Annotated in this window: 103 protein-coding genes and 2 pseudogenes (1 of these 105 cut by a window edge); 60 read left to right on the top strand and 45 right to left on the bottom strand. The window is 63.8% G+C overall.

From position 1 onward, the window contains the following. A protein-coding gene (locus BMX61_RS10800) for an alpha-L-rhamnosidase (RefSeq protein WP_075629813.1) crosses the window boundary here: on the bottom strand, nt 1–1,285 show its 5' portion. Its footprint begins 1,055 nt before the window's first position; only the first 1,285 of its 2,340 coding nucleotides appear in the window; its start codon is at nt 1,283–1,285; the stop codon falls past the left edge of the window. Between the two features lie 149 nt (nt 1,286–1,434). Between BMX61_RS10800 and BMX61_RS10795 the strand changes: the two genes are divergently transcribed. From BMX61_RS10795 to BMX61_RS10780, 4 genes are all read left to right on the top strand, one after another. Continuing rightward, nucleotides 1,435–2,478, top strand: coding sequence for a LacI family DNA-binding transcriptional regulator (locus tag BMX61_RS10795; RefSeq protein ID WP_075629814.1), 1,044 nt, complete (start codon nt 1,435–1,437; stop codon nt 2,476–2,478). 313 nt (nt 2,479–2,791) lie between these two features. After that, a complete protein-coding gene (locus BMX61_RS10790) occupies nt 2,792–3,811 on the top strand; it encodes an ABC transporter substrate-binding protein (protein ID WP_075629815.1) in 1,020 nt (339 codons plus the stop codon). A gap of 90 nt (nt 3,812–3,901) precedes the next feature. Then, on the top strand, nt 3,902–4,741 hold the full coding sequence (locus tag BMX61_RS10785; protein ID WP_075629816.1) for an ABC transporter ATP-binding protein: 840 nt from the start codon (nt 3,902–3,904) through the stop codon (nt 4,739–4,741). A gap of 14 nt (nt 4,742–4,755) precedes the next feature. Next, complete coding sequence (locus BMX61_RS10780) at nt 4,756–5,649, top strand: ABC transporter permease (RefSeq protein ID WP_075629817.1); 894 nt, start codon at nt 4,756–4,758, stop codon at nt 5,647–5,649. Between the two features lie 470 nt (nt 5,650–6,119). Here the strand turns inward: BMX61_RS10780 and BMX61_RS10775 are convergent, their stop codons facing one another. Next, nucleotides 6,120–7,535: a sensor histidine kinase gene (locus tag BMX61_RS10775; protein WP_234794653.1), complete on the bottom strand. Its 1,416-nt coding sequence runs from the start codon at nt 7,533–7,535 to the stop codon at nt 6,120–6,122. A 91-nt stretch (nt 7,536–7,626) separates the two neighbouring features. Further along, a complete protein-coding gene (locus BMX61_RS10770) occupies nt 7,627–8,292 on the bottom strand; it encodes a response regulator (RefSeq protein ID WP_075629818.1) in 666 nt (221 codons plus the stop codon). On the opposite strand from BMX61_RS10770, the gene BMX61_RS24300 reads away from it, so the two are divergent. Beyond that, a complete protein-coding gene (locus tag BMX61_RS24300) occupies nt 8,291–8,554 on the top strand; it encodes a hypothetical protein (RefSeq protein ID WP_139198911.1) in 264 nt (87 codons plus the stop codon). The two genes, BMX61_RS10770 and BMX61_RS24300, sit on opposite strands and share 2 nt — an antisense overlap. A gap of 79 nt (nt 8,555–8,633) precedes the next feature. Here BMX61_RS24300 and BMX61_RS10765 read toward each other — a convergent pair whose 3' ends face one another. The 4 genes from BMX61_RS10765 to BMX61_RS10750 all read right to left on the bottom strand — a co-directional run bounded on the left by BMX61_RS10765 (nt 8,634) and on the right by BMX61_RS10750 (nt 11,654). After that, nucleotides 8,634–9,422 carry a transporter substrate-binding domain-containing protein gene (locus BMX61_RS10765; protein ID WP_075629819.1) on the bottom strand — a complete coding sequence of 263 codons (789 nt, stop codon included), beginning with the start codon at nt 9,420–9,422 and terminating at the stop codon, nt 8,634–8,636. 143 nt (nt 9,423–9,565) lie between these two features. Further along, nucleotides 9,566–10,222, bottom strand: a complete 657-nt coding sequence (locus BMX61_RS10760; RefSeq protein WP_075629820.1) for an amino acid ABC transporter permease — start codon at nt 10,220–10,222, stop codon at nt 9,566–9,568. Continuing rightward, on the bottom strand, nt 10,222–11,031 hold the full coding sequence (locus BMX61_RS10755) for an amino acid ABC transporter ATP-binding protein (RefSeq protein ID WP_075629821.1): 810 nt from the start codon (nt 11,029–11,031) through the stop codon (nt 10,222–10,224). The genes BMX61_RS10760 and BMX61_RS10755 overlap by 1 nt, the downstream gene beginning before the upstream one ends. Further along, on the bottom strand, nt 11,028–11,654 hold the full coding sequence (locus tag BMX61_RS10750) for a DUF1989 domain-containing protein (protein WP_075629822.1): 627 nt from the start codon (nt 11,652–11,654) through the stop codon (nt 11,028–11,030). The genes BMX61_RS10755 and BMX61_RS10750 overlap by 4 nt, the downstream gene beginning before the upstream one ends. A gap of 383 nt (nt 11,655–12,037) precedes the next feature. On the opposite strand from BMX61_RS10750, the gene BMX61_RS10745 reads away from it, so the two are divergent. Beyond that, the gene (locus tag BMX61_RS10745) at nt 12,038–13,213 is read left to right on the top strand and encodes a M24 family metallopeptidase (protein WP_075629823.1); all 1,176 of its coding nucleotides are present in this window, start codon (nt 12,038–12,040) and stop codon (nt 13,211–13,213) included. A 151-nt stretch (nt 13,214–13,364) separates the two neighbouring features. On the opposite strand, the gene BMX61_RS10740 is transcribed toward BMX61_RS10745, so the two are convergent. The 8 genes from BMX61_RS10740 to pxpB are packed head-to-tail and all read right to left on the bottom strand — an operon-like array spanning nt 13,365 to nt 20,196. Next, nucleotides 13,365–13,778, bottom strand: a complete 414-nt coding sequence (locus BMX61_RS10740; RefSeq protein ID WP_075629824.1) for a VOC family protein — start codon at nt 13,776–13,778, stop codon at nt 13,365–13,367. Between the two features lie 32 nt (nt 13,779–13,810). Beyond that, nucleotides 13,811–14,995 carry a M24 family metallopeptidase gene (locus BMX61_RS10735; RefSeq protein ID WP_075629825.1) on the bottom strand — a complete coding sequence of 395 codons (1,185 nt, stop codon included), beginning with the start codon at nt 14,993–14,995 and terminating at the stop codon, nt 13,811–13,813. Nucleotides 14,996–15,008: 13 nt separating this feature from the next. Continuing rightward, on the bottom strand, nt 15,009–15,647 hold the full coding sequence (locus tag BMX61_RS10730) for a GntR family transcriptional regulator (RefSeq protein ID WP_075629826.1): 639 nt from the start codon (nt 15,645–15,647) through the stop codon (nt 15,009–15,011). After that, a complete protein-coding gene (locus tag BMX61_RS10725) occupies nt 15,644–16,900 on the bottom strand; it encodes a hydantoinase/carbamoylase family amidase (RefSeq protein WP_075629827.1) in 1,257 nt (418 codons plus the stop codon). The genes BMX61_RS10730 and BMX61_RS10725 overlap by 4 nt, the downstream gene beginning before the upstream one ends. After that, nucleotides 16,897–17,841: an NAD(P)-dependent oxidoreductase gene (locus BMX61_RS10720; RefSeq protein WP_075629828.1), complete on the bottom strand. Its 945-nt coding sequence runs from the start codon at nt 17,839–17,841 to the stop codon at nt 16,897–16,899. The genes BMX61_RS10725 and BMX61_RS10720 overlap by 4 nt, the downstream gene beginning before the upstream one ends. Then, complete coding sequence (locus BMX61_RS10715) at nt 17,838–18,482, bottom strand: GntR family transcriptional regulator (protein WP_075629829.1); 645 nt, start codon at nt 18,480–18,482, stop codon at nt 17,838–17,840. Before BMX61_RS10715 ends, BMX61_RS10720 begins: the two co-directional genes overlap by 4 nt. Next, a complete protein-coding gene (locus BMX61_RS10710) occupies nt 18,479–19,456 on the bottom strand; it encodes a 5-oxoprolinase subunit C family protein (protein WP_075629830.1) in 978 nt (325 codons plus the stop codon). The genes BMX61_RS10715 and BMX61_RS10710 overlap by 4 nt, the downstream gene beginning before the upstream one ends. Further along, a complete protein-coding gene (gene pxpB, locus BMX61_RS10705) occupies nt 19,453–20,196 on the bottom strand; it encodes a 5-oxoprolinase subunit PxpB (RefSeq protein WP_234794652.1) in 744 nt (247 codons plus the stop codon). Before pxpB ends, BMX61_RS10710 begins: the two co-directional genes overlap by 4 nt. 226 nt (nt 20,197–20,422) lie before the next feature. On the opposite strand from pxpB, the gene BMX61_RS10700 reads away from it, so the two are divergent. The 10 genes and pseudogenes from BMX61_RS10700 to BMX61_RS10655 all read left to right on the top strand — a co-directional run bounded on the left by BMX61_RS10700 (nt 20,423) and on the right by BMX61_RS10655 (nt 30,577). Further along, complete coding sequence (locus tag BMX61_RS10700) at nt 20,423–21,229, top strand: LamB/YcsF family protein (RefSeq protein ID WP_075629832.1); 807 nt, start codon at nt 20,423–20,425, stop codon at nt 21,227–21,229. An 81-nt stretch (nt 21,230–21,310) separates the two neighbouring features. Then, complete coding sequence (locus BMX61_RS10695) at nt 21,311–22,165, top strand: D-amino-acid transaminase (RefSeq protein ID WP_075629833.1); 855 nt, start codon at nt 21,311–21,313, stop codon at nt 22,163–22,165. A 321-nt stretch (nt 22,166–22,486) separates the two neighbouring features. Next, nucleotides 22,487–24,883, top strand: a complete 2,397-nt coding sequence (locus tag BMX61_RS10690) for an FdhF/YdeP family oxidoreductase (protein ID WP_075629834.1) — start codon at nt 22,487–22,489, stop codon at nt 24,881–24,883. 39 nt (nt 24,884–24,922) lie between these two features. After that, entirely contained in the window at nt 24,923–25,510 is a 588-nt protein-coding gene (locus tag BMX61_RS10685) for a c-type cytochrome (RefSeq protein ID WP_407703764.1), read from the top strand. Beyond that, nucleotides 25,507–26,496 carry a cytochrome c oxidase subunit II gene (gene coxB, locus BMX61_RS10680; RefSeq protein WP_075629836.1) on the top strand — a complete coding sequence of 330 codons (990 nt, stop codon included), beginning with the start codon at nt 25,507–25,509 and terminating at the stop codon, nt 26,494–26,496. Before BMX61_RS10685 ends, coxB begins: the two co-directional genes overlap by 4 nt. Continuing rightward, nucleotides 26,493–28,383 (top strand): annotated as a pseudogene (gene ctaD / locus BMX61_RS10675) (cytochrome c oxidase subunit I). Before coxB ends, ctaD begins: the two are co-directional and overlap by 4 nt. Nucleotides 28,384–28,403: 20 nt before the next feature. After that, the gene (locus BMX61_RS10670) at nt 28,404–29,006 is read left to right on the top strand and encodes a cytochrome c oxidase subunit 3 (protein WP_075629837.1); all 603 of its coding nucleotides are present in this window, start codon (nt 28,404–28,406) and stop codon (nt 29,004–29,006) included. Further along, complete coding sequence (locus BMX61_RS10665) at nt 29,003–29,314, top strand: hypothetical protein (RefSeq protein ID WP_075629838.1); 312 nt, start codon at nt 29,003–29,005, stop codon at nt 29,312–29,314. Before BMX61_RS10670 ends, BMX61_RS10665 begins: the two co-directional genes overlap by 4 nt. Then, on the top strand, nt 29,302–30,192 hold the full coding sequence (locus tag BMX61_RS10660) for a cytochrome c oxidase assembly protein (protein ID WP_075629839.1): 891 nt from the start codon (nt 29,302–29,304) through the stop codon (nt 30,190–30,192). The genes BMX61_RS10665 and BMX61_RS10660 overlap by 13 nt, the downstream gene beginning before the upstream one ends. Then, a complete protein-coding gene (locus BMX61_RS10655; RefSeq protein WP_075629840.1) occupies nt 30,167–30,577 on the top strand; it encodes a c-type cytochrome in 411 nt (136 codons plus the stop codon). Before BMX61_RS10660 ends, BMX61_RS10655 begins: the two co-directional genes overlap by 26 nt. Here the strand turns inward: BMX61_RS10655 and BMX61_RS10650 are convergent, their stop codons facing one another. The 6 genes from BMX61_RS10650 to BMX61_RS10625 all read right to left on the bottom strand — a co-directional run bounded on the left by BMX61_RS10650 (nt 30,578) and on the right by BMX61_RS10625 (nt 36,363). Then, a complete protein-coding gene (locus BMX61_RS10650) occupies nt 30,578–31,528 on the bottom strand; it encodes a cytochrome c (RefSeq protein WP_234794651.1) in 951 nt (316 codons plus the stop codon). A 275-nt stretch (nt 31,529–31,803) separates the two neighbouring features. Then, nucleotides 31,804–33,099, bottom strand: coding sequence for a hypothetical protein (locus BMX61_RS10645; RefSeq protein ID WP_075629841.1), 1,296 nt, complete (start codon nt 33,097–33,099; stop codon nt 31,804–31,806). Between the two features lie 51 nt (nt 33,100–33,150). Further along, on the bottom strand, nt 33,151–33,666 hold the full coding sequence (locus BMX61_RS10640; protein WP_139198910.1) for a hypothetical protein: 516 nt from the start codon (nt 33,664–33,666) through the stop codon (nt 33,151–33,153). 49 nt (nt 33,667–33,715) lie between these two features. Beyond that, nucleotides 33,716–34,603: a hypothetical protein gene (locus tag BMX61_RS10635; protein ID WP_075629843.1), complete on the bottom strand. Its 888-nt coding sequence runs from the start codon at nt 34,601–34,603 to the stop codon at nt 33,716–33,718. Then, on the bottom strand, nt 34,600–34,989 hold the full coding sequence (locus BMX61_RS10630) for a hypothetical protein (protein ID WP_075629844.1): 390 nt from the start codon (nt 34,987–34,989) through the stop codon (nt 34,600–34,602). The genes BMX61_RS10635 and BMX61_RS10630 overlap by 4 nt, the downstream gene beginning before the upstream one ends. 396 nt (nt 34,990–35,385) lie before the next feature. Next, the gene (locus BMX61_RS10625) at nt 35,386–36,363 is read right to left on the bottom strand and encodes a ribose-phosphate diphosphokinase (RefSeq protein WP_075629845.1); all 978 of its coding nucleotides are present in this window, start codon (nt 36,361–36,363) and stop codon (nt 35,386–35,388) included. Between the two features lie 414 nt (nt 36,364–36,777). Between BMX61_RS10625 and BMX61_RS10620 the strand changes: the two genes are divergently transcribed. From BMX61_RS10620 to BMX61_RS10560, 13 genes and pseudogenes are all read left to right on the top strand, one after another. Then, complete coding sequence (locus BMX61_RS10620; RefSeq protein ID WP_075629846.1) at nt 36,778–38,019, top strand: arsenic transporter; 1,242 nt, start codon at nt 36,778–36,780, stop codon at nt 38,017–38,019. A gap of 218 nt (nt 38,020–38,237) precedes the next feature. After that, the gene (locus tag BMX61_RS10615) at nt 38,238–38,690 is read left to right on the top strand and encodes a Panacea domain-containing protein (RefSeq protein WP_075629847.1); all 453 of its coding nucleotides are present in this window, start codon (nt 38,238–38,240) and stop codon (nt 38,688–38,690) included. Between the two features lie 3 nt (nt 38,691–38,693). After that, entirely contained in the window at nt 38,694–39,149 is a 456-nt protein-coding gene (locus BMX61_RS10610) for a hypothetical protein (protein ID WP_139198909.1), read from the top strand. 139 nt (nt 39,150–39,288) lie between these two features. Beyond that, nucleotides 39,289–40,215, top strand: coding sequence for an ArsR/SmtB family transcription factor (locus tag BMX61_RS10605; protein WP_075629849.1), 927 nt, complete (start codon nt 39,289–39,291; stop codon nt 40,213–40,215). 335 nt (nt 40,216–40,550) lie between these two features. Further along, complete coding sequence (gene arfA, locus BMX61_RS10600; protein ID WP_075629930.1) at nt 40,551–42,062, top strand: arabinosylfuranosidase ArfA; 1,512 nt, start codon at nt 40,551–40,553, stop codon at nt 42,060–42,062. Between the two features lie 392 nt (nt 42,063–42,454). After that, a complete protein-coding gene (locus tag BMX61_RS10595) occupies nt 42,455–43,558 on the top strand; it encodes an ABC transporter ATP-binding protein (protein ID WP_075629931.1) in 1,104 nt (367 codons plus the stop codon). Beyond that, nucleotides 43,551–44,483: pseudogene (locus tag BMX61_RS10590) on the top strand (carbohydrate ABC transporter permease). Before BMX61_RS10595 ends, BMX61_RS10590 begins: the two are co-directional and overlap by 8 nt. Further along, a complete protein-coding gene (locus BMX61_RS10585) occupies nt 44,480–45,358 on the top strand; it encodes a carbohydrate ABC transporter permease (RefSeq protein WP_075629850.1) in 879 nt (292 codons plus the stop codon). Before BMX61_RS10590 ends, BMX61_RS10585 begins: the two are co-directional and overlap by 4 nt. 215 nt (nt 45,359–45,573) lie before the next feature. Continuing rightward, nucleotides 45,574–46,902 (top strand): extracellular solute-binding protein, encoded by a 1,329-nt coding sequence (locus BMX61_RS10580; RefSeq protein ID WP_407703765.1) that lies wholly within the window; start codon nt 45,574–45,576, stop codon nt 46,900–46,902. A 95-nt stretch (nt 46,903–46,997) separates the two neighbouring features. Continuing rightward, nucleotides 46,998–48,323: an extracellular solute-binding protein gene (locus BMX61_RS10575; RefSeq protein ID WP_075629852.1), complete on the top strand. Its 1,326-nt coding sequence runs from the start codon at nt 46,998–47,000 to the stop codon at nt 48,321–48,323. A gap of 534 nt (nt 48,324–48,857) precedes the next feature. After that, on the top strand, nt 48,858–49,934 hold the full coding sequence (locus tag BMX61_RS10570) for an SDR family oxidoreductase (protein WP_083639640.1): 1,077 nt from the start codon (nt 48,858–48,860) through the stop codon (nt 49,932–49,934). A gap of 656 nt (nt 49,935–50,590) precedes the next feature. Beyond that, the gene (locus BMX61_RS10565; protein WP_075629853.1) at nt 50,591–51,376 is read left to right on the top strand and encodes a ThuA domain-containing protein; all 786 of its coding nucleotides are present in this window, start codon (nt 50,591–50,593) and stop codon (nt 51,374–51,376) included. Beyond that, entirely contained in the window at nt 51,373–52,461 is a 1,089-nt protein-coding gene (locus BMX61_RS10560) for a Gfo/Idh/MocA family protein (protein WP_075629854.1), read from the top strand. Before BMX61_RS10565 ends, BMX61_RS10560 begins: the two co-directional genes overlap by 4 nt. 98 nt (nt 52,462–52,559) lie before the next feature. Here the strand turns inward: BMX61_RS10560 and BMX61_RS10555 are convergent, their stop codons facing one another. The 5 genes from BMX61_RS10555 to BMX61_RS10535 all read right to left on the bottom strand — a co-directional run bounded on the left by BMX61_RS10555 (nt 52,560) and on the right by BMX61_RS10535 (nt 58,571). Further along, complete coding sequence (locus tag BMX61_RS10555) at nt 52,560–52,940, bottom strand: DUF6481 family protein (RefSeq protein WP_075629855.1); 381 nt, start codon at nt 52,938–52,940, stop codon at nt 52,560–52,562. 131 nt (nt 52,941–53,071) lie between these two features. Next, nucleotides 53,072–53,371, bottom strand: coding sequence for a hypothetical protein (locus BMX61_RS10550; protein WP_407703763.1), 300 nt, complete (start codon nt 53,369–53,371; stop codon nt 53,072–53,074). Nucleotides 53,372–54,166: 795 nt separating this feature from the next. After that, entirely contained in the window at nt 54,167–54,376 is a 210-nt protein-coding gene (locus BMX61_RS10545; RefSeq protein WP_075629856.1) for a cold-shock protein, read from the bottom strand. A gap of 442 nt (nt 54,377–54,818) precedes the next feature. After that, nucleotides 54,819–56,111, bottom strand: coding sequence for an L-rhamnose catabolism isomerase (gene rhaI / locus BMX61_RS10540; protein ID WP_075629857.1), 1,293 nt, complete (start codon nt 56,109–56,111; stop codon nt 54,819–54,821). 363 nt (nt 56,112–56,474) lie between these two features. Further along, a complete protein-coding gene (locus BMX61_RS10535; protein ID WP_075629858.1) occupies nt 56,475–58,571 on the bottom strand; it encodes a bifunctional rhamnulose-1-phosphate aldolase/short-chain dehydrogenase in 2,097 nt (698 codons plus the stop codon). A gap of 201 nt (nt 58,572–58,772) precedes the next feature. Between BMX61_RS10535 and BMX61_RS10530 the strand changes: the two genes are divergently transcribed. The 7 genes from BMX61_RS10530 (at nt 58,773) to BMX61_RS10500 (ending at nt 66,324) form a co-directional block, all read left to right on the top strand. Next, complete coding sequence (locus BMX61_RS10530; RefSeq protein WP_075629859.1) at nt 58,773–59,591, top strand: DeoR/GlpR family DNA-binding transcription regulator; 819 nt, start codon at nt 58,773–58,775, stop codon at nt 59,589–59,591. Nucleotides 59,592–59,653: 62 nt separating this feature from the next. After that, nucleotides 59,654–60,649 (top strand): rhamnose ABC transporter substrate-binding protein, encoded by a 996-nt coding sequence (rhaS, locus tag BMX61_RS10525; protein ID WP_075629860.1) that lies wholly within the window; start codon nt 59,654–59,656, stop codon nt 60,647–60,649. Between the two features lie 389 nt (nt 60,650–61,038). Next, the gene (locus tag BMX61_RS10520) at nt 61,039–62,574 is read left to right on the top strand and encodes a sugar ABC transporter ATP-binding protein (RefSeq protein WP_075629861.1); all 1,536 of its coding nucleotides are present in this window, start codon (nt 61,039–61,041) and stop codon (nt 62,572–62,574) included. Nucleotides 62,575–62,586: 12 nt separating this feature from the next. Beyond that, nucleotides 62,587–63,588: an ABC transporter permease gene (locus BMX61_RS10515; protein ID WP_075629862.1), complete on the top strand. Its 1,002-nt coding sequence runs from the start codon at nt 62,587–62,589 to the stop codon at nt 63,586–63,588. Next, the gene (locus BMX61_RS10510) at nt 63,585–64,616 is read left to right on the top strand and encodes an ABC transporter permease (protein WP_075629863.1); all 1,032 of its coding nucleotides are present in this window, start codon (nt 63,585–63,587) and stop codon (nt 64,614–64,616) included. Before BMX61_RS10515 ends, BMX61_RS10510 begins: the two co-directional genes overlap by 4 nt. Beyond that, a complete protein-coding gene (gene rhaM, locus BMX61_RS10505; protein WP_075629864.1) occupies nt 64,613–64,933 on the top strand; it encodes an L-rhamnose mutarotase in 321 nt (106 codons plus the stop codon). The genes BMX61_RS10510 and rhaM overlap by 4 nt, the downstream gene beginning before the upstream one ends. A gap of 11 nt (nt 64,934–64,944) precedes the next feature. Continuing rightward, nucleotides 64,945–66,324, top strand: coding sequence for an FGGY-family carbohydrate kinase (locus BMX61_RS10500; RefSeq protein ID WP_075629865.1), 1,380 nt, complete (start codon nt 64,945–64,947; stop codon nt 66,322–66,324). 28 nt (nt 66,325–66,352) lie between these two features. Here the strand turns inward: BMX61_RS10500 and BMX61_RS10495 are convergent, their stop codons facing one another. From BMX61_RS10495 to BMX61_RS10480, 4 genes are all read right to left on the bottom strand, one after another. Beyond that, entirely contained in the window at nt 66,353–67,162 is an 810-nt protein-coding gene (locus BMX61_RS10495; protein WP_210186280.1) for an alpha/beta hydrolase-fold protein, read from the bottom strand. 266 nt (nt 67,163–67,428) lie between these two features. Next, the gene (locus BMX61_RS24295) at nt 67,429–67,692 is read right to left on the bottom strand and encodes a hypothetical protein (RefSeq protein WP_139198908.1); all 264 of its coding nucleotides are present in this window, start codon (nt 67,690–67,692) and stop codon (nt 67,429–67,431) included. A 129-nt stretch (nt 67,693–67,821) separates the two neighbouring features. Continuing rightward, nucleotides 67,822–69,249: an aldehyde dehydrogenase family protein gene (locus BMX61_RS10485; protein WP_075629935.1), complete on the bottom strand. Its 1,428-nt coding sequence runs from the start codon at nt 69,247–69,249 to the stop codon at nt 67,822–67,824. Between the two features lie 203 nt (nt 69,250–69,452). Further along, entirely contained in the window at nt 69,453–70,298 is an 846-nt protein-coding gene (locus BMX61_RS10480; RefSeq protein WP_075629867.1) for a class I SAM-dependent methyltransferase, read from the bottom strand. 242 nt (nt 70,299–70,540) lie between these two features. On the opposite strand from BMX61_RS10480, the gene BMX61_RS10475 reads away from it, so the two are divergent. From BMX61_RS10475 to BMX61_RS10455, 5 genes are all read left to right on the top strand, one after another. Then, complete coding sequence (locus BMX61_RS10475; RefSeq protein ID WP_234794659.1) at nt 70,541–71,632, top strand: ABC transporter substrate-binding protein; 1,092 nt, start codon at nt 70,541–70,543, stop codon at nt 71,630–71,632. A gap of 120 nt (nt 71,633–71,752) precedes the next feature. Then, nucleotides 71,753–72,868 carry an ABC transporter substrate-binding protein gene (locus tag BMX61_RS10470; protein WP_170854932.1) on the top strand — a complete coding sequence of 372 codons (1,116 nt, stop codon included), beginning with the start codon at nt 71,753–71,755 and terminating at the stop codon, nt 72,866–72,868. After that, entirely contained in the window at nt 72,868–73,935 is a 1,068-nt protein-coding gene (locus BMX61_RS10465; protein ID WP_075629870.1) for a FecCD family ABC transporter permease, read from the top strand. The genes BMX61_RS10470 and BMX61_RS10465 overlap by 1 nt, the downstream gene beginning before the upstream one ends. Next, nucleotides 73,929–74,684: an ABC transporter ATP-binding protein gene (locus BMX61_RS10460; RefSeq protein ID WP_075629871.1), complete on the top strand. Its 756-nt coding sequence runs from the start codon at nt 73,929–73,931 to the stop codon at nt 74,682–74,684. The genes BMX61_RS10465 and BMX61_RS10460 overlap by 7 nt, the downstream gene beginning before the upstream one ends. A 353-nt stretch (nt 74,685–75,037) precedes the next feature. Further along, a complete protein-coding gene (locus BMX61_RS10455) occupies nt 75,038–77,182 on the top strand; it encodes a methyl-accepting chemotaxis protein (RefSeq protein ID WP_083639657.1) in 2,145 nt (714 codons plus the stop codon). Nucleotides 77,183–77,395: 213 nt separating this feature from the next. Here BMX61_RS10455 and BMX61_RS10450 read toward each other — a convergent pair whose 3' ends face one another. Next, entirely contained in the window at nt 77,396–78,346 is a 951-nt protein-coding gene (locus BMX61_RS10450) for a GlxA family transcriptional regulator (RefSeq protein WP_075629873.1), read from the bottom strand. Between the two features lie 190 nt (nt 78,347–78,536). On the opposite strand from BMX61_RS10450, the gene BMX61_RS10445 reads away from it, so the two are divergent. Together BMX61_RS10445 and BMX61_RS10440 are read left to right on the top strand one after the other, a co-directional pair. Further along, entirely contained in the window at nt 78,537–79,040 is a 504-nt protein-coding gene (locus BMX61_RS10445) for a cysteine hydrolase family protein (protein ID WP_075629874.1), read from the top strand. A gap of 259 nt (nt 79,041–79,299) precedes the next feature. Continuing rightward, entirely contained in the window at nt 79,300–79,806 is a 507-nt protein-coding gene (locus BMX61_RS10440; RefSeq protein ID WP_075629875.1) for a hypothetical protein, read from the top strand. A 118-nt stretch (nt 79,807–79,924) separates the two neighbouring features. On the opposite strand, the gene BMX61_RS10435 is transcribed toward BMX61_RS10440, so the two are convergent. From BMX61_RS10435 to hemP, 4 genes are all read right to left on the bottom strand, one after another. Continuing rightward, nucleotides 79,925–80,965 carry a calcium-binding protein gene (locus BMX61_RS10435; protein WP_083639641.1) on the bottom strand — a complete coding sequence of 347 codons (1,041 nt, stop codon included), beginning with the start codon at nt 80,963–80,965 and terminating at the stop codon, nt 79,925–79,927. Between the two features lie 336 nt (nt 80,966–81,301). Further along, the gene (locus BMX61_RS10430; protein WP_075629876.1) at nt 81,302–82,201 is read right to left on the bottom strand and encodes a heme/hemin ABC transporter substrate-binding protein; all 900 of its coding nucleotides are present in this window, start codon (nt 82,199–82,201) and stop codon (nt 81,302–81,304) included. Nucleotides 82,202–82,204: 3 nt separating this feature from the next. Continuing rightward, the gene (locus BMX61_RS10425) at nt 82,205–83,275 is read right to left on the bottom strand and encodes a hemin-degrading factor (RefSeq protein WP_075629877.1); all 1,071 of its coding nucleotides are present in this window, start codon (nt 83,273–83,275) and stop codon (nt 82,205–82,207) included. 11 nt (nt 83,276–83,286) lie between these two features. Next, nucleotides 83,287–83,493 carry a hemin uptake protein HemP gene (gene hemP / locus BMX61_RS10420; RefSeq protein ID WP_083639642.1) on the bottom strand — a complete coding sequence of 69 codons (207 nt, stop codon included), beginning with the start codon at nt 83,491–83,493 and terminating at the stop codon, nt 83,287–83,289. 206 nt (nt 83,494–83,699) lie between these two features. On the opposite strand from hemP, the gene BMX61_RS10415 reads away from it, so the two are divergent. The 5 genes from BMX61_RS10415 (at nt 83,700) to BMX61_RS10395 (ending at nt 91,212) form a co-directional block, all read left to right on the top strand. Continuing rightward, nucleotides 83,700–85,961 carry a TonB-dependent hemoglobin/transferrin/lactoferrin family receptor gene (locus BMX61_RS10415; protein WP_234794650.1) on the top strand — a complete coding sequence of 754 codons (2,262 nt, stop codon included), beginning with the start codon at nt 83,700–83,702 and terminating at the stop codon, nt 85,959–85,961. A gap of 265 nt (nt 85,962–86,226) precedes the next feature. After that, on the top strand, nt 86,227–86,991 hold the full coding sequence (locus tag BMX61_RS10410) for a phosphoadenylyl-sulfate reductase (RefSeq protein WP_075629878.1): 765 nt from the start codon (nt 86,227–86,229) through the stop codon (nt 86,989–86,991). A gap of 111 nt (nt 86,992–87,102) precedes the next feature. Next, nucleotides 87,103–88,053 (top strand): sulfate adenylyltransferase subunit CysD, encoded by a 951-nt coding sequence (gene cysD, locus BMX61_RS10405; RefSeq protein ID WP_075629879.1) that lies wholly within the window; start codon nt 87,103–87,105, stop codon nt 88,051–88,053. After that, nucleotides 88,053–89,570 (top strand): sulfate adenylyltransferase subunit CysN, encoded by a 1,518-nt coding sequence (cysN, locus tag BMX61_RS10400; protein ID WP_075629880.1) that lies wholly within the window; start codon nt 88,053–88,055, stop codon nt 89,568–89,570. The genes cysD and cysN overlap by 1 nt, the downstream gene beginning before the upstream one ends. Nucleotides 89,571–90,096: 526 nt before the next feature. After that, the gene (locus BMX61_RS10395; RefSeq protein WP_075629881.1) at nt 90,097–91,212 is read left to right on the top strand and encodes a Gfo/Idh/MocA family protein; all 1,116 of its coding nucleotides are present in this window, start codon (nt 90,097–90,099) and stop codon (nt 91,210–91,212) included. Between the two features lie 102 nt (nt 91,213–91,314). On the opposite strand, the gene BMX61_RS25385 is transcribed toward BMX61_RS10395, so the two are convergent. Beyond that, complete coding sequence (locus tag BMX61_RS25385) at nt 91,315–92,208, bottom strand: GntR family transcriptional regulator (RefSeq protein WP_075629939.1); 894 nt, start codon at nt 92,206–92,208, stop codon at nt 91,315–91,317. Nucleotides 92,209–92,634: 426 nt separating this feature from the next. Here BMX61_RS25385 and BMX61_RS10385 point away from each other — a divergent pair, with 426 nt between their 5' ends. Genes BMX61_RS10385 through BMX61_RS10375 form a run of 3 tightly spaced genes read left to right on the top strand, consistent with a single transcriptional unit; the run spans nt 92,635 to nt 96,346 of the window. Beyond that, nucleotides 92,635–93,801, top strand: a complete 1,167-nt coding sequence (locus tag BMX61_RS10385; protein WP_234794649.1) for a mannitol dehydrogenase family protein — start codon at nt 92,635–92,637, stop codon at nt 93,799–93,801. Then, complete coding sequence (locus BMX61_RS10380; RefSeq protein ID WP_075629882.1) at nt 93,798–94,808, top strand: zinc-binding alcohol dehydrogenase family protein; 1,011 nt, start codon at nt 93,798–93,800, stop codon at nt 94,806–94,808. Before BMX61_RS10385 ends, BMX61_RS10380 begins: the two co-directional genes overlap by 4 nt. Nucleotides 94,809–94,810: 2 nt before the next feature. Then, on the top strand, nt 94,811–96,346 hold the full coding sequence (locus tag BMX61_RS10375; protein WP_075629941.1) for a UxaA family hydrolase: 1,536 nt from the start codon (nt 94,811–94,813) through the stop codon (nt 96,344–96,346). Between the two features lie 101 nt (nt 96,347–96,447). Here BMX61_RS10375 and BMX61_RS10370 read toward each other — a convergent pair whose 3' ends face one another. Both BMX61_RS10370 and BMX61_RS25325 read right to left on the bottom strand, forming a co-directional pair. Beyond that, the gene (locus BMX61_RS10370) at nt 96,448–97,347 is read right to left on the bottom strand and encodes a LysR family transcriptional regulator (RefSeq protein ID WP_075629883.1); all 900 of its coding nucleotides are present in this window, start codon (nt 97,345–97,347) and stop codon (nt 96,448–96,450) included. Between the two features lie 127 nt (nt 97,348–97,474). After that, on the bottom strand, nt 97,475–97,606 hold the full coding sequence (locus BMX61_RS25325) for a hypothetical protein (protein ID WP_267890881.1): 132 nt from the start codon (nt 97,604–97,606) through the stop codon (nt 97,475–97,477). Between the two features lie 70 nt (nt 97,607–97,676). Between BMX61_RS25325 and BMX61_RS10365 the strand changes: the two genes are divergently transcribed. Further along, nucleotides 97,677–98,996: an MFS transporter gene (locus BMX61_RS10365; protein WP_075629942.1), complete on the top strand. Its 1,320-nt coding sequence runs from the start codon at nt 97,677–97,679 to the stop codon at nt 98,994–98,996. 56 nt (nt 98,997–99,052) lie between these two features. On the opposite strand, the gene BMX61_RS10360 is transcribed toward BMX61_RS10365, so the two are convergent. Continuing rightward, nucleotides 99,053–99,580, bottom strand: coding sequence for a YcgN family cysteine cluster protein (locus tag BMX61_RS10360; RefSeq protein WP_075629884.1), 528 nt, complete (start codon nt 99,578–99,580; stop codon nt 99,053–99,055). Between the two features lie 52 nt (nt 99,581–99,632). On the opposite strand from BMX61_RS10360, the gene BMX61_RS10355 reads away from it, so the two are divergent. From BMX61_RS10355 to BMX61_RS10345, 3 genes are all read left to right on the top strand, one after another. Further along, nucleotides 99,633–101,852, top strand: a complete 2,220-nt coding sequence (locus BMX61_RS10355; RefSeq protein ID WP_083639644.1) for a transglycosylase domain-containing protein — start codon at nt 99,633–99,635, stop codon at nt 101,850–101,852. 503 nt (nt 101,853–102,355) lie between these two features. Then, the gene (locus BMX61_RS10350) at nt 102,356–102,943 is read left to right on the top strand and encodes a DUF1214 domain-containing protein (RefSeq protein WP_075629886.1); all 588 of its coding nucleotides are present in this window, start codon (nt 102,356–102,358) and stop codon (nt 102,941–102,943) included. Next, the gene (locus BMX61_RS10345) at nt 102,936–103,481 is read left to right on the top strand and encodes a DUF1254 domain-containing protein (protein ID WP_075629887.1); all 546 of its coding nucleotides are present in this window, start codon (nt 102,936–102,938) and stop codon (nt 103,479–103,481) included. The genes BMX61_RS10350 and BMX61_RS10345 overlap by 8 nt, the downstream gene beginning before the upstream one ends. A gap of 874 nt (nt 103,482–104,355) precedes the next feature. Here the strand turns inward: BMX61_RS10345 and BMX61_RS10335 are convergent. Then, nucleotides 104,356–104,640 carry a hypothetical protein gene (locus BMX61_RS10335; protein ID WP_075629888.1) on the bottom strand — a complete coding sequence of 95 codons (285 nt, stop codon included), beginning with the start codon at nt 104,638–104,640 and terminating at the stop codon, nt 104,356–104,358. Nucleotides 104,641–105,030: 390 nt separating this feature from the next. Here BMX61_RS10335 and BMX61_RS10330 point away from each other — a divergent pair, with 390 nt between their 5' ends. The 3 genes from BMX61_RS10330 (at nt 105,031) to BMX61_RS10320 (ending at nt 108,275) form a co-directional block, all read left to right on the top strand. Continuing rightward, nucleotides 105,031–105,933: an SH3 domain-containing protein gene (locus BMX61_RS10330; RefSeq protein WP_075629889.1), complete on the top strand. Its 903-nt coding sequence runs from the start codon at nt 105,031–105,033 to the stop codon at nt 105,931–105,933. 471 nt (nt 105,934–106,404) lie between these two features. After that, nucleotides 106,405–106,917 (top strand): hypothetical protein, encoded by a 513-nt coding sequence (locus BMX61_RS10325; RefSeq protein WP_075629890.1) that lies wholly within the window; start codon nt 106,405–106,407, stop codon nt 106,915–106,917. 320 nt (nt 106,918–107,237) lie between these two features. After that, nucleotides 107,238–108,275 carry a DUF2336 domain-containing protein gene (locus tag BMX61_RS10320; RefSeq protein ID WP_075629891.1) on the top strand — a complete coding sequence of 346 codons (1,038 nt, stop codon included), beginning with the start codon at nt 107,238–107,240 and terminating at the stop codon, nt 108,273–108,275. 8 nt (nt 108,276–108,283) lie between these two features. Here BMX61_RS10320 and BMX61_RS10315 read toward each other — a convergent pair whose 3' ends face one another. The 4 genes from BMX61_RS10315 to BMX61_RS10300 form a co-directional block, all read right to left on the bottom strand. Further along, complete coding sequence (locus BMX61_RS10315; protein WP_075629892.1) at nt 108,284–108,628, bottom strand: DUF1491 family protein; 345 nt, start codon at nt 108,626–108,628, stop codon at nt 108,284–108,286. A 70-nt stretch (nt 108,629–108,698) separates the two neighbouring features. Further along, entirely contained in the window at nt 108,699–109,169 is a 471-nt protein-coding gene (locus tag BMX61_RS10310; RefSeq protein WP_075629893.1) for a GNAT family N-acetyltransferase, read from the bottom strand. Between the two features lie 56 nt (nt 109,170–109,225). Then, nucleotides 109,226–110,347 (bottom strand): peptidoglycan-binding domain-containing protein, encoded by a 1,122-nt coding sequence (locus BMX61_RS10305; protein ID WP_083639645.1) that lies wholly within the window; start codon nt 110,345–110,347, stop codon nt 109,226–109,228. Continuing rightward, nucleotides 110,322–111,887 (bottom strand): sensor histidine kinase, encoded by a 1,566-nt coding sequence (locus BMX61_RS10300; RefSeq protein ID WP_075629894.1) that lies wholly within the window; start codon nt 111,885–111,887, stop codon nt 110,322–110,324. Before BMX61_RS10300 ends, BMX61_RS10305 begins: the two co-directional genes overlap by 26 nt. 541 nt (nt 111,888–112,428) lie before the next feature. On the opposite strand from BMX61_RS10300, the gene BMX61_RS10295 reads away from it, so the two are divergent. Together BMX61_RS10295 and BMX61_RS10290 are read left to right on the top strand one after the other, a co-directional pair. Next, a complete protein-coding gene (locus BMX61_RS10295) occupies nt 112,429–112,869 on the top strand; it encodes a DUF5330 domain-containing protein (RefSeq protein ID WP_075629895.1) in 441 nt (146 codons plus the stop codon). Nucleotides 112,870–112,982: 113 nt separating this feature from the next. Then, nucleotides 112,983–113,423 carry a SufE family protein gene (locus BMX61_RS10290; RefSeq protein WP_075629945.1) on the top strand — a complete coding sequence of 147 codons (441 nt, stop codon included), beginning with the start codon at nt 112,983–112,985 and terminating at the stop codon, nt 113,421–113,423. A gap of 20 nt (nt 113,424–113,443) precedes the next feature. Here the strand turns inward: BMX61_RS10290 and BMX61_RS10285 are convergent. Beyond that, a partial coding sequence (locus tag BMX61_RS10285) for a transposase (protein ID WP_139198906.1) occupies nt 113,444–113,836 on the bottom strand: 393 nt, incomplete at its 5' end.

Genomic DNA, 113,836 nt, shown 5'->3' with positions numbered 1-113,836 from the left:
GGATCAGAACGATCGCGTCTCCCCACCCGGTCGAACCGGCAAAGCCGGGGAAATGCTCGGGATGCAGCCGGGTCGGGTCGGGCGAGACGTGGGGAATGGCACCATCGGGCCTTTGATCGGCCATCACATCCCGCAGATATTTGCGCAGAAAACTTTGGCAATCGGCCAGCCAGCAGGCCGTGGGCGCGAAGACCTGCGCGTCACCGGTCCACCCCAAACGCTCGTCGCGCTGCGGGCAATCGGTCGGAATCTCGATGAAATTGGCGCGCTGCGACCAGATGGTGTTGAGGACCAGCCGGTTGACCAGCTCCGAGCCCGTGGAGAAGCCGCCCTTCAGCTCCGCAAGAGAGCTGATCGCCACGGCGTGGATCGCTTCAATCCGCGCTTGTCCCTTGATCGTCACCCGGGCATATCGGAAGCCCTGGAAGGTGAACATCGGCTCGTATGTCTCAGGCCCGCCACCTGCCAGAATGTAGCGCAGCGACGCCTTGGCCGTGCGATAATTGCGATTGTCGAAAGCACGTTGCGGGCCAAGCACCTCCGAATGTTCGATCAGCACCTCGGCGCCCGCCTCTCCCGTCACCGTGAAACGGACGAAGCCGCCGACATTCTGGCCGAAGTCATAAATCGTCGCGCCGCTGCCGGCTTCCTGCCATCGATCCACCGGGGCGATGGCCTCCAAGACGCGCACGGGCGCGGTCTCGTGCGGCACCAGCAGCCTGATATCGAAAGGCAGCACCTCGACGCCATGGCTGACCTGGCCGGGCGCGATACGGGCGTCGTACGTCTCGCCGAAATAAATGCCGGACTGCCGGATCGGCAGCGTGCCCGATTGCCAGGCTTCATCGGTCTTCACCAGCACGGACGGACCTGACACGATCTCGGCGATCGCCGCGATCCGATCGCCCCAGCAATTGGAAATCGCATTGGCGCCCCACATGATCTGCGAGCGAAACCATCCATCGGCCAGCCAGATTTCGATCCTGTTCTCGCCTTCATGCAGAAGGGGGCCGACGGCGTAGCGCTGAAAGGCGATGCGGTCGTCATAATTCGTCAGGCCAGGCGTCAGCAGGTCCTGACCCACGCGAATGCCGTTGATGAAGCACCGGTAAAGGCCTTGCGCGGATATGAAAAGCTGCGCCTCCCCTGCCGGCTCCGTCACGGAAAATGCCGTTGCGACGAAGCTCGCCGGGCTGCCGACGCCTTGATCGGCCAAGGGCGCGATCATCCGCGCCGCCCAGTCCCGCGCCGCTGCAATGCGCGTGCGGTTCGCATGCATATTCATGGGTCCTCACCCTCCTCCCGCCGCTCCACGCCAGAAGCGTAGAACGTTCTATGTGTAACGTTCTCCATTTTAGGACCATTTGCAATAGCAATTTTCGAAGCCTTCTGACATGGTGACGTGGAGCGTTGATAAGACAGGGCAAATTCGGCATGGATGGTGGCGGCGAGACGAAGACCAAGGATGTCGGACAGCTGGGCCGTGTCACCATTCGCACCGTGGCCGCGCATTCGGGAGTCTCGGTGGCGGCGGTCTCGAAAGTTCTGCGAAACGCCTATGGAGTTAGCGATAACTTACGGAATAAGGTCACGGCCTCTATCGATGCGCTCGGCTATCGCCCCTCGCGCAGCGCCCGAGGTCTGCGAGGCCGGACCTTTACGATCGGCGTCCTGCTGATCGATATCGCCAATCCGTTCCTGCCGCAGGTGATCGCCGGCGTGAACGGCGTGCTTGCCCCGTCCAACATCCGCGCCATGATCGGGGTCGGCCAGGCCGAAACCCAGCTCGAAACATCGCTGATCGAATCGATGATCGACTACAAGATGGACGGCGTCATTCTGGTCGCACCCCGGCTGCCCTCCGATGTGATCGCGACCTTCGCACGCGATATCCCGATCGTCGTCGTCGGTTATCATGATCCCGGGGCCCAGAATTTCGATACGGTGAATTGCGACGACGAAGCCGGTGCGGCGCTCGCGGTGCAGGCCTTGCTGGCGCAAGGCCTTTCAGACATCGGCATGCTGACCGTCGAGCAGAAGGTATGTTACGACGTCTCGGTCGTGCAGCAGCGCGAGCGCGGCTATCGCGATGCGATGGCTGCCGCCGGTCTGGCCAAACAGGCACGCCTCCATCGCCTTCCGGAAAATTTTGCGACGCATGACGCAGCGCTGAGCGCCTTTCTCGACGATCCCGAGCGTCCCGCTGCCGTGTTCTGCTGGAGCGATCTCGATGCCATTCCCTTGCTGAACCTGGCCGCGGCACGCGGCATCGGCGTACCGGATCAACTGGCGATCATCGGCTATGACAATTCGCCTTTGGGCGCCCTCAACCTCATCAGCCTATCGAGTGTCGATCAAGATGGGCAGGGACTGGGCGCCCTGGCGACCGAGACGCTGCTGTCGCGCATCGAAGGGCGCAAAGCCGCTCTTCACCTGAAGATCCCGCCGTCACTCGTCCTGCGGCGAAGCGCCGGGTGACGACGGGGGAGGCTCAAACAGGACAGCGCGTAGCGGTGCTACCGCGATAGTCGTGATCACACGAGCCGACCTTGGCCCTTTGGTTACTGGACGTGTTGCGGTTTATGGCCGTGCACAACGATGGAAAGCATGGAGCCGGGAAAATTGGATCGATGACGGTGTCGGTCTGATGCTCTCCTCAGCAAATTCGCGCAGCCTTGCGGTCGCTGAAAGCTGACTGAAAGCTTAACGCGCTAGTCTTGTGACATGGACATGACGGTGAGGAGACGCGCTGGAGGGCGCGCACGCCATGTCGCCACAAGGAGGATCATTCATGTCATCCACGCATCGTTTCCGTGCGCTGTCGCTTACCGCTCTCGTTGCAGCCAGCCTTCTGGCCGGCACCGCCATGGCACAGGCCGCCGAGAAGATCACCATCATGGTCGGCGGCTTCGAAAAGCAGATCTACCTGCCGGCCAAGCTTGCCGAGGGCCTCGGCTATTTCAAGGAAGAGGGGATTGACGTCGAGCTTCTGAACGAAGCCGCCGGCGTCGATGCCGAAAACCAGCTGCTGGCCGGCGCGGTGCAGGGCGTGGTCGGTTTCTACGATCATTGCGTCGACCTGCAGGCCAAGGGCAAGTTCGTCGAGTCGGTCGTGCAGTTCTCGCAGGCGCCGGGTGAGGTCGAACTGGTCTCGGCCAAGAACCCGGAGATCAAGAGCTTCGCCGATCTCAAGGGCAAGTCGCTCGGGGTTACCGGCCTCGGCTCCTCCACCAATTTCCTGACGCTCTACATGGCGTCGAAGGCCGGGCTGAAGGCGGGCGAAATCACCACCATTCCGGTCGGCGCAGGCGGCACCTTCATCGCCGCCATGCAGCAGGGCCAGATCCAGGCAGGCATGACCACGGAGCCGACCATCTCGCGCATGGTCAAGACGGGCGAGGCCTCGGTGCTGGTCGACCTGCGCACGCTGGACCAGACCCGCGCGGCACTTGGCGGCCCCTACCCCGCCGCTTCGCTCTACATGGAAAAGGCCTGGGTGGATGCGCATAAGGAAGAGGTGCAGAAGCTCGCCAATGCCTTCGTCAAGACGCTGGCCTTCATCAACAGCCATTCCGCCGCTGAGATCGCCGAGAAGATGCCCAAGGATTTCTATGTCGGCGACAAGGAGGGCTACATCAAGGCGCTCGACGCCGGCAAGGGCATGTTCACGCCGGATGGCGTGATGCCCGAGGATGGCCCGAAGACGGTGCTGGCCGTGCTGTCCGAGTTCTCCAAGAACGTCAAGGGCAAGCAGATCGACCTTTCCAAGACCTACACGACCGAATTCGTGAAGGCCGCCAAGACCAATTGACGCCCCTGTGCCGAGCCTGGCTCCGCGCCAGGCTCGGACGGCCTCGCCCTTTTCCTCTGCGCGCTGAAGGCGCTGCCGAAAGGAGATTTCATGTCTAGCATCCAGCCGATCCGCAATGATCTCGCGGTCGCCGATCCGGCGATCGAGCTGATCAACGTCACCCGCCGCTTCGTTTCGCCCACCGGCAAGACGCTGACGGCGCTGAGCGACTTCACCATGACCGTCGGCCGCGGCGAGTTCGTGGCCGTCGTCGGCCCCACGGGCTGCGGCAAGTCGACCACGCTCAATCTCGTCACCGGCCTTGCCAAGCCGAGCGCCGGCGAAGTGCGGCTGATGGGCGGCCCGGTCAAGGGCATCGATCCGCGCGTCGGCTTTTCCTTCCAGAAGGACGCGCTCTTCCCCTGGAAGAACGTCATCGACAATGTCATGGCCGGCCCGCTGTTTCGCGGCCGCTCCAAGGCGGAGGCCGAGCGCGCCGCCAAGGATTGGCTTGCCCGCGTTGGCCTGTCGAAATTTCTGCATCACTATCCGCATCAGCTCTCCGGCGGCATGCGCAAGCGCGTTGCGCTGGCGCAGACCTTCATCAACGAGCCGGAAATCCTGCTGATGGACGAGCCCTTCTCGGCGCTCGACGTGCAGACCCGCACGGTGATGCACGAGGAGCTGCTCAAGCTCTGGGCCGAGCGCCAGGCCTCGGTGGTGTTCGTCACCCATGATCTGGAGGAAGCCGTGGCGCTGGCCGACAAGGTCTATGTGCTGACCGCCGGCCCGGCCACGGTCAAATCGGTCTATCGCATCGAGCTGCCGCGCCCGCGCGTGGTCTCGGAAATCCGCTACGACCAGAACTTCATCGATTATTGCAAGACGATCTGGGAGGATCTCCGCCAGGAGGTCGAGACCAGCTATCGCCGCGCGTCGCAAGCGGCGTGAGAGGAGGCAAGACCATGGCAAACATCACGATGGATAGTCCTGTTACGGGCGTCGCGCCCGCAACCTTCCGCCCCGGCACCAGCGACAAGGAAATCGAGGCGGCCGCTCTGAAGGCGATCAAGCGCCGCAAGCAGCTCGTGCTCTTCTGGCAGCTCGTCATTCTCTTCGGCGCGCTCGGCCTGTGGCAAGTGGCCTCCGACCAGGCCTGGATCGACCCTTTCTTCTATGCCAGCCCCAGCGCGGTGGCCGAAAGGCTCTATGACTGGGCCGTCAACGGCACGACGGAAGGCTCGCTCTGGTACAATCTCGGCGTAACGATGGAAGAGGCGCTGATCGGCTTCTTCACCGGCTCGATCGCCGGCGTCGTCGTCGGCATCGGCCTTGGCCGCAACCAGTTCCTGTCCGATATCTTCTCGGTCTATATCAAGGCGATCAATTCGATCCCGCGCGTGGTGCTGGCGCCGATCTTCATCATGATCATGGGCCTCGGCCTCGCCTCCAAGGTGGCGCTCGCCTTCGTCATGGTGTTCTTCGTGGTCTTCGCCAATGCCTTCCAGGGCGTGCGGGAAGCCGACCGCGACATGATCGCCAATGCCCGCATTCTCGGCGCGTCCGACTGGCAGGTGACGCGGGCCGTCGTCGTTCCCTCGGCGATGAGCTGGATCTTCGCCAGCCTGCATGTCTCCTTCGGCTTCGCCATCATCGGCGCGATCGTCGGCGAATTCGTCGGCGCCCGCTTCGGCATCGGCCAGCTGATCTCGATCGCCAAGGGCACCTTCGATGCCGCCGGCATGTTCGCCGCCATCGTGCTGGTCATGGTCGTCACCCTGGCTGCGGAATGGATCATGACGGCAATCGAAAACCGTCTCGCCAAATGGCGGCCCCAGCAGAGCCTCGATACGCACTGAACGAAGCCAAACCCTCCCAAAGCGAAAAGCCGCTCGTGACATCGGTCGCGGGCGGCTTTTTGCTTCGGGAGGGCAATCTACGGCACAATCGGCTACACAGCAGCATGAAGAGACGGCGGCCACTTTTTTAATTTAGATTTTCTTAATAAGAATAGCTTGCGAACGCAAAAGCAGCAGGCGCGCTGAGCCAGCAGGCGCATCGGGGATGATGAGCCTCCCCGACCCAAGGCAAGGGCTTTGCTTTCGATGAGGAGTGACGCAAATGGGGTTCTTCCCTGTGAGCATCACGCTTAGAATCAGAAAGACCCGCACAGGCTGGCAAGTCTCCGTGCGGGTCCAACTGTTCATCTAAGCGAAACGACAGCCGGGTCTAAGCCCCCCGGCTGTCACTCCGAAAATCTAGATCGAATTGATTTGCATTTCAAGTCAACGACATGTCGAGTCTGCTTTCGCGCAGCGCTTGATCCTGTTCACGCCCCCGGCAGCCGCACCGTCACTCGCAGTCCTCCTTCCGGGCTTTCCCCCAGCGCTACCGTGCCGCCGGCGCCGGTGACCACTTCGCGCACGATGGCGAGCCCTAAGCCGCTGCCTTCGGCCTGCGTGCCGATGATGCGGTAGAAGCGTTCGAACACCTGCTCGCGTTCGGTGTCGGCGATTCCCGGACCGGTGTCATCGACGATGATTTCGACAAGGCTGTCCTTGCGTTTGAGCGTCACGGTCACCGCGCCCGGCCCCGGCGTATAGCGCAGCGCATTGTCGACAAGATTGACCAAGGCTTCCTTCATCATGGTGCCGTCACCGATGACGATGGCAGCGCCCGCCGCAAGATTATCGACGTCGAGCCCGATATCGATCCCGCGCGAAAGCGCGGTTTCGGCCTGCGCCTCCAGCACCTGCCGCGCCACCTTGGCCATGTCGATGCGCTCGGCACGCGGCGCCCGGCTGCCGGGTTCGGCGCGGGTGAGCGTCAGGAGCTGTTCGGCAAGCCGCGTCACCTGGCGCGTGCTGCGGATCAGCGCCTGCAGCGCTTCGTCCCGCCGGAGAGAATCGGTTTCGCGTGCGGCAAAGCTGGCTTGCGTCGAAAGCACCGTCAGCGGCGTGCGCAATTGATGCGCGGCATTGGCGACGAAGCGCCGCTGAGCCGCCATCTGCCGTTGAGCGCGGCCCATATAGTCGTTGAGCGCCGCGACCAGCGGGCGCAGCTCGGTCTGCACCATGGCCTCGTCGAAAGGCTCGAGCTGATCGCGCCGGCGCGCCTTGACCACATTGCGAAAGCGCATGATCGGCGAGAGGCCGAAACGCAGGCCGAAGACGGTGACGAGACCGGCCATGGCCACCAGCAAAAGCTGGTCCTTCAGGCCTGAAAGCCAAAGCGCCGTGCGCATGGCCTGCTGGCCGTGGCGCGTCACAGCCACGGTCACGGTGACGGTCGCATCCGGGCCGAGCCCGACGACCGGCTGGTCGAGCATCATGGCGCGGACATTGACGTTGTGAAACGCCATATCCTCGCCCCGGCGGGCCATAGCCGGGCTGGCGAGATCGGGATAGCCCGTCACCAGACTGCCCCAGGCTGTGGTTACACGATAATAAACGTGATCGGCATGGCCGGTGTCGAACAGCTCCAGTGCCGCAGGCGGAACATCGACGGCAACCGTGCCCTCACCATCCACATGCACCGCCTCGGCAATGGTCCGCGCGGAGGCCAGCAGCATATTGTCGGTGACGACCAGGGCCGTGCGCCGCGCCGAAATCAGCCCCGAGGTCAAGTTGAAGCCGACCACGGCCGTCAAGGTGACCATGACGCCGAACAAGAGCTGGACACGCAGGCTGTGGCGCAGTCCCGCCATCAGCAATGTCAGGCGGCCGAGCGGCGCCAGGGGGGCCATGCGCTCATCCACGCCCGTTACAGCACCCATCACCGGCCGCGCAGCCGTAACATTGCTTTTATCATTCCCTGCGATCCGCGCCTCCATCGCCTCAGCCGGCCCTGAGCATATAGCCGAGGCCGCGCAGCGTCGCGATCTGTACCGCAGCGCCTTCGAGCTTCTTGCGCAGGCGATGGACATAGATTTCGATGGCGCTTGGATCGGCGTCGGCATCGAAACCGAAAATACTTTCCGACAGCATCGCCTTTGAGACCGTGCTGCCGGCCTTGAGGATCAGGGTTTCCAAAACGGAATGCTCGCGCGGGGTCAGCGCCAGCACCTCGCCTTTGACAAGGAATTGCCGTCGCGCCGTGTCCAGCACGAGATCGCCGACGGCGATTTCGGGATTGGCGCGATCATGGCCGCGCCGGATCAGGGCGCGCAGCCGCGCTTCCAGTTCCGCCAGTTCGAAAGGCTTGGCGAGGTAGTCGTCGGCGCCGGAATCCAGGCCTGCTACGCGCCCGTCGAGCGAGGCATTGGCCGTGAGGATGATCACAGGCACCTTGCGGCCCGCCCGGCGGATGCGCTTGAGCAGCGTCATGCCGTCGATCTTGGGCAGCGACAGGTCAAGGATGATGGCAGCATATTCGGCCAGGGCTAGAAGGTCTTCGGCCTCCTCGCCGTCGGCGGCGATATCGACGGCGTAATGCGCCTGGCTCAGCGCCTTGGCGAGCCAGGCGGCCAGATCGTGATTGTCCTCGACGATGAGAAGCCGCATGACCCTCTCCCAAATCCCGTTGCGCCTCCTCCCGGCTGCATGTTCGTTGATAAAGCATGTCGCCGGCTGCTGGAAAGCGCGGACGATTGCAATTCTGGCCGATGAAGCCCGACGAGTAAGTCCCTTATTTTGGAGCGGCATAGATCCGTTCGATGTGGCTGAAGCGAATGGCTCCGTCACCAAATCGGCTTGGGACATGGACCAGACGACAGGCGCGCTGCGCGGTGGCGTTCACAGTTGGCTCGAAGAGCACCCGTCATGACAAAACAGGAGGAACGCCGGGCGTGCCTCCTGTTCCATTCGGGCGGCGATCAGGCCTGCCCTGTCCATGGCAGATGCGCTTACTTGATCGTCTTGATCGGGTCTTTCGGCGTCGGATCGAAGCCGACCAGATCGGTGGTCAGCTTGGCATAGGTGCCATCGGCAACCATCTCTGCCAGTGCCTTGTTCACGGCTTCGACGAGATACGGCTTGCCCATCTTGAAGGCAAAGCCCTTCTGGACATGGCTGACATAATCATCGGTCATCTTGAGCGGCAAGCCGCCGGTCTTGATGGCATAGGCGGCGGCGATCGAGTCGGTGATGACGGCGTCCACATTGCCGTTGACCAGATCCTGCATCGCGTCGGACTCGGCCTTGTAACCCTTGACGGTCGCGCCCTTTTCCTCGGCGATCTTTGTCCAGGTGGAGGAGACCAGCGCGCCCACCGTCTTGCCCTTGAGATCGGCCGCGCTCTTGATCGGCGAGGACTCTCCGGTCAGCACGCGGCCCCCCGATTCCAGCCAGCCATCGGCGAAGGTCACCTGTTTCTGGCGCGCTTCGGTGATGTCCATCGCGTCGCTGCTCATGTCGTACTGGTCGGCCTGCAGGCCGACGAGGAGCGCATCCCACTTGATGATGACGGGCGTGTATTCCAGATTGAGCCGCTTGGCGATTTCCTTCACCACGCGGATTTCGAGGCCGTCAAGCGTGCCGTCCGGCGCGCGCATGCTGAAGGGCGGGTAGGTACCCTCGGTCGCCACGAGCAGCTTTCCCGGCTGCAGAAGCTCCAGATCGGCGGCCTTGGCCATCGGCGTCATGGCAACGCTTGCAACAGCGGCCAGCGCCAGGATGATTGACTTGAATTTCATAGCTGTGTTCCCGTTTTTGTTGATGTTTGAGATCACGGGCATCCTTCGATGCCCAGGATTGTGCTGGACCGGTCTCCCACCGGTCGGCGTCGCGCCGGGCGGACGGTTAAGGGCGGAGCCGTGTCGACCGGCTTTGCGGTCCGTCACGACAGCTTCGCGTAGCGGCGCTCCAGCCAGCCGGCGAGCGTCGTCAGGATCGTGGTCAACACCAGATAAATCAGTGCGACGGCGATATAGAATTCGAAGGGACGGAAGGTGGCGGCGATCAGCGTCTGGGCATAGAGCGTCAGCTCCACCACCGTGATCGTCGACAGCAGCGAGGTATTCTTCAGCGTCGAGATCGCCTCGTTCGTGATCGCGGGCAGAATGATGCGGAACACCTGCGGCAGGATGATGCTGCGCATCGTCTCTGCCGGGCTGAAGCCGAGGGCCAGCGCCGATTCCGTCTGGCCGCGCGGAATGGCTGTCAGGCCGCCGCGAATGATTTCGGCGACATAGGCCCCACTATTGACACCGAGCGCGATGATCCCGGCGGCAAAGGGCGATAGACGGATTCCGAACTGCGGCAGGCCGAAATAGATGATGAATACCTGGATCAGCGTCGGCGTACCCCGGATGAACCAGATGTAGAAGCCGGCGACGATCCGCACGACCCTGTATCGCGAACGCTGCGCCAGCGCGGCGAGGAGGCCGCAAATCCAGGAGACCGCGATGGTGAGGATGGTGATGCCGAAAACGGTATAGGATGCCTGGAGAAAGCCAGGGCCATAGAGATGGAGTTCGTTCCAGAAACGGGTCATCACGCCTGCCCTCCCCGCCCGTCCTCAAGGGACACGGAATGACCTACCTGGTCATGGAGAATGCGGTGCAGGAACTGTTTCAATCTGTCGCTTTCCGGGCTGCGCAGAATGTCGGGCGAACCGGATTCGGCAATCACGCCCTTGTCGAAGAACAGCACGCGTGAAGATACGTCGCGGGCAAAGGCGATCTCGTGGGTAACGAGCAGCATGGTCATGCCGTCGGCCGCCAGCGAGGCCATCAGCACCAGAACCTCGTGCACCAGTTCGGGATCGAGCGCCGAGGTGACTTCGTCGAACAGCATCAGCCGCGGCTTCATGGCCAGCGCCCGGACGATCGCGACGCGCTGCTGCTGGCCGCCCGAAAGACGCGCGGGATAGCTATGGCGCTTTTCCAAGAGACCGATGCGCGACAGAAGCGCCTCGGCCTGCTCCGTTGCCTCTCTGCGCGGCATCTTGAGGAGCTTGACCGGCGCATGCATGACGTTTTCCAGCACGGTCATATGCGGCCAGAGATTATAGCTCTGAAACACCATGCCAACGCGGGCGCGCAGGGCCTGAAGCTGCGTCTGGCTGGGGAAGAAGCGCGATTCCGTGCGGAAGTCGAAATGCGTGTCCTCGAAGTCCATGAAGCCGGATTGCGGTATTTCCAGCGCATTGATCGAGCGCAGGAAGGTGCTCTTGCCCGAGCCGCTGGCGCCGATGATCGACACGACCTCGCCCGCCTGCACCTCCAGCGAGACGCCTTTCAGCACTTCGTTGTCGCCGAAACTCTTGCGGATCTCTCGCAGGCTGAGAAGCGGCGCGCTCATGGGGCCTCCTCACCATCGAAGGCATCTATCATCACCACGGCAATATCGCGGGGCGTCCGGGCCTCGCCATTGATCGGCGTGATGTCCTGCGGGCAGGCGGAGAGAACCAGTGTCAGGTCCATCTCCGCGCGCAGCACCACGCTGTCGCCCGCCCGGCTGGCCGGCGGAAGGCGATCGACCGCGCCATCGGGCGAGACCGGGACATTCATGAACAGATTGAGCGAGGCGGGTGTGAAGGGCACGGCACATCCAGCCTCGGCCAAAGCCTCGTGAAAATTGTCGGTGCAGCTGCGGTGCGGCTCGGCGCAGCCGAGCTGCTGATAGAGTTCTCGGCTGCAAGGACACAGCAGCGTGTCATGGCGCAGACCGGCGCTGTCGGCCACCAGGGTCAGCATCGGCCGGCGGCGCGAAGAGAGAACGCGCATGCCTTGCTGGAAGAAAATATTGCTGTTGACCGAGCGGGTATGATCCATCGAGGAGGTCTCGCCCGCGTCTTCGGCAGCCAAAGCCCAGGCATCGACGACCTGATGGCCATGGGTGTTGACGATGCGGACATGATCGCCCGCCTTCATCGCGAAAGCCCGGCCTCGGCCTGCGGCGACAGTCTGGGTGTTGAGATCCATATCCACTCGTCTTCTCGTATCGGACGCGTTCGCGAGACCGGCGGACCGAAAGCCGAACATTACGTTCAGGCCGATGTTTGCCGCTGCACGGACCTCAAAGCGTTCCGCATGAATTTCAGTACACCAAGCTTATTCAGTATACCATTGGAGTTCAAGCTGTCTTTTCAACAAATTAATGGTCATTTGTCAGGCGGAAAGCTGAAGTGTTAGGCGGCGATCGCACATATTTTAAGCGCAACTGACGAAATCGGACGCGCATTGAATCGTCCAATTGACGGAAGGATACAGGCGGTGTACCGAAATCGCCTGATACCTGCGTCTTACCCTTCGCCATCATTCCGGCGCGGGTTCAAGGCACGCTAGCCCCCTGACGGAGTGACGCCATGCACCGCTATTTTCCGATCGACGAATACGAAACCCGCTGGGCGCGCCTTCATGAGGAAATGATCCGGCGCGGCTTCGAAACTGCCGTGGTCTTCGGTCGTGGCGGCGGCACGACGGACAATTGCGGCGACGTTCTCTACCTCTCCAATCATTATGCCATCAGCGGCGGTATGGACTCGCTGATCTGGAGCGCTCGATCCTTCGCAGGCGTCATTCTCCAGCCGGGCCGCGCGCCGCAGCTTCATATTGACGAGCCGGAGGTGCGCCGCGATCTCGTATCCATCGCCGATGTGCTGAGCAGCAACCATCCCTTTGAAAGCGTGGCCCGGTCACTGGTCGCGCGCGGCGTGACGGGCCGCGTGGCGCTGGTGGGCACCCATTTCATCCCGATCAAATATTACCGGCAGCTCGAAGCGACCGCGCCGGATATCGAATGGGTCCCGGCCGACGATCTCGTGCGCTCGGTGCGCCGCATCAAGAGTGATCGTGAGCTCGACTGTTACCGCTATGCCGGCGAGACGGCGACGCTGGCCGTCGACGCGCTGATGCAAGGCCTCGTCGGCGGGCTTTCGGAGCGGGAGGCAGCCGGCGAGGCGGCGCGGATCACCGTCGCCCGCGGCGGCCGCCTGCAGATGATCGGCGCCAATCATGGGGAAACGCTCGGCTTCGACCAGCGCTTTCCCCTCACGGGCTATAGCGAGGATGTGCCGGCCGTAGGCGATATCGTCACCGGCACGCTGCATGGCGCGCTTTACCAGGGCTATTATCTCGATCCCGGCCGCACGGGCGTGCGCGGGCCGGCCAATTCGGAGCAGCGGCGCCTGATCGAAGCGGCGAGCGGCATCGTCCACCGGCTGTCGGACATGCTGCGCCCCGGCGTGCGGCTTCTGGACGTGGCGGCGGAGGGCGACCGGATGACGGCGGCGTTCGGCGGCTCGATTTCGCCGATCATGAAGAACTTTCCCTTTTATGGCCATGGCATCGGGCTGGGCTTCGAGCTACCGCGCATCTCAACCACCATGTCCATGCCCGAGGACGTGGTGGACGCCAATATGGTCTTCGGCGTCGAAGCCTTCCTCTCGCTCGATGGCGTCGGCGCGGCTTTCTACGAGGATATCCTGATCATCGGCGAAGCCGGCAACGAGCTGATCACCAATTCGCCGAGCATGTTCTAAGGCGACGTCTTCGCGTTTATCCGAGTATCACCACAGGAAGCGTTTGCACCGATGCCATCAGGCAACGGAGATCGGTTGATATCATCCGTAAACCGCAGCAAACCTGCGAATTATGCCTGGGCGGATTGTCGATCCGCCCAGGCTTTTTCGCTTAATGGGCGAAGACGCTCTCGAAATCCTTGAAGCCCTTGACCTCGATCGGGTTGCCGCTCGGATCGAAGAAGAACATGGTGCGCTGCTCGCCCGGCTCGCCTTCGAAGCGGATCACCGGCGGGATATCGAAGTCGATGCCGCCGTTCTTGAGACGCTCTGCCAGCGCGAACCAGTCGTCCAGCCGCAGGATGACGCCGAGATGCGGCATCATCACCATGTGGTCGCCGACCTTGCCCGTGCGGGTGACCTCGAAGGGCTTGCCGAGATGCAGCGAGATCTGGTGGCCGAAGAAATCGAAATCGACCCAGGTCTCGGTCGAGCGGCCTTCCTCGCAGCCGAGGATGTCACCATAGAAGCGGCGGGCTTCGTCGAGATCCGTGACGTGATAGGCAAGATGGAAAAGGGAACGCATGGCATGCTCCGTTCTGTCTGGAGGATTGGAATTCAGCGGATGGTGAGCTGGCGCGGCAGGGTGGAAAGCGGCTCGGCGCCTGTTTCGGTGACGATCACCGTTTCCGAGGCGCCCACGGTCCATTCGCCATAGCGGCGCAAGGTCGCCGGCAGGTGGAACACCATGCCGGGCTCGATGCGGCGGTCGACATTGGTAAAGAGGCTGAGGATGTCGCCCTCGCCCCAGTCCGGCGCGAAGGCGACCCCCATCGAATAGCCGATGCGCTTGCGGAAGGCGGCGGTATAGCCTGCCCCATCGATGATCGCCTGTGCCGTGTCGTGCACATGGGCGCAAGACACACCGGGCCGGATCTCGGCAATGGCCGCGTCCAGCGCCCGTAGCGCGCAGTCCATCATCCGCCGCGCCTCATCGGGAGGCGTGCCCATCCACACCGTGCGCATCAGCGCAGCGTGATAGCGCGCATGGCTGCCGGCCAGTTCGAGGAAGATGGGGTCGCCGGGCTGAAGCACACGGCGGCGCCATGTCATGTGCGGCAGGCCGCTGCGCGGTCCCGAGGAGACGAGCGGCTCCATCGCCATGGCTTCCGAGCCGGCGCGCGTGGCCGCCTGCAGCATGTCCGCCGCCACCGCATTTTCATCGGCGCCGGCTGCACAGGCGGCAATGCCGGCGATCATGCCCGCCTCGGCATAGCGCGCCGCCTGGCGGATTGACGCCAGCTCGGCCGGCGACTTGATCATCCTGAGAGGCGGCAGGATCTGCGCGCCATCGGCGAGCGCGGCGACCCCGAGCCGATCGGCGATCTCGGCAGCAAGCTTCGGCGAGAGAAACCACCCGGCCAGCTCGATTGCCGGGCGAGCGATGCCCCGCCGGCGCAGAAGATCGACCAGCGCCTCCGCCGGATCGTCGCCGTCCTGATAAGCGACCAGATCAGGCAGATAGGTGTTGGCGAGCGTGCCGAACAGTTCGAGCTGGCGCACGAGCAGCACGGGCGCGCCATCGGCGGGCAGGATCAGCGCCTGAAACGCGAAATAGCCAGCCGTCTGGCGGCCCGTCAGCCAATAGATGGTTTCCGGACCGGTGACGATCAGCGCCTCATGCCCGCTGGCTGCGATGGCCGCGCGGGCGCGCGCCTGTCTCTCGGCGAATTCCTCGGCCGGAAAGGCGGCTTCGATGCCCCGCATATCGGGCATCGTCTCAAAGGTCGGGTGCAGGGTCATGCGGTCACGGCTCTCAATTGCGCGCCAGCCAGCCGAGGAAGCGGATGCGGACGCTGTCGAAATGCGCCTCCATGGCCGCGCGGGCGGCCGGACCGTCCCGGGCCTCGATGGCATCGATTATGGCGATATGCTCCAGCGCCTGCTGGTCGAAGCGGTCATGGGTGCGGGTGATGGTGCAACGCCGGGCGATGCTGCGCATCTCCGTCAGCATCGCGGCGAGCAGCGGCAGGCCGGCGGCAAAGGCGACGGCGTTGTGAAAGGCGTCGTCGTCGATCCAGAAGAGATCGAAGGCGATATCCCCGCCGCCGGTGAACGTGCGCATCCGCGCGCGCGCTTGTGCCAGTTCCTCGGTAAAGGGCAGGCCAGCGGCCTTCTCGGCGGCGGCGCCCTCCAGCAGTCGCCGCACCTGCACGATCTCCAGCAATTGCTCGACGGTCACGGTACGAATCATCAGCGCGCCATTGGGCAGACGCGAAATGACGTTTTCCTTCTCGAGGCGCGAGATGGCGGCGCGCAGCGGCGTGCGGGAAATGCCGGATTCCAGCGCCAGGGTGCGCTCCGTCAGCATCTCCTCGGAAGAAAGCCGGCCTTCCAGAATACGCTGCTTCAGGTCGCGATAGACCTGCTGGGCAAGGGTTTCCCTATCGCTCACGCCGCACCTTCCTGTCCGCTCCCGCGGATCGCTGCATGAAGCACCTCGACAGCCGTTGCGAGATCGGCCGTGTCCATGGCTTCGTCAGGATTGTGGCTGCCGTTCCAGTTGCGCAGAAACACCATGACGCTCTCCCAGCCGGCCTGCGCGAACGCCGCCGCATCGTGCCCGCCGCCGGACAGCATCCGGCGTGGGCTATGTCCAAGCCCGGCTGCGCCTTGGGCGATCCGGTCGCCGAGCGCGATCGACAGGGCCATGGGCTGGCTTTGCGAAGGCGCGCCCAGCTCGAAGCGGACTCCGCGCGCCGTTTCGATCCGTTCGATCTCCGCCTTGAACAGACCGTCCACCTCGTGAAGCACGGCGGCGGCGTCGCTGCGCAGGTCGATGCAGAAATCGGCCCATCCCGGCACTTTTGCGAAGGCGTGTTCGCCGGATGCGGCATCGACACGGCCGAAGGTGACGGCAAGGTCCTGCCCCCGGGCGAGCGCCTCTTCCCAGCGCCGGTCCATGGCCATCACCAGGTCCGCCAAGGCGAACACCGCATCGGCGCGCTCGCCGCGCGCCGGGCCGCCGGAATGCGCCCAGGTGCCATTGACCCGCGCTTGGCGATAGCGCAGGCCGCCACGCACACCCGAGACGATGGCGAAGGGTTCGCCGGCATGATGGAGCACGGTCCCCTGTTCGATATGCAATTCGATGAAGCGGGCAGCGGCAAGGCCGGCTGCGGTCAGGATGTCATCCGGTCGGCCGCCCTCCTCCCGGATGTGATCATACAGCGTGCGGCCGGTGTCGGAACGCCGGGCCTGAAGCTCCGGCGCCGTCAGCCGCCCAAGCGCGGCGCGCGCACCGGCATAGGACACCGGGAACCAGACGCTTTCCTCCGCGCGCGTCACCGTCACCATCAGATCGACCGGGGGCGGCTCACCGCTTTCGACGAATGCCGCCGCCAGCGCCAGGGCGCCCGTAACGCCGGCCTGGCCGTCATAGGCCCCGCCCATGGCGACCGTATCGAGATGCGAGCCGCAGTAAATCGCCGGCGCGCTGCGGTCTCGCCCCGGCAGGCGGGCGAACAAATTGAGCGCGGCGTCGCGCGTCACCGTCAGGCCGAGCGCTTCGGCCTCCTGCGCTACCACGCGATGCGCCTGGCTTTCCAGCGGACTATAGGACGGCCGGGTAAAGCCTGGGCCTGGCGCGGAGATCGCATTGATGCGGTCCAGAAGCCTGTCGATCCTCTCTCGGATGGCGGTGCTCATGCCGTCACCGCTTGCGGCACGATGGTCGTTTCAGGGCGGTTGCCCGACAGCGCGGTCAGCACATGACCGGCGGCGGCAAAGGCAACACGCTCCAGCGCTTCGCCCGTGGTGCCGCCGAGATGGGGCGTGAAGATCACACGATCGCTCGCGCCCAGCGGCCCCTGCGCAGCACCTGGCGAATAGACGTCGAGGCCGGCGCCGGCAATCGTGCCATCGGCAAGCGCGCTGGCGAGCGCGGCCTCGTCGACCAGGCCCGCCCGTGCCGTGTTGACGAGGATCGCGCCCCGCTTGACGGCGGCAAAGGCCCCGGCATCGAACAGATTGCGGGTCTCCTCGCGCAGCGGCGTGTGAAGGGAGATGAGATCGGCAAGGCCGAGCCCTTCCTTCAGCGTCGTGACGCGCTGATAGGGCAGCACGCCCGTACTGCGAGGGGAATAGACCAGCACGCGCATGCCAAAGGCGGTGTCGAGCATCCGCCCCAGCCCTTGGGCAGTCGCACCCCAGCCGATGATCAGCGCCGTCTTGCCGAAAAGCTCGTGGAAGTGCCCGGTCTCGCGAAAGCCCTTTTCGCCCGCGCGCACGGATCGGTCGGCCGCCGGGATTAGCCGGGCGGCTGCGATGGCCAGGCCGAGCGCCAGCTCGCTGACCGAACGGGCATTGGCCCCTGGCGTGTTGCAGACGAGAATGCCGCGTCGTTCGGCTGCAACCTTGTCGATCGCATCATGCCCGGCGCCGTGCGAGACGATCACCCTGAGGCAGGCGGCGGCGGCGATCGCTTCAGCGCTAAGCCCGGCATCGCGGGTCACGACCGCCTCGCAATCGCCGATCAGCCTGGTAATCGTTCCGATCTCGGTATCGGGGCACAAGACGGGCTCGACCCCCGCCTCCCTCAGGCGCGTAAGGCCGGCCACATGAATGGGCTGGACCACAAGGCATTTCATCGGGAAGGCCTCCCTGCAGGGTTGCTCAGACGGGCCAGGATCGCGTCGCGGGCATGGGCGATATGCGCCCCCATCAACACGCCCGCCCGCTCACCATCGCCGGCCCGCAAGGCCTGAAGAATATCGACATGCTCCTGACAGCTGACGGTGAAACGCGCCGGCACTTGGCTGTGGTCGAACATACAGGTGCGCCGGCGCAGGTCGCTGATCGCGCGCAGCATCATCTGGTTGCCCGCAGCCCGCGCCAGCGCATGGTGCAGATCGTCATCGACGCCGCGCTGCTCGTCCTCGTCGCCCGGCCCGTTCGTCCGCAGCGTCACAACGCGGTTTTCGAGATGATCCAGAAGATCGGGCGCGATCCCCGTCGCGTGGCGCGCGCAATAGCTTTCCAGCTGCTGACGCAGGAAAAAGATTTCCTCGACCTCGGGAATGGTCAGGGTGCGCACCTTGAGGAACCGCCCCTCCTGAACGGCAAGCCCCTCTGCCTCGATGCGCTTGATCGCCTCGCGCACGGGCGTGCGGGACATGCCGAGCTCATCGCCGAGCCTGGCTTCCTGCAGGAGATCGCCGGGCTTCAGGGCGCCCGCGAGGATCATCTCGATGATCCGGCCATAGGCCTGCTTGGCCAGCGGTGTGGTCACGATCTGCCTCCTTCATTCGCCGCGTCCGCGCCTGGATCGAGGCTGGCAAGGACTGTCTCCAGCGTGCGGGCGCGGGCAATCCAGAGATCTTCCGCCTGCGCCTGCGTCACCCGCTTGAAGCGGATCAAGCTGCCGGTCATGGCCTGCGCCAGCCGGGGCAGATCGACGGAGGCGATGGTGGCGATCTTCGGATAGCCGCCGGTTGTCTGGCGCTCCGCCATCAAAACGATCGGGCGGCCGGAGGCGGGAACCTGGATCGACCCCATCACCGTGCCATCGGAGACGATGTCATGGCCGCCGGCCGCGCGAAGGAGCGGCCCTTCGAGGATCTGCGCCATGCGGTCGCGGCTGCCGGACACCACGAAGGGTTCGCGCAAGAAGCTTTGCCAAGCAGCCTGATCGAAATGTCCGGCCTGCGGGCCGTCGATAACGCGAATCGGTCCCGCAGGGCGTGGAACTGGCATGCGAAGCACCCTTTGCGGTGCGTCGAGCACCTCATCGGCTGGATCGCCGAGCGGCAGCGCATCGCCGGGCACCAGGCGCCGGCCCTCCAGCCCGCCCAAGCCCGAGCGCAGATGCGTCGAGCGCGAGCCGAGCACCGGTTCCGTGAGCACTCCGCCCGAAAAGGCGAGATAGCCCCAGACGGCGTTGGTCAGCGCCCCGATGTGCAGGACCTGTCCAGGCAGAAGAACATGGCTTGCCCAGCCATCGACCCGCTCGCCATCGACCGTGATCGAGACCGCGCCGCCGGTGACGGCAAAGCACACCGGCTCACCGACTTCGAACCGCCCGCCTGTCACGGCGAACTCGATCAGCGCATCGCTCTGCGCATTGCCGACAAGGCGGTTGGCGATGCGCAGGGCGGCCTCGTCCATCGGGCCGGAGGCGGAGACGCCCATGCGCACATATCCGGTGCGGCCGAGATCCTGCACCGACATCAGCGGCCCGGCCTGGAGAACGACAACGCTTCTCATGCGTCCTCCCAATCGATCGGAGCCGTGCCGGCCGCCACCGCCGCATCCAGCGCGGCGGCTTCGTCCTCTTCGATCGCGCGAAAGCGGACGTGGTCCCCGGCCTTCAGCAGGAAGGCGTCGCTGCGAGTTGGATCGAACATGCGGATCGGCGTACGGCCGATGAAGCGCCAGCCGCTCGGGCCGGCGACGGAATTGATGCTGGCCTGCTTGCCGCCGATGCCGATGGCCCCGGCCTCGATCCGTTGGCGCGGCACCGCCAGGCGCGGCGTGTGGAGCGCCTCCGGAAGGCCGCCGAGATAGGCAAAGCCGGGCGCAAAGCCAATCATGTAAACACGGTAATCCGCTGCGCCATGCAGGGCAATGAGATCGGCTGTGCCCATCCGCTTCATCTCGGCCATCTCGTTCAGATCCAAGCCGGCATCGCCGCCATAAAGCACCGGCACGACCAGCCGCCGCGCGCGTGCCTCTTCCACACGGACTGTGGAAAGCCGCTCAAGCAGAAGCACCTGCAGATCGCGCCCTCGCACGATCAGCGGGTCATAGGAGACGAGAAGCGAGCGATAGGTCGGAACGGTCTCGATGACGCCGGCGATCGGCTGACGGTCCAGATTCTCGGCCAGAGCCACGACGCGCCTGTTCGTGTCCTCGGAGATCTGGTCCGAGAGTTCGATGACGACGGCGCGATCGCCATTCGCCGCGAGACGCGGATAGGCAGAAGGCATAGGGTCAGGCACCGTCATTCCTCGCTCCAACTTTGCCTGCTGCCTCTGCCAGTTTGCAATCCAGAAGAGCATGGACGATCCGCATTATCCACTACGATGCCATTGCGGGACGACGCGGTGTCGCCATGCCAACAAGGTTCTTGTCATTTCAGTACACCAATTGTATGTCAAGACCGCAGCGTACGATAGACCTCCTCCCAGTGTTGACGCGCGAATTTGCCAGACCGGAAAACAGGATCATCCCATGCCTTCGATCGACCTCAATTGCGATATGGGGGAAAGCTTCGGCGCCTATACCATCGGCGACGATGCCGCCATGATGGACGTTATCACCACCGCCAACATCGCCTGCGGCTTTCATGCAGGCGATCCGAGCGTGATGCGCGATACGATCGTCAGCGCGCGTGAAAAGGGCGTGGCGGTCGGTGCGCACCCGTCCTTCATGGATTTGTACGGCTTTGGCCGGCGCCGCATCCAGGGCGAGCGCCCGCAGGATATCGAGGCGCAGATCATCTACCAGATCGCCGCTATCCAAGGCATGGCCACCGCGCTTGGCTGGCCGATCACCCATGTGAAGACCCATGGCGCACTGGGCAATATGGCGGCGGAAGACGAGACGCTGGCCGGCGTCTGCGTCCGCGCCATCCGGGCCGTCGATCCTGGCCTCGTCTTCATCACGCTTCCCTATTCCCAAACCCTGCGCGCGGCCGAGGCTGCCGGTCTGTCGGTCGCTTGCGAGGTCTATGCGGATCGCCGCTATCTCGCAAACGGCATGCTGGCGCCGCGCCAGATGGAGGGCGCGGTGATCCATGATCTTTCGCAGAGCGTCGATCAGGTGCTGTCCATGGTTTGCGACGGGAAGATCCCGACGATCGCAGGCACGCATCTTCAGGTGACCGCCGCCACCGTCTGCATTCATGGCGACACGCCGGGCGCACCCGCGACCGCGCGGGCGCTGCGCGACAAGTTGACGACTGCCGGCATCACCATCGCCGCCTTTGCCAAGCCCGGCACCCCTGCGGTCAAGACGGCTTTACCGCACGGTCGCTGATCTCTATGTCTCTGCCCCGCCCGAGGCCGAAGCGAACCCGCTCCGGCCGACATGCGCCAAGTTTCGAAAGGCTCCCTTCCCTTGTCTCGTATTGTCTACCTGAACGGCGCCTGGCTGCCGGAAGAAGATGCCAAGGTCTCGATTTTCGATCGTGGCTTTCTCTTTGCCGATGCGATCTATGAGGTCACCGGCGTCGTCGGTGGCAAGCTCCTGGAATATCAGGGGCACGCCGCCCGCCTGCAACGCTCGATGGTAGAGCTCGGCATTGCCTGCCCGCTATCGCCGGACGAACTGCTTGCGGTGCATCGCGAGATCGTCCGCCGCAACGATCTTCAGGAGGGGCTGATCTATCTGCAGATTTCGCGCGGTCCCGCCGACCGCGATTTCGCCTATCCGAAGGACGCCAAGCCGACGCTGACGCTTTTCACCCAGGCCAAGCCGGTGCTCGACAATCCAAAGGTGGCCACAGGCATTTCCGTCGCGCTCCTGCCCGATCAGCGCTGGGCCCGGCGTGATATCAAGACGGTGCAGCTCCTCTATCCCTCCATGGCGAAGATGGAAGCTGCCGCAAGTGGGGCGGATGAAGCCTGGCTGGTGGAAGACGGCTTCGTCACCGAGGCCAGCGCGGCCAGCGCGCATATCATCACCCAGGCGGGAAGGCTGGTGACCCGCCCGCTCTCCCATGCGATCCTGCACGGGATCACCCGCGCGAGCATTCTCGACATCGCGACCGAGGCCGGCATCCCCTATGAGGAGCGCGCCTTCACACCAGAGGAAGCCAAGGACGCAGCGGAAGCCTTCATGACCTCGGCCACCAACTTCGTCCTGCCGGTGGTTGCGATCGATGGGCAGCCCGTCGGCACCGGCAAGCCCGGCCCGCTGACCCTGAGGCTGCGCCAGCTCTATATCGCGCGGAAGGTGGCGAGCGCGATTTAGGCCGGCTCGATCATCGGCGCAGCCATATGGCTGCTGCGCGGTGGACGAAGCCGATGCGCCGGACGGTCGGGCGGTCGTAACGGCTGACAAAGCGGCGGAAACGCTCAAGGTCGCCTAAGCATCGCTCCATCCGGCTGCGCCGCTTGTCGCTGGCTGTATCGCTCGACAGCGTCCCGGGAGCCGGTCGGGCCAAGAGCCCCTCTACGCCGCGACGCGTGAAATCGCGTTCTGTTGGAAGAGGCCTGGGAACCGGGGGTCTTCTGCCTTGTTCACACATCCCGGCGGTAGCGCCGGCGATAGGGTGAGCGGGGCGTGGGGACGATGACGCGAAGGCCAAAGACGAAACCGAAGCTCGGCTTTTCCAGTGGGCCGGCCGGTGGATGGGGATCGGCGCGTTCGGTTAGCGAGATCGTGCTGCGCGAACATGTTCCCGTCTCAGCGGCACGCCTGCTGACGCATCAGAACAAGGCCGAAGGCTATATGTGCGTCAGCTGCGCCTGGGCCAAACCCGCCAAGCCGCATCCGCTGGAATTCTGTGAGAACGGCGCGAAGGCGACCGCCTGGGAAATCACCGGCCGGCGCGCGGATCCCGCTTTCTTCGCGGCCCATCCGCTTGCCGATCTTGAAAGCTGGCTCGATCACGATCTGGAGAAAAAGGGACGCCTGACCGAGCCGATGCGCTGGGACGCTGCCTCCGACACCTATCGCCCCGTCACCTGGGCTGCGGCCTTCGAGGAGATCGGCAGGGAGCTCAAAGCCCTCGACCCAAAGCAGGTGGAGTTCTACACCTCTGGCCGCGCCTCGCTGGAAACCTCCTACATGTTCCAGCTCTTCGCGCGCATCTATGGCAGCAACAACCTGCCCGACTCCTCCAATATGTGCCACGAGAGTTCGTCGGTCGGCCTGCCGCAAAGTATCGGCGCCACCGTCGGCACGGCCGTGCTCTCCGACTTCCAGAATTGCGACTGCATTTTCTACATCGCCCAGAATGTCGGCACCTCCTCGCCTCGCCTGCTGCATGATTTGCAGGACGCCGTCGATCGCGGCGTGAAGATCGTCACCTTCAATCTTCTGCGCGAGCCGGGACTGCAGCGTTTCACTAATCCGCAGGCGCCGGGCGAGATGCTGACGCTGGCCGAGACCGAGATCTCCGACGCCTATTACCAGCTGAAGAATGGCGGCGATGTTGCCGCGCTCTTCGGCGTCTGCAAGGCTCTAATCGAGGCCGACGATGCGCTGCAGACCTCGCAGATCAGCAAGGTCGCCGGCGCGGATGACATTCCCGACGATCCTGACAATGCGGCCGCCGTGGCCTTTGCCGCCTCCATGGCCGCAGCCGACAAGAAACATGTGCTCGACCATGATTTCATTGCCACGCACACGGCGGGCTTCGAAGAGTTTGCCGCTGCTGCGCGCGGCTATGCCTGGGAGGATCTCGAGCACTTCAGCGGGCTCACGCGCAGCCAGATGATCGAAGCGGCACGGCTCTATGCCCATTCCGAGGCGGTGCTGATCTGTTACGGCATGGGCCTGACCCAGCATGTCATGGGGGTCGAGAATGTGCAGATGGTCGCCAATCTGGCGCTGCTGCGCGGCAATATCGGCAAGCCCGGCGCCAATATCTGCGCCGTCAGGGGCCATTCCAACGTCCAGGGCCAGCGCACGGTCGGCATCACCGAGAAGCCGGACCTCGTGCCGCTCGACACGCTCAAGGAGCTCTATGCGTTCGAACCGCCACGCTGGGAGGGGCACACCACTGTCGATGCCTGCGCGTCGATCCTCAAGGGCGAGACCAAGGCCTTCGTCAGCCTCGGCGGCAACTTCTTGCGGGCCGTGCCCGAGACGCAGGCCATGGAAAGCGCCTGGCGCAAGCTGCGCCTCACCGTGCAGATCGCCACAAAGCTCAACCGCAGCCATGTGATCCATGGCGAGATCGCCTATCTGCTGCCTTGCCTCGGCCGCATCGAGATCGATCAACAGGAAAGCGGGCCGCAGTCGGTCTCGATCGAAAGCTCGGTTGCGCAATTTCACGGCTCGCGCGGCATGGCCAAGCCTGCAAGCCCGCATCTTCTCTCCGAGCCCGCGATCGTCGCCGGCATGGCCAAGGCAACGCTGACCCGAGGCCAGGTGCCCTGGGACCGCTGGGTCGGCAATTACGGCGAGATTCGCGACGCCATCGAGCGGACCTATCCGGAGACCTTCAAGGACTTCAACACACGCTTCCTCCAGCCCGGTGGCTTTCCCCGGCCAGTGCCGGCGCGCGAGCGCAAGTGGGTCACGCCCAATGGCAAGGCCAATTTCATCACCCCGCCGCGCCTTTTTCCCGATCTCGGTCCACCGGCGCCCGAGGTGCTTCACCTCGCGACGCTGCGCTCCAACGATCAGTTCAACACCACGGTGTACGGCTATAACGACCGTTTTCGCGGCGTGAAGGGCACGCGCCAGGTGATCTTCGTCAATCGCGCGGATATCGACCGTCTCGGCTTTGCCCCCGGCGACATCGTCGATCTCGTCACCGCGCTCGAACCGGAGACAGAGCGCCGCGTCGCGGGCTTTCGCCTGCTCGATTACGACATCCCCGAGGGGTGCTGCGCGGCCTATTTTCCGGAGACCAATCCGCTCTTCCCGCTCTCGCATCACGATCCGCAGGCCAAAACGCCGTCCTACAAGCTTCTGCCGATCCGCCTCGAGCGCTCGCAGAGCAAGCCGGTCAACTAAGCGGGTGCGAGAGGAAGCTGGCAGGCAGCGATGGAGCGGTTGGGCTCGATAAAGCTTCGGATTGCCGCGGGTGCTGGCGCCGCCATCGCACTTGCGGTCGGCTTGGCCTATATGCGCGTGCCAAGACAATATCGGCCCGATCCGCCGTTCACCGCCGCGCTCGACCAGTTCCGCCTGATGCCGAACGGCATTTCGGGCACGCCGCCGGAAGCCTATTTTGCGGCCGGCAAGCCTTACGAGAAGACTGCCTTCGATCTGTCGCAGGGCAAGCGTCTTTATAGCTGGTTCGGCTGCGCCGCGTGTCATGGTGCGGAGGGCACGGGCGGCAAAGGTCCGTCTTTCGTCGACGGCTGGTGGCTTTATGGCCCCTCGATGGCGTCGATCGTAGGCTCGATCCGCGATGGGAGGCCGCATGGCATGCCGGCTTTCAAAAGCCGGATGACGAGCGACGAGATCTGGCAGCTGGCCGGCTACATCAAGGCGCTTGGCGCCTATTCCGCCAGCGTCAACGCGCCCGGTCGCAACGACGACAAGCTCGGCCGGCCCGCCGAGAACCGTGCGCCCGCCGCGATCGTCTTCGACCAGGGGCCGACCCCTATGCATCCGGATCAAGGGCCGACACCATGATCCCGCGTGCATCTCTTTTCCTGCTCCTGCTCCTCCTCACAGGCTGCACGAACCCGCAATCGGCGCTGAATGCCGAGGGCAGTAGCGCGCTGGCGTTGAAGGACCTGATCCTTCTCATCGTGCTGGTCTGTACGCTGATCTGGCTTGCCGTCGTCGGCTTCCTCCTGTGGTCCTTGACGCGACGGCGCGAGGCCGCGCGGCAGGATCCACAAACGGAGCGACGCATGCGCCGCAGCGTCTACACGGCCCTCGCGATCACCGCCCTGATCGTGGCCGGGCTGACGCTGGCAAGCTTCAACGCGACCCGCCATCTCGATGCCGGCGAAGGTCCAGAGGTGGTCATTCGCGTCAAGGCGCAGCAATGGTGGTGGCAGTTCACCTATCCCAATGCGGATGGCGAGCCCGCGTTCCAGAGCGCCAACGAGCTGCATATTCCGGTCGGACGACGCATCCGCCTTGAGCTGGAAGCGCTCGATGTCGTCCACTCCCTGTGGATTCCGAGCCTTGCCGGTAAGCTCGACATGATCCCGGGCCGCAAGAACATTCTCACCCTCCAGGCGCTGAGGCCGGGCACCTATCGGGGCCAATGCGCGGAGTTCTGCGGCCTCCAGCACAGCCATATGGCCTTTGCCGTCGTGGCCGAGACGGCGGCGGATTATCAGCGCTGGTGGCTGGCCCAGGCAGCGCCGGCCTCTCTTCCGCAGACGGAGGAGGCACGCGCGGGCCAAGCGGTGTTCATGGCCAAGCCCTGCGCCGCCTGCCACACGATCCGGGGCACTGAGGCGCGCGGCAGCACCGGGCCGGACCTGACCCATGTCGGCAGCCGTGCCACCATCGGCGCCGGGTTGCTGGAGCGCACGCGGGGCTCGCTCGCGGCCTGGATCGCCGATCCGCAAACCTTGAAGCCGGGCAACAACATGCCGCTCGTGCCGCTTTCCAGCGATGAGCTTCGGCAAGTCTCCGCCTATCTGGATGCGCTCAAATGACCAAGAAGCAGGACGCGCATGTTCCTCTCGACGTCGACCTGCCGGACGCGGAGCTGGAGCACCGGCTGCGCCAGACCTGGACCACGCGGCCCGGATTCTGGGGCATGATCGCGGTGGTCGACCACAAGCTGGTCGCCCGGCGCTATATCGTCACCGCCTTCCTCTTCCTGATCCTCGGCGGCTTGCTCGCCATGGCCATGCGGCTGCAGCTCGCCCGGCCCGAAGCCCGCTTCATCAGCCCCGACCGTTACAACCAGATCTTCACCATGCATGGCACGACGATGATGTTCCTCTTCGCCGTGCCGGTGATGGAGGCCATGGCCGCCTATTTCGTGCCGCTGATGGTCGGCACCCGCAACATCGCCTTTCCGCGCCTCAATGCCTTCTCCTACTGGATGTTTCTCTTCGGCGGCCTCCTGCTCTGGGTGGCCTTCGCGCTCGACAGTGCGCCCGATGTCGGCTGGTTTGCCTATGTGCCCCTGGCCGGCCCGCAATATGGGCCCGGCAAGCGGGCGGATCTCTGGGCGCAGATGATCACCTTTACCGAAGTCGCCGCGCTGTCGGTGGCGGTCGAAATCGTCGTCACGGTGTTCAAGCAGCGGGCGCCCGGCATGTCGCTGGACCGCATACCCGTCTTCGTCTGGGCCATGCTGGTCATGGCTTTTCTGGTGATCATGGCCATGCCCGCGATCATGTTTTCCAGCACAACACTGATCCTCGACCGGCTTGGTGGGCACGCATTTCTATAATCCGGCCGAGGGCGGCGACGCGCTCTTGTGGCAGCATCTCTTCTGGTTCTTCGGCCATCCCGAGGTCTACATCATCTTCCTGCCGGCGGTGGGCATGGTCTCCACCATCCTTCCGGCCTTCGTCGGACGGCCGCTCTTCGGCTATATGCTGCTGGTGATGGCGCTGATCACCACCGGTGTGCTCTCCTTCGGGCTCTGGGTCCATCATATGTTCACCGTCGGCCTGCCGCGCCTCGGCGAAAGCTTCTTCACCGCCTCCAGCATGTCGATCGCGCTGCCGGCGGGCGTGCAGATCGTCTGCTGGCTGGCAACCCTCTGGGCCGGCAAGCCGGTCTACAAGACGCCGCTTCTCTTCGTGCTCGGCTTCATCGTCACCTTCGTCATGGGCGGCCTGACGGGTGTCATGGTGGCCTCCGTGCCCTTCGACACGCAGGTTCACGACACCTATTTCGTCGTCGCCCATTTTCATTATGTCCTGATCGGCGGCGCCGTCTTTCCGCTGCTGGCGGCCATTCACTACTGGTTCCCGAAGATCACGGGGCGCATGATGAGCGAGCGTCTCGGGCGCTGGTCCTTCTGGCTGATCTTCAGCGGCTTCCACCTCACCTTCTTCCCGATGCATCTCCTGGGCCTGCTCGGCATGCCCCGGCGCATCTATACCTATCAGCCGGAGCTGCCCTGGGCCGGGCTCAATCTCTTTGTCAGCCTCAGCGCCCTCATTCTCTTCGCCGGCTTCCTCATCTTCTTCGTCAACATTCTGCGCAGCTGGAATGACGGTTTGCCTGGCGGAGACAATCCCTGGGGCGCCACCACGCTGGAATGGGCGACGGCCTCGCCGCCGCCATCCTATAATTTCCGCCGCATTCCCGTCGTCAGCGGGCGCGAGGCCCTGTCTGCGGGCGAGGAGGATTTGCCCGTGGTCGCGGGCCTGCGCACCGACCGGCGGGAACTGCTGGTCACCAGCGTGGTTGAAGCTTTGCCGCAGGCGCGGGAGTCGTCGACCTCCGATTCCGTTTGGCCCTTCTGGGCAGCGGTGGCCACCTCGGTGCTGTTCATCTGGTCGATCTTCACTCCCTGGGCCGTGGTCTGGGGATCGATCCCCGTGGCGGTGACGCTGGTCGGCTGGTTCTGGCCCTAGGGCACGCCGGAGGATGAATCATGAGAGATCGCGTGGTTCTCGATGCGTCTGGCCTGCCCCTACATGGCTCGGGCGCAGAAAGCCCGACCTGGTGGGCGACACTGGCCTTCATGCTGATCGAAGGCACCGGGTTCGCGCTCGCCATCGCCGTCTATCTCTATCTGATGAGCCTCGCCCCCGAATGGCCGCTGCAGGCGCCGCCGCCCGATCTCTGGGCCGGCACGAGCCTCACCCTGCTGCTGATCGCCAGCGTCGTGCCGAACATTCTCGTCGGCCGCTGGGCGCAACAGCGCAATCTCCGCCGTGTGCGCATCGGCCTGGTGGTGATGACGCTTCTCGGCATCGCGCCGCTGATCCTGCGCGCCTTCGAGTTCACGACGCTGAACATACGCTGGGACGACAATGCCTATGGATCGATCCTGTGGATGCTGCTTGGCCTCCACACCACGCATATCCTCACCGATGTCGTCGACACGGTCGTGCTCGCCTGCCTGATGTTTTCCCGCCTTGGCGACAACACGCGTCGCTTCGGCGATGTGGAGGACAACTGCCTCTACTGGAATTTCGTGGTGGTCGCCTGGCTGCCGCTCTATGGCTGCATCTACTGGCTGGCACGCCTATGAAGAGCCTCCTGACACTCTATGCGGGCCTTTCGCTCTCTCCCGCCGCCTGGGCGCTCAACACGCAGCTCGGCCAGATCCTGCCCTATCGTGACTGCGCGGCAGGCAGCAGCTGGACCGGCGGCTCTGCCTTCGCTCTCGTCGTGGTGGCCGCCGGCGGCGCCCTTTTGTCCTGGCGTTATGGACGGTTCGCCATCGGGCGGGCGGGTCGCGCGGGCGCCTATGCCGGCGCGCTTTTCGGCCTTGCCTTCTGTTTCGCGCTCATCCTGCAGGGGGCAGCCACGCTGCTGATCAGCCCATGCCTGCATTGATCCTCGGCTTCGCCCTCCTCCTAACTCAATCAGCGCATGCCCATGGCGGCGCAGCCCATGATGCGCTCGGCTGGACCTTCGATCCATGGATCGTCACTCCCATCCTGCTGATGGCGAGCCTGCATGGCGCGGGCATGCTGCGGCTGCGCCTGAGGAGGGGGCTGCTTTCCCGTGGGAACAGCCGGCGTGGCCTCGTCTTCTGGGCAGGTCTTGCCTGCCTGGCCGGCGCCCTGATGTCGCCCCTGCATGAATATGGCGAGCATCTCTTCACCCTGCACATGATCGAGCATGAGCTGGTCGTTGCCGTGGCGGCACCGTTGATCGTTCTCGGCCGGCCGATCGCGCCGATGCTCTGGGCCCTGCCGAGGCGCGCACGCGCGGCGCTGGCGCAAGGCCTGCGAAGCCGCGCCCTGCGCCTGTCCTGGCGCGCAGGCACGACACCGGCCGTCGCCACTTTCCTGCATGCACTGGCGCTCTGGATCTGGCATGCGCCGCCGCTGTTCGATGCGACAGTGACACATGGTGCGCTTCACCGGCTTCAGCACCTCAGCTTCTTCGGCACGGCAATCCTGTTCTGGTGGGCGATGCTGTGGCGCGCCAGCCGGGGTACGGCCGCCTGGCATCAGTTCGTCACCATGCTGCATACCAGCGTGCTGGGGGCCCTGATCGCGCTCGCGCCCACCGTGCTTTATCAGGCGCAGACGCGCTATGCGCTCGAATGGGGGTTGAGCCCTCTGGAGGATCAGCAGCTCGCCGGCATCGTCATGTGGGTGCCGGGCGGTCTCGTCTATGCCGGAGCCGCTCTCTGGTTCCTTGCCACCTGGATCCGCACCGCCAGCAAGGGAGGCCTTGATGGAACGAGGATCGGTCTGGCCTAGAGTGGGCATCATCCTGATCGTCACGGTCGCGGCATTGGCTACCGGCATCCTTGTCAGCACCGGCCAGGCACTGCTGCGGCAAGGTGCCGTCGCCGCAGCCATGACCGGCGGCGATCCCACACGCGCACCCGCGCTCTTCCGCCGGTACGGCTGCGGAGGCTGCCACACCATTCCCGGCATTGCCGGCGCGGATGGGAAGGTTGGCGGCCGGCTCGACGGATTGTCGCAACAGGTCTACATCGCCGGCGTCGTGCCGAACAGTGCAGATGCGCTGATCGCCTGGATCGTGACACCACAGCGCTTCTCGCCGCACTCGGCCATGCCGGCGACGGGTGTCTCCGAAGACGAGGCGCGTGACCTTGCGGCCTATCTCTACGCCCACTGATCATGGCTGTGGCGTCGGCCTTGCGGGCAACGACTTGATATAGCGGGCGATCGCCTGCCGGTCGTCTTCCGGCAGAAGCGCGGCATTGGCGACGACATCCGCCATGGATGAGCCGACGCGGCCATGGTCCGGCGTTTCGCCTGTCTTCAGCATATGCGCAATATCCTGCTCCGACCAGCTGCCGATCCGCTCCCGCGTGAGGTTCGGAACGAAGCCGGTCCCTTCCGGATCAAGCCCGCTGGCAAAGCGCGTATTCGGCTTGATCGCGCCAAGGAGATTGCGGCTAGAATGGCATTCGGCGCAATGGCCGAGCGTTTCCACCAGATAGGCGCCCCGATCATGAAGCGGATCGCCGGTGAGCACCGCCTCCGTCTGCCCAGGTCGGAAGAACAGGAGCTTCCAAGCCCCGAGCGCACGGCGCCAGCGGAAGACCAGCGGAAGATCATGCGGCGGCACCTTACCCGTGACCGGCGGCAACGTCCTGAGATAGGCATAGAGATCGGCGACGTCGCCTAGCGTCATGCCGGTATACTGCGTGTAAGGCAGCGCCGGATAATAATGCTGCCGCTTGAGAGACACCCCTGCGATCAGCACATTGGCAAGATCCGCCGCCTGCCAGCTGCCGATTCCATCCTCGACATCCGGTGAGATGTTCGGCACCCGGAAGGTGCCAAAGGGCGAGGCAAGCGCCAGACCGCCGCCAAGCTTCAGGCGGTCCGGCTGGCCGGGCGTGCTGTGGCAGGAGGCGCAATCGGCGGCGGCAAAGACAAGCGCGCCACGCGCCGCATCGCCATGGTCCAAACGGGGATCGCCAGGGTCGAACAAAGGCACTGCAGCGGTCAGGCTCCAGAGCCCCCAAGCGCCGATTGCAAAAGCAAGACCGGCGAGGGCGGCAAGCCAAGGCAGGACCGGTCGCGCTGACGCTGGAAGGCTGGACATGCGCTCAAACATGCGCGGCCGCGCCTTTCGCGATGCACATCAGCAGGCGTGATCGACCATTGCGCACACGGGCGCCATCAGCCGCTCCGGCCTGTTCCATCTGGCGTGGCGGGCGGCACCAATGCGGGAAGCAGATCTTCAGTGACGTCCGGCGCGGGCTGTCCATGATCAGAACCGAGAACTATCCTCGATCGAACAAGCAAGCGCATCCGGAGTTCCAGCGATCGCGCGAATGCGGCATGTCTGGCACCTCGATGCGATGCCGCATCACGTGGCAATGCCCGTCGTCACTCCTGTTTCAGATAGTTTACGCCGTCGATGACGAGAACGGAATCCGAGCCGCGATCGGGGGCGAAGATCGACAAGCGTTCCGTCTTCCCGTCCGAACCGGTCAAGTCGAGAGAATAGCCCTCGATGCGATAGCGTCCGGACGCGGCCGGTCGCTCGCCGCCCGATGTAAAGCCGGTCGTCGTATCGCCGACATCGCTGGTGCTGCTCGCGCCGGACCAGCCGGTCCGCTTGAACGTGCCGTCCGGCGATAGCGTCAGGAGGCGCTCGCTGGCGATGCTGGCCGAAGAGAAGGCCGTCGTGCCAACAGAGGCGAAGAAGTCGCGCCATGTTCCATTGAACGTCGTGCCCCCGGGAAAGGGTTGCAGCTTGTTGTAGGCTCCGTCGTCGATGAGGAGATCGTCGCCCTTCTTCGCGAGGGCCTTCGTCTCGGTCTCGATCACCCCGAATGCGTTGGCGACCGAGCGCATCTCGATCTCTGATGCGCCGCCGAAGAAGCCGCCACCGATGAGCCTGTAAAGCCCGCAATGCTCGGAATGGTCGCGGCAAAAGGCGGCGATGTCGCCGCCCTTCGGGACCTCGGTCGAGAATAGCCCCGATGGATCGAAGACGGTGATCGTGCTGTCGGAATAAGTGTCCATGCCGCCAAAGGCGTTGGGACGGACGCCGGTGTCGAGATGGGTATAGGCGCCGTCGAGACCGCCGTCGCCGCTTGCCGGCTGCAGAGCGAAGGGCTTGTCCTCCGGCTCGATCCGCACCGAGCGCACGAGAGCCGCAAACTCCGCTTCTGCCGTCTTCTGTGCCTTGCCCCTCAACCCGAGCCCGAGCAGCGCAAGCACGACCTGGCTCTTCTGCGAGGCGATGACGACCGTGCTTTGGCTGGCCGAGATGTTTTTCACCCGCGCGCAGCAGCGATAGTCGGAGCGGATGCGATGGCCATTCGAGGTCAGGCCATCCGATTTCAGGATCGGCCTTTCCTCGCTCAAGCCCTTCACATTGGCGAGCGCGGACTCGAAAAGCTCGTCGAGGCGGGTAGGCGCGCCCTGGAACGGGCCCAGGACCTGAATCATGGCGGCGCCTTTTCGGTTATTGTCGTCATCCGCCGGGAATTGCTTCTGGAAGATCATGCCGCCGCGGACGGGCTTCGTCTCCCATCCTAAGACAGGCGCCTCGAAGCGCATGGTGCCGAGCACCGTTTCCGCTTGTGCCGTGCCTATCGTCCAGGCGAGCACAGTGACGACGAGACCAAGATAGCAGGCCAGCCACCGCAGCGGCGCCTTCACCCGTGGATCCATGTTTTCCTCCTTTCCCGCAGCTCCTCTCGGCTTTCGGCGATCCAAGAACGTTCAACGGTTCGTCAGCCCGTTCTCGGTGCGTTGGCGTCGAACATCCCTGGCATTGCGGCGCATGTCGTCGCGAAGGCCGATCAGTCCGGAGCGCATGGTCCGGCGCACATCTTCCGGCACGGACCGATCGGGATGGGCCGCATCCCACGCGAGCGCCCGATCGATGATCGCCGTCGCTTTCGCGACATTGCCGAAAGCATATTCGTTGATAGGCCGCCCGATCGTTTCCATCAGCGAGGCGAAGAGGGCGGGCTCGCCGGTCGGATTGAGTTCGGGATGGGCGGCCAGACGGCCCCGCCAGCGCAACTGCGCGACATAGAGCCAGAAGGTCGCCTCGTCCTTGCGTCCCGCCGCAAAGCTGTCCGCCGCCTTGCGGAAGTAATCCGCCGGATGCAGGTCTGTCGCCGCCGTTGCGGCGGCGTTGGTCCCGGTTCCAGCGCCCGCCGGCAGCGCCATTGCGAGCGTGCCGAAAACGACCACCAGCCAGCAACCGACATGTCGTCTACGTCCTGCCATTCCGGTCTTGCCTCCCAATGCGTGAGTCCTTCCTTGCGTGCGACATCGCTCATGGCGGGCCGAAGAGATTGCCATTGGCAGAAAGCCGGCGGTTCAGCAGTTCCTCGCTGCCGGGCCGCACGGCGACGAAGACGAGCGCCTGATAACCGGGATCGGCACAGACGAGGACACGCGGCTCTTTCGCGCGGCCGAGCCGCGCAAGGGCGGGAAAGAGCTCCGGGGCCGCATCCTTGAACAGGAAGGGGAAGGTAATGGTTTCGACGCGGTCCTCAAGGGTCAAAGCCATGGATGCCTCGACCTCCGTTCCCCTTTCGGCGAGCGTCAGCCGGATGTCGTCTGCGCCAATCCGATGGCCGAGGGAGCGCAGGATCGAAAGGGCGATAGCAGCCAGCAGCGCGCTGTCATATTCGACATGGACGGGGACGAAGGTCATGCGTCGCGCTTCGAAGCGGCCGGCTTCGTGAAGCGTTCCAAATGCATTGATCGCCTCCCCGATTCCGATGGTTTCGCCGGGATCGAGCTCTTGTGCGGCCCGCCAGAGGAGATCGGCATCGACTTCGCCGGGATCCAGAGCCTCGGCCTCCATGAGCGCGCTCAGAACCGTCTCGATCGCCTGCCGCTCTTGCGGCGACGGGCTGCCTACGATGGCGTCGAGATGGGGAAACGCGTCCTCGTCCGCAGGCCTGGCGGCAAAACCGGCGGAGAGCGCGGCGACCCGGCTCGTGGCGCGCTTTCCCTCCCTCTGCCGCCAGAGCACGACGCATCCCAACAGCACGAAGGCGATGCTGATGACGAGGGAGACCCACTCCGCTACGCCGAGCGGGCGCAGAAAAACGAGGATGATCGACGCCATCAGCCCCATGAAGGCAATGCTGGCCAAAAGCTTCCGGCGGGACGGCGCGCCCGTCGCGCTGTTCGATCCGAGGCGATGCGTCATGTGAGCGCACGATGCCGACCGGGGAGCATGGGGACGCGTCTCGCGGGTGTTTCTGTGCAGAATGCAAAGCGGATCTTGGGCATGATGGCGGGCCGGCAAGGAAGCCAGTCGAGACGGGTCTCGATATCATCGGCCGCCGAGATGGCGACCTTGTCGTAGCCTCGGTCCGCCACGCGTGTCTCACTTGCGGGATCCGTCGCCCTGCGGTCGATCAGGATGGGCAGGCGCATATGCAGCTCGGCATGATCGAGCGCGGGCGGACGATCGCCAGCGGCGCTGGAAGCCGGCTGCTTTCCGACCGGCCGCGCGATTTTCGCGACCTCACCTGCGGGCGCGCCGAGAGCCGCCGCCAGCGAGCGGCCGAAGCCGTGTCTGTCTTGTCGCATGCTCTGCTTCTTGCTCCATCGCAGCGCCTGACGCGAACCGAGGTCCCAACGTTGGTGATAGCGCTTGCGTTGCCTCGACGTCGGCGCCCGTGGGGCCCGAAGCGATCGTGCCGGAAGGCCGGACGTGCCCTTTCTCCTCGTCGTCGGGCTGCAAGTCGATGAAGACGAAGGGCTATTCGCCTTCACCGGCACAGACGAAATCCGACGATCCTCCTGTCCGCCGAGACTCGCCAGGGCACGGAGGAATGTCAAGAGGCCTGAAATTGGGCCAAGATCGCGTCGAGACACGTCGGCCATGACGCCACGCTTTGCATGCCTATGTTCCGGCAGCCGATACGGCCCGCCCTCTCAACTATTGGAGGCACCCGCCGCCGGCCTCAGCGCAACGCCTGGGCTTTAGAGCGAGGCCGCAGCGGGTCGGAAGGTCGGCTGCTCGTCGGCAAACAGCGCGCTGACGGAATCGCCGGAATTGATCCGGCGCATGGTTTCGGCAAAAGCCGGCGCAACGGACAGCACGGTCAGCTTGGGCAGGCGCTTTTCGCGGGCAATCGGCACGGTGTTGGTGCAAACGATCTCCAGCACGTCCGGCTCGGCCGCAAGGCGCGACACGGCAGAGCCGGCGAAGATGCCATGGGTGGTGGCAATGCGAATGCTGCGGGCGCCGTGGGCACGCAGATGCTGCAGGAGTTCGAGGATCGAGCCGCCGCTCGATATCTCGTCATCCAGCACGATTACATCCCGGTTGCGCACATCGCCGATCAGTGCGGAGATGCGCACCTGCGTGTCGTTCACCCGCTCCTTCGCGCCGGCAGCCACGGGCACATTCAAGCGCTTGGCGAAAACGGCCGCGTTCTTGGCATTTCCGAGATCGGGAGACACCACCACACCCCGGCTCAGATCATAGCGCGCGAAGTGATCGGCCAGCTCGTTCAGCGCATGCAACTGGTCCACCGGCACGCTGAAGAAGCCATGCACCTGCGGGGAGTGCAAGGTCATGGTCAGCACGCGATTGGCACCGGCGGTCACCAGAAGATCGGCGACGAGACGCCCGCCGATGGAGATGCGCGGTGCGTCCTTCTTGTCGGAGCGGGCATAGGAAAAATGCGGAATGACGGCGGTGATCCGGGAGGCCGAGGCGCCGCGCGCGGCGTCCAGCATCAAGAGGAGCTCCATCAGGTTTTCCTGCACCGGCGCGCTCAAGGGCTGGATAATGAACACATCCTGCTGACGGCAATTGGCCTGCAACTGCACTTCCAGGCAATCATTGGAAAAGCGTTTGGTGCGGATCGGGTGAAGGGGCACGCCGAGACAGGAGCAAATCTCCTCCGCCAATTCGGGATGGGCACTGCCGCTGAAAATGGCAATCTCGTTCACGTGACGCCTCTCCGTGAGATCATGATGGAGATGGGGACCGGCGCGTCTCCATATCGATCATGATCGGCATCGGGCCATGCGCGTCGGCGACACCGCCGGCTCTCGCACGCCCAGGTGGACTCTCCCGAAAAGGCTGGCTGCCTTATGCGCAGCGCCGTTGTCATAATCAAGAGATTTCGCCTGCGGGAGCAGCCTGACTGACGAAGCCGGAGAAAGACCAAGCCGCTTTGACGCGCACTGGCGAATGCGTCGAGGCAGCCCTCTGGACATTTCCTTCTTCCGCCTATTCTCATCTACGCAAAAGGCGACGATCCCAGTGCCTTGACGCCGCTTCGCCCGCTTGCCTTCCACGTGAAGGCCCGGCACAAGCGCTGGCGAATTCGATCTTGGGCTGGATCTTAGCAAGGAAGACGCATGACATCTCTGACATGGGCGATCGCCGGGCTGGCGACGGCGGGCGTGATCGCGCGGCCAATGCGCTGGCCGGAATGGATCTGGGCCGTTTCCGGCGCCCTTCTGCTCATCATGCTCGGGCTCATCCCGCCGGATGCCGCGCTTCATGCGATTGGCGAGGGCATGGATGTCTATCTCTTCCTGATCGGCATGATGCTGCTCAGCGAGACCGCCCGGGCCGAAGGCCTGTTCGACTGGCTTGCGGCCACGGCCGTCAACCATGCGAAGGGCTCGACCTTCCGCCTCTTCGTGCTGGTCTATCTCACCGGCACGCTCGTTACCGTCTTTCTGTCGAACGATGCCACCGCCGTCGTGCTGACGCCGGCCGTCTTTGCCGCTGCTCGCGCGGCACGGGCCGAGCCTCTGCCCCTGCTCTTTGCCTGCGCGCTGATCGCCAATGCCGCAAGCTTCGTGCTGCCGATCTCCAATCCGGCCAATCTCGTGCTCTATGGCGGGCAGATGCCGGCGCTCTCGGCCTGGTTCGCCTCCTTCGCCCTGCCCTCGCTCGCCTCGGTCGGCGTCACCTTCCTGGCGCTGTGGTTCATGGAGCGCAAGCGGCTCTCGGGCGCCTGTGCTAGAGCCGTGGAGCGCAAGCCGCTCGGGCGCGGAGGCATCGCCGCCTTTGCCGCCATCGCGCTCACCGCCATTTTGCTGATCGTCGTCTCGGCCCTCGACATGGAGCTTGGCCTGCCGACGGCGATCGCCGGCATTCTCTCGTTGCTCGGTGTTTGCATCCTTACCCGCCGCGCGCCGCTGCCGCTGGTCAAAGAGGTGTCCTGGGGCGTGTTGCTGCTCGTCGCCGGCCTCTTCGTGCTGGTCGAGGCGCTGAACCGCACCGGCGTCATCGCCTTCGTCGCCGGTCTGCTCAGCCGTCAGGATCTGAGCCCCACCATGCTGGCTGCCGCCGCCGGCACCGTGCTCGCCTTCGGCTCCAACCTCATCAACAACCTGCCGGCCGGGCTGATCACCAGCCTGGCGGTCCAGCAGGCAACCCCGCCCCGGCTCGTGATCGACAGCCTGCTGATCTCGGTCGATCTCGGGCCGAATCTCTCGGTCACCGGCTCGCTCGCCACCATCCTCTGGCTGCAGGCCATCCGACGCGAGGGCGAAGATGTCGGCTTCTGGCGCTTCCTGAAGGTCGGCGCGGTGGTCATGCCCACCGCCTTGCTCGCGGCACTGGGGACGCGGCTTTGGATCGGGTAAGTTCGCGGAAGCACCGGGTAGCTGTGGTCAGATCCTTCATGCTTACAGCAGCCACATGCTCCGCCTAACGCCTCCTCCTCCGGAAATTGATGTAATTCATCGACCTGATCGACAGCGACGACCCGTGTGGTAGGCTTGACGGTATCGAATCCGAATTGGATGTGTTAATTCGCCACCCCATATAATGCACGTAAACTCGACACGAACCGGAGGGTTGGATGTACGACGCACGACTGATAGCCAACTGGTTCGTAAAACGCGCCGAGCAGGACGGTCGGCGCTTGACGATTATGCAACTTCTTAAGCTCATCTACATTTCGCACGGTTGGCATTTGGAAATGCAGCGATCGCCCTTGATCATCAATAAGATCGAGGCATGGAAATTCGGCCCCGTTATCCCCGACGTCTACAATGCCTTCCGGTCTCAGGGCGTTGAAGTACGGCAACCTGTTGCTGTGACGGATCGCACGATAGCGCCGTCAGATGTTCATTTGCTCGAACAAATCTACAAAAGCTACGGCAGCCTTTCAGCGCAGAGGCTATCTGACATGACCCATATACCTGGCGGACCTTGGGATCAGGCGACAAAGCAGCGTGGCTATTTTGCCTCTATCCCAAATGAGATCATTCTGCCCCACTACCAGCAGTTAAGGCAAAATCACGCGCGGTGATCCATGACAAGCGATGTTCCTCCGCCCGCTCCTGCACCTATGACGGAAACCCAGAGAGAGGGCGGGGATGCTCCGTTTCTTGAAGCTCGCATCGCCGCGCTTGAAGAAAAAATGGATGCGGCAGCTCTCAGTGCCGAAGCGCTACACCGTGACCTCCTGATATCAGAAGTCAAACAGCGGATAAGAGTTCGGTATTTCACGGTCGGTATCGCGGTTACCGTCATCGTTTTCATGGCGGCAGCTATGATGCACGCTGCCCACCACTACTTCTGGGGAGCTTTCGTTCTCATCCCGCCGGCAGTTGCCATTGCGATGTTTGTGGCACCACTGGTTTCGATCACGACAGTCACGATCATGCTCCTTATTGGCGCGTTCCGGCGCTTCAAGGATGATGACATGGACAACATCAACGTTGCGAGCATTACCGCAGAAGCATTGAAGGGCGCGACAGCGCGTTAATCGCCGAATGGCGCCGAGGCGGCCGATGGTCCGTCCATTCTCATAGATCTTTGAAGAGGGCCTTGCCCCAGGCACCAGCCAGTTGATTACATCATAAAACCTGATACGGATAACGATCCTCTATCCGTATCAGGTCGTCATGAGCCGCAATTTTCTTCTCGTCGATCCGCTGGAACATGCCGCCGTCCTTAAAGGCCTTGCGTCGCCGGCTCGTATTGCCATTCTCAAGCAATTGCAGGCCAAGGGCGCGCTGAATGTCAATGAACTGGCGGATCTCCTCGGCCAGCCGCAATCCAGCGTCTCGATCAATGTGCAGATGCTGCAGGAAGCCGGGCTGATCCGCACGGAGACGGTGAAGGCGCGCAAGGGCAGCCAGAAGATCTGCCATAGCCTCTATGACGAGATCCTCATCCGCTTCGACGACCCTATCGCAAAAGCTGATCCGGACGCGATCGAGGTCGCGATGCCGCTTGGCCTTTATACCGGCTTCGAGGTCTCTGCCCCCTGCGGCCTCTGTTCGAGCGAGGGGATCATCGGCCTGCTGGATGTGCCGTCCACCTTTCTCGATCCGGACAGGATGAAGGCGGGCTTGATCTGGTTCACGCGCGGCTATGTCGAGTACCAGTTCCCCAACAATGCCCGGCTTTCCAATCTGGCAATCCGCGAGATCGAATTCGTGCTGGAGCTCTCCTCCGAGGTGCCCGGCACCAGCGCGGACTGGCCGTCCGACATCACGCTGACCGTCAACGGGCTGGATATCGCGACCTGGACCTCTCCGGGAGATTTCGGTGATAAAAGAGGGGCTTACACACCGGATTGGTGGAAGTTGAAGGGCTCGCAATATGGCAAGCTCAAGAGTTTCCGCATTCGCGAAGATGGCACCTATGTCGATGGCATCAGGCTGTCCGACATCACACTCGGCGATCTCGATCTCGTTGCCCATCACTCCATCCGCCTGCGCATCGGCGTGCGCGAGGATGCCCGTCATCCCGGCGGCATCAATATTTTCGGGCGCGGCTTCGGCAATTACGATCAGGACATCCTGATGCGCCTGACGGTGCGGTAAGCCTTGTCGCGCCATGGCGCAACGCACAAACTTTTCCGCTTGACCCGGACGCTCGCCTTCGCTTTATTAATCTCAAATCATGATATGAATCATGAATTTTGATATTGTCATTCCGGCGCCAGCAGCCGGGATGGTCGTGGATGGCGCGATGGCTTCCCTTGGCACCCGCCAGCCACGAACCTTAAGCACAGGCGCATGACGCTTTGACGTCGGCGCCGAGGATCTGGTCTCCCGTCGTTTGAGGAGCGGCGCGAGCCCCGGATTCGAGATGACAGATCGGCATGAAGAAACGGGCGCGCCGCCATGCAGGCCGCGTCGCCCGGCGGGAGGATGGCATGAAGGCTGCGGTTGTTGCCCACAGCAAGTTCACGGTTTCGGAAATTGATCCGAGGCTCTATGGCTCGTTCATCGAGCATCTGGGGCGCGCGGTCTATACCGGCATCTACGAGCCGGGCCACGCAACCGCCGACGAGGCCGGCTTTCGCGGCGATGTGATCGACCTGGTCAAGGAATTGCAGGTTCCGGTCGTGCGTTATCCCGGCGGCAATTTCGTCTCCGCCTATAATTGGGAAGACGGCGTCGGTCCGCGCGAAGAGCGCCCGGTGCGCCTCGATCTCGCCTGGCACACCTCCGAGAGCAACCAGGTCGGCCTGCATGAATTTGCCGACTGGTGCGACAAGGTCGGCACCGAGCTGATGATGGCGGTCAATCTCGGCTCGCGCGGGCTGGACGATGCCCGCAACCTTCTGGAATATACCAATCACCCCGGCGGCAGCGCCTGGAGCGACAAGCGCCGCGCCAATGGCCGCGAAGCACCTTTCGACGTCAAGCTCTGGTGCCTGGGCAATGAGATGGACGGCCCCTGGCAGATCGGCCACAAGACAGCGGATGAATATGGCCGTCTGGCGCATGAGACCGCCAAGGCCATGCGCGCCTTCGACAGCAGCCTGGAACTGGTGGTCTGCGGCTCCTCCAATGCGCATATGCCGACCTATCCGCAATGGGAAGCGACCGTTCTCGACCATACCTATAACGAGGTCGATTACATCTCGCTGCATATGTATTTCGAGAACCGGGCCAAGGATACGGCGCATTATCTCGCCCGCAGCCTGGAGCTGGACAATTACATCGCCACCATTGCCGGCGTGATTTCCTACACCAAGGCGAAGAAGCGCTCAGCCAAGGATGTCTATATTTCCTTTGACGAGTGGAATGTCTGGTATCACTCGAAGGAGCGGGACAAGGCAATCCTGGAAGGCGGCGAAGGCTGGCCGGAGGCGCCGCCGTTGCTCGAAGACGACTATAATTTCGAGGACGTGCTGCAGGTCGGCTGCATTCTCAACACCTTCATTAACCGTGCCGATGTGGTGAAGATCGCCTGCCTCGCGCAGTTGGTCAATGTCATCGCTCCGATCATGACCGAGCCGGGCGGCGCGGCCTGGCGCCAGACGATCTTCTACCCCTATTATTTCGCCTCGGTCTTCGGGCGCGGCACGGCACTGAAGCTGATGGTCGACAGCCCGACCTATGAGGCCAAGGATGTGGGCGCGGTGCCCTATCTCGATGTCTCGGCCGTGCATGATGCCGCCTCCGGCCATGTCACCTTCTTCCTGGTCAACCGTCATCTGACCGAAGCGCTCGATCTCGACGTGTCGTTGCTCGAATTCGGCGCGGCTTCGGTGGTTGACGATCAGGTGATCGCCCATTCGGATTTGCAGATCACCAACACGGCCGATGCGCCGGACGCGGTGAAGCCGGTAAAGGGCGAAGAGGCTGTGGTCAGCGAGGGCCGGCTGACGGCGTCGATCGCGCCGCTGAGCTATCGGATGATCCGGCTGAAGGTCTGACGGACCTGTCGGGGCCGGAAGGCCGAGAAGCCCCCTCACCCTGCCCTCTCCCCGATGGGGAGAGGAGGCTTGTGCCATAAATGCCGGGCCTTCGATGAGGTGGGCGTTCTCTTTAGCGTCTCTTCTCCCCTGCGGGGGTCCGAAGGACGGGACGAGACCCGTGGCTCCTCCCCGGTCGGATGCCGGTAGGCAGATGAGGGGCGCGCCACGAACGTAAAGGGCCCCGCGAAGCCGAAAACGCCCGAACCGGCTGAGGAGAGCCGGCGCGGGCAAAAGTAAGGACCACGCCTCCTCCCGGCCCGCCGGTTGGGAGGAGGCGGCTCAAGGAGGAAACGGGGAAGGACAGAGGCCGACAGGCCCGCCGCCCCGTCGCAAGCTTGGAGGACAAGCGCATGACCGCCCAGATCGAGATTGCCGAGGTCACCAAGCGCTATGGCGCGCTGACCGTGCTGGACAAGTTGTCGCTGAGCATCAAGGCCAATGAATTCATGGTCTTTCTTGGGCCCTCCGGCTGCGGCAAGTCAACGCTTCTGCGCATGATCGCCGGGCTCGAAAGCGTGGACGAAGGCACGATCGCCATCAACGGCCAGCGCATCGACACGCTGCCGCCCGGCCAGCGCGATCTCGCCATGGTGTTCCAGTCCTATGCGCTCTATCCGCATATGACGGTGGCCGACAATATGGCCTTTGGGCTGAAGAATATCGGCGTTCCCCCCGATGTCATCGCCACCAGGCTTACCGAGGCCGCACGCATGCTGGAGATCGGCCATTTGATGGAGCGCAAGCCCGGCCAGCTTTCGGGCGGCCAGCGGCAGCGCGTGGCCATCGGCCGGGCGATCGTGAAAGAACCGAAGGCCTTCCTGTTCGACGAGCCGCTCTCCAATCTCGATGCCGCGCTTCGCGTGCGCACCCGCGTCGAGCTCGCCCAGCTGCGCCATCGGGTAAAATCTACGATGATCTTCGTCACCCATGACCAGATCGAGGCGATGACGCTGGCCGACCGCGTGGTAGTGATGAACAACCGCCGGATCGAGCAGATCGGCACACCGATGGAGATCTATACCAAGCCGGCCAGCCGCTTCGTCGCCACATTCGTCGGCTCGCCGACCATGAACTTCCTGCCGGTGACGCTTGAGAACGAAGGCGGCTTCGCCCGTGTCCGCCTGCCGGATCGCAGCCTGCTGCAGACGACGGTGCCCATGGCCGGGCTGACGCCGGGCGCGCTGGATCTCGGCATTCGCGCCGAAGCGGTCAAGCCGGCCCGTCCGGGCGAGACCGTAATCACCTCCGGCCAGGTCGAGGTGCTGGAGCGCCTTGGCGACCGCACGCTGCTTTATATCCGTCTGGAAGATGGCGGCATGATCGTGGCAGAGGATATAGGCCTCAGCCGCGCGGTCATCGGCGACCGGGTGCCGCTCGTCCTCGATGGCGCCCGCGCGCATCTTTTCGATGGCGAGGGCCACGCCTTCCATGCCGTGGAGGCCGCTCATGGCTGACACCGTCCTGGCTGCTCCCGCAAAGACGACCGCAAGGGCGCCGGCAGCGCTGCGGGATGTCAACGCGCCGCTCTGGCGCAACGGCCTGTTCGTCGCGCCCTATCTCGTGGTCTTCGTCGCCCTGCTGGTCGTGCCGCTGTTCTGGGGCATCTGGATGAGCCTGCACAAGGCCGATGCTTTTTCCACGGGCCGCTTCGTCGGCTTTGCCAATTATATCAGGCTCTATAATGACAAGATCTTCTGGCAGGCGATCGGCAACACGCTCTATTTCGTGGTGCTCACCGTGCCGCCCCTTGCCATCATCGGTCTGGTGCTGGCGCTGGCGCTGAACAGCCGCAGCAAGACGACCGCCGTGCTGCGCACCATCTTCTTCGCGTCCTCGGTGCTGTCGGTCACCATCGTCACGCTGATCTGGCGCATCGTCTTCGTGCCGGGCTTCGGCCTGCTCGCCACGGTCTATGGCTGATTCGGCGCCACGGCCCCCGCCTTTCTCTCCAATCCCGACCTGGCGATGATCGCGGTGGCGATCGCCACCATCTGGTGGTGCATCGGCCTGCCGATGATGCTGTTTCTCTCCGCGCTCCAGCAGATCCCCGGCGATATCTACGAGGCTGCGGCACTCGACAATGCCAGCCGCTGGCGCACCTTCCGCTACATCACCCTGCCCTCGATCAAGCGCACCTTCGTGCTTGTGGTGGTGATCCAGATCGTCCTGCAGTTCCAGCTTTTCGGCCAGGCCAAGCTGATGACCAATGGCGGCCCGAACAACGTCTCCAAACCGATGGTGCTCTACATCTACGAGGCCGCCTTCACCAAATGGGATCTCGGCCTCGGGGCCGCCGCCTCCGAAGTGCTGTTCGTGATGATCCTGCTCGCCGCCATGGTCCAGTTCCTCGTCTCGCGCCGCAAGGGAGAGAGCGCATGAGCAGCCCTGCCGTTTCCTCAGGCCCCGCCTCCGGCGCACCGTCCGGCATGGTCGGCCGCTCGACGGGCGACCGCATCATCCTCGGCCTGACCATCGCCGCCGCGATCGCGATGATGGCGCCGCTCGTCTGGGTCGTCGCGCTGTCCTTGAAGGACAATAAGGAGCTGATGGTCAGTATGAACGCGGTGTTTCATGCGCCCTACACGCTCCAGAACTATCTCAACATCCTCGCCACCTCTTCCGTCTTCCGCTGGATCCTGAACAGCCTTATTGTCGCGGGCGGCTTGACGCTCGGCACGCTGGTGCTCTCCTCGCTCGCCGGCTATGGCTTCGCGCGGCTGAACTTTCCCTTCCGCAATGTGCTGTTCGTCATCGTGCTGATGGGCCTTGCGGTGCCGGAACAGGCGGTGCTGATCGCCCGCCATCAGCTCTTCAGCTGGATGAAGCTGCACAACACCTATCCGGGCCTGATCCTGCCCAATCTTTCCGCCCCGTTCGGCGTGTTCCTGATGACGCAATATTTCCGCGCCATCCCCAAGGAGCTGGACGAGGCGGCGCTGCTCGACAATGCCAGCCGCTTCAAGATCTTCTGGAAGGTGCTGCTGCCGCTGACTTTGCCGGCCCAGGCCACGCTCGGCATCTTCACCTTCCTCGGCGCCTGGAACGATTATCTCTGGCCGTTGATCTCCGGCACCAAGAAGGAGATGTACACGCTGACGGTCGGCATCGCCTCGACGCAGACCAATTTCGCGCAATCGGAAGGGCTGGGCTTCCTGATGTCGCAGGCGGTCTTCGCCGGCGCGCCGATCCTGATCCTTTATCTCTTCTTCCAGAAATACATCGTCACCGCCGTCTCGGGCGCGGCAGTCAGGTGAAGCATGCCGGCGCCCGTTGCGTCGGCGGAGATGGACATATGCGGAGCGTCGGGAGCCTCCGCAAGACAATCGCGGAATGGCAGCGGAAACAAGGAGCCGCTGCCAGGGCCTCCGCGCAGGCCCAGCGGCGCGCGCCGCTGGGCCGCAAGGTGCCGACAAGCCTCAGGGAAAGGGCCGGTCGGTTTAATCACGGTCGACAGGAGGACAAGACCATGATGACCCTTATGCGCAGATCCATGCTGGCAGCCGCCGCTGCCTGCACCATCGCCGCCCTTTTGCCGCAAGGCGCCATGGCGGCAACGGAATTGAAGTTGCAGCGCTTCTTTGGCGCCTGCGATGCCGATTTCGGTTCGAACACCGATGTGAGCAAGGCCGTGGGGGAATGCGGCATCATCACTTCGATGATCAACAAGTTCAACGCCGACAATCCGGATATCCATATTTCCGTAACGACGGTTGAATGGCCGGGCTACGACCAGTTGACCGCTCAGTTCGCCGCAGGCGATCCCCCCGATATCGTCACCATTCATCAGTCGGTGCTGGCGGATTATCAGACCAAGGGCCTGCTACTGCCGCTGGACGAGGTGCTGGCGAGCGCCGGTGTCAAGCCGGGCGATTTCACCGATGCCAGCAGCAAGGGCGTGACCAAGGACGGCAAGATCTACGGCCTGCCGATCGACAACTGGACCCTGCTCTTCCACATCAATCTCGGCCTTTTCAAGCAGGCGGGCCTGGTCGATGCCAGCGGCAAGCCGATCCTGCCGAAGAGCATCGACGAGCTTCTGGCCCAGGCCAAGCAGTTCAAGGAAAAGACCGGCAAGCCTTATATCATTCAACCGACCGCCAACGAGACGGCGAATTTCGCCTGGACGCTCTACAGCTTCCTCTTCCAGCAGAATGTCGATGCCTTTGCCGATCCAACCAAGGCAACGCTAAACCTGCCTGCCGCCAAGAGCGTGATTGAAGCTATGCGCACGCTTTATGCTGAGGGCGAGATCGCCAACGGGCTCGACTATGCCGCTGGGATCAATGCCTTCCTGGCCGGCGAAGGCGGCGTTCATCTGAACGGTACCTGGGTGATCGGTGACTATAATGCCTCCTCCGAAAAAGCAGGCACGGCGCTGAACAAGGGTGGCTATGCCGTCTATCCCTATCCGCAGATCTTCCCGGGCCGGCCGGCGCAATATGCCGACGGGCACAGCTTCGCCGTGTCGCAGAAGGACAGGACGCCGGAAGAAACGGCCGCCATCGGCAAGTTCCTGGCTTTTTTCGCGGCCCATGATTTCGATTGGGCGCGCACCGGCCACCTGCCGTCGATGAAGGCGGTGATCGAAAGCGCCGAGTTCAAGGCGCTGCCGCATCGGGACACCATCGCGCCGATCGCCACGACGGGCACCTCGCTGCCCTCCGGCGTGCAGCGCGTTTTTGCCATTCAAGACATTGTCGGCCAGGAGATGGGCGCTGCCGTCACCGGCCAGAAGGAGGTCGACGCCGCGCTTGCCGATATGGAAAGCCGCGTCAACGAATTGCTCGCCAATCTTTAAAGCGCGCAGTCCGAAGGCGGCGCAATCCGCCTTCGGACCCGCTGTCCTGGCCAAGGTGCGGCGCGTGACGAGAGTTCAACAGGGAGGAAACCACGATGATCCACATGCTGCGCAAAACCATGCTCGCCGCGGCGTCAATCGCCGCACTCGCCGCCGCCCATCCAGCCATGGCGGCCACGGAGCTGACGTTCCAGCGCTTCTTCGGCGCCTGCGACGCCGATTTCGGCTCCAACACCGATATCGCGAAGGCCGTCGGCGAATGCGGGATCATCACCTCGATGGTCAACAAGTTCAACGCCGACAATCCGGATATCCATGTGGCCGTCACCACGGTGGAATGGCCGGGTTATGACCAGCTGACCGCGCAATTTGCCGCCGGCGATCCGCCCGATATCGTCACCATCCACCATTCCGCGCTGTCCGATTATCAGTCGAAGGGCCTGCTCGTCCCGCTCGACGACGTGCTGGCCGCCAACGGCATCAAGCCGGCCGACTTCACCGATGCCAGCCGCAATGGCGTGACCAAGGACGGCAAGATCTACGGCCTGCCGATCGACAACTGGACCATGCTGTTCCACATCAACATGGACCTGTTCAAGCAGGCGGGCCTGGTCGATGCCAGCGGAAAGCCGATCCTGCCGAAGAGCGTCGATGAATTGCTGGCGCAAGCCAAGCAGTTCAAGGAAAAGACGGGCAAGCCCTATCTGATCCAGAACCTTGCCAACGAGACGGCGCTCTATACCCGCAACCTTTACACCTATCTCTTCCAGCAGAACTCTGAGTTCTTCGCCGATCCGACCAAGGTCAAGATCAACACGCCCGAGGCCAAGAAGGTCGTCGAGATGTACAAGGCGATCTTCGACCAGGGCGACACGACCAAGGATCTCGACTATGCCGCCAGCATCAACGCTTTCCTGGCGGGCGAAGGCGGCGTGCATCTGAACGGCACCTGGATGATCGGCGACTACACCGCCTCGGCCGAGAAGCCCGGCACGGCGCTGAACAAGGGCGGCTATGCGGTCTATCCCTATCCACAGCTCTTTGCCGGCAAGCATGCGCAATATGCCGATGGCCACAGTCTGGCCGTGTCGCAGAAAGATCGCAGCGACGAGCAGACGGCGGCGATCGGCAAGTTCCTGAAATTCATGGCCGACCATGATTTCGACTGGTCGCGCACCGGCCATCTGCCGGCGATGAAGGCGGTGATCGAAAGCGCCGAATTCAAGGCGCTGCCGCACCGCGACACCGTCGCGCCGATCGCCGAGCTCGGCACCTCGCTTCCCTCGGCTGTCCAGCGGCAATTCGCCATCCAGGACATTATCGGCCAGGAAATGAGCGCGGCCATCACCGGCCAGAAGGAGGTCGATGCCTCGCTTGCCGATATGGAAAGCCGGATCAACGAACTCTTGGCCAATCTGTAACAGTTCTTCCGTCATTCCGAGCGCACGCGCCCCGCATCCCGAAGGGATCAGCGGGGCGTTTTTCATGCAGAGACACTACCCGCTGCACTCTGAAGGATAATGGAAAGCGCCCAAAACGAAAAAGCCTGCCGCGGGAGGAGGTGCGGCAGGCTTTCTCTAAAAGTGAACGGGCGGCTTGGGAGGAGGAGTGCCGCCGTTCGGGCCGACGATCCCTGGGAGGAGGAGTGAGATCATCGACAGACCAAAAGCACTTGGGAGGAGGAGAAGCGCTTTCGATGAGAAAGAATTAATCGATTTGATCCGGACGAACTAGCGCGGTCTGCGCAGGCCAGCCATGCGCCGGATGCGCGGCTCGTCTCAGGCACCCGCGCCCCTGGCTGCATGGCCCGGCAAGGCCCCGCTTCGAGCGGCGGCCAGGAAGGACAGGAGGTGGGAACCCCTTGCGCGCCGCGCAGTTACCCATCGCGGCCGAAAGCCGGCACAGATGGGCTCGGCGGGATGTTCCTGGAGCCAGGCAAGACAGGGAGAGACGAGATGAGCACGTCAGACAAGGAAGGCCGCGCGCCCGTCAGCCGCCGGGCGGTGATGGCCGGCGCGTCCGCGACCATCGCCACGGTGGGCGGAGTCATCGGCGCGCGGGTCGCCAGCGCACAGGACCAGCAGGCGCCGGCCGCTCAGGGTGCGTCTCAAGGCGCGACAGGCCAGGCGGGCAACGGGCAGATGGCGGCTCCGGCGCTGCGCGATCCGCGCGAGGCCTATGCCAAGCCGCCCTTCTCGTCGCAGTCCCAGCCCTTTCCGGGGCTTGCCAGCAAGATGCAGCCGCGCCCCGATCATGGGGAAACCAGCTATAAGGGCTCCGGCCGCCTGCTCGGGCGCAAGGCGCTGATCACAGGTGGCGATTCCGGCATGGGGCGTGCGGCCGCGATCGCCTATGCCCGCGAGGGCGCCGATGTGGCCATCAGCTACCTGCCGGACGAAGAGCCGGATGCACGCGAGGTCGTCGACCTCATCCAGAAGGCCGGCCGGCGGGCGCTTGCGCTGCCCGGCGACATCAGGGACGAGGCCCATTGCCAGCGCATGATCGAGGAAACGGTCAATGCGCTGGGTGGGCTCGATATTCTCGTCAACAATGCCAGCCGGCAGCAGCAGCGTGCCGCACTTGCCGAGATCTCGACGGACGATTTCGATGCGACGATGAAGACCAATCTCTATGCGATGTTCTGGATCACCAAGGCTGCGCTGCCGCATCTCAAGCCCGGCGCGACGATCATCCAGACCACCTCGGAACAGGCCTATGATCCCTCGGAAAACCTGGTGGACTATGCGATGACCAAGGCGGCGATGATGAGCTTTACCAAATCGCTCGCCAAGCAGCTGGCGCCCAAGGGCATTCGCGTCAATGGCGTGGCGCCGGGCCCGATCTGGACGCCGCTTCAGGTCAGCGGTGGCGCCACCCAGGCCAAGCTTGTCAGCTTTGGCGCCGACACGCCGCTGGGCCGGCCCGGCCAGCCGGCCGAACTTGCCTCCATCTATGTGCAGCTCGCCGCCTCCGATGCCAGCTATGCCACGGGACAGATTTATGGCGCATCCGGCGGCGGCGGGCAGCCCTAAGCCTCTCACAGGCTCCCGCCTATCACCGGACCGGCTGCGCTTGGCGCAGCCGGTCATCCGCCTTGAGCGCATCGTCTTGGCATTGGCTCCGGCGACGAAGCGTCTTGTCCCGAGGTTCTTCGCACCGCCGGCATGGCGCGATGCACTCTATCGCCGCGCTTCGGCGGACTGAGCCCATCTGGCCAGACTGGCAGCTCGCCCAAGACCGTCGCATTTTGCTTTTTGAAAGCGCTGGCGGACCTTGACCCCACCTCATGCGTTGCCAAATGTCCTGAAATCGCCAAACTGCAACTCTCCATGCCGGAGACCACAATCATCCCTCGTTCCCCTCATCCGGTGGAAGCCATGATACTGCCGACAGCCATGTCCAAGTCGATCTTGGCGTGCGAGCACCTGCCGTCGTCCGCCACGCCGGCCCTGCATCGTGGCAGTCGACGGAGCGGGTCGCACTGACGGGCGACGGGGGGACGGGCCACTCCTTCGATGAAAGCGGCCACTGGCTTTGCCGGCTTGAGGAGCGGCACCGCGCCTGAACTGACGATCATCCGGCGACCGCCACCTGCCGGGGCGGACCGCCGACAACACGCAGACACGCCCACCCGACGTAAGGATCGGGGCAGGCTGGCAAAGCCTGCAAGGGCCCCAAGGAGGAAGACGTGACGATCAGAACACTCGTCTGGGGCGAGAACATTCATGAGCGAATCAATGAGGTGGTTCGCGCGGTCTATCCCGATGGCATGCATACGGCCATCGCCGGCGCGCTCAACTCGCGAGACGGTATCCGGGCCGAAACCGCCACGCTTCAGGAGCCGGAGCACGGCCTGACGGCTGAGCGCCTGGCCGCGACGGATGTGCTGATCTGGTGGGGGCACAAGGATCACGGCGCGGTGGATGATGCGATCGTCGAGCGCGTGGTCCGGCGCGTGCATGAGGGCATGGGCCTGATCGTCCTGCATTCCGGCCATTTCGCCAAGATTTTCAAGCGGCTGATGGGCACGCCTTGCGCGCTGAAGTGGCGTGAGGCCGGCGAGCGCGAGCGGATCTGGACCGTCAATCCCGGCCATCCGATCGCTCAGGGCATTCCGGAAAACTTCGTGCTCGAGAATGAAGAAATGTATGGCGAGTTCTTCTCGGTGCCGGAGCCGCTCGAAACCGTTTTCATCTCCTGGTTCTCCGGCGGCGAGGTCTTCCGCTCGGGCCTGACCTGGCGGCGCGGTGCCGGCAATATCTTCTATTTCCGGCCGGGGCATGAGACCTATCCGACCTATCACAACGAAACGGTGCAGACGATCATCGCCAATGCGGTGAGATGGGCTTACCGCCCGGGTCCGGCCTTCACCGCTCTCCACGACGCGCCGAACGTGCCTGTCGACAAGGCGCTGGAGCCGATCACCGAACGCGGCCCGAAACTGCACCAGGCCGGCGAGGAAGGCTACAAATGAGCGATTCCGTCCGTCTTCTCATTCTCGGCACCGGCGGCATGGCCAACCGGCACGCCACCGAGTTTTCCACCATCCCCGGCTGCCAGGTCGTGGCAGCCGTCGATGTCGATATTGCCAAGGTGCGCGCCTTCGCAGCGCGCCATAATGTGGCCGAGACCTTCACCAGCCTGGAAGAGGCCCTTGAATGGGGCCAGTTCGATGCCGTCGCCAATGTCACCCCTGACCGGGTGCATTATCCGACGACGCTGCAGCTGATCGCCGCCGGCAAGCATGTCTTCTGCGAAAAGCCGCTGGCGGAAAACTACGCCAAGGCCGACGAGATGGCCCGGCGCGCGGAGGCCGCAGGCCTCGTCAACATGGTCAACCTCACCTATCGCAATGTCGCGCCGGTGCAAAAGGCCCGGCAAATGGTGCTCTCGGGCGAGATTGGCCATGTCAGGCACATCGAGGCTTCCTATCTCCAGAGCTGGCTGGTCTCAAAGGCCTGGGGCGACTGGGCAACGGAGGATCAGTGGCTCTGGCGGCTTTCCACCAAGCATGGCTCCAATGGTGTGCTTGGCGATGTCGGGATCCATATTCTCGACTTTGCCGGCTATGGCGCCGCCACGGAGATCGACCGGATCTTCGCCCGCCTCAAGACCTTCGAGAAAGCGCCGGGCAATCGCATCGGCGATTATGATCTCGACGCCAATGACAGCTTCACGATGACGGTGGAGTTCTCGAACGGCGCCATGGGCGTGATTCATGCCAGCCGCTGGGCGACCGGGCATCTCAACGAGCTGCGCCTGCGCATGCATGGCGACAAGGGCGCATTGGAAGTGATCCACACGCCGACAGGTAATTCCTTGCGGGGCTGCTTCGGCGAGGATGTGGAAAAGGGCACATGGCGCGACATCGATGCCGGCACGATGGCGACCAATTATGAGCGCTTCGTCGAGGCCGTGCGCGAAAATCGCACACGCGAGCCAAGCTTCCGCCATGCGGCAGAGCTGCAGAAGGTGCTGGATCTGGCGCTTGTGACCGAAGCGGAACGCCGCGAGCAGGAGGTCAACCCGCTCGCCATGCTTCAAGCCGTTCCGGCTTGAAACCCCGTCCTGGACAATGGCACGGCCTGCGGGCCGTGCTCCCTGCGCATCACGCCTGACAACAAGTCAGGCGGCAGCATGGCCGACGCAATGAAGCGTTAGTTCTTGCGCGCCTTGCGGGCGGCATAGCGCCGGTCGCGCTCGGCCTTGCGGGCCGCTTCGTCTTCCAGAACGCGGGCAATGCGGCTGGCCTCGGCGGCTTCGCGGGCTTCGATCTCGGCGCGGGCTTCGGCTTCTGCGGCAGCGGCGCGCTCGGCGGCTTCGGCCTCCAGGCGCTGCTTCTCGGCCAGCTTTGCCGCTTCGCGCTCGGCGCGGCGTGCCTCACGAGCGGCGGATATGGCGGCCCGCTCGGCCAGGCGCGCGGCGCGGCCCGGGGCATCGGCCTCCTGGGCAGCCTTGTAGGCCTGGAGAAGGGCGGCTTTGGCCTCCTGCGCTGCGGTGCGGCGTCCGGCCAGATCGGTGTCTCTGCTGTTTTTCAAATGTCTCTTCCGTTCAGATAAGGGCGTGTCGTGCAAAACCTTGCGGCGCTTTTGCAACAGGCACAGGCATCAAAACAAGACCTAAAGCGCCAATCCGATCCGAAAAGATCGCCATGCGCCTCAAGTTGGTGTCAGCGCTTGCTCGCGCGCTTTGCGCCCGGCCGGCTGGCTGTGTCCTGCTGGTCGCGTGCCAAGCGCGCGTCGCGCAGACGGCGCGTTTTTTCGTCGCGCGCCACGGCGATGGAATCAAGCTCTTCGAAAGCACGTTCGCGGGCAACCGCCTGCGTTTGCGTCTTGCCGAAAGCGATCTCGGCCTGTTGGCGCGTCTTGCTGTATGTTTCTGTCATGGTTGGTCCTCCTCTTGGTCGCGCAGGCCTTGAAGCATCCGCGCGGACGGCATCAAGCGCCTGTCCGATGCGCTTCAGCGCCATGCGCGTGTTCAGTCGCGCAAGGACGCCGTCATATTCTGGATTGTCGTCATCATCTCTCAAATCGACGCTGATCTGACGAATGATCACGTTGGTCCCGAACCGAGAGCGGCGACCGGATCGCTGCCTGCGGCATCGTGCCAATGATCGAAACCAGTTCGAGCCCAGGGTGCGCTGAAAGCTCGGTGGCCTCTCGCCTGGGCAAACGGGCTGCGTGACACGGTGCGTGAGCCTTGAGCGAGCAATGATCGCGCAGTGCGCAATCAAGAGGTCGTGCCGCTTTCAGCCGATTGCCGATCAGATCCCCGCCTGCAGCACCCCGGTAAGCGCGACAGGGTGATCGATCGCAAAGCGAAGCGGCCGAGGTTAAAGCGGGGCGGAAACAAAAAAGGCCAGGCATCCTGCCTGACCTCGTTCAACGTCATGCATTTCACAATGCCAGTACATCCGTGGTCAAAGGAAACATCAATCAGCTCCAAAGCATGGCGCAAATCCGGACTAGGAAGTCCATGCTTTCGGTTTGGGTAGGGCCTTTTTAAAGCCGCCTGCCCGTCGGCACAGCGCTGCGGCACAGGTGGCGCGAAGATCGAAAGACCTTCACGAAACGTAAGACCGATACCAAGGGCATCGACCCGTCTCGCCCACCGCATTGCGCGCCCGGAAGGCGCCGCATTCCCACTGACATCAGCGGGATAGGCTCTGGCGGAACCGGCCGGTGAGGCCGATGCCGCACAGTCAGGCATCAATCGCCGATGTGCCCGCCCTTTGAAAGGGCCAGCGGCTCGGCGATATCAGCAATTAGGCAGCCCGGAGGTTGCAGGCAGACATCTTGCCGGACTTATTGTCCCGCTCGAGGTCGTAGCCGATCTTCTGGCCTTCAACGATTTCGCGCATGCCAGCGCGCTCGACAGCAGAGATGTGAACGAAGGCGTCAGCGCCGCCGTCGTCAGGCTGGATGAAGCCGAAGCCCTTGGTGGCGTTGAACCATTTTACGGTGCCAGTGGTCATATTGAACCCTCTCATAGCATATTGAACGACCGCAGAGCACAGCCCTGCAGATGGTGGTAACGAGATTTTAAAGGAGGGTTCGCTCAAAGCGCGGTGCCAATCGCGCGGTAGACAAAAGCTCGGCAAGAAAAAATCGATGGGGCATGTATACGGCCGATTGGCTAAACTGTCAATTTTTTATTTCAAAAATCGAAATTTCGCGAAAAATCTTTCTGCATGATACCTTTATTTCCTAGGATTCATGGGAAACAATTCGAGCAAGGCGCAGATATCGCAAGGGCGCCGGGGAGCGCCTTTTGAGTGCAACGAGTGCCAAGCCTGCTCTCGATGCCTTGCCGTGCTCTCCGCCGCTCAAATCGCTCCGGACGACCTCCATCTATGACAAAGCCCCGGTGGCTTGGCGTTCCACCGGGGCTTTGTCGATCGTGGTGCTGACAAAGGCTTAGATGATGCCGCCGCCACCGCCCTGTGATTTCGGCCGCTGGCTCGCGACACGGGCGCGATAGCCGGAGGCGCGATAGGTGGCCAAGGGATCGATGGCGCCACCGGCGCGTCGGCGGGCTTCGGCCAGGATCGGCTCGACATCGGTGCGGTAGGCGCGCTTCAGCGTTTCCGAAGCCATGAGCGCATCATTGTCTTCCTGGAAACCCGACAAAGCGGCGCGGTCCACCAGCAGCGCCTGGGCATAGGCACGGCGGATTTCATTGGCGCTCGAAATCAGGCTTTCGATCGGGTCAGTCACATTGTGCGACTGGTCGATCATATGGGCGGGATGGAAGCCGCCAACGCCCCGATGCTCAGCATCGACCAGCTCGTTGAAGACGAGGAAGAGGCGATAGGGTTCGACCGCACCGGCATCGAGATCGTCGTCGCCATATTTGGAGTCGTTGAAGTGGAACCCGCCGAGCTTGCCGAACTGGATCAGCCGGGCAACGATCATCTCGATATTGGTGTTCGGCGCGTGATGGCCGAGATCGACGAGGCAGAAGGCCTTTTCGCCGAGCGTGCTCGCGATCAGATAATTGGTGCCCCAATCCTGCACGACGGTCGAGTAGAAAGCCGGCTCATACATCTTGTGTTCGGAGAACAGCCGCCAGTCATCCGGCAAAGCCTTGTAGATCTCGGCCATGGCGGCGAGATAGCGCTCGAAGCTGCGGGTGAAGTTGCTTTGGCCGGGGAAGTTCGAACCGTCGCCGATCCAGACCGTCAGCGCCTTGGAGCCGATTGCCTTGCCGATCTCGATACATTCAAGATTATGCTCGACGGCCTGCGCGCGCACAGCGGACTGGCTGTGGCTGAGCGAGCCGAACTTGTAGGAATGCGCCTGGTCGGCAGCATCCGAAAAGGTGTTGGAATTCATCGCATCGAAAGTCAGGCCCAGGCTTTCGCCCTTCTCCAGAAGCAGCTTCGGATCGGCCTTGTCCCATGGAATGTGCAGGGACACGGCTGGCGTTGCCCGCGTCAGCTCCTGGATGACGGCGCAATCATCGAGCTTATCGAAAATACCGCGCGGCTCGCCCTCGCCGGGAAAGCGGGCAAAGCGCGTGCCGCCCGTGCCGACGCCCCAGGAGGGCACGGCCACGAAGAAGTCTGCCACCTTGGCGGTCACCGCCTCGATATCGATGCCGGACCGCGCGAGCTTCTCGCCCAGCGCCTGATAATCCGTCTTAAGTGCAGCGCCGCGGCGCTCATGGTCGGCGGCGATGATATCAGCCGCGATACGTGTGTCGGTCATGTCGGTCCTCCCGAATAGGTCTTCCGGTCAGGCCGCCTTGGACGGGCGGCAGATGTCTGACGGCATTTGGCTGGCGACGAGGTTGCCGATCGATCCGTGACCAGCTGCCTGTCCTCACAGCAGACAGTCTCCTGGCGCGCGATGCCCGCCCCGGATCTTGCATGTCGTCGGCTCGATCCGGCGATCAGGCGATCCTGATGACCGGCCGCAGAAGGAGAAATGAGGGACCGCGACAGCCAGCATTGCGGCCCCTCATCTTCCCACCATGTCCGTCCGCTGCCCCGCGGGCGGACATGGCCGGTCGCTCCTCCATAGGCGATGCAGTGCGGGGCCTCAGGCAAGGCGCCGCGGCATGGCCTGGCCTTAGCGCGGGAAGCTCTGCGCGTTGCCGGCATCGACGTTGAAGACGTTGCCGGTGGATTTCGCCGAAGCATCCGATGCGAGGAAGTAGATGGCCTCGCCGATGTCTTCGGGCAACACGTTGAGCTTCAGCATCGAGCGCTTGCGATAATGTTCCTCCAGGTCCGAGACCTCGATCTTGGAGGAGGCAGCGCGCTGCTCGCGCCACTCACCGGTCCAGATCTTCGAGCCGCGCAGAACGGCATCGGGATTGACGGTGTTGACGCGGATGCCGGCATCCGCACCTTCGAGCGCCAGGCAGCGCGCAAGGTGGATTTCAGCGGCCTTGGCCGTGCAATAGGCGGAGGCATTCGGCGAGGAAGCCAGGCCGTTCTTCGAGGCGACGAAGACGACATTGCCGCCCAGCCCCTGCCGGCGAAACAGGCGGAAGGCCTCGCGCGAGACGAGGAAATAGCCTGTGGCGAGGATGTCGATGTTCTTCTGCCAAATCGCAAGCGTGGTCTCTTCCACCGGTGCGGAAGAGGCGATGCCGGCATTGGAGACGAGAATGTCGATACCGCCGAATTCGACGCTGGCTTCGGCGAACGCCGCGGTCACCGCATCCTCGCGCGTCACGTCGAGGATCACCGTGCGCACCGCATCATTGGTAAAGCGCGCTTCGAACTCCTTGCGGGTCTCGGTCAGCGCGCCGGCATCGATATCGGCCAGAACGACGCAGGCGCCTTCCGAAACCAGACGTGCCGCCGTTGCCCGGCCAATGCCGCCGGCGCCGCCGGTGATGAAAGCCACGCGGCCAGCCAGCGATTTCGGCTTCGGCATGCGCTGCAACTTGGCCTCTTCGAGAAGCCAATATTCGATGTCGAAGGCTTCCTGCTCCGGCAGGCCCTGATATTCGGACACAGTGGAGGCGCCGCGCATCACGTTGATGGCGTTGACATAGAACTCGCCGGCAATGCGGGCCGTGGCCTTGTCCTTGGCAAAAGAGAACAGGCCGACGCCCGGAACCAGGAAGATCACCGGATTGGGATCGCGCATGGCAGGCGAATTGTCGTGGCGGCACGTGTCGTAATAGCGCTTGTAGTCGGCGCGATAGGCTTCGAGCGCCGCATCCAGGCCGGCGACAACAGCATCGACATCGCCCTTGGCCGGATCGAAATCGACGATCAGCGGACGGATCTTCGTACGCAGGAAATGGTCCGGGCAGGAGGTGCCGAGCGCGCCCAGCGGCTGGAGATTGCGCGAATTGACGAATTCGAGCACGGCCGGCTGGTCGTCGAAATGGCCGAGCTTGCGCTCTTCCTTACCGATGCGGCCGCGAATTTCCGGCATCAGCCGCGCGGCGATGGCGCGGCGCGCTTCCTCGGGCAGGCTGGAGGCGGCGGCGCCGCCGAAAATCGCCTTGCCCTCGGTCTTTGCCGCGAACCAGGCAATGGCCTTGTTGATGATGGCAAGCGTCAGTTCGTAGCATTCCTTGGCATCATTTGCCCAGGTGAACAGGCCATGGCTTTCGAGCACAACGCCCTTGGCCGAGGGATTGGCGCGCACGAAGGCTTCGAGATCGAGACCGAGCTGAAAGCCGGGGCGGCGCCAGGGCAGCCAGCCGATATCGGCGCCGAAGATTTCCTGCGTCAGTTCCTTGGAATTCTTCGACGCGGCGATGGCGATGATCGCATCAGGATGCATGTGGTCGACATGCTTGAACGGCACGAAACCATGCAGCGGCGTGTCGATCGAAGCAGCACGGGCATTCAGGTTGAAGGTGCAATGCGGCAGGAAGCCGACCATGCGGTCCTCGTCCTCGACGCCGCGATAGAGGCCCTTCAGCGCCTCGAGCTTCTCCATATAGAGCGTGGCGAAACCGTCGAGCTTGATCGTGCCGACATCGCCGCCCGAGCCCTTGACCCAGAGAACCTCGACCTTTTCACCCGTGAGCGGATCGGTCTCGATCACCTTGGCCGAGGTGTTGCCGCCGCCGTAATTGGTGATGCGCTTGTCGGCGCCGAGCAGGTTGGAGCGGTAAAGAAGCTTGCCGGGCTCGTCGAGCTTTGCGGCATAAGCATCGTCCCAGCGGTTATCCAGAAGCCGGACTTCAGCTGTCATATCATCCTCCCAAGTTCAGATGTCTTCGCGATCGCCGGCTGGACTTGCGGCGCGCTTTGAGGCGATATCACTCACGCCCGGCGCGCTTGTCAATCGTTTTCGATCAAATTCGACAATGTTGCAGCGCATCATGAAATTATATGATCGGAACTGATTGACAGTCGTTCACGATTGCGAAATAAAAGCCCTCAGGAGGACGAGATGCACGAACGTGAACGCCATCGCATTATTCTGAGCGCGGTCCAGGAGAAATCCGTCGTGACCATTCAGGACATTGCCGAATTGACGGAAGCGTCCGAGGCAACGATCCGGCGCGATATCGCGTCGCTGCATGTGCAAGGCAAGATCCGACGCGTGCGTGGTGGGGCGGAAGCCGTGCATCCGCCGCAACTCGGCAATCTCGCCGGTCGGCCATTTAAGGTTTCTGAATCAGTCAATATCGATAAAAAACGCGCAATTGCCCGCGCTGCCGTCGAGCTCTGTGCACCAGGCGATGCCCTGATCATCAATGGGGGCACCACCACCTTTCAGATGGTGCACTACATGCTCAATCAGCGCATGCAGGTAATGACCAACTCCTTCGCGATCGCGGAGCATTTGATCAAGCATTCGAAAAACGCGGTAACGCTGCCGGGTGGCGCCGTCTATCGCGAGCAGAGCCTGATCCTTTCGCCGTTCGAGAATGATGCGATCCGCAATTTCTATGCCCGGCGCTTCTTCATCGGGGCGCAGGGCATTGGCCCGCTGGGCATCATGGAAGCAGACGCGCTGATCATCCAGAGCGAGCAGAAGCTGATGCAGCAGGCCGACGAGCTGGTGGTGCTGGCGGATTCCAGCAAGTTCCGCCGCCGCTCCAGCCTGATTCTCTGCCCGCTGGAGCGGGTGACGACGCTGATTACCGACGACCAGATGCCCGATGACGCCGCTGCCATGCTGGAAGCGCGCGGGGTCAAGCTGGTGGTCGTCAGCCCGACGGCGCAGAGCGCCGATGCGGCAATCGAGGATAGTTCCGTGGCGTAAGCGGTTGCGCTGCGGAATCGAGGAGGGAAACCGCAAAGTCTACCCAACAGGAGGAAAGACCAATGACATTGAAGAAAGCTCTGGCAGCCGGTGTGGCGCTGGCCGTGGCCCTGATGGCGAGCGGCGCTTCGGCCGCCGACATCAAGATCGGCCTCGTCGTCAAGTCGCTCGGCAATGGCTTCTTCGAAGCTGCCAACAAGGGCGCGCAGGAAGCCGCCAAGGAGCTCGGCGGCGTTGAAATCATCTATACCGGCCCGACCTCGACGACGGCCGAAGGCCAGATCGAAGTCATCAACGCGCTGATCGCCCAGGGCGTCAACGCCATCGCGATTTCGGCCAACGATCCAGACGCGGTCGTTCCGGCCCTGAAGAAGGCCGCGCAGCGCGGCATCAAGGTCATTTCCTGGGATTCCGGCGTTGCGCCTGCCGGCCGCATCCTGCAGCTCAACCCCTCGTCCAACGAGCTGATCGGCAAGATGTGCCTGCAGCTGGCCGCCGACCATCTCGAAGGCGGCAAGGGTGATTTCGCCATCCTCTCGGCCACCACCACCTCGACCAACCAGAACATCTGGATCGGCGAGATGAAGAAGCAGCTGAAGGACTTCCCTGGCCTCAAGCTGGTCACCACGGTCTATGGTGACGACCTCTCGGACAAGAGCTATCGCGAGGCCCAGGGCCTTCTCACCTCGAACCCGAACGTCAAGGTCATCGTCGCACCGACGACGGTCGGCGTGCTCGCTGCCTCCCAGGCCGTCAAGGATGCCGGCAAGATCGGCCAGGTCTATGTCACCGGCCTGGGTCTGCCGTCTGAAATGGCCGGCGCCATCAAGTCGGGCGCGACCAAGGAATTCGCGATCTGGAACCCGATCGACCTCGGTTACAGCGCCGCCCAGATCAGCTATCACCTGGTCAAGGGCGATACCGACGGCAAGCCGGGCTCGGAGATCGAAGCCGGCCGCATGGGTAAGATCAAGGTCGGCGAAAATGGCGAAGCCGCCATGGGCGCCCCCTTCATCTACAATGCCGGCAACATCGACCAGTTCTCGAAGGTCTTCTGAGAACCGTCGCTGAAGGCGGTCCCTCTGAGAAGCCAGAGGGACTGCGAAGCCTTCCCTGCGTGGCCCTTTTCCCGATGGGGAGAGGCCACTCAAACATAGGGCCTTTTCTTTTGATCGGACGGGCGGCGTGATCGTGCGTCTCTTCCCGCCATCGGGCTCCGGTGGGCGAGAGGAGATGCGTGGCTCGTCGTTGCCGACGCCGGCAGGCGGATCGAGCTGTCAGACTTCAGATTGCTCGATCATGTCTCGGTCCCCGGCCATACGCATCACGTCCCGCCGACTGTTGATTGATTATGATCGATAATGATTGAATTCGCCGCCGGCGCATCCTGCCGGCGGCGGATCTCCCGAAAACGTTCCCTGCAAGCTGCGTCTCCACAGGTCTCATTATGAACGCAACGATCCAGAAGCCTCTGACGGCCGAGGCCGCAGCCAATGGCGCGCCGATCCTGGAGATGCGCGGCATCTCCCAGGTCTTTCCCGGTGTGCGGGCGTTGGACGGCGTGTCGATCGCGCTCTATCCGGGCCAGGTGACCGCGCTGATCGGCGAAAACGGCGCCGGCAAATCCACCCTGGTCAAGATCCTGACCGGCATCTACCGCCCGACCGAAGGCGAAATCCTGATCGACGGCAAGCCCGTGCGCTTTGCCACTGCGCAAGGCGCCGTGGATCACGGCGTGACCGCGATCCATCAAGAGACCGTGCTGTTCGATGAGCTGACGGTGGCGGAAAACATCTTTCTCGGCCATGCGCCGCGCGGTCGCTTCGGCCGCATCGACTGGGGCCAAATGAAGGCCCGCGCCGCCGATCTGCTCGCCTCGCTGGAAGCGCCGATCGATCCCGACATCAGGCTGAAAGATCTGTCGATTGCCCAGAGGCATCTGGTGGCGATTGCCCGTGCCTTGTCGATCGAGGCACGCATCGTCATCATGGACGAGCCGACAGCGGCACTGTCCCGCAAGGAAATCGACGATCTCTTCCGCATCGTCGAAAACCTCAAGGCATCGGGCAAAGCGGTGCTGTTCATCAGCCACAAATTCGACGAGGTCTACGAGATTGCCGAGAACTTCGTGGTCTTCCGCGATGGTCGCTCGGTCGGCGCCGGCCGGCTGAAAGAGACGCCGCAGGACGCCATCGTGCGCCTCATGGTCGGGCGCGATGTCAAGGACGCCTTTCCGAAGATCGCGGTGACGCCGGGCGCGCCAGTGCTGGAGGTCAAGAGATACACGCATCCGACCGAGTTTCGCGATATTTCCTTCACGCTGCACAAGGGCGAGATCCTCGGCGTCTATGGCCTGATTGGCGCAGGGCGCTCGGAACTGGCTCAGGCGCTGTTCGGGATCACGCGCCCGTCCGGCGGCAGTCTGGCGCTCGAAGGGCGGGACGTGACGATCGCCAGCCCGCGTGACGCGATTGCCGCCGGTATCGTCTATGTGCCGGAAGAGCGCGGCCGCCATGGCCTGGCCCTGCCCATGCCGATCTATCAGAACATGACGCTGCCTTCGCTGGCGCGCACCTCCCGCCAAGGCTTTTTGCGCGCATCGGAGGAGTTTGCGCTGGCACGCACCTATGCCGAGCGGCTGGATCTGCGCGCCGCAGCACTTTCCGTTCCCGTAGGCACGCTGTCGGGCGGAAACCAGCAGAAGGTGGTGATCGGCAAATGGCTGGCCACCAAGCCCAAGGTCATCATCCTTGATGAGCCGACCAAGGGCATCGATATCGGCTCGAAGGCGGCTGTCCACGGCTTCATTTCGGAACTGGCGGCCGAAGGCCTGTCCATCATCATGATCTCCTCCGAACTGCCCGAAGTGCTCGGCATGGCCGACCGGGTGATGGTGATGAAGGAGGGGCTGATGGCCGGGCTCTTCGACCGCGACGGCCTGACGCCGGAAACGCTCGTGCGCGCCGCCACCGGCAACGCCTGAAGGATGACACCCATGGCCCGCTTTCTCAAACGGCGCGAGACGCTGCTGTTCCTGATCATTGCCCTGATGGTGGCTGGCTTTGCCACGCGCGCGGCCGGCTTTGCCAGCCCCGACAATCTCGGGCGGATCTTCAATGACACCGCAATCCTCATCATTCTGGCGCTGGCCCAGATGGTGGTGATCCTCACCAAGGCCATCGACCTGTCGGTGGCGGCCAATCTGGCCTTTACCGGCATGGCGATCGCCATGGTCAATGCCGCCTTTCCCGCCGTGCCACTGCCGGTTCTCGTGCTTGCCGCCATTGCGATCGGCGCGGCGCTCGGGGCGATCAACGGCTTTCTGGTCTGGCGGCTGGAAATTCCGCCGATCGTCGTCACGCTCGGCACGCTGACGATCTATCGCGGCATGGCTTTCGTCCTGTCAGGCGGCGCCTGGGTGAATGCGCATCAGATGACGCCCACTTTTCTCGACGTGCCGCGCAGCGTGGTGCTCGGCCTGCCGGTCCTGTCCTGGTGCGCGATCGCCGTCGTCGTCTTCATCGCCGCGCTCCTGCGCTACAGCCCCTTCGGCCGCGCCGCCTATGCCGCGGGCGGCAATCCGGTGGCGGCCGTCTATGCCGGCATCAATGTCGGGCGCACGCGCTATCTCGCCTTCGTCCTCTCAGGCGCCCTGGCCGGTCTTTCGAGCTATCTCTGGGTCTCGCGCTATGCGGTCGCCTATGTCGATATCGCCAATGGCTTCGAGCTCGATAGCGTCGCGGCCTGCGTCATCGGCGGGGTGGCAATTGCCGGCGGCGTCGGCACGGTGGTCGGCACCGTGTTGGGGGCCCTGTTCCTCGGCGTGATCAAGAATGCGCTGCCCGTCATCGGCATCTCGCCCTTCACGCAGATGGCGATCTCCGGCTCCGTCATCATTCTTGCCGTTCTCTTCAACGCCCGGCGCGAGCGCACCCGTGGACGCATCATCCTGCGCGACCGCGCCGCCGCACCGCGCAGCCAGGAGCTTGCCGCATGACCCAAACGATTCCCGACGCCCAGGCACATGGAAGCACGGCGACCCGTCGCGCAATTCCCGACCGGCTGGGCACACCGATTGCGCGAATCCTGCGCCGCTGGGAAGTGCTGCTCTTCGGTGTGGCGGTGGTAATCTTCATCGCCAATGCCTTAGCGTCTCCTTACTTCCTCAATATCTGGAACCTGTCCGACGCCACCTTCAACTTCACGGAAAAGGCGCTGATCGCCTTCGCCATGGCGCTCCTGGTAATCTCGGGCGAGATCGATCTCTCGGTCGCCGCGATCATCGCGCTCGCCTCCACCGCCATGGGTGCGGCAGCCCAGGCCGGCTTCGGCACGGCGGCACTGCTGGCGATCGGGCTGTCCGTCGGCCTTGGCTGCGGGCTGGTCAATGGCTTGCTCGTCTCCGCCATGAAGCTTCCGTCCATCGTCGTGACCATCGGCACGATGAGCCTCTATCGCGGCATTTCCTATATCGTGCTCGGCGACAAGGCCTATGGCAACTATCCCGATAGCTTCGCCTTCTTCGGCCAGGGCTATGTGCTGGGGCCGATCTCCTTCGAGCTGATGCTGTTTGCCGGCTTCGCTATTCTCTTCGCGATCCTGCTGCATGCCACCAATTTCGGCCGGCAGGTTTTCGTCATCGGCAACAATGACTTCGCCGCCCGCTTTTCCGGCATCCCGGTCGAGCGCGTGAAGTTCATCCTCTTCCTGCTGACCGGGCTGATGAGCGGCATCGCCGCGATCTGCCTGACCTCCCGGCTCGGCTCCACCCGCCCCTCGATCGCGCAAGGATGGGAGCTGGAAGTGGTGACCATGGTCGTGCTCGGCGGCGTTTCCATCCTCGGCGGAGCCGGCACGATCGGCGGCGTTGTCATCGCGGCCTTCGTCATGGGCCTCGTCACCTTCGGTCTCGGACTGCTCAATGTGCCAGGGATCGTCATGTCGATCTTCATCGGCCTGCTGTTGATCGTCACCATCGCCTTGCCGATCGTCGCCGGACGCATCAAAGCCATGAGCCGGCAATGACCAGCGAAATCCATGCTTTCACCATGACGCTCCATCCCGGGATGGAGGAGGAATATCGCCGCCGCCACGACGCGATCTGGCCGGAGCTGGTGACGCTTCTGCGCGAGGCCGGCGTCAGCGACTATTCGATCCATCTGGACCGGGAAACCAACACGCTGTTCGGCCGGCTGACCCGGCCGAGGGATCACGGCATGGACGCCCTGCCCGATCATCCCGTGATGAAGCGCTGGTGGGCCCATATGGCCGACATCATGGAGACCAACCCGGACAATTCGCCCGTCCAGGGCCAACTCGTGACGCTGTTTCACCTTCCATGAGCCGCATCCCCATGCCTGACCAGATTTCCCGCATCGCCGTCATCGACATCGGCAAGACCAATGCCAAGCTGGTGGTGGTCGAGCGCGAGAGCGGCGCCGAGATCGCGGCGCGGCGCATGCCGAACCGGGTGCTGACCGACGGCCTTTATCCGCATTACGATACGGAAGGGCTCTGGCGCTTCATCCTGGAGGCGCTCGGCGCGATCTATCAGGAGACCAGCTTTCAGGCCATCTCCGTCACCACCCATGGCGCGGCGGCCGCGCTGCTCGATGCCAAGGGCGGGCTTGCCATGCCAGTCCTCGATTACGAGCATCTCTATCCCGCCGAGATTCAGGCAGCCTATGACCGCCTCAGGCCAGATTTCGCCGAGACCTTTTCGCCACGGCTTTCCGGCGGGCTCAATCTCGGCGCACAGCTGCACTACCAGAAGACCGCTTTCCCGACGGATTTCGAGCGCGTCGCGACCATCGTCACCTATGCGCAATATTGGTCGGGACGTCTGACAGGCGTTCTCGCCAATGAGGTGACCTCGCTCGGCTGTCACACCGATCTCTGGCGTCCGCGCGACGGCGCATTTTCAAGCTTGGTCGAGCGGCTTGGGCTCACAGACCGGATGGCGCCGGTGCGGCCGGCCTTCGACGCGCTCGGCCCGGTCAAGCCGGAGATCGCCGCCGAGATCGGCTTGCCTGCGAATATCCCGGTCTTCTGCGGCCTGCATGACAGCAATGCCTCGCTGCTGCCGCATCTGATGGCGCGCCAGGGCGCCTTTTCGGTGGTCTCGACCGGGACCTGGGTGGTGAGCTTCGCCGTATCAGGCGATCTCGACCATCTCGACCCCGCCCGCGACACGCTCGCCAATGTCGACGCGCTCGGCCGCGCCGTGCCCTCGGCCCGCTTCATGGGCGGGCGCGAATATGAACTCCTGAGCGAAGGGCTCGCGCCGGAGAGCACGGACGCGATCGCCGCCGCCGTGCCCGATGTCATCGCGCGCGGACTGATGGTCTTGCCCAATGCCGCGCCCGGCTCCGGGCCCTTTCCGGGGCGAAAGGGCGGATGGACGCAGGCCGATAGCGTCAGCAATGCCGAGCGCCATGCGGCCATTGCCCTTTATCTCGCGCTGATGACCGCCGAAGGCCTGTCGCTTCTCGGCCGGGACGGGCCGATCCTGGTGGAAGGCCCGTTCTGCGCCAATCCAACCTATCTCGCCGCGCTTTCCGGCGTCACCGGCGCCGAGGTTCTGGCGCTTCAAGGCTCGACCGGCACCTCCGCCGGTGCGGCGCTTCTCACCGGCGCCATCGCCTCCAAGCCCGAGGCCAGCGCGGTGGCGCCGCTTGATATAGGCGATTATGCCGCGCGCTGGCACAAGGCGGTTGCATGTCTGGCCGTTTGAGGCCGTGGCGGCTGCTTCGAGATACAGCTCATGAGGCCAGGAACCTGGCCAGCGACGGAATGTCGATGGCACAGTGACCGCCATAAAGCGGGTGCCATTCGGTCTCGACGCCACGGATTGCTGCGCGTTCCATAAGACGCTGCAATCCCTCGAAATTGCCATAGGCATCATAGAGGCCGCAGGACAGATAAAGAGCGGGATAGTTGGCGTCGGCCTGCTCGATCAATGAGAGCGGCGACATGCGCTGCCATTCCGCCTCATCGGCCAGATAATGGCGCGCCATCAGCCAGACGCCGAAGGCAATCTTGGGGCTGGCGCCGGTGCCCGTGATCGCCTGGCTGATCTGTGCGAGCGGGGCAAAGGGCGAGACGCTGTAGAGCCCGGGGCACAGCGCCGCGACGCGCTCGAACGCCGTAGGCTGGCTGAGCCCGAGAACGAGAGCATTGAGGCCGCCCATCGACTCCCCCATCAGCAGCCGATGATTGGGCTTGCCGAGCTTGCCCTCGATCTCCGGAATATGCGCCATCAGGTCCTCGATCATGCCGCTTTCGGCGCGCTGACCCTTCGTCGTCAGCAGCCAGCTGCGGCCATAAGACAGCGCGACCACGGTCGGCGCGGCAAGGCCGAGCCGCTGCCATTCCGCCTGCAGCAACGCCGTGAAATAGGTGTCGTCGTTCCAGACGTTCTCGTCGAGATTTCGGCCGTGGAGATAGTAGAGAACGTCGCCATTCGTTCCGCGCGAATCTCGATAGATGCAATAGCGCATCGCGCCGGTGCTGGCGCAATCCTGGTTCGCAGGGCGAAAGGCAACGCGCTGATCGCCCCAAGGCTCATCCACGCGCTTCCATCCGCAATAAGCCAGAAATAGCAAGCATCCGACCCCTGCAAGGCCGAGCCAGAGAGAAAAACGCCGCTTCTTCAAAGTCGTATCCAGCCCCTTAGACGCGCCTGCGAAACGTCGGAAGTCTATCAATTAGGACATTCTGATGGAAGCGATTCCAGACACGCCCCGCATCTTAAGGCTGAGGAAAATCTCGGAGGATAGCACCCTTGGTACGCTGGCGGACAGGAACAGGGCGGGCGGCCGCGCATTCTTCTTCTACTTCAACAGAAGAGGAGGGAGACTGCATGTCCGAGGCCCGGGACGAGAGAACGGCCGACGAAATCGATCTTCACAAAGATCTGCTGCGCATGGCTGCGCGCTTCTGCCGACATCGCGAGGATATCGGCGCGCTTGTCGCGCGTGCGCTTGCCGACAGGCAGACACAGCATGTCTCCCCAGATCGCGACATGCTGCTGCGGGAGCTTTTCGGTGTCATGCGCAGGATCGTGCTGGCCTCGAATCTCGGCCAGACCGGCAACCGCCATGGCAAGAACAGACGCATTTGCTCCTGAACGAGGTCAGCCGAAAAAAGTTTCGCCGCCCGGCCGCCAATTTTTTCCAAGGCGGCCGCACCACGAGGAGAAGGCTTGTTTCCGCGGCAGGCTCAGCCCGCCTCACACATCGCCATAGCCGACGATGCCCTTGATTTCCGTGAATTCGTGCAGGCCGAACTTGCCATATTCGCGGCCATTGCCGGATTGTTTGTAGCCGCCAAAAGGTGCAGCGCCGTCCCAGGCGGAGCGGTTGAGCCTGATGGTTCCAGCACGCAGCTGCGCGGCCACCGCCTTTGCCTCCTCCGGCGCGCCCTGAACATAGGCCGCCAGGCCATAGGGCGTGTCATTGGCGATGGCGATGGCCTCTTCCGTCGTCTCATAGCCGAGAATCGAGAGCACCGGGCCGAAAATTTCCTCGCGCGCGATCGTCATGTCATTGGTGACGCGGGCGAAGACGGTCGGACGGACATAATAGCCGGCGTTGAGGTGCGGTGGCCGGCCCGGACCGCCGGCTACGAGCTCGGCGCCCTCTTCGATGCCCTTGTTGATCAGCGCCTGCACCTTGTCGAACTGCGCTTGGCTGACCAGAGGTCCGATCTGGGTTTGCGGATCGGCCGGCGGCCCGACACGAATAGCGTCGGCCGCCGCGCGGGCTGCCAGAATCGCGTCGTCCATCCGGTCGGCCGGCACCAGCATGCGCGTCGGCGCATTGCACGATTGGCCGGAATTTTCCATGATCTTGCCGACGCCGAGCGTCACCGCATCGGCAAGCTCGGCGCTGCGCAGCACGATATAGGGCGACTTGCCGCCAAGCTCCTGATGCACGCGCTTGACGGTCGGCGCGGCTGCCTGGGCGACCGCGATGCCGGCCCGCGTCGAGCCGGTGAAGGAAATCATGTCGACCTCAGGATGGGAGGCCAGCACGGAGCCGACCGTCGGCCCGTCGCCCTGGACGAGGTTGAACACGCCTTTGGGCACGCCGGCCTCTTCCAAAGCTTCGGCAAAGAGAATGGCGCTCAAGGGCGCGATCTCCGAAGGCTTCAGCACCATGGTGCAGCCGGTGGCCAGCGCCGGCGCCACCTTGGCTGCGATCTGGTTCATCGGCCAGTTCCACGGCGTGATCATGCCGACGACGCCGACAGGCTCATGCACGATGCGGGTCGTGCCCTGCATATAGTCGAAGGCAAAGCTCTCCATCGCCCGGATGGTCTCCTGGATATGATAAAGCCCGATGCCGGCCTGGTCGCTGCGCGCCATGGCAAGCGGTGCGCCCATCTCGCGGGAAATGATGTCGCCGATCTCGTCATTGCGCGCCTCCAGAACGGCAGCGATGCGCTTCATAAGCGCCAGACGCTCCAAACGTGGCGTCGCGGCGAAGGCCGGAAAAGCCGCACGCGCCGCGGCGATCGCCCGCTCGGCATCGGCTTTGGATCCGAGCGCGATGGTTTCGAAAGCCTGCTCGGTCGCGGGATCGATAACCGCGAGCGTCTCGGTGCCGAGCGGATCGACCCAGGCGCCGTCGATGAAGAATTTACGCGCGTTTTTCAGCATGATCGTCTCCCTAGCATCCGTCGAGCGGCGGCATGATGGCGCAGTTTCCCCGCAACCGCCACCCTGAGAGCGCGATGAGCGTCTTGCGATCCCGACAACGCACAGACTTGTCAGCCCGCCCGCAAGAGAATGAGTGCGCGACGGGACCCGCTGTCTGGCTTTTGCAGGAAAGCGTCCCACGGGAAGGGTGAGAAAGCCGGCTAAGCTCCATCCACCGGCCGCGTGGCGCTGATGGCGTAGCGGTGCTCGAGGCTGCGCGAGAGCGCCTTCAGACGTGTCCAGTGAATGGACTGGGCGCGGTGGATCGCCTTCAGGTTCCTGTCGATGGTCACATTCACGAAACCGGCCGCCTCCAAAAGTGCGGCCACGGCTTCGGCCTGGGCCCCGCTGGAAAAGTACACGCGCTGAAGGATCGCGGCGTGGGTGGCGGCCAGTTCGGCGGTGGACTGGTGCGGCGCCTCCACGCAGCGACGGCGGACGCGCTGGATCAGCGTCGACAGCCGCTTGACGAGCCGTTCGGCCAAGCCCTGATTGACGAAATCGCCATCGACGATCAGCAGACGCCCGCCGGGCTTCAGCACCCGTCGCCATTCGGCAAAGGCGGCTGCGGGATCGACCAGCGTCCAGACGAGGTGGCGGGTGACGATCACGTCATAAGCCGCATCGGGCTCCATGGTCGTTTCGGCATCGGCCATGCGGAAGGTGATGGCGCGACCGCGCTGGCGCGCCTTGGCTCGCGCGCGCTCCAGCATTGGTTCTGCCCAGTCGAGCCCGGTGACCCTGAAGCCGAGATCGTCGAGGAGATGCGAGACGACGGCGGTGCCGCAGGCCAGATCGAGCGCCGGGCGCCCCTTGGCTTCGCCCAGATGGCGGCGGATCAGCGCCTGCCAGGCCGCGCGTTCTGCCTCGGTAAAGATCTCATGGCCGGGAGAAAGATCGAAGGTCTCCGCCCGTGCCGACCAATAGGCCTTTATCTCGTCGCGCAGCGTCTGATTTGCGCCCTCCCTGCGCTCCGTTGCCCTTGCGCGTGCGTCTGCCCCGGTCATTCATCCGTCCCTTGCTGCGCTGCGGAACATCGACGCCCGCATCATGCCCTCTGCCCTTTCAGAGCGCTGTTTGATCATTTTCTACCAGCCACAGTCGACAAAAGGCTTTCACATGATTTTACGCATATTGCGTGGATAATAGTTGACTGCAAAAGTCATAAAATCATAAACAGCGGCCACTTGCCACAGGAACCCGTCTCATGCGCCGCTTCTTCCACACCGCTTTTGCCACAGCCGGCCTTATGGCCGCGCTGATGACCGCCGCTGCCGCCGAGCCCAAGACCGTGACCGATGTCACCGGCCGCAAGGTCGAAATCGACGTGCCGGTCAAGCATGTGATCCTGGGCGAAGGCCGACAGATCTATTTTCTCGCAGCGCTCGACCGCGAAGCGCCCTTCTCCCATGTCGTCGGCTGGCGTGACGATCTGGCAAAGGCCGATCCGGAAACCTATGCCGCCTATCTGGCAAAATATCCCGAGATTGCCAAGCTTCCGGTCTTTGGCGGCATGAAGGATGGCACCTTCGACATTGAGCAGGCAGTGGCGCTGAAGCCCGATGTCATCGTCATGAACATCGATTCCAAGACCGCGACCGAAGAGGCCGGCTATATCGAGAAGCTCGCCAAGGTCGGCATCCCTTTGGTTTATGTCGACTTCCGCGACAAGGCGATGGAAAACACCGAGCCGAGCATGCGCCTGCTGGGCACGCTGATGGGCCGCGAACAGGTGGCCGAAGACTTCATTCGCTTCCGCGCCGAACAGATCCGCCGGGTCACCGATGTTCTCGACAAGGCCAAGCCAACGAAGCCGCTCGTCTTCGTCGAGCGGGCCGGCGGTTATTCCGAGGATTGCTGCATGTCCTTCGGAGCCGAGAATTTCGGCCGCATGGTCGAGATCGCCGGCGGCGAGAACATGGCCAAGAGCCTGATCCCCGGCACCTTCGGCACCGTCAATCCTGAACAGATCATCGCCGCCAATCCCGATCAGGTAATCGTCACCGGCGGCAACTGGCAGGCTTATGTGCCGGGCGGCGCCTGGGTGGGCGTCGGCTATGGCGCGGATCTGAAAGAGGCGCAGCGAAAGCTGAAGGCTCTGACCGAGCGCCCGGCCTTTACCGGCATCAAGGCCGTCAAATCGGGCGAGGTGCATGGCATCTGGCACCAGTTCTACAACAACCCCTATCAGTTCGTCGCCGTGCAGCAGATCGCCAAATGGCTGCATCCCGATCTCTTCGCCGATCTGGATCCGACCGCCACCTTCAAGGAGCTGCACGAGCGATTCCTGCCGCTACCCTACAAGCCCGGCTACTTCGTCTCGGTGAAGGACCAGCTCTAATCTGACGCGGGATCGGCCGGCGGAGCCTTCCGCCGGCTGTCCTGTTGACGGCAGCCCTGTTGAAGGAGCCCTCTCATGTCCTCTCTGCTCAAGCGCGCATCTGCACCCTTGCTGGCGCTCATGGCCGCGTGCGTTCTGGCGCAGGCTGTCGCCGGGCCTGCTTTCGCCGCCACCATCACCGACGTCGCCGGCCGCACCATCGAGCTAGAGTTGCCGGCCAAGCGCGTGATCATCGGCGAGGCGCGCCAGATCCATGTGATCGCGGCATTGAAGGGCGCGCATGCTTTCGACACGGTGGTCGGCTGGCGCGATGATCTCATCAAGAAGGATCCTGACAGCTACGCCGCCTATATCGAACGCTTCCCCGATATCGCCAGGCTGCCCCGGTTCGGCTACGTGCCGCAGGGCGATTTCAGCCTGGAAAGCGCGGTCGCGCTGGCACCCGACGTGCTGACGCTTAATCTCGAAGCGGCCAAGACCGCCAAGGAAGATGGCTTCGAGGAAAAGGCAGCGGCCGCCGGCATCAAGATCGTCTATCTCGATTTTCGCCTTGATCCGGACAAGAACACGGAGAAGTCGATCGATCTCCTCGGCCAGATCTTCGGCGCAACTGAGAGAGCCGAGGCCTTCAAGGCCTATCGCCGGGCCGAGATCGCCAGGGTGACGGACCGCCTTGCCGCTGCCAAAAACCTTGACCGCCCCAAGGTCTTCATCGAGCGCGCGCCCGGCATCACCGGCGACAATCATTGCTGCCGCACCTTCGGCCCCGTCAATTTCGGCAAAATGGTCGATCTGGCCGGAGGGCAGAACATCGCCGATGGCATTATCAAGACCACCTTCGGCGATTTGAGCGCCGAGCAGCTCATCGTGTCCGATCCCGATCATGTCATCGTCACCGGCTCCAACTGGGCGGCCGAGAGCGATCTCAACCAGTTCGTTTCCGTCGGACGCGGGGCGGATCTGACGCTGGCAAAGGCCAAGCTCGTCGATTTGATGAAGCGCACGCCCTTCCCCGAGGTAAAGGCGGTGAAGACTGGCGCGGTCCATGCCGTCTGGCATCAGTTCTATGGCGCGCCTTATGAGTTCGTCCCCATCCAGCAGTTTGCCAAGTGGTTCCATCCCGATCTGTTCGCGGACCTCGATCCCGAGCAGACCTTTCGGGAATTCCATGAAAAATTTCTGCCGGTTTCCTACAAGACCGGCTATTTCGTTTCGCTCGACAGGGGTGTGAACTGATGGCTCTCGCGCTTCAAAGCCCGGCGAAGCTGGAAGGGCGCGTTCGCTATCGCGCTCTCGCCGCCCGCCGCATCCTCATTCTCGCCGCCCTCGTGGCGGCCTTGGCTTTTTCGATTGCGCTCGATATCGGGCTCGGACCGGCACGTTATTCGCTGAACGAGGTTCTTTCAGCCATTGCCATGGCAGATGGGGTGACGACGCAGTTGCGCGTCGTCGTCTGGGATATCCGCATGCCCATCGCGCTGATGGCCGTCACCGTCGGGGCCTCGCTCTCTGTGGCCGGCGCGCAGATGCAAACCATCCTGTCCAATCCGCTGGCAAGCCCCTTCACGCTCGGCATTTCCGCCGCCGCCAGTTTCGGCGCAGCGCTTGGCCTCGTCGGTGGCGTCGCGATCTTTCCGGGCGCCGTGCAATATATGGTGCCGATCAATGCCTTCCTGATGGCCATGGTCGCGGCCCTCTTCATCCATTTCGCCTCGACCATGCGGGGCGTCACGGTGGAAACCATCGTGCTGCTCGGCATTGCCCTGGTGTTCACCTTCAATGCGGCGCTGTCGATGCTGGAATATCTCGCCTCCGAACAGGCGCTGGCCGCCGTGGTGTTCTGGACCATGGGCAGCCTCACCAAGGCCACCTGGATCAAGGTGGCGGTGACGGGCGCCATGCTCGTTGCCATTCTGCCGGTCTTCATGCGCCAGGCCTGGGCGCTGACCGCGCTGCGGCTGGGCGACGACAAGGCGGCGAGCATGGGCGTCAATGTCCGCCGCCTCCGGCTCACCACCATGCTCGCCGTCAGCCTGCTGGCTGCCATCCCCGTGTCCTTCGTCGGCACCATCGGCTTTATCGGCCTGGTCGGCCCGCATATCGCCCGCATGCTGGTGGGCGAGGACCAGCGCTTCTTCCTGCCGGCCTCGGTGATCTCAGGCGCGCTGCTGCTCTCGGCCACCTCGGTGGTCAGCAAGATGCTGATCCCCGGCGCGGTGCTGCCGATCGGGGTGATCACGGCGCTGGTCGGCGTGCCTTTCTTCTTCGTGCTGATCTTCACCAATAGGAGGCGCGCATGGTAACGCTTGCCCTCGAAGGACTTGGCGCCTCCTATGCGCGCCGCACCGTTCTGTCAGGCGTGACGACGCCGGTGATGGAAGCCGGCAGCCTGACCGCCGTCATCGGTCCGAATGCGGCGGGCAAATCTACCTTGTTCAAGCGCATTGCCGGGCTGATCAAAGGCCAGGGCACGGTGCGGCTTTCCGGCGCAACTCAGGGGCCGAAGGCCATCTGTTACATGCCGCAGGACACTGGCGCCAATGCGGTGCTGACCGTGTATGAGAGCGTGCTGCTCGCCGCCAAGCAGGGCGGCGGATGGCGGGTGGACGAGTCCGAACTTCAGTCTATCGATGGCATTCTCGCCGCGCTGCGCATCGAGGATCTCGCCTTCCGCGGCCTCGGCGAATTGTCCGGCGGCCAGCGCCAGCTCGTGGCCCTGGCGCAGGCGCTGGTGCGCAGGCCGCAGGTGTTGCTGATGGACGAGCCCACCTCTGCGCTGGACTTGCACCGCCAGATGGACGTGCTGGGCTTCGTGGCCAAGCTGGCCAAGCGTGAAGGCATGATCGTGCTGATCGCGCTGCATGACCTGAACCACGCGCTGCATTACTGCGAGAACACCATCGTTATCGCGGGCGGCGTCATGCGCGCGTCCGGGCCCAGCCATGAGGTGATCACGCCGGCCATGCTGCGCGACATCTACCGCGTCGAGGCGCGCATCGAGCCCTGCTCGCGCGGGAGGGCGCAGGTGATCGTCGATGGCGCGCTGGCGTGAGCAGGGCGGGATCGGCGCGCGCATGGTTGATACCGCGCGCAGAGCATCCTGATGCACTTCAGTGTCGGTTCAAGAGTCCAGCCTGCCTGTCTCGGGGACGCCCGCCGGAAGGATCTGGACAGGGTTCAACGGGCTGTGCCGCAAATCCACCGAGCACTCAGAAGAGCGCATTCCAGACCCATCTTAAATTAGTTTAATATAATATTATCATTCTTTTGCTATCAAACGATCCCATCAAATATGAGGGATGCGTCATGTTCTCGCTCAACGTTCTACTTAAGGCCTTATTTGCATCGCTTTGCCTGATCGTCATGGCATTCCTGGGGTTTGATGCCCTGACGAGCTGGAACCGGATGAATGATGCGCAGGAAATCCGTCTCGCGACACGCGCTTCTTCGCGGCTGTTCGTCGCACTTGCCAACATCCGGATCGACTCGTCCTTAACCGGCGGGTTGCTGTTGAAGGACGAGACCATGACGACGCTGCCGCCCGGTCTGCTGAGCGCGCGCGTTGACGAGCTGGCCGCGCTGGATGAAGCCGTCGGCACATTGAAAGAGATTGCCATTCCCGAGGCGCAAGCGTCCGTCAGCTATTTGGCAAGCGCGCGGGACCGTCTCAAGGCCTTTCAGGAGCAGAGCAATGCGGAGCTGGCAATGGCCAAGGCATCGCGGCGACCGGATTTGCCCAAGGAGATCGCGGACGCTGGCGCAGAGATCATGGACAGGCTGGACCGCACGGGCGCTGCCATCAAGCGCTCGATCATTCTGGACGATCCGGTGATCGAGCAGCTGATCCATCTGCACAACGCAACCTGGATGCTGCGCGTGAAGTCCGGCACCGCACTCAGCAACATCAGCAACAATATCCTGTCGCTCGGTGCCATTCCTGCCGACGCCAAGTTTATTCAGGCCCGTGATTTTGGCATGCTCGACCTGATGAAGGATACGATCAAGGCGCAGATGGCCTATCTCGGGGCCAACGAACGCTTCGAGCGGGGCATGGCGGAGATCGAACGGCTCTATTTCGATCCGACGTTCCGCGCCACGCAGATCAGCGCGCTGGATACGCTGATGCGCGGGCAGAAGGTCGGCTTCACCCGGCTCCAGTGGGACAATGAAAATGTCAACAGGGTCAACACCATCCGTGACCTCGCAGTCGCCTTCATCGATGAGGCCAGCAAGCGTGCGCAGGATCAGTATGACGACGCCGTCCGCACGCTGATCGTCAGCCTCGTCCTGCTGGCTTCGGCGGTTGCCGGCACGCTCGCAATCATGTTGCTGGTCAGCCGGCGCATCATCAGGCCGCTCTTGGCGATGACCGACAGCATGCGCAGGCTCTCGCAGGGCGCGCTAGACACCCAGATTCCGGGCCTCGGCAGGGGAGACGAAATCGGCGACATGGCCACGGCGATGCAGATCTTCCGCGACAATGCGCGCCGTGCGCAGGAGCTTGAGCAGGAGACCGAAGCCGAGCGCGCAAAGAGCGAGGCCGAAAAGGCAGCACTTCAGGCACGGACCGAGGCAGAGGCCGAGGAGCGGCTGAACCGGGCCACAGGCGCGCTCGCCGCGGGTCTGAAGCGGTTGGCGAACGGCGATATGATCTGCGAGATCAACGAACCCTTCGCGCCGCAATTCGAAACGCTGCGGCACGACTTCAACGAATCCGTGACTCAGTTGCGCGCCGTTCTGGTGGCGGTCGGGCAATCGGCCGGTTCGGTCACGAGCGGCTCCACGGAAATTTCCACCGCGTGCAGCGATCTTGCCCGGCGCACCGAGCAGCAGGCCGCCTCGATCGAGGAGACGGCAGCAGCGCTCGAGGAAATCACCGTCAACGTCCAGAACAATTCCGAGCGCACGCTGGAGGTGCGTGGCTTCGTCAAGGATGCGCGCAGCAAGGCCGGCAATGCCAGCAAGGTGGTCGACGAGGCCGTTTCGGCCATGGATCGGATCGAGGCGTCCGCCCACCAGATCAACCAGAATATCGGCGTGATCGACGAGATCGCCTTCCAGACCAACCTTCTGGCGCTGAATGCCGGCGTCGAGGCCGCACGGGCCGGCGATGCTGGCAAGGGCTTCGCCGTCGTGGCCCAGGAGGTGCGCGAGCTCGCTCAGCGCTCCGCCGCCGCCGCCAAGGAGATCAAGGCCCTGATCCAGGGCTCGGAAGCCGCGGTGGTCGAAGGCGTGCGGCTGGTCAATGACAGCGGCCAAGGGCTCAGCGCCATTGCCGAGCTGGTGCAGCTGATCGACAGCCATATGGGCGCCATCGCAACCGCCTCCGAACAGCAGTCCGTCGGCATTCGCGAGGTCAATATCGCCATCAACCAGATGGACCAGTCGACCCAGAGCAATGCCGCCATGGTCGAGGAAATGGACGGCGCGACTGCCGGTCTCGCCAAGGAAGCCGTGCATCTGCGCGAGCTTCTGATGAAGTTCCGCACCACGGCGGATCGTTTCCAGGAAACGCGCAGCGCTCCCGCCGCCCTGCGCCGCTCGGCTTGATCAATCGAGCGTCGGCCCGACGGACCGCTGTCGGCCGACACGCTTGCGACATGGCAGCGTGCCGGCCGACCTACGTTAAGCGCCATCATGCAGACGGCAGATTCCAGCTTTTGCCCCACACGATGCGCCATTCGGCCTTTGCCGGCTGGGTGTTACGCCTGAAGGCGAATCCGAAAACTGCGCTGACAGCGTGCCGGCGCCTTCTTCAGGCTCTCAAGAGGCCGTTCCTGCACTCTGCCGCTGCCGCGCCAGCCATTGGCGCGGGCTGAGGCCAAGCTCCTGGCGGAATGCGGCGCGCAGCGCCTTGGCATCGGCAAAGCCGGCACGCGCGGCCACATCGTCAAGCCCTTTCGCGCCGGCGCCAAGCAGCGCCTGCGCCCGGTCGAGCCGCACCCGCCGGAGCCAGTCGCTGAGGCTGCCGCCGGTCTGGGCGCGAATATGCCGCGTCAGCCCGCGACGGCTGACGCCCGCGCGATCGGCGAGTGCGTCCAACGTCGGCGTGGCCGACGGATCGTGCCGCAGGCCTTCCAGAAGGTCGCTCACCCGCTTTTCGGCCGAGGAGCCGGGGGCTGGCCGCGCGATCAGCTGCGGCTGTGCGCCGAGGCGTTGCGGCGCGACCACGAGATGGCGCGCCACACGGTTTGCCTCGCCGATCCCGGACAGGCGCGCCAGCAGATGCAGGCAGCAATCGAGCCCGGCGGCGATGCCGGCCGACGTCATCACCTGCCCCTCATCGATGAACAGCGCGTCGGCATCGACGGTCACGGCGGGGTAACGCTCGGCAAACAGGGCCGCGCGCATCCAATGCGTCGTCGCCCGCCGGCCGTCCAGCAACCCGGCCTCCGCCAAGGCAAAGGCCCCCAGGCAGAGGCCGACGACGATCGCACCGCGCCGATGCGCTGCCTGTAGCACCGCGACAAGATCGGGCGAAACCGGCTCCAGCGCATCGCGCCAGCCGGGCATGATCACCACATCGGCGTCCGGCACCGCCTCCAGCGCATGCGGCGCCTGAATCACCAGCCCGCCGGTGGCCTGGAGGCTGGGCGCGGCGGCACAGACCGCGATCTCATGGCCGCCGGCCAGAAAGGGCTCGGCGAAGACCGCAAGCGGCGTCGACAGCATGAAGGGGCTGATCCCCTCAAAGGCGAGAACGGCAATATGCATTGGCCCAATATACCCGAAAAATGGCAATTGGGCCACTCATGCCGCAGCATCGTTTCGCATAAAACGTGTCAGGTGCGATCTCGACGGCAAACCGCACTGTGCCTGAGGGGGTGAGAGGCACCGCCCCGACGACAAGCCGATACGGACGAGATCGCGGCCGCTCCCACATTCTTTCGAAAGGACCCTCCGCATGACCCGCGCGCTTCTCGTCATCGATATCCAGAATGACTATTTTACCGGCGGCAGCTTGCCGCTGTGGCAGGCAGAGGAGACGGAGCAGCGCATCCTCTCAAGCCTGGCAAAGGCCCGCAAGGCAAGCGACCGCATCCTTCTGGTGCGCCACGAAGCGCCTGTCGGTAGCGGCCTTTTTGCCGCCGGCAGCCCCGGCGCCGCGCTGCGGCCTGCAATTCTGGAAGCCGTCAGCGATGCACCCGTTATCGTCAAGGCCGTGCCCGACGCCTTCCAGGACACCCTGCTCCACACTCATCTCGATGGCATCGAGACACTGCTCGTCTGCGGAATGATGACGCAGAACTGCGTGGTCTTTACCGCGCTGTCACGCGCGGCCGATCCCTACGAGGTGCAGGTGGTGGGAGACCTTTGCACGGCCCCGAGCCAGATCGTTCACCAGATCGCCCTGCGCGCGCTGGGCTCCAAGATCCCGCTGGTCACGGCGGACCAGGCTTGGGGATAAGGGGCAGCGGTACAGATGGCTTGGCCCAGACACGCCTTCTGACGCGCCGAAGAGAGGGACGGGCAGACCCGTACCTGGCGCCGGCCTCTCCGGCGATCGTTCAGCGCGGCGCGATGCCGGGCCCGGCAGCATAAGACGCGCCCGCCTCGCGGCAAAGGATTCCGACGCCGTATCCTGCCAGTCATGCCCAGTTGCGGAGCGGAACCGTGCCGCCTGCCCTGCGTTTGACCATGGCGACACCGGACAGGAGGAAAATGGCATGCGCGGGACGATCATGACGGCTGCGGCGACCTTGTTCCTCGGGCTTTCCGGCGCGCCGGCCATGGCGGCGGAAGAGGATTTCCTGCCCTCGCTCGCCGGCCGTTGGAGCGGCGGCGGCACGGTGACGACACGGATCGGCACCCCGCCGGTGCGCGTGTCCTGCAATTTCACCAGCACGGCCAACGCCTCGGCGCTCTCCCTGTCCGGGCAGTGCCGGGGCCTTCTTGTCGTGCGCCGACAGGTCTCGGCCGATCTCAACCGTCAGGGCGGGCGCTATGCCGGCACCTATATCGGCCCCTCCGGCCGCCCGGCGGCGCTCTCTGGCGGGCGGAAGGGAGACACGCTGGATTTCGCCGTGCGCTGGAGCCGCGAGATCAACGGCGACCGCGATGCACGCATGACCATCCGCAAGACCGGCGCCAAGGGCCTTGTTCTACGCACGCTCGATCGCGACCCGAAAACCGGCCGCACGGTGACAACAAGCGAAATCCGGCTCACCCGCTAAGGCCTGGCACGCAAGCGAAAGGCCAAGCTTTCGCACCTATCCAACAGGCACGCATCAAAAATCAAAGGCCGCCGCGGTTTCGCGCGGCGGCCTTCGACGTGACATGACGTGTATGCGCTTAAACGAACAGGAAGTCGTTGCGGTGCAGGTCGTCGAGATGGACGCCGCGCAGCACGATGCTGCCGTCGCCATAGTCGATGGTCAGGCCCAGCTTGCTGTCCACCGCATGGTCCTTCACATCGGCAAAGGAGGACAGGATGCTCTTCTGCAAAGCGATGACGTCGCCCGCAGCCTTGCCCGCGGAAAAATCGCTGATGACATTGCGGCCGGTCGCGTCCTTGCCGAAGACGAAGGTGTCGCGGCCGGCGCCGCCGGTCAGCGTGTTCTTGCCCGCGCCGCCGTCCAGCCGGTCATTGCCGGCACCGCCGGAGAGAACGTCGTCGCCGGCTTCGCCATAGAGCTTGTCGTTGCCATCTTCGCCATAGATCTTGTCATTGCCCGCTCCGCCCTTCAGCGTGTCGAGACCGAGGCCGCCTTTCAGCGTGTCGTTGCCCGCATCGCCGAGAAGAACGTCATTGCCGGCGCCGCCCACGAGCGTGTCGTTGCCGTCGCCGCCGATCAGCCGGTCATTGCCGCCAATGCCCCAAAGCGTGTCATTGCCGGCGCCGCCAGACAGCGTATCCGCCTTGTCATAGCCCTTGAAGACATCGGCGCCGTCGCTGCCGATGAAGCTGATCGAGTCGCCCTGGATCGCCTTCAGCAATTCGGCGGCGCTGCGCGCCGTCAACGACGAGCGGACCAGATTGGCAGCCGCGCTGTCATTGAGATCGAGGCCCGAGATGCGCAGTTCCGTCGCCTGGGAGAAGGTGCGCGTCGTCGTATCCAGCACGGTGGCACCGCCGAAGGAGACGGCGTCGAGCGAGCCTTCGACCGTATGCGAGCTCATGGAATAGGCCCAGGCCTTGTCGCCGGCATCCAGCACCACGCCATAGCCATTGGCGTCGGTCAGCGCATATTCCGCGCCGGAGATCATGTCCGCGCCGGAAAACTGGCCGCGGCCGACAGGCACGAAACTCTGCTCGAAATTGGCAAGGAAGGCGCTGAAATCGATGCCGGCGCCGTCGCCGTTCACATCCTTGGCTTCAATGGTAATGGGCATGCTCAGGGCTCCAAAAGGTCAGTATGCCCTGTCCTATTTTAACATGATTATTTCTGTCAAGTTATACCGCAGAAAATATGATGATAACTGTCATATTTATGTGCGTGGGCATTTGTTGCATCGATCATAGGGCGTTCGTCACGGGCAACAGCCAGGTGAAAGCCCTCGGATGGCCTGAAAAGCAGGCAGACGGGCTCGATCCGCTCTTGATGAGGTCGTATAAACTTACTTATTCCGACCCGAACGGCTCTGCGTTTGAGACGAGAGGCTCGGCGTCCAGGCCAGACCGGAGACGGACGCCAAGCCTTTTCCCCGCTCTGTTGGGGCCTCCCGCCTTCAATGTCCGTAAAGCGCCTCGCTCACGTCGCGCGCCGCCTCTGCGGTGCGGGGGCCGAAGCCGAGAAGATAGCTGCCATCCATGCGCAGAATGCGCCGCTTCTGTCCAGCCGGCGTAGCGGCAATGCCGGGATGGGACAACAGGTCGGCATCGCTGGCGCCCGGCCCGGCATGGTCCATCACCAGGATCAGGTCGGGCCTCGCGTCAATCAGCGCCTCGTCCGAAAGTGGCTTGTAGCCGGCATAGCCCTCGACGGCATTGATGCCGCCCGAAAGCCGGATCATGCCGTCCGCCGCCGTGCCCGTACCCGCCGCCATGATCTTGCCCCCCTGGGCCGAGAGCACGAAGAGCACGCGCTGGCGCTCGGCGAGCCTCTCCACCCGCGCGGTGACCGGCTTCAGACCTGCCTCGACGCGGGTGACCAGCGCCTCGGCCTCCGTGCTCTTGCCGAGCGCCGCGCCGACCTTGCGGATCTTTTCGACGACGCCCTTGGCGTCATAGGCCTCGGGCACTTCGACCATGGGCACGCCGGCCTGACGCAGCACGGCCACCGCTTCCGGTGGTCCGCTGGTGGCCAGAGACAGGATACCGCCCGGATGCAGGGACAGCACGCCCTCGGGCGAAAGCTGGCGCATATAGCCGATGCTCGGCAGGCTTTCGGCCGCCTTCGGATAGGTGCTGGTGGAATCACGCGCCACCAGCCGGCTTTCGGCATGCAGCGCATAGACGATCTCGGTCAGCGATCCGCCGATCGAGACAATGCGCGCTTCGGGCGGAAAGGCCGCCACCTCCTCCGCCCATGCGGAACGTTCGCGGAGCGGCAGGGCCATCACCAAGGTGGCAAGGCCAAGGACGAGGCAGGAACGGACCTTTGCAAGACGCGGGATCATGGCGCGCATCGCTCAGGCCGCCTCGCTGGCGCGGGCCGGCAGGGTCTCGGCCAGGCTCTTCCAGCCCGACAGCTCCTCCTCGCCCTCATGGCGCAGCCCGAAGAACTGCACGATCAGCCGCCCGGCAGCATCATAGGCCTCAACGGATGTGACCGCACCGTCCTTGGTCGGCTTGCGCACGCCCCAAAGTTCGACAACGTGATCGGTGCGCAGATGCATGTGGAAGGTGGGGTCGAAGATATTGAGCCAGGGGCCCATCATCGAGATCGCCTTCACCGGACCGGAATGGATCTGGATGCAGCCCCGGCTGCCGACGAAGCACATGATCGGCAGATCCTCGCCAGCCGCCCGTTCGAGAAGGGTGCGGACCCCGGACGGGTCGAGCGGCCAGGCATAATCCGGTCCGATCATGTGCAGCGCGGCGCGGCGATCAAGCTTCAAATCCCGGAGCATGCCGAAGAATTCATGCGTGTCCTTCAGCGCGCTCCAACGGGCCCGAAGCTCGTCCGCACCGGCACCCGCCCCGTCGAAAGACTTTTCCTCGATCGGCCGCACGGCGAGCCCGGGCGCCTGGTCCTCGGCCCTCAGGCTGGCGACCAGCCGATGATAGGCTTCGACATCGGAGGCGGGGCGCAGATGCACCTTATGGACAGCATCGCCGGCCGCATCGAAAAATTGCAGGCTGAGCCGCTTTTCCTCGTCCTCGCCTTTCTCGACGGCAAAGCCATGGGCCCAGAGCTTAGGAAAGATCCGCAGGTCGATATTCTCGCCCAGCACCAGCGCATTGACCGCGCCGGTGACCACCTTTTCATAAGCGCCGATCTTTTCGTGCACTACGCTGTCATTGCGCGTCAGGGCCATCACCTCGCCCAGCCCTTTCAGGCCGAGGAGCACCTCGTCAACGCGGACATTGAGGCGCGTGGCGCCCTCGCCGCAATAGGCGGCGATGAATTCGGCCTCGGAAATGCCGAGCGAGGCGGCAAAATCGCGCTCCCGGCTTTTCGGATCGGCGGCACGCGCCGCGCGGATCGCTGCAGCCTGAGGCCGCGCTTGCGAAGGGGCGATGCTGGCGGAAGACGACATGATGTTCACCTCTATTTGATCAGAATGAGTTTGCCCTGGCGGGTGATTTTCAGGCGATAGCGCATGCCCTGATGGTCGATGACGACCTCGCGCGTGCCGGAAAACAGTGCGGCGCTGGACAGGACGCGCAGCGCCTCCGGCTGGTCGCTGCCAATGCTCACAGGCGTGGTCGCCGGTGCGGCATCTGTGAGCCATTCGGCCTCTCGGTCATCCTGCATTGCTCAAGGCCTTCAGAAGCCGGCTGCTTGAAGGCCGTCCGGATCGCTTCGCTTTATTCTTGACTGCATCAGTCATATTATTTAGTCGATGCCTCAGCGGCCTTCGCCCGTCAAGGCAAAAATGAGGCGCCGCTTCCGCCAGCCAGCCACCAGCCAGCCAGCAGCTTTTCCCGCATCTATTCCCGTCCGTTCTGGAGACGACCCTCATGAGGCTGGCGCCCGCTTCCCCTTCTTTGTCCGCCCGGCTTTCCGCCCGCCGCATGCGCGCCCTCGCGGGCGTGGCGCTGATCGCATTCCTTGCGCAGCCGGCCGTTCCGCCACAGCAAGCCTTCGCGCAGGAGCCGGCCCAGCCGTCGGAAGACCGGGCCGCGGCGGCGAAGCGCAGCGCCAAAGTTGCCCGACCGACCCCGGATACTGCGGCAAACACGAAGACGAACGGCGACGGGGCCATTGGCGCGCAGGGCGATGAGCAGCCCACCCTGCTCGACCAGATCACGGCCGTGAGCCGCACACGCGAAGCGGCGATCGATAGCATGGCCTCGGTCAGCCATGTCGATGGCGCGGCGATCGAGCGGCGCATGGCGTCCAGCCCGCAGGGCTTGCTCTTCGGTGTTCCCGGCATCGCGCTGCAGGCGGATGGCAATCGCACCTCCAGCAGCGTCAACATTCGCGGGCTTCAGGATTTCGGCCGGGTGGCGACGATTGTCGATGGCGCTCGGCAGAATTTTCAGCGCTCGGGCCATGGCGCGCAGACCATGTTCTGGCTGGACCCGGAGCTGGTGCAACAGGTCGATGTGGTGCGTGGCCCAACGGCGAACACCTTTGGGTCCGGCGCCATCGGCGGCGTCGTCTACTACGAGACCAAGGATGCCGGCGACGTTCTACGCCCGGACGAGACCTGGGCGAGCCTGCTGACGGCACGTTACGACACCAATGGCAAAGGCTGGACGACCAGCGCCACCGGCGCAGGGCGGCTGGACGAAAATGTCGATGTGCTCGGCAACATCGTCTATCGCGATTTCGGCGACTACAAGGATGGTGACCGCGAGACGGTCTCCGGCACCGGCTTCGACATTCTGAGCGGCATGACCAAGGCCAATATCCGCCCGAGCGACAACAGCGAGCTGAAGCTCGGCTGGGTCGGCGCCAGCGACAGCTGGACGGAGGGCCAGGATGCCTACGACATGGACATGCACCAGAACACCTACACCGCCCGCTATTCTATCGCCAACGATGACGGGCTGGTCGATCTTCACATCAATGCCGCTTATGGCAAGACCGACCTTCGCCAGACCTTCCTGCGCGATGTCGCGCAGTTCAATCCGGTGACGGCCCAGCCGATCGTCGTCAGGGCCGGCTCGTCAACCTCGTATGACCTGGAAACGGCAAGCCTCGATCTGTGGAACACCTCGCGCTTTTCCACGGGCGTGCTGGCGCATGAGCTGACCTATGGCGGCGATATCGCGAAAGACGATGTGGTGACGACGGCAGCGGCGGGCGGCGCGGATGTCTATACGCCATCGGGCAAGCGGCTGGTTTCAGGTGCTTATCTCCAAGACAAGATGACCTATGGCATCTTCGAGGCGGTCACCGCGCTGCGCTACGACCATTACCGGCTGTCCGGCGAAGGGCGCGAAACCTCCGAGGGCGACCGGCTTTCGCCGCGCATCACCCTCGGCGTCTCGCCCTTTAGCGGCGTTCTGGAGGGGCTGCAGCTCTATGGCAGCTATGCGGAAGGCTATCGTTCGCCTTCGGTGACGGAAACCATGATCAGCGGCTTCCACCCCTCGGGCGTCGCCTTCCCCTTCCTGCCGAATCCGAACCTGAAGCCCGAAACCGCCAGAACCTGGGAAGGCGGGCTGAACTACAAGGCCGACAGCCTGATCGAGGGCGGCGATGCGCTGCGGCTGAAGGCGGCCTATTTCGACAATGACGTGGACGACTATATCGGCGGCACCACGCTCTCGGCCTTCCCCACCAATGCCGCCTGCCCCTATACGCCGGGCACGCTGCCGATCTGCTACCAATACCAGAATTTCGCCAAGGCGCGCCTTCGCGGCTTGGAGGTGGAAGGCTTCTACGAGGCATCCTGGGGCTATGCCGGGCTCTCGGCCTCGGTGATCAACGGCCACACGGTCTCTTACACAGGCCTGCGCGCCGATCTGACCACCGTGCCCTCGCGCCAGGTCACCGGCCAGGTCGGTTTGCGCTTCCTGGAAGACAGGCTGACCGTGGGCGCCGAGGTGCAGTATAACGGCGCGCCCAAGGGCAACAAGGCCGCCGAGGACTACACGCTGGTCAACACCTTCGCCAGCTACAAGGTCGCGGACGACTTCAAGCTCGACCTGCGCGTCGATAATCTCTTCAACAAGACCTATGCCAATCCGCTCAATGCCACCACGACCAGCGCACTCTACGAGCCGGGCCTGACGGTGAAGATTTCCGCCACGAAGCGCTTCGGCGGTTGAACACCGGTGTCGCGCGCGAAACTTTGGCATGACCCTCCGGGCGCCCCCTGTGCGGCCGGATAGAAGCCAGACGACAATTGTTCAGGCACGGCGCCCACGCGCGCTTGAACAGCGGAAGTTAATCTACGGAATTACTAGATTTTTTAAGCTTTTCCCGAAGGTTGGAGATATTTGCTTCTGCGGCGCTGCAATGGAAATCGCTTTTCCTGTCCCCGCCCATGCAAGTCTGCGATAAACAGGCGATCATAAACGGGACGTCTCTTCCATGTCTGCCTATGACATTGCCGCCGCCGCGGCGCTTCTCGACCGACAGCTCGCGCCGCTTTCGCTGGCAGAACGGCTGGCGCTGGTGGGCGGGCTCGATGGCCGCTCGGTCTTCACCACCTCTCTCGGCATCGAAGACCAGGTGATCACCGCCGCCATCGCCGCGCACTGTCGCGGGATCGATGTTGTGACGCTTGAGACGGGTCGGCTCTTTCCCGAGACCGTGGCGCTGATTGCGCAAACGGAGGCGGCTTACGGTCTGGAAATCAGGCGCTACCATCCCGAGGAAGCCGATCTCGCTGCCTATGTTGCGCAATACGGGCTGAACGGGTTCTACGATAGTGTCGAAGCCCGGCACGCCTGCTGCGGCGTGCGCAAGGTCAAGCCGCTGGCGCGCGCGCTTGAAGGTGCCAGCTTCTGGATCACCGGCTTGCGGCGTGGCCAGTCCGGCAACCGGGCGGAGACGCCCTTTGCCGAGGCCGATCTGGAGCGCGGGCTGATCAAGATCAACGCGCTGGCGGATTGGGACATCGAGACCGTCAAGGCCTATGTGGCCCAGCACCAGGTACCGGTCAATCCGCTGCATGGGCGGGGCTACCCCTCGATCGGCTGCGAACCCTGCACCCGGGCGATCAAGCCCGGCGAGCCGGAACGTGCCGGGCGCTGGTGGTGGGAAAACGACGTCAAGCGCGAATGCGGGCTGCACGTGCCCGAGGCTACGCCGATCCCGGCCCGGGCCTCCGACAAGATTGCAACGCCGGCCTAAGCCGCCGGCCCCTGCCCCGCCCCGGTCACAAGCGCCTGCTAGAGCCGATGCAGCGGAGCGAAATGAGAACAACGGCGCCCCTGCGGCCCGCGAAGGATAAGCAGACAGACGATGCAAGGCACAGCACACGACATTCTTCCGGCCGAGCGGCCGACCAAGGCCCCGCTCGATCCGCATCTCAAAGCGCTTGAAAACGAAGCGATCCATATCTTCCGCGAGGTCGCGGCCGAATTCGAGCGGCCGGTCATGCTCTATTCGGTGGGCAAGGATTCGTCCGTTCTGCTGCATCTCGCGCGCAAGGCGTTCTTCCCCGGCCGCGTGCCCTTCCCGCTGTTGCATGTGAACACCGGCTGGAAGTTTTCCGAGATGATCGCCTTTCGCGACGAGATGGTACGCCGCTACGATCTCGATCTCGTGGAGCATATCAATCCGCGCGGCGCGGCGGAAAACATAACGCCCTTTACCCACGGCTCGTCCTTCTACACCGATGTGATGAAGACCGAGGCGCTGCGCCATGCGCTCGATGCCGGCAAATATGACGCGGCCTTCGGCGGCGCGCGGCGCGACGAGGAAGCCAGCCGCGCCAAGGAGCGAATCTACTCCTTCCGCACGCCCGACCATCGCTGGGACCCGCGCAACCAGCGCCCGGAATTGTGGAACATCTATAACGGCATGATCCGCAAGGGCGAAAGCGTGCGCGCCTTCCCGCTGTCCAACTGGACCGAGGTGGACATCTGGCGCTACATCCAGGCCGAAGAGATCCCGATCGTGCCGCTTTACTTCGCCAAGAAGCGCCCCTTCGTCGAGCGCGACGGCATGATGATCCTGGCGGAAGATCCGCGCCTGGAACTTAAAGCCGGCGAGGAACGTCAGGAGGACGTCATCCGCTTCCGCACGCTCGGCTGCTTCCCGCTGACCGGCGCCATCCGATCGACCGCTTCCACGCTGGACGAGATCATCGCCGAGCTGGAGACCGCCACCGTTTCCGAACGCCAGGGCCGCGCGATCGACCGCGACCAGTCCGGCTCAATGGAAAAGAAAAAACGCGAAGGATACTTCTGATGAGCTCCACCGGTTTCGCCCAGTCGGCCTCGTCCGACGCTGCCTCCAACGCGACCACGGCCGAGATCACCGCCTTCCCGGCCAGCGATGCCCAGCGCCATCTGCGCGACACGCGCCCATTGCGGCTGATCACCTGCGGCAGCGTCGATGATGGCAAGTCCACGCTCATCGGCCGCCTGCTGTGGGATACCAAGGCCGTCAAGGAAGATCAGGCGGTCACCCTGCGGCGCGATTCCGGCCAGCAGAACGACCTCGGCCTGCCCGATTTCGCCTTGCTGCTCGATGGTCTCCAGGCCGAGCGCGAACAGGGCATCACCATTGATGTCGCCTATCGCTATTTCTCGACCGACAAGCGCTCCTTCATCGTCGCCGACACGCCCGGCCATGAGCAATATACCCGCAACATGGCGACCGGCGCCTCGACCGCCGATCTCGCCGTCCTTCTGGTCGATGCCCGTGCCGGCCTGCTCGAACAGACGCGCCGGCATGCCACCATCGCCACGCTGATGGGCATTCGCCAGTTCGTGCTGGCGATCAACAAGATCGACCTCGTCGGCTATGATCAGGCCCGTTTCGACGCGATCGCCCGGGAATTTCGCGAGCTGGCCGTCTCTCTCGGCGTGCGCCAGATCACGGCGATCCCGATGTCGGCGCTGAAGGGCGAGAATGTCGTCCTCGACGGCCGCGCCTCCATGCCCTGGTATGAAGGGCCGACGCTGGTCGAGGTTCTGGAACAGGCTACCGTGCGCTCGGGCCAGACCGTCGGCTTCCGCCTGCCGGTGCAGCGCGTCTCGCGTCCCGGCGAAAGCTTCCGTGGCTATCAGGGCACCGTGGCCGGCGGCTCGGTCAAGCCAGGCGATTCCGTCGTCATCCTGCCCTCCGGCATGGTGGCCAACGTCGCCAAGATCGTTACCTTCGACCTCGTGCGCAATGCGGCGGTATCCGGCGATGCCGTGACGCTGGTGCTCGACCGGCAAGTGGATATTTCGCGCGGTGACATGATCGTCTCGCTCGAAGGCCAGCCGCAGATGGGCCTGCATTTCGATGCACAGCTCGTGGCGCTGCAGGCCGAAGGCATTCAGCCGAACAAACGCTACTGGCTGAAAAGCGGCACGCGCCGCCAGCGCGTCACCGTTCAGCCGGTGCAGAAGCTCGATTTGCAGAGCGGCAAATGGGTAGCTGCCGAAGCGCTGGCCATGAACGCCATCGGCAAGGTGCATCTGGCCTTCGACGAACAGGCGATCTTCGACGCTTACGAGGCAAATCGCGCCACCGGTGCCTTTATCCTGATCGACCCGGACACCAACAATACGGTGGCCGGCGGCATGATCACGGCCAAGCGCTCCTCGCTCGGCGGGCTGCACCAGGAGGATGCCCGCGTGATCCTGTCACTGCCGGCCGATCTGGCGGAGGAAATCCTGGCGAGCGCAGCCTTTGCCGCACGCCGCGAGGAGGTCGACATCCGCCGCGTCACCGCCGCCAAGGCCGCTGCGCTGCTGGGCGATCTGGACGGCTGAGGGCCGCCAAGCACGAGAAAGAGCGATATGCATGGGAGGGGAAAATTTCCTCTCCCACTGGCTCCTCTCGGATCAAAAGGGCGGGTCGTGCCAAGGCAGAGCCCCATAAGGTGGCCTCTATCTGGTCTCTCCTGCCAGCGAAGACTGTGCCGGCAGCCGGAATGGCTCACAGCGGCAAAATATGAGTGCCGCCAGAGGGTGGCACGGTCGCGGCATGATCCGACCATCGCTGCGCCGTTGAAACATCCTGAGGATCACGAAGCAGCACGCGGCTTGCCATGAAGCTGGCTTGCGCAGGACACTTGCGTCCGTGCAGAGCGCGATCGTTTCCGTCTCCCGCCCGTGCATCCATCTGCGTTTCAGAAAGAGTCGATCGGCCTTGCGTCTCCGCATGGCGCACCGAGCCTTTTTTCGATGCCGTTAGGTGCGTCCCTGCTTGCAAAGCTTGGGCTGCTCGGGCAGATCTGCCAGCGGAGGAGGTGCGGCTGGGAGGCTGCGCCCGCAAGGATCAAATGAGGAGACATGCATGGCGGGCTTGGGCATCGGGCTGATTGGAACAGGCTATATGGGCAAGTGCCATGCGCTTGCCTGGAACGCGGTGAAGACCGTGTTCGGCGATGTCGAGCGCCCGCGTCTCGTGCATCTGGCGGAAGCCGATCAGGGGCTGGCGGAAAGCCGGGCTTCCGAATTCGGCTTTGCCAAGGCAACGGCTGACTGGCGGGGGCTGATCGCCGATCCCGAGGTCGATGTGGTCTCGGTCACCACGCCGAACCAGTTTCATGCCGAGATGGCGATTGCTGCGCTCGAAGCCGGCAAGCATGTCTGGTGCGAAAAGCCGATGGCACCGGCCTATGAGGAGGCCGAGCGCATGCTCGCGGCCGCGCGGGCTGCCGGTCGCGTGGCCTTCATGGGCTATAACTACATTCAGAATCCGGTGATCCGCCATATCAAGACGCTGATCGGCGAAGGTGCCATTGGCAAGGTCAACCATGTCCGCGCCGAAATGGACGAGGATTTCATGGCCGATCCGGATGTGCCCTTTTATTGGAAGAGCGCGCTCTCAGCCGGCTATGGCGCACTGGATGATTTCGCCGTCCATCCACTGTCGCTGCTCTGGTCTCTCTTCGGCCATGCCGAGGCGGTGATCACCGATATGGTCAAGCCCTATGCCGACCGCCCGGCCAAGGAGGGCGGACGGCGGACGGTCGAGAACCATGACGGCGCCAATGTGCTGATGCGCCTGCAAGGCGGCATTTCGGCGGTTCTCATGGCCAACCGTGCAGCCTGGGGCCGCAAGGGCCGCATCGCGCTGCAGATCTACGGCTCCAAGGGCTCGATCCTCTACGATCAGGAGCGGATGAACGAATTCCAGCTCTACCGCGCCGGCGGCAGCCTGACCGAGGCAGGCTTTACCACCGTTCTCACCGCGCCGGCCCACGAGCCCTATAACCGCTTCATCCCCGCACCCGGCCATGGCCTGGGTTTCAACGACCTGAAGATCATCGAGTGCCGCGAACTGATCCGCGCCATCGCCGGCGAACCCTTTTCCGGCATCACCTTCGAGGATGGGCTGCGGATCGAAAAGACCGTGCATGCCATGGCCCGCGCCTTCCATGAGAAGCGATGGGTGGAGATCGACTGACGGGCAGGCACTGCCCTTCAAGACATCCTGACGGTTCCGGTACGAAGGAACCGCGCGCCTGATCCCTGCCAAAAACCTGGCAGGGTCGGGCCGGCCACCTTCTCAGACGGCCAGTTCGATCGAGGCCAGCAGGGTGGAGCGGGCGGTTTCCAGATGGAGCCGGCTTGCCGCGCGCGCCTTGCCGAGGTCTCGGCTTTCCAGCCCGTCGATATAGGCGAGATGTTCGAGCGCGGCGACATGGTTGCGCTCCTTCTCGTCCTTCTTGTTCCACTGGTAGTGATAGTGGAAGATGACAGACATCACCCCATGGATATTGCCGAGGAAGCGATTGGGCGCCACGCCGTTGACGATGCGGTGAAACCGATGGTCGAGTTCGGAGAAATCGCGGTATCGCCGTTCGAAATTGTCGAGCAGCGCCAGATGCTGCGCGCGAATGCCCGCCAGCGCCTCCCAGGCGGGATGGTCTGACGGCAAAGCGACGAAGCGATCGACGGCACGAAATTCCATGACCTCGCGCATGTCGAACAATTCCTCGACGAAATCGATGGTCAGGCCCAAAGCCCGCCAGCGGCCATTGCTCTGCCGTTCCAAGAGACCGAAATGGCTGAACTTGTTCAGGCATTCCCGGATGGCCGAGCTCGACACGCCGAATTGCCGGGCAAGATCCAGCCCGTTGATGACGGCGCCCGGCCGGCAATCCGGCCCGACCATCCAGGCCATGAACTTGCGCTCCAGCATTTCGGGCAGCGGCTCCAGCCCGGCGGCATCGAGATAATCGTCCCGGCAGGGCAAGCGCAGCAGCCGGCGCTGCCGGCCGTCCGTTGCCATGATGCCCAAGGCCTCGAGCGCGGTGAGAACCGCCCGAACCGTGGTGCGGCTCACGCCGAGCAGGGCGGCCAGCGCCGGCTCGGATGGCAGAGCCTCGCCAACCGGCTGGCGTGCCAGAAGGTCGAGGCTTTGATTATGCGCCCTGCGATAGATCACATTGGTCTTCATCGCCTGTCCCGTCTCACGGCCCAAGCCGCGTGCCCCGAAGCCATCCGCCGCCGCAGGAAAGGCCCATGTTTTTTCTGGCTGGCGATTGAATTTAAAAAACAGATTGCTCCCCGGCAAGATGTCTTTTATCCAAAAAGAACAGGAATGCTGGACCATGGGTGCGCTTATGTGCGTTGCCAAGACCCAGCGCGCCTTCGAGGGAGCGGGAGGGACAATGACCATTGCGCAGAGAAATTCTCGCAGGATGCGTCGTGTGCTTGGTCCGCAACGATGATGGCGGCAGATTCGGCCGGCCAGGCATGCGAGACGCATGTGCTTGGGATGAGGACAGGCTTTGGCCACGGGGCAGGGCCAGGCTGAGGGAGGCAAAATGACTGATGACCATCGCCGTCCGCATCGGGACGGATGCGCCGGACAGGCGACCCCATGAGCGGCGGCACCCTGCACCAGGGATCGATGCGGAACGCACGCACGGGCGCCGGATTGATTCTGCAGTTCGGCACAAGCCGTTTTCTCCAGGCCCATGCCGATCTCTTTCTGCACGAAGCGCGCGCAGAGGGGCAGGACGTGCCCGACGTGGTGATCGTGCAGACCTCCGGCGCGCCGGAACGGGCTGGCCGTCTGGCCGCCTTCAGCGATCCCGCTGGCTTCCCCGTGATCATTCGCGGGCTGGAAAATGGGGAGAAGGTGGACCGCAGCATCGCGGTGCAAAGTGTCAAGCGTGGCCTCTCCACAGCCACCGACTGGCCGGAGATCGTGCGGCTCTTTGCCGAGGAGGCCACGTATATCTTTTCCAATACCGGCGACAGCGGTTATGCGCTGACGGTCGGCGAGGCCGCGCGCGGCCTTGGCGTCGAAGCGCCGCTGCCCTCCTTTCCGGCCAAGCTCGCCCAGCTGCTCCAGGCGCGCTACCAGGCCGGCGGCGCGCCGCTGACGCTGCTGCCTTGCGAACTGATCAACGGCAATGGCCCGGTACTCAAAGGCATCGTCATGGATTTCGCCAAGGATGCCGGGGCCGATGCCGCCTTTCTGGCCTGGCTGGACAGGGCGGTGATCTTCGCCAACACGCTGGTGGACCGGATCGTCTCCGAACCGCTGGAGCCCGCCGGCGCCGTGGCCGAGCCCTATGCGCTCTGGGCGATCGAGGACGCGCCGGGGCTCGCTTTGCCCTGCCGGCATCCCGCCATGGTGCTGGTGCAAGACATCGAGCCGCATGAGCGGCTGAAGCTGCATATTCTCAACCTCGGTCATACGGTGCTGGCCGAGATGTGGCAGGCGCATCGACGGCGGCAGGACGAAACGGTGCGGGAGATCGTCAGCGACAGCTGCGTGCGTGGCCGGCTGGACGCCGTCTATCGCGACGAGGTGATCCCCGGCTTTGCCGCCCATGGCATGGGCGAGGAGGCAGAGGCCTATGTGCAGACCACGCTGGCCCGCTTCCTCAACCCGTTCCTCAAGCACCGGCTGGCCGATATCGCCGGAAACCACGAGTTGAAAGTGGCGCGGCGGATCGGCGCCTTTCTCGACTGGGCCGGCACGCCGGCGCCGGTGCTCGCCGACCTCGCATCCCGATATGGCAGGACATCCTCATGAAAGCGCTTCTTTGCGACGAACCCGGCCGCCTCACTCTGGTCCACCGCCCGATGCCTGTGCGGGCGCAGGACGAGGTGCTGGTGCGCATTCGCCATGTCGGCATCTGCGGCACCGATTTCCACATCTATGCCGGCAAGCATCCCTTTCTCGAATATCCCCGGGTCATGGGCCATGAGCTTTCCGGGACGGTGGAGGAAGCGCCCGAAGGGAGTGGCCTGGCTGCCGGGCAGCCGGTCTATATCGTGCCCTATCTCTCCTGCGGGCACTGCCACGCCTGTTCGAAGGGCCTGACCAATGCCTGCCAGAACATCCGCGTGCTCGGCGTTCATTGCGATGGCGGCATGGCGGAATATCTGTCCGTTCCCGTGCGCAATGTCGTGCCGACGGGCAAGATCGCGCTTGAGGACGCGGCGATGATCGAATTCCTTGCCATCGGCGCCCATGGCGTCAAGCGCGGCGGCATCACGGCAGCCGACCGCGTTCTGGTGACCGGCGCGGGGCCGATCGGCATGTCGGCGATCATCTTCGCCAAGGCGCGCGGCGCCGAGGTGGCGGTGATGGACACGCGCGAGGACCGGCTGGCCTTCGCGGCCGAGGGGCTTGGCGCCGACTACACGCTGATGGCCGATGCGGATGCCGACGCCGCCATCGCGCGCCTGACGGAGGGCAATGGCTTCGACGTGGTGATCGACGCCACCGGCAATGCGGGACCGATGCAGCGCGGCTTCGCCTTCCTCGCCCATGGCGCGCGCTACGTGCTGCTTTCGGTCGTGCGGTCGGACATCACCTTCGCCGATCCGGAATTCCACAAGCGCGAGGCGACGCTGTTTGCCAGCCGCAACGCGCAGCCGGATGATTTTGCCGAGGTGGTGCGCCAGATGGAGGCCGGAAACGTGCCGACGCGGGCGCTGAACACCCATACCGGGCGCCTTTCCGATGCCGTCTCGCTGTTTACCGAGTGGTCGCGGCCGGAGGCCGGCGTGATCAAGGCGATCCTGGAGGTGTGATGATGGCGACGACGCGCACATTGCGGCTGAGCCCGCAGGACAATGTGGTGGTGACGCTGGCCGATCTGCCGGCCGGCAGCCCGATCGACGGGACGACAGTAGGCATGCTGACCGCGGTGCGCGTGCCGCGTGGCCACAAAGTGGCGGCGGAGCCGATCGCGGCCGGCGCACCGATCCGCAAATTCGGCCAGATCATCGGTTTTGCCAGCGTCGACATCGCGCCGGGCGATTGGGTGCACGAGAAGAACGTGACCATGGGCGAGGATTTTGCCCGTGACTATGCCTTCGCCGCCGAAGCCCAGCCGCCCGAGGGCCTGCGCCAGGGCGAGACGCCGGCCTTCTTCGCAGGCTTTCGCCGCGCCGACGGGCGCGCGGGCACGCGCAACTATATCGGCATCCTCTCTTCGGTGAACTGTTCCGCCACGGTCGTCGATTACATCGCCGACGAGATCAACCGCTCCGGCATCTTGGCCGACTACCCCGGCATCGACGGCATCGTGCCCTTGCCGCATGGCCAGGGCTGCGGCATGGCCGGGCGCGGCGAGGCCTTCGATGTGCTTTCCCGCACGCAATGGGGCTATGCGAGCCATCCGAATTTCGCCGCCGTGCTGCTGGTCGGACTGGGTTGCGAGGTTTTCCAGATCCCCCGGATGAAAGAGCGCTACGCCATCGCCGAGGGCGAGCATTTCCAGTCGCTGACGATCCAGGAGATCGGCGGCACACGCAAGGCCGTGGCGGCGGGCGTCGAGCGGGTCAAGGCGATGCTGCCCTTTGCCGCCCAAGCCAAGCGCGAGGCCATTTCTGTATCGGAGCTGACGCTGGCGCTGCAATGCGGCGGTTCGGACGGCTATTCCGGGCTGACGGCCAATCCGGCGCTGGGTGTGGCCGCCGATATGCTGGTGCGTCAGGGCGGCACGGCCATTCTGTCCGAGACCCCCGAGATCTATGGCGCCGAACATCTGCTGACGCGCCGGGCCGAGAGCGTCGAGGTCGGCCAGAAAATTGTCGATCTCATTGACTGGTGGGACGACTACACCGCCCGCAATGGCGGCGAAATGAACAACAATCCCTCGCCCGGCAACAAGGCGGGCGGTCTTACGACGATCCTGGAAAAATCGCTCGGCGCCGTCGCCAAGGCCGGCAGCTCGACGCTGCGCGGCGTTTACCGCTATGGCGAACGCATCGACCGCAAGGGCCTCGTCTATATGGACACGCCCGGCTACGATCCCGTGGCGGCCACCGGTCAGGTGGCCGGCGGCGCCAATGTCCTCTGCTTCACCACAGGGCGCGGCTCGGCTTATGGCTGCAAGCCGGTTCCCTCGATCAAGCTCGCCACCAACAGCGAACTCTATGCCCGCATGACCGAGGACATGGACATCAATTGCGGAGATATCGTCGAGGGCGTCAGCCTGGAGGAAAAGGGCCGCGAAATCTTCGACACGGTCCTGGCCATCGCCTCCGGCAGACAGTCGAAATCGGAAGAGCTCGGCTATGGCCGCAATGAGTTCGTGCCCTGGCAGATCGGCGCGGTGATGTGAGCCACACAGGCGCGGCGCAGGGCGGCTAAGCCTGGGCGCCTGTCGGTGACCTGTTCGGTGTCCGACCGTGATTTCCCTGAGCCGGCTTCGGGTTCTGGCCGTTACGCGGACGCGCGGAATGTGTCGAAGATCAACGCCCGCAGCCAGCGATGCACGGGATCGGCGTCCATTCGCGGGTGCCATGCCTGGACGATGCTGAAGCCGGGCACGACCACCGGCAGGGCGAAGGTTCTGACATCGCTTGTCGTCACGGAATTGCGGTGGGACTGCGGGATCGAGCCGATCAGGTCGGACGTCGCGGCAACGGTGATGACGGCCGGAAAGCTTGGCACGATCAGCCTGACATCGCGCTGGACGCCGAGGTCGGCAAGCGCGGCATCGATTGGGCCGGCAAAGTCTGCTTTCGTCGAGAAGAGCACGTGGCCCCAGGCGAGATAGGCCTCGACCGTGATCGGATCCGCATCGAAGATCGGATGCCCCGCTCTGGCAACGCCGACATAGAGGTCATCGAACAGGGTCTGGCAGCGCAGTTCGCCACTTTCCCGCGGGAGCACGCCGATATCGAGATCGACGGTCCCGTCCCTCAAGCTGTGAATGTCCTTGTCCGATCGCGGCGCGAAACGCAGCCGGATGCCCGGCGCCGCATTGGCAACGGCGGCGCTGAGGCTTGCGGCATAGATCAGCACGAAAGCCTCGTTGGCGCGGATGGTGACATCGCGCCGCACCTTGGAGATATCGAGGCCTGACACGGGACTGAGAACGCCGTGCACAGCCTCCGTCAGCCCGCGCACCTCCTGCGCGATGGAAAGCGCATGCGGCGTCGCCACCATGCCGCGCCCGGCCGGTACCAGGATCGGGTCGCCCAGCGCCGCCCTTAGGCGCGCAAGCGTGCGGCTCATGGCAGAGGTGCTGAGCCCGAGCCGTCGCGCGGCGGCCGACACGCTTCTTTCTCGCAGCAAGGCGTCCAGCGCCACGAGCAGGTTGAGATCAAGATCGGACATCGCTCGCACCCCGGGTCACATTCAACCCACCATCTCTTCCAATCGGATTCAAACCGAGAGCATCCGCTATTTTCAGGGCTGCGTAGAACAGGCAGCTTTCTCTTGAAGCCGCAGGATGTTGCCGCCATTAGGCTGCAAGACGGAGAAGTGCACCACCCATGGCGTCGGATGCAAGCTTCTGTTGATTGTGTTGCGTCTGGCGCTGCAGGTCAACCGGGATTAAATCGATCGGCATCGGAAAAGACGAGGAAATCTCCATGTCCGCCACCTTCACCGCAACAGGCTCTCAAGACGGGCTGGCCACACCTCGGCGGCATCTGGCCGTCGCCATGCTGCTGTTGACGCTGGTTCTCGTGGTTCTGGATGGGGCCATCGCCAATGTCGCCCTGCCGTCGATCGCGCTCTCGCTGCATGCCGAAGCAAGCAGCGCCGTCTGGGTGGTCTCGGCCTATCAGCTGGCCGTTCTGGTCGCCATCCTGCCCTGCGGGGCGCTGGGCGAGATCCATGGCGCGCGGCGGGTCTATCTGATCGGTGTGGCACTGTTCACGCTTGCCTCGGCGGCTTGTGCGCTGGCAGGCGATCTCCGTTTGCTGATCCTCGCCCGCTTCGTCCAGGGCCTCGGCGCAGGCGCGATCATGGCGCTGGCGATGATGAACCTGCGCCTGGCCGTGCCGCAGCGGATGCTGGGCCCGATCATCGGCATCAATGCCATGGTCATTGCCATTTCGTCCGCCGCCGGCCCTGGCATCGCCGGCGCCATCCTGTCCGTCACCACCTGGCCCTGGTTGTTCGCGGTCAACATTCCGCTTGGGATCATCGTGCTGCTGGGCGGCCGCCTGCTCGCCCAGGTCCAAGGCACGCGCGGCACGCTGAACCTCAAGGCCCTCTTGGCCAATACGCTGATGTTCATCCTGTTCTTCTGCGGGGCGGAGCGAATCGCGACGGCGCCGGTGCCGGGCCTGCTGCTGATCGCCGCCGCGCTCGGCTGCCTTGTCTTTCTGCTCCGGCTGGAGCGCGGCAGCAAGGCGCCGCTCGTTCCGACGGATCTCTTGGCGACGCCGGCCTTCCGCGTGGCGGTCACCGCATCGGTCTTCTGCTTCTGCGGCCAGATGCTAAGCGCGATTGCCCTGCCCTTCTACCTCCAGCACAGCTTGAAGATGCCGCCTGTCATGGCTGGCCTCTACATGATGCCCTGGCCCGTTGCGACCGCGATCGTCGCGCCCCTCTCGGGACGCATGGCCAACCGCCTGAAGACGGCATGGCTCTGCGCCCTCGGCGGGGGTCTGCTGGCGCTCGGCCTTCTCATAGCCGGTCTCAGCCCTCCCGATCCCAAGGGCATCGTCTTTCTCATCGGCACGATTCTGGCGGGCATCGGTTTCGGCCTGTTCCAGACGCCGAACAACCGCATCCTGCTCTTGTCGGCCCCCAAGGCCAGAAGCGGTGCGGCAGGCGCCATGCAGGGCACGGCGCGGCTTCTCGGCCAAACGCTGGGCGGAATTTCGATGTCGATCCTCTTTGCGGCCCTGCCGGTCACGATAGCCTTGCACTATGCCGTGATGATCGCAGCCGCCTGCGCGGCCATTGCCAGCCTGGTGAGCCTCAGCCGGGCGCGCTACGAGGCAGGAGGGCTGGCTGCCGCCGCCACCTGATGCCGTCTCTCAACGGCCAGAGGCGTTCAGCCTATAGGCCGGAGCTGTGGCTCCGGTCACCTTTTCGCGATCAGTTCGCCGGCCGGGTCGAGAGGCCAGTCGACCACATGGTCCTCGAAATCGTCAATGTCGATATCGTCTTCCAGAAGAGTGCGGCCTCTTGCGGAGATGCCGGCCTGATGGACGGTTTCCGGATCGCCCGAGACGAGCGGATGCCACCAGGACAGATCCTCACCGTCACGCACCTTGCGATAGCCGCAGGTCGGCGGCAGCCAGGTCAGCGTGCGCACCTCCTCCGGCGTCAGCTGGATGCAGTCGGGCACGGTAGCCTGCCGGTTGGGATAGTCGCGGCAGCGACAGCTTTGCCCGTCCAGAAGCGTGCAGCGAATCTCCGTCCAGACGATCTCGCCCGTGTCCCAATCCTCCAGCTTGTTGAGACAACAGAGGCCGCAGCCATCGCACAGGCTTTCCCATTCCGCACCGGTCATCTCCTCCAGGCTCTTGACCTTCCAGAAGGGTTGGTCGACCGTCTGGTCTTCCGCCTCCGGGCCCAAGAGCAAGGATCTGTGGATTTCGTGCGACATGGGTCGAGGCGCTTTCCGTTGTTAAGGCGCTGAGAGAGAATCTGGCCGTAGAATGAAACGGCCCGACGTGCAACATTTGGGCAGGCCTTGCCGCCGAAACAAGCAGGACGTGCCTTTGCCTCACGCAAACGAAGACGAGAACAGGCCGAGAAAGCGCCATATCTTTCTACGGATCGACGCCTGGATCGACTCCACCGTCTGGACCGCCGGCTTCCGTTTTGCCGAATGGTGGGAAGATGTCACCATCTTTTTCCGCCGCTTCCGCATGCGCGGATGGAAGCGCTGGCTGTTCGAGATTCTCGGCGAAGGCATGACCTGGGGCACCGTCGGTTCGGTTCTCCTCCTGGCGCTGGCCCTGCCCGCCTTTCAGGAAACCAAGGGCAATTGGCGCGCGCAGAGCGATTTCGCCGTCACCTTCCTCGACCGCTACGGCAACGAGATCGGTCACCGCGGCATCATCCACGAGGATTCGGTGCCGGTCGATCAATTGCCGGATACGCTTGTCAAAGCGGTGCTGGCGACAGAGGACCGGCGCTTCTTCGATCATTACGGCATCGATTTTCTGGGCCTTGCCCGCGCGCTGACGGAAAACGCGCGCGCCGGCGGCGTGGTCCAGGGCGGCTCGACACTGACGCAGCAGCTCGCCAAGAACCTCTTCCTCTCCAATGAACGCACCATCGAGCGCAAGATCAAGGAAGCCTTCCTCGCCTTCTGGCTGGAATGCAACCTGTCCAAGAAGGAAATTCTCGGCCTTTATCTCGACCGCGCCTATATGGGCGGCGGCACCTTCGGCGCGGCTGCGGCGGCGCAGTTCTATTTCGGCAAGGCGATCACCGATATCAATCTGGCCGAATCGGCCATGCTTGCCGGCCTGTTCAAGGCGCCTGCCCGCTATGCGCCGCACGTCAATCTGCCGGCTGCGCGCGGGCGCGCCAATGAGGTGCTGACCAATCTCGTACAAAGCGGGCTGATGACCGAGGGTCAGGTCATCGCTGCGCGGCTCAATCCCGCCAGTGTCGTCGACCGCGCCCGGCAGCAGGAGGCGCCGGACTTCTTTCTCGACTGGGCCTTCGAGGAGGTGCAGCGCATCGCCGCGCCCTTTGCCCAGCATTCGCTGATCGTTCGCACCACCATCGACATGGGCCTGCAGAAGGCGGCCGACGACGCCGTGGAAACGGCCTTGCGCGAATATGGCGAGAGCTATCGCGTGAAGCAGGGCGCGCTGGTGATGGTGGAAAATGGCGGCGGCGTGCGTGCGATGGTGGGCGGGCGCGACTATGGGGAGAGCCAGTTCAACCGCGCCACCAAGGCGCTGCGCCAGCCGGGCTCCTCCTTTAAGGTCTATACCTATGCTGCGGCGATGGAGAAGGGCTTTACCCCGGAAACGGTGATCAGCGACGCGCCGGTGACCTGGCGCGGCTGGTCGCCGCAAAATTACGGCCGCTCTTATTCCGGCAAGGTCACGATTTTGACCGCGATCGCCAAATCGATCAACACCGTGCCGGTGCGGCTTGCCAAGGATGAGCTCGGCATCGACCGGATCGTCAAGATGGCGAAGGATATGGGCGTCGAAACACCCATTCGGTCGGACAAGACCATCCCGCTCGGCACCTCGGAACTGACCGTGATGGATCAGGCGACCGGCTATGCCGTGTTTCCCGCAGGCGGCTTTCAGGCGCGCCGACATGGGATCAGCCAGATCCTGAACTATGACGGCGACATTCTCTTCGACTTCAACCGCGATGCGCCGCCGGCCCGCCGGGTCTTGAGCGAGAAGGCGGCGACCAACATGAACCGGATGCTGACGCAGATCCCGATCATCGGCACGGCGCGCAAGGCCGCGCTCGACAGCGTGCTCTCGGGCGGCAAGACCGGGACCACCCAGGCCTATCGCGATGCCTGGTATGTCGGCTTCACCGGCGACTACACGGCTGCCGTCTGGTTCGGCAATGACGACTACACCTCGACCAACAACATGACCGGCGGTTCGCTTCCGGCCATGACCTTCAAGCGGCTGATGGACTACGCCGAGCAGGGCATCGAGCACCGGCCGATCCCCGGCGTGGACATGCCCGCCCCTGCCAAGAAGGACAAGGCGCCGGCCAAGGCCGAAGGCATGGTGGAAGGTGAGCTTCCCCCACCGCTGCGCCCGCGCATGCTCTCCAGTGAAACCACGGCCCTTCTGAAGACGCTGGCCGACCGCTTCACCGCCGCGCCTGCCCTTCGTCCGGAGCCGAAAGCAGGCGGCACCGTTGCGGCGGCCACGCAATGAGAGCGGGCATCGTGCTGTCGACATCAGCGCCATCGGCCGTCTCTGGCCTATCAGATCGGAGAGGGGCGACTGACTTCCGGAAAATCCCGGCGGGAAAACAAAATCTTAGAGCATCGGTCCGAATCCTGTCACAGGACATGACGCAAAGGGTTCGCGCCTTGGCGGCCCCCTCATCCGACCCTTCGGGCCACCTTCTCCCCGCTGGAGAGAAGAGACATGCCGCGCCGTCTTACGTCACCTCTTGCGTTGGAAAACCGGCCATATCCTTATTCCTCAGCGCTCGATTGAGCTGCTACGCTATCGCCCTGGTCTCTTCTTCCCATCGGGGAGGAGGTGGCGCCCGCCGGATGAGGGGGCGGCCAAGCCAACAAATGCGCGTAGTGGACTATGGATCCCTATTTTCGACCCGATGCTCTGGCATGCAGGGCAGAGATTTTCCGGCTAAAAACATGGCATTCCTCCGCCCTTTTCGCTCTCCTCTCGATCTCTGCTAAAGGCGACCCGTGTTCCGCGTCCCGCTTCTCGTCGCGCTGGCCCTCAGCATCGCCTTCGGCCTTGGCATCGCCTCGGCCGTTCAGGCGTTGAAAACGACCGTTGGCTTCGGCGTCATCACGCTTGGGCCCTGGACGGCCTATCCCAATGCGCAGACATCGGCCGCCGATCCTTACGCGCGCGCGCACCGCGCCCGGCAGGGGCGGCTGCTCTATGGCGGGGCGGAAGGTCTGCAATTCATCGCCGCGACCGATAGCGCCGGACAGCCGCTCGATGGACGCTGCCGCTACGACATCGTCGGGCAGACGCCGGTCGCCCGTTTCTGGACCCTCTACATGGCCGATGCGCAGGACCGGGCCATTTCAGCCGCGCCCGAACTTCCCACCGCGCTCAATGCCTGGACGGCGCTGCATGAGGCGGAGGGCAGGATCCTGATCCATGTCTCCGCCAGGGCTGAGCCTGACAATTGGCTCGCGTCGAAAGCCGCCGGCCCCTACCGACTGGTCTTCACCCTCCTGGACACGCCGACCGCCGGCTCCTCCGGCCTGATCGAGGTGACCATGCCGGAGATCCGCCAGACAGGATGCGGCCATGCGTAAGCTTCTCTACGCGGTTCTGCTCGGTCTGATCGGGGCGGCCATGTTGCATATCGTGCTGATCCTCGGCCTGCCGCGCTTTTCCACCGGCGATGCCTATAGCCGGGTGCTTGGGCTGTTCGAGATGGACAGCTTCTTTTCCCTGACCCGCGAGCCCGGCGCCACCGGCTTGTCCGACGACGACCCGTTTCTGCGCGTCGCGGTCTGCGGCTTTTCCGTTGCGGGCGGCCCGGTGCGCTTCACCGCCTCGGGCGACGTACCCTTCTGGTCGCTGGCGCTCTATGACAGCACATCCAATGAGGTGTTCAGCATGAATGACGCCACGGCCGTCAATCGCCAGCTGGATGTGATCGCCGCCACGCCGCGCCAGTTGACCGACCTGCGCAAACTGCCTTCCGACGCCTTGGGCCCAGCCATTCTCGTGGAGATGCCGGATCAGGAAGGCTATGCCGTGCTGCGCGCGCTGGCACCGACGCCGAGCTATGAGGAAGGCGCACGCGCGTTTCTGGCTAAGGCAGGCTGCGATACGGTTCGACCATGAGCTCTGCTGGGGCACGTTTTAGTGAAGCGGCAAGCGTGGGAAGGACAGAGTGCTGGGCCTGGCAGGTCCGCGAAAATTGGCATGAGCCAATGGAAAAGCTGTTCACGCATTCTGCGCGATGCAATCGTCTGCCCCAGCGATTGTGTGCGAAATGGGGGAAACTTTTAGGGGCGCTTGTTCAAGCTGCCATATGATATGATTGCTCGCCTTGCGCATCATGCGCCAGGGCGTACAAGCTGACAGAGTTGCGCCGTTCATCGGCCGCCGAAAGCCGCAGTGGCAGAGGCAGGCAGCAAAAGGGCGCCTTAATGCGTGCCGGAGTTCAGCGGCTGCGGCATGTCGCGCTGCGGCTTCTGGTCCTCGATCCGCTCGTAGCGGATACCGGTGAACATCAGCACAACGGCGTCTTGTCCGGCCTGCGCCGGCGTTGCAGATCGGCGGCTCGCGCGAGCCGCATGGTCTTGCAATCGGATTACGTCTGCCATTCTCGTCTCCAACGCGGGGTTTGAGAGGGATGAATACGACACAGATTTCACCCTGCCCTGTCCGGGCTGACGCGTTGAGCGAGTGTCGCCCTGCCGCGTCGTCCTGGTTTCTCCTTCCGCCGGATTGTTCCGGCTTTCCTTGGGCCGGGCTTGCCGACCTCGATACAACGGGTCCATCGTCGCATCTTCAACATGATTTGGCCACAGCTTCGTTAACAGCTGCTTAACGCACCTTAACGCAGATCTGACCAGAGAAACCATCGCCGTGTTCCGAATGGCTGAATTGACGCGTTTTTCGCGTCCGCAGCGCATTTGCAGCAGCTGCGGACGCGGGGTCCACGTATGATTCGGTCGATTATATTAGACCGTTATTAACGTTTGGCCGCCCTTTAGCGACGGAACAACATGCCCATGACGAAGGAGATGCCGGCAATTGTGGCGAGCGTCGAGATCGGCTCGGCACGTACGCGCTCGCGCAGGCGGTCAGCCATTACCTCGGCTTCCGACTGAACGACGGCCTTGGCGCTGTTGCCGATTGCAGAGACGGAATCGGTCAGCCGCGAAATTTCAGAACGCAAATCCGCGATCTGCGCATCGAGATCTGCCTTGGCGACGCTGGCTTCCACCTCGGACGCACCGTCATTGAGAACGGAAGCGAATTTCTTTTCGACCATAGCTACGGGCTCCTGTTTAGCTGTGCCTTTAACGCGCAATGCTGCGAATAGTTCCCCACGGCAATTGGCTCGACCTCATGCGCGTGAGACGTCTCTTGTGCAAAGCCGGCCAAGGCGTCGCGAGGTCCGCAATGGATGCCAAATGGCCACGGAATGCCGGCACCTGCTTGAATTCGGCCTTGAATTTGCCAGAGTGCCACCTGAGGAACTTCCTGAGGGCCGCACACGTTTTCTCGCGCTGGCGCAGAATTGCGTGAAGCGGCTCCAGACGTCCTCGAAAGATGCATGCTCATGCTTTCGTCCGAGCTACGGGGAGCGGGCGGCGGATCGGCGCATTGTCATGTTCATAGGGAGAGTTTCGTGTTCAACTCCAGATTTCGACGGCATGTCATGGTCGGCGCAGCGCTTCTCGCCGCCAGCCTGTTTCCGTCGCTTGCTCAGGCCGCGGCCGGCTTTGCCACCGCCAATGTCAACATGCGCTCCGGCCCCAGCACCCGCTATCCGGCCGTCACCGTCATTCCCGTCGGCACGTCGGTGGAAATCCACGGGTGCCTGGCCGAGGTTCCGTGGTGCGATGTCTCATTCCGCTTCGGCCGGGGCTGGGTGGCTGGGCGCTATCTGCAGACGCTCTATCGCGAGCGGCGCGTCTATGTGGCGCCGGAATATTACCGTCCGCTCGGCATTCCCACGATCACCTTCGATGTCGACAGCTACTGGACGCGCAACTATCGCAGCCGCGATTTCTACCGCGATCGCGACTACTGGCGCGAATGGCGCGGTTGGCGCGATGACCGCCCGCTGCCGCCCCGCCCGCCGCGCCCGCGTGACGGCGACCGGCCCCGCTGGGAACCGGATCGTCCGCGCTGGGAGCAGGACCGCCCGCGTTGGGAGCGCGACAATCGCGACCGGCAGAACTGGGAGCGCGAGCGCAACGATCGTGACAGGCAGAATTGGGACCGTGACCGGGAAAACCGCGAGCGCGACCGCCTGAACCGCGAACGCGATCGCGACAATCGCCAGCTCGACGAGCGCAACCGCGAACTCGACCGTCAAAACCGTGAGCGTGATCGCCAGAACTGGGACCGCGACAGCCGTGAGCCCGGGCGCGATCCGGGCCGTGATCGCGGCCGCGGCGAATGGGACCGGGGAGACCGTGGCGGTGATCGGGACAGGGGCGATCGCGATCGCCAGAACCTCGAGCGCAACCCCGCCCGCGACGATGCCGACCGCGCCCGCATCCGCCGCCCCGAAGGCGCCTGCATGCCGGGCGATGCGAACTGCGCACCGCGCTGAGAGACCAAGCAAAGAAGGATCACAAGAGGGGCTTGCGAGCGGTTTGTTCTCGCAAGCCCTTATTTCATGGATTTCGAAAGACTATATACTTCATCTGATCTGCTCGTAATGCCCACCTGCTCAATGGTTTAGCAGTCATGCCTTCTATTTTTTAAGGCGATTTACTGGAAGCGTTTGATTACCAGAACTTGAAATCGTCCTGCGGTATAGGCTTGTATCGTGCTTACACGCGTTGAAGATCGCCCAGCTTCGTGTTATTAATGGTTCGCTTTTATGAGGTGTTCGAAAATGGTTTCGGTAACTTTGCCTAAAAGTCATGTTGAGACCCAGGACGGGCATGAGACTCATTGCGAGCGCTTGCTTCGTATTGCCGAAGAGGCGAAAGACGCAAAGTCGAATGGCGGGGTCACGATCACACGAATGACGCGCGAGGAACGCCGGATCGCTCTTTTTCCACGATAAAATCCTGAAATGGATGATGTGTTGAAGCTCCCCAGGATTCAGGGGAAGCCACTTGAAGTCATTGTCTCACCGCATTTTAAAGCGAACTCATATTATCGGGGAAAACCGGAGCTCGAAGAGCATGTGCTCGATATTGTCGATGCCATCGTCCAAGGAAAGCCACTCCCTCACTGGGCCTACCGCAGCGGCATAGATAGCAACGATCCACCCGATAGTGTGTTAGCGCGCTATGGGATCATGCATCTGCATTTGGGTTCGAAAGCATCGAGCGAACTCCTCTTCCTGATGCAATTTCAACATCACGTCGTCATTTTGGCGATCGGCAATCACAAGCACTTCGCAGAGGATCCGCCGGGAAGCCTGCTTCATCAGTTTCACCAGAGAAAGGTGATAGAGCTGAACGCCCTCCGAGAAGAACAACGCGTTGCGGACGAAGCCGCAGCTGCGCGCGAAGCAGGAGACCGCAAGAGAGCCAGGGCAGCCGCAATCAAAAGCGGCATTTTTCCCCGCAAGAAAGACTAAGTGCCGTCCCATTGATGAGGGTATCAGTCTTTCACGCATCAAGCCTATGTCGGGAAGCGTGCAAAATTGGCGATTAGCATGACGGCCGACGACATCCGTCTTTGCACGCCACCCAACTGTCCCACCGCATCATGTGACCCTGCTGCCACAGTCGTCCCAGTTTGTGACAGCGGATCTTAGTATCTTTTTTACCCTTAATGTCTCGTTAACCACGCGTGCCTACAGTCGGAGTTCATCTTCGGCCGGACTTCAGGGCCATGCCCCGCCCGCCTGACCGAAGCCACTTACTTCCTGTGTTGCGTGCGAGTGGGTGTTAAGACATGTCTGATCGGTTCCGGGAATTGGAGAAAACGCAGGGCAGCCGGGTCAAGGATGTTGTTCTCCTGGCGACGGTGACAAGCTTCGAGGCGCTGCGCCAACCTCGCAAAGCCGATCTGCGCCAGTTCGAGGAGCTGTTCGTTCCGCTTTTCGCCGCCTCCAGCGACGAGGCAAGGCGGCAGGCGGCATCTGCGCTCTCGCGCTGCCACCATGTGCCCGCGTCCGTCGCCTATCAGATCGGCAGCGCGCCGATTGCCATTGCCGCCCCTTTCCTCGCGGGATCACCCGCCATCGACGAGACCATGCTGATCGCGCTCGCGCGCAGCCAAAGCATCGACCATGCCGAGGCCATTGCCCGGCGGGACGATCTGTCGCCGGCGCTGATCGAAGCGCTGGTGGAACGACGCCAGCTCGCCCAGGGCGGGCTCGATGCGGCAGCGGGCCGTCTGATCGAAATGCCGGCCATTCCCGCGCATGCACAGCCACCAGCCGAGCGCGATGAGCGTCTGCGCCAGGACCTGAAGGCGATGATGCGTCGCACGCCGTCGCAGCCGGAACCGCAGATGCCGAGCCTGCCGGCGGTCGATCCCAGCCACGGCGCGCTGCTCGTGCGCTTCGCCCGGCTCGGCGAGGTCAACATGCTGGCTTCGTGCCTGGCCGCCGTGCTCGGCGCCGATCTCTCGCTCGGCGAGCGCCTGGTTCTCGATGTCTCGGGCCAGCAGCTCGCCACGGTGCTGGTGGCGCTGAAGCTGCCGATCAGCGACCGGCTGACGATTCTGAGCTATCTCTATCCCTATCTGGCGGAGATCATCGACGGCCGCTCCCGCGCGGAACTCATGCTCGACGCGCTTGACGAGGCGGCCTGCGCCGCCCGCGTCGCCAGCTGGCTCGACACGGCTGGAAAAAGCGAGCGCACGCCCCAGGCCATCAGCTATCTGGCCGCCAACAGGGAAAAGGACGCCCGCCGCCCCGGCCTCCATGCCGCGCCGAGCCGCCCCGCCCTGCCCGCCCGCGCCCGGCTTGCGCCCGGAAAGGGTTAAGTCGGGAGTTAAGCCTGCGGCGCCAGCGGCACGAGGCCTTCGAGCGTCTCGCATTCGAGCTCGACGACCCAGCAATCGGAGTCGAACCGCAGCTCGCGGGCAATCAGAACATCCGCCTCCTCGGCGGCTCCATCGGTCAGACGAAGCTCGAACAGACGATCGCCGCTCTCTTCCCCGGACAACAGGCTTTGCGGCGCCGGGCCGGCCACGCTCTCGCGGCCATCGCGCCGGCGTTGCCTGAGAAAGATCGCCCCGGCTTCGGCCGCACCCTTGTGCAGAACGGCGGCATAGCCGCCATCGGCAAAAACCCGGCGCAGGAGGGCGGAGACGAAAAGATCGGAACGCAGACGCATGATGGCGGGCTTAGCAGCTTCGTCCGCCTGGCGAAAGCCGGGGCGATGGCGCGCTGACGACAGCCTGTGATCAGGACAGAGACAGCTTGTAGCCCAGATGCGTCGCTTCAAAGCCCAGCCGCTCATAGAAGCGGTGCGCATCGGCGCGCTGCCTGTCGGTCGTCAGCTGCATCAAAACGCATCCACGCGACCGGCTATAGGCGATCGCCCAGCGGATCATTGCCTCGCCGATCTGCCGGTTGCGGTGGGACGTGGCGACCCGCACCGCCTCGATCTGCGCGCGTTTTGCCCCGCGACGCGACAGGCCGGGAATGATCGTCAGCTGCAACGTTCCGACAGTCTCCTCGCCGTCTTCGACCACGCAAAGAAACTGATTGGCGTCGGCGGCTATCTCTTGGAAGGCGGCACGGTATGGGGCGAGGTCCTCCAGCGCCGCAGCCTCACGCTGGGCGCTCAGGGAATCATCGGCCAGGAGGCGCACCAGGATCGGCAGGTCGGCCTCGTTTGCCTGGCGGAAGATCAAAGGTGGCACTTCGTTCATCCTCCCCATCGGCGGCTAAAGGCCGGGCCCATGCGGTGCTGGTCCCAACCCTGTCCTTAGATCGCTCCGATCGCCTTCAGCTTTTTCAGCACCGTGATGCTCGGCTCGCCGGTTTCCGGCAGGCGGTAGTGTTTCTCGAAATGGCGTATCGCGGCGCGGGTCTGCTCGCCGGCGACGCCATCGGCCTGCACATCGCCATAGGCGAGATGAATCAGTCCACGCTGGATTTGCAGAACCAGACTGGAGTTCGCTGCGCCATCGGGCTTGCTTGCATCGGGCTTGCTTGGATCGGGTTTGCCGGCCTGCGCTTTCGCCGCGCCGGGCTTGGCGCTGGCCGCCGGGGGCTCGGCTTCGGCGGCGCGGATCGCGGCAGCGACGGGATCGATGCCACCGGTCGACAGGTCGGCATTCTGCATCGGCCGCTGGCGTGGCGTGACGATCGGCCCCGGGGGCGGGCTGGCAGCCAGCCGCACCAGCAGGTCCTCGCTGGGCTGGCCGGTCTCCGTCAGGCCAAGGCGACGCTGGGCGCTGCGGATCGCCGCGGCAATGCGTGGGCCACTGCGCCCATCCACCGGCCCGCTATAGGCGCCATTGGCTTTCAGCACCTGCTGCGTGCGCAAGAGGAGGTCGTTGTCGCCAGCCTGTTCAGGAGGCTGTGGTGTCATCGCCGGATCCGAGGCCGCCGTCTCCTCCGCTGGCGGAGCGGCCGTGTCGGGGGCGGCGATGCGCGCCGGTTTCAAGGCGCTGCCTGCCGCTTCGTCCTTGTCGTTGCCGGATTTTTCCCGCTCGATCAGAAAGGTCGTGACGTTTTTCGGCGGCTCCTGCGGCAAGGCGGCCAGCCGGTCGGGCTGGGCATGGGTGAAAGGCAGGCGCGTGCGCAACCAGGGGGCAGGATGCTGGCCCGGCTGATACCAGAGCGCATTGGCGGCGACGAAAGCAAAGACAACGGCAAACAGCGTCAGGCCGCCGAGGGTGGCGGGCCGGCGGCCGATCAGCCAGACGATGCCTTGCAGAACCCGAAGGAACAGGCCGGGCCGGGCGGTTTTGGCGGCCGCGCGCGCTGCCTGGGCTGTCTTGGATGCCGGACGCGGCGTCGCGCCTTTTTGCGCAGACGGCTTGCCAACGGGCGTACGGGATGCGCCGGCTTTGGGCTCAGGCGCTTTTGGCGTGCGGGCCATGGGCAGAGCCTCCTTGTCGCAAGGCCACCTCGTCCGGCGCGGCCGTGCGGCCACCGTCGACGCGAACGGTCAGACGAGGAGGGAATTCGACCGGAGCCGGCAGCGCGACATCCGGCTCGGCCGGCGACGAAATGCCGGATCCATCGATCGGCAGGCTCACGGTCATCACCGTGCCCTCGCCCAGGCGGCTTTCAACCAGCAAACTGCCGCCATGTAGCGCGACCAGGCCCTTCACCAGCGCCAAGCCGAGGCCCGTGCCCTCATAGTTGCGGGCATAGGCGCTTTCGATCTGCATGAAGGGCTGGCCAAGCAGGGCCAGCTTTTCGGGCGCGATGCCGATACCGGTATCGGACACGACGAATTTGATGTTGGCGCCATCGGTTTCCGCATCGATGGTTACCAGCCCGCCACGGCCGGTGAACTTGATCGCATTACCGACGAGATTGATGAGAATCTGCTGAACGGCGCGGCGATCGGCATGAAGCTCGCCGAGCCCGCGGGCGATGCGGCTCGTCAGCTGCACGCCCTTGTTTTCAGCCTGAAGCTTCAGCATCGCTTCACAGGCCTTCACCACCCCGCGCACCTCGAACGGATCGGCCACGACCTCATAGCGCCCGGCCTCGATCTTGCTCATATCCAGCATGGTGTTGACGACCGAGAGCAGATGGCTGCCGGACTGGTGGATCAGGCCGACATATTCGCGCTGGCGGTCGTTTTCCAGGCGGCCGAAATATTCCCCCGCCAGCACGTCTGAAAAGCCGAGAATGGCATTGAGCGGCGTGCGCAGTTCATGGCTGACGGCGGCGAGAAACCGGCGCTTGGCCTCATTGGCGCTTTCGGCCTGGGCAGCCTTCTCCGCAGCGTCCTGGCGCAGGGCGACTTCGGCCGAAATATCGCGCGTCTGCACGATCACCGCCATTTCGCCGTCGGGCGTCTCATGCGGTGTCATATCGCAGCGCAGATAGACGAACTGCGTCTGCTCGCCCGACAAGGTCGGCCGTTCGAAACGCAGTTCCACCGCCTGTTCGCCCGCGCCCTGGCGCAAGCTATCGAGCGCGCGCAGGAAGAGAATGCGGTCGGAGACATGAATATGATCGACGAAACCGCGGCCGGCGAGCGGACGCATCCAGTCGGAAAATTGCGCCTTGTCGCGCCCGCGTACCGCCAGGACCTGACCGGAGCGGTCATGCACGGTAACCAGTCCGGCGAAGCGGTCGTACAGCGCCAGTTCGTCCTCCGGGTCGCGCGGGGCCGGCGCCTGATCGGCCATCTCGCGCGCGCAGCCGCGCAGCAGCGCGATGCCGCCGACGGCGCAGACCAGCGATGCAGCCAGAACGAGTGCGGTGCCGGCCGGCAGGGCAATGGAGGCGGGAAGCAAAAGCGAGAGGAAGGCGGGCAGGATCGCCAAGGCGATCGCCATGCAAAGCGCCACGATGCGCACGAGGCGCAGCTCGGCTTTGGAAACGCTGGTCCCGGTCGTCGGCCGTGCAAGCCAGGCCTGCGCGATGCCGTCCACGCGCTCCCCGACCCGCCTACCCATGCTCCGCAATACGCTCAACGCCGGACCCTGTCGTCATTCTTGCGCCGGCCGAAGCCGGACTTATGCGGGGCGGAAACGGTGGCCGACCCTCATGGTCGCGCTCCTTCGGCCCATCGCGAATCTCGCATTCGTGGCTTAACGAAAGGATAAATAACCCCTTTGTGCCCTGCGAAAGCGGCCTGCGGCAGGTGCATTTCCGGCACCTTCCAGGCCCTTGCTGATCTTATGGTTAACGCAGCGTAAGCCCTGATTTCATGAGATTTTCAGCGGGAGGTTAAGCATTGCGGCGCTGCGAACGGATGGTAAGCCCACGGCGGCAGGCTTGCAGCCTTGGCTTGGCGCCATAAACCTTAATGCCGGTCACTCAAATGCCGCGAAAATGCGATTCAAAGGCAGAAAGATCGAATTTGACGAGAAGTCGTGGAAAAGGCCGCCAATCCTGGAAAACGGCTTTTGTCGACTCGGCCACTAGGGTCTTCGTGGCGGCCGGGCGATGCTCCGGGGCCTGGCAGGGCGGGACGACCGCGGTGGAGGCGATGACATGTGGTTTCTGATCAAGGGCAGCTTCTGGTTTGCGCTCGTTCTCGTTCTCCTGCCCTTCGTGGTGCCGGGGGAGGAGACGGCTCGCCAGGACAGGTCCGCGGTCGATATGGGCGCTACGGTTTCGGCCGCCACGGAAGCACTCACCTATATCAGCGCGCTCTGCGTGCAAAAGCCCGACGTCTGCGACAAGGGCGCGGAGACCGTGAACGCGCTCGGCCAACGGGCCCGCGACGGCGCGCGCATTGCCTATGAGTTCCTCGACCACCAGTTCGCCGGTGGCGAAGCCACCGTGACCACCGGCACAATTGCACCGAAGAAGCCGACCGAGGCGCACGAGGAAGCCGGCCTGCCGGCACTTAAAACCGCGCCCGCCGAGGACATCCTGCCCCTGCATGTTCCCGTACCGGCACCCCGCATTGCTCCTGCCAGCGGTTCTTGAGGCTGGGTCTCGCCAGCACGCGCTAATCCGCAAAGCCGCCGCGCTGCCCCTACATCCCTTTCCATGTGCCGACAGCGGTTCTCAAGCGCGCGCGCCTTCAGTATAAGGGCGGCATGACACAGACCCCTTCCATTCCGCCGCTTGCCGAGATTCTCGAAAACTGCGCCTTTCTCGAGGATTGGCAGGATCGCATGAGCTATGTGATCGAGCTCGGCCGCGCCCTCCCTCCCCTGCCGGACGCGGAGCGCACGGCCGAAAACAAGGTGCAGGGCTGCGCCAGCCAGGTCTGGCTCGCCTCTCACGCCGAGCCGATGGAAGACCCGACCGATCCGGTGCTGCGGTTCGACGGCGACTCGGATGCCCATATCGTGCGAGGGCTGGTCGCCATCGTGCTCGCCATCTATTCCGGCAAACGGGCCTCGGAAATCCTGGCAACGGACGCATTGGCGCTCTTCTCGCAGATGGGCCTGATCGAATTCCTGACCGCGCAACGCGCCAACGGCCTGCGCTCTATGGTCAACCGCATCAAGGCAGAAGCCGCCGCCGCTGTTTAGCTGTCTAAAGCATGTCGCATTTATTCAGCCTCATATCCTGCGGCTTTGAAGAAGTTTCGGCATTCGGTGACGGAGAAGAGGCTGATGATGTCACCGAGGGCTTGGGCAAGCGCGTCGAAGCTTCTGGCGGCTCGCTTTCGTAAGAGCGCCTTGAGCTTTGAGAACGCCATTTCGATGGGGTTCAGGTCCGGCGAATAGGGCGGCAGGAAGAGCAGCCACGCTCCCTTGGCCTTGACCAACTGTTCTGCTCGTTCACTTTTGTGGAAACCGACATTGTCGAGAATGACGACATCGCCGGGCGACAGTGTCGGCACAAGCTGTGTCTCGATCCATGTTTCAAAGATGCGGCCGTTCATCGGCGCATCGACAATCCACGGCGCGGTCAGGCCATGGCAGCGCAGTCCGGCGATGAA

It is taken from the genome of Xaviernesmea oryzae, from assembly GCF_900109605.1.
GTDB lineage: Bacteria > Pseudomonadota > Alphaproteobacteria > Rhizobiales > Rhizobiaceae > Xaviernesmea > Xaviernesmea oryzae.
This window is presented reverse-complemented; position numbering and strand designations above follow the sequence as displayed.

What these genes read in the sequence shown, in the direction of transcription:
- BMX61_RS10795 (WP_075629814.1), top strand. Translation starts at nt 1,435, where the DNA reads ATGGATGGTGGCGGCGAGACGAAGACCAAGGATGTCGGACAGCTGGGC.
- BMX61_RS10790 (WP_075629815.1), top strand. Translation starts at nt 2,792, where the DNA reads ATGTCATCCACGCATCGTTTCCGTGCGCTGTCGCTTACCGCTCTCGTT.
- BMX61_RS10785 (WP_075629816.1), top strand. Translation starts at nt 3,902, where the DNA reads ATGTCTAGCATCCAGCCGATCCGCAATGATCTCGCGGTCGCCGATCCG.
- BMX61_RS10780 (WP_075629817.1), top strand. Translation starts at nt 4,756, where the DNA reads ATGGCAAACATCACGATGGATAGTCCTGTTACGGGCGTCGCGCCCGCA.
- BMX61_RS10775 (WP_234794653.1), bottom strand. Translation starts at nt 7,535, where the DNA reads ATGGCCCCCCTGGCGCCGCTCGGCCGCCTGACATTGCTGATGGCGGGA.
- BMX61_RS24300 (WP_139198911.1), top strand. Translation starts at nt 8,291, where the DNA reads ATGACCCTCTCCCAAATCCCGTTGCGCCTCCTCCCGGCTGCATGTTCG.
- BMX61_RS10770 (WP_075629818.1), bottom strand. Translation starts at nt 8,292, where the DNA reads ATGCGGCTTCTCATCGTCGAGGACAATCACGATCTGGCCGCCTGGCTC.
- BMX61_RS10765 (WP_075629819.1), bottom strand. Translation starts at nt 9,422, where the DNA reads ATGAAATTCAAGTCAATCATCCTGGCGCTGGCCGCTGTTGCAAGCGTT.
- BMX61_RS10760 (WP_075629820.1), bottom strand. Translation starts at nt 10,222, where the DNA reads ATGACCCGTTTCTGGAACGAACTCCATCTCTATGGCCCTGGCTTTCTC.
- BMX61_RS10755 (WP_075629821.1), bottom strand. Translation starts at nt 11,031, where the DNA reads ATGAGCGCGCCGCTTCTCAGCCTGCGAGAGATCCGCAAGAGTTTCGGC.
- BMX61_RS10750 (WP_075629822.1), bottom strand. Translation starts at nt 11,654, where the DNA reads ATGGATCTCAACACCCAGACTGTCGCCGCAGGCCGAGGCCGGGCTTTC.
- BMX61_RS10745 (WP_075629823.1), top strand. Translation starts at nt 12,038, where the DNA reads ATGCACCGCTATTTTCCGATCGACGAATACGAAACCCGCTGGGCGCGC.
- BMX61_RS10740 (WP_075629824.1), bottom strand. Translation starts at nt 13,778, where the DNA reads ATGCGTTCCCTTTTCCATCTTGCCTATCACGTCACGGATCTCGACGAA.
- BMX61_RS10735 (WP_075629825.1), bottom strand. Translation starts at nt 14,995, where the DNA reads ATGACCCTGCACCCGACCTTTGAGACGATGCCCGATATGCGGGGCATC.
- BMX61_RS10725 (WP_075629827.1), bottom strand. Translation starts at nt 16,900, where the DNA reads ATGAGCACCGCCATCCGAGAGAGGATCGACAGGCTTCTGGACCGCATC.
- BMX61_RS10720 (WP_075629828.1), bottom strand. Translation starts at nt 17,841, where the DNA reads ATGAAATGCCTTGTGGTCCAGCCCATTCATGTGGCCGGCCTTACGCGC.
- BMX61_RS10710 (WP_075629830.1), bottom strand. Translation starts at nt 19,456, where the DNA reads ATGAGAAGCGTTGTCGTTCTCCAGGCCGGGCCGCTGATGTCGGTGCAG.
- pxpB (WP_234794652.1), bottom strand. Translation starts at nt 20,196, where the DNA reads ATGACGGTGCCTGACCCTATGCCTTCTGCCTATCCGCGTCTCGCGGCG.
- BMX61_RS10700 (WP_075629832.1), top strand. Translation starts at nt 20,423, where the DNA reads ATGCCTTCGATCGACCTCAATTGCGATATGGGGGAAAGCTTCGGCGCC.
- BMX61_RS10690 (WP_075629834.1), top strand. Translation starts at nt 22,487, where the DNA reads ATGACGCGAAGGCCAAAGACGAAACCGAAGCTCGGCTTTTCCAGTGGG.
- coxB (WP_075629836.1), top strand. Translation starts at nt 25,507, where the DNA reads ATGATCCCGCGTGCATCTCTTTTCCTGCTCCTGCTCCTCCTCACAGGC.
- BMX61_RS10670 (WP_075629837.1), top strand. Translation starts at nt 28,404, where the DNA reads ATGAGAGATCGCGTGGTTCTCGATGCGTCTGGCCTGCCCCTACATGGC.
- BMX61_RS10665 (WP_075629838.1), top strand. Translation starts at nt 29,003, where the DNA reads ATGAAGAGCCTCCTGACACTCTATGCGGGCCTTTCGCTCTCTCCCGCC.
- BMX61_RS10660 (WP_075629839.1), top strand. Translation starts at nt 29,302, where the DNA reads ATGCCTGCATTGATCCTCGGCTTCGCCCTCCTCCTAACTCAATCAGCG.
- BMX61_RS10655 (WP_075629840.1), top strand. Translation starts at nt 30,167, where the DNA reads ATGGAACGAGGATCGGTCTGGCCTAGAGTGGGCATCATCCTGATCGTC.
- BMX61_RS10650 (WP_234794651.1), bottom strand. Translation starts at nt 31,528, where the DNA reads ATGTTTGAGCGCATGTCCAGCCTTCCAGCGTCAGCGCGACCGGTCCTG.
- BMX61_RS10645 (WP_075629841.1), bottom strand. Translation starts at nt 33,099, where the DNA reads ATGGATCCACGGGTGAAGGCGCCGCTGCGGTGGCTGGCCTGCTATCTT.
- BMX61_RS10640 (WP_139198910.1), bottom strand. Translation starts at nt 33,666, where the DNA reads ATGGCAGGACGTAGACGACATGTCGGTTGCTGGCTGGTGGTCGTTTTC.
- BMX61_RS10635 (WP_075629843.1), bottom strand. Translation starts at nt 34,603, where the DNA reads ATGACGCATCGCCTCGGATCGAACAGCGCGACGGGCGCGCCGTCCCGC.
- BMX61_RS10630 (WP_075629844.1), bottom strand. Translation starts at nt 34,989, where the DNA reads ATGCGACAAGACAGACACGGCTTCGGCCGCTCGCTGGCGGCGGCTCTC.
- BMX61_RS10620 (WP_075629846.1), top strand. Translation starts at nt 36,778, where the DNA reads ATGACATCTCTGACATGGGCGATCGCCGGGCTGGCGACGGCGGGCGTG.
- BMX61_RS10615 (WP_075629847.1), top strand. Translation starts at nt 38,238, where the DNA reads ATGTACGACGCACGACTGATAGCCAACTGGTTCGTAAAACGCGCCGAG.
- BMX61_RS10610 (WP_139198909.1), top strand. Translation starts at nt 38,694, where the DNA reads ATGACAAGCGATGTTCCTCCGCCCGCTCCTGCACCTATGACGGAAACC.
- BMX61_RS10605 (WP_075629849.1), top strand. Translation starts at nt 39,289, where the DNA reads ATGAGCCGCAATTTTCTTCTCGTCGATCCGCTGGAACATGCCGCCGTC.
- arfA (WP_075629930.1), top strand. Translation starts at nt 40,551, where the DNA reads ATGAAGGCTGCGGTTGTTGCCCACAGCAAGTTCACGGTTTCGGAAATT.
- BMX61_RS10595 (WP_075629931.1), top strand. Translation starts at nt 42,455, where the DNA reads ATGACCGCCCAGATCGAGATTGCCGAGGTCACCAAGCGCTATGGCGCG.
- BMX61_RS10585 (WP_075629850.1), top strand. Translation starts at nt 44,480, where the DNA reads ATGAGCAGCCCTGCCGTTTCCTCAGGCCCCGCCTCCGGCGCACCGTCC.
- BMX61_RS10580 (WP_407703765.1), top strand. Translation starts at nt 45,574, where the DNA reads ATGACCCTTATGCGCAGATCCATGCTGGCAGCCGCCGCTGCCTGCACC.
- BMX61_RS10575 (WP_075629852.1), top strand. Translation starts at nt 46,998, where the DNA reads ATGATCCACATGCTGCGCAAAACCATGCTCGCCGCGGCGTCAATCGCC.
- BMX61_RS10570 (WP_083639640.1), top strand. Translation starts at nt 48,858, where the DNA reads ATGAGCACGTCAGACAAGGAAGGCCGCGCGCCCGTCAGCCGCCGGGCG.
- BMX61_RS10560 (WP_075629854.1), top strand. Translation starts at nt 51,373, where the DNA reads ATGAGCGATTCCGTCCGTCTTCTCATTCTCGGCACCGGCGGCATGGCC.
- BMX61_RS10550 (WP_407703763.1), bottom strand. Translation starts at nt 53,371, where the DNA reads ATGGCGCTGAAGCGCATCGGACAGGCGCTTGATGCCGTCCGCGCGGAT.
- BMX61_RS10545 (WP_075629856.1), bottom strand. Translation starts at nt 54,376, where the DNA reads ATGACCACTGGCACCGTAAAATGGTTCAACGCCACCAAGGGCTTCGGC.
- rhaI (WP_075629857.1), bottom strand. Translation starts at nt 56,111, where the DNA reads ATGACCGACACACGTATCGCGGCTGATATCATCGCCGCCGACCATGAG.
- BMX61_RS10535 (WP_075629858.1), bottom strand. Translation starts at nt 58,571, where the DNA reads ATGACAGCTGAAGTCCGGCTTCTGGATAACCGCTGGGACGATGCTTAT.
- BMX61_RS10530 (WP_075629859.1), top strand. Translation starts at nt 58,773, where the DNA reads ATGCACGAACGTGAACGCCATCGCATTATTCTGAGCGCGGTCCAGGAG.
- rhaS (WP_075629860.1), top strand. Translation starts at nt 59,654, where the DNA reads ATGACATTGAAGAAAGCTCTGGCAGCCGGTGTGGCGCTGGCCGTGGCC.
- BMX61_RS10520 (WP_075629861.1), top strand. Translation starts at nt 61,039, where the DNA reads ATGAACGCAACGATCCAGAAGCCTCTGACGGCCGAGGCCGCAGCCAAT.
- BMX61_RS10515 (WP_075629862.1), top strand. Translation starts at nt 62,587, where the DNA reads ATGGCCCGCTTTCTCAAACGGCGCGAGACGCTGCTGTTCCTGATCATT.
- BMX61_RS10510 (WP_075629863.1), top strand. Translation starts at nt 63,585, where the DNA reads ATGACCCAAACGATTCCCGACGCCCAGGCACATGGAAGCACGGCGACC.
- rhaM (WP_075629864.1), top strand. Translation starts at nt 64,613, where the DNA reads ATGACCAGCGAAATCCATGCTTTCACCATGACGCTCCATCCCGGGATG.
- BMX61_RS10500 (WP_075629865.1), top strand. Translation starts at nt 64,945, where the DNA reads ATGCCTGACCAGATTTCCCGCATCGCCGTCATCGACATCGGCAAGACC.
- BMX61_RS24295 (WP_139198908.1), bottom strand. Translation starts at nt 67,692, where the DNA reads ATGGCGGTTGCCGGTCTGGCCGAGATTCGAGGCCAGCACGATCCTGCG.
- BMX61_RS10480 (WP_075629867.1), bottom strand. Translation starts at nt 70,298, where the DNA reads ATGACCGGGGCAGACGCACGCGCAAGGGCAACGGAGCGCAGGGAGGGC.
- BMX61_RS10475 (WP_234794659.1), top strand. Translation starts at nt 70,541, where the DNA reads ATGGCCGCGCTGATGACCGCCGCTGCCGCCGAGCCCAAGACCGTGACC.
- BMX61_RS10470 (WP_170854932.1), top strand. Translation starts at nt 71,753, where the DNA reads ATGGCCGCGTGCGTTCTGGCGCAGGCTGTCGCCGGGCCTGCTTTCGCC.
- BMX61_RS10465 (WP_075629870.1), top strand. Translation starts at nt 72,868, where the DNA reads ATGGCTCTCGCGCTTCAAAGCCCGGCGAAGCTGGAAGGGCGCGTTCGC.
- BMX61_RS10460 (WP_075629871.1), top strand. Translation starts at nt 73,929, where the DNA reads ATGGTAACGCTTGCCCTCGAAGGACTTGGCGCCTCCTATGCGCGCCGC.
- BMX61_RS10455 (WP_083639657.1), top strand. Translation starts at nt 75,038, where the DNA reads ATGAATGATGCGCAGGAAATCCGTCTCGCGACACGCGCTTCTTCGCGG.
- BMX61_RS10450 (WP_075629873.1), bottom strand. Translation starts at nt 78,346, where the DNA reads ATGCATATTGCCGTTCTCGCCTTTGAGGGGATCAGCCCCTTCATGCTG.
- BMX61_RS10445 (WP_075629874.1), top strand. Translation starts at nt 78,537, where the DNA reads ATGACCCGCGCGCTTCTCGTCATCGATATCCAGAATGACTATTTTACC.
- BMX61_RS10440 (WP_075629875.1), top strand. Translation starts at nt 79,300, where the DNA reads ATGCGCGGGACGATCATGACGGCTGCGGCGACCTTGTTCCTCGGGCTT.
- BMX61_RS10435 (WP_083639641.1), bottom strand. Translation starts at nt 80,965, where the DNA reads ATGCCCATTACCATTGAAGCCAAGGATGTGAACGGCGACGGCGCCGGC.
- BMX61_RS10430 (WP_075629876.1), bottom strand. Translation starts at nt 82,201, where the DNA reads ATGCGCGCCATGATCCCGCGTCTTGCAAAGGTCCGTTCCTGCCTCGTC.
- BMX61_RS10425 (WP_075629877.1), bottom strand. Translation starts at nt 83,275, where the DNA reads ATGTCGTCTTCCGCCAGCATCGCCCCTTCGCAAGCGCGGCCTCAGGCT.
- hemP (WP_083639642.1), bottom strand. Translation starts at nt 83,493, where the DNA reads ATGCAGGATGACCGAGAGGCCGAATGGCTCACAGATGCCGCACCGGCG.
- BMX61_RS10415 (WP_234794650.1), top strand. Translation starts at nt 83,700, where the DNA reads ATGAGGCTGGCGCCCGCTTCCCCTTCTTTGTCCGCCCGGCTTTCCGCC.
- BMX61_RS10410 (WP_075629878.1), top strand. Translation starts at nt 86,227, where the DNA reads ATGTCTGCCTATGACATTGCCGCCGCCGCGGCGCTTCTCGACCGACAG.
- cysD (WP_075629879.1), top strand. Translation starts at nt 87,103, where the DNA reads ATGCAAGGCACAGCACACGACATTCTTCCGGCCGAGCGGCCGACCAAG.
- cysN (WP_075629880.1), top strand. Translation starts at nt 88,053, where the DNA reads ATGAGCTCCACCGGTTTCGCCCAGTCGGCCTCGTCCGACGCTGCCTCC.
- BMX61_RS10395 (WP_075629881.1), top strand. Translation starts at nt 90,097, where the DNA reads ATGGCGGGCTTGGGCATCGGGCTGATTGGAACAGGCTATATGGGCAAG.
- BMX61_RS25385 (WP_075629939.1), bottom strand. Translation starts at nt 92,208, where the DNA reads ATGAAGACCAATGTGATCTATCGCAGGGCGCATAATCAAAGCCTCGAC.
- BMX61_RS10385 (WP_234794649.1), top strand. Translation starts at nt 92,635, where the DNA reads ATGAGCGGCGGCACCCTGCACCAGGGATCGATGCGGAACGCACGCACG.
- BMX61_RS10380 (WP_075629882.1), top strand. Translation starts at nt 93,798, where the DNA reads ATGAAAGCGCTTCTTTGCGACGAACCCGGCCGCCTCACTCTGGTCCAC.
- BMX61_RS10375 (WP_075629941.1), top strand. Translation starts at nt 94,811, where the DNA reads ATGGCGACGACGCGCACATTGCGGCTGAGCCCGCAGGACAATGTGGTG.
- BMX61_RS10370 (WP_075629883.1), bottom strand. Translation starts at nt 97,347, where the DNA reads ATGTCCGATCTTGATCTCAACCTGCTCGTGGCGCTGGACGCCTTGCTG.
- BMX61_RS25325 (WP_267890881.1), bottom strand. Translation starts at nt 97,606, where the DNA reads ATGGAGATTTCCTCGTCTTTTCCGATGCCGATCGATTTAATCCCGGTT.
- BMX61_RS10365 (WP_075629942.1), top strand. Translation starts at nt 97,677, where the DNA reads ATGCTGCTGTTGACGCTGGTTCTCGTGGTTCTGGATGGGGCCATCGCC.
- BMX61_RS10360 (WP_075629884.1), bottom strand. Translation starts at nt 99,580, where the DNA reads ATGTCGCACGAAATCCACAGATCCTTGCTCTTGGGCCCGGAGGCGGAA.
- BMX61_RS10355 (WP_083639644.1), top strand. Translation starts at nt 99,633, where the DNA reads ATGAAACGGCCCGACGTGCAACATTTGGGCAGGCCTTGCCGCCGAAAC.
- BMX61_RS10345 (WP_075629887.1), top strand. Translation starts at nt 102,936, where the DNA reads ATGCGTAAGCTTCTCTACGCGGTTCTGCTCGGTCTGATCGGGGCGGCC.
- BMX61_RS10335 (WP_075629888.1), bottom strand. Translation starts at nt 104,640, where the DNA reads ATGGTCGAAAAGAAATTCGCTTCCGTTCTCAATGACGGTGCGTCCGAG.
- BMX61_RS10330 (WP_075629889.1), top strand. Translation starts at nt 105,031, where the DNA reads ATGGTCGGCGCAGCGCTTCTCGCCGCCAGCCTGTTTCCGTCGCTTGCT.
- BMX61_RS10325 (WP_075629890.1), top strand. Translation starts at nt 106,405, where the DNA reads ATGGATGATGTGTTGAAGCTCCCCAGGATTCAGGGGAAGCCACTTGAA.
- BMX61_RS10320 (WP_075629891.1), top strand. Translation starts at nt 107,238, where the DNA reads ATGTCTGATCGGTTCCGGGAATTGGAGAAAACGCAGGGCAGCCGGGTC.
- BMX61_RS10315 (WP_075629892.1), bottom strand. Translation starts at nt 108,628, where the DNA reads ATGCGTCTGCGTTCCGATCTTTTCGTCTCCGCCCTCCTGCGCCGGGTT.
- BMX61_RS10310 (WP_075629893.1), bottom strand. Translation starts at nt 109,169, where the DNA reads ATGAACGAAGTGCCACCTTTGATCTTCCGCCAGGCAAACGAGGCCGAC.
- BMX61_RS10305 (WP_083639645.1), bottom strand. Translation starts at nt 110,347, where the DNA reads ATGGCCCGCACGCCAAAAGCGCCTGAGCCCAAAGCCGGCGCATCCCGT.
- BMX61_RS10300 (WP_075629894.1), bottom strand. Translation starts at nt 111,887, where the DNA reads ATGGGTAGGCGGGTCGGGGAGCGCGTGGACGGCATCGCGCAGGCCTGG.
- BMX61_RS10295 (WP_075629895.1), top strand. Translation starts at nt 112,429, where the DNA reads ATGTGGTTTCTGATCAAGGGCAGCTTCTGGTTTGCGCTCGTTCTCGTT.
- BMX61_RS10290 (WP_075629945.1), top strand. Translation starts at nt 112,983, where the DNA reads ATGACACAGACCCCTTCCATTCCGCCGCTTGCCGAGATTCTCGAAAAC.